The following is a 115,343-nucleotide window of genomic DNA, read 5'->3' as shown; positions in this document are numbered from 1 at the left end:
CATTAGCAATGTAGTGCCACACAAGCACTGGACAGGAAAAAATTGCCCACGACTTTTATTAGGCATGTGGGAAACATTTAAAGATGGCATCAGAAATAGTAAGTCAACTAGTATTAGGGAATCAACTAAACCATCCAGCAAGAAGTATCATAGTATAGTGGATTATCTTAAAGCCCGTGGCATAGATTCAAGCTTTAATAATCGCAAGCGTTTAGCTGCCAAATACGGTATAAAAAATTATCGTGGCACAGCTAGCCAAAACGTTGCGTTGTTAAATAAATTACAGCGTGGTTCTACGGTATCCAGCAAACCAAAATCATTTAAACCTGGTCAGCGAGTAACACTAAAAAGATCAGCCGTTAAATACGCCACAGGACAGCACATACCGCCTAGATATTTAGGTAAGACTTATACTATTCAACAGGCTAAAAGCGACCGTGTATTGCTTAAAGAGCTTTACAGTTGGGTGTATAAAAATGATGTGCAATAACAATATTAAAAGCCTACTCCTTTTATTGGGGTAGGCTTGAATATTACATCAATATCCTCATAATAAAGTTTTACCATTTCTATTCCCCTTTTCGTTTTTTATTTTTAAGGCGATTAATCATTAAGTAATCTTTTATCAATTATCCATGTTTTTCCGATTTTTTTTGCTTTTATTTTACCTTCTGCACAGTGATTTTTCACTGTCCCCGGAGACAGATTAAGTATCTTTGCAGCTTCCTCCACTCCGATCATGTTATTTAATGCGCTTTGTTCCTCATAATATGAATGCAAATACTGTGGACTGAGTGGTTCATTTGAAAATTCCTTCTCGTCCATGTCTGATAATATTTCCTCAAACATGTTGAAAAGAACCATTTCATCATTCCCGAACTTTGGAGCGTACTCCATAAGTTCAGCATGTATTTTTTCAAAAGCGATAGCAGGCTTTTTGCTAAATCGTGACATATGCTTTTGAGCAATAGACGGCTTACCACTTTCAAATACTTTGTTACTTAGTATGTTTGCTATTGCTAATAAACGACCAAATTTTTGATCTCTATCCATAGTTAATTCCTCCTTAATTTCCATAAGCTAATTTTAGTGAATTATGTGCAAGTTGATAAACAGTTGCATTAGGATTCTTTTCATATAATTCCATCCCTAAATCAGTAATACCCTCAATGTTTTCCAGTAAAAAACTAGACATTTTTCTTTCCCCATAGATGAGGGTTTCACCAACATAAAGCGGAGCAGTTTCTATTCTAATAATTTCTTGTTTTATTTTGTTTCTCATTTTCTTTTCCCCGTATAATGCGTCACCGCATTTATTAACTATCTATAATATACCAAATGCGTTATCGCATGTCAACAGGAAAACAAAACTTTTTTAAATTTATTTTTCCATAAAATAACACGCACAAACGTTCCGTTTTGTGTTATTATAGGAACAAACGTTCTAAGGTGGTGTAATCATGTTAGGGTTGTTTAAACGGTCTATAGAGAGTAAACAAAAGATAATCATCTTTTATATTGACAGTGAAAACAAAGTAACTGAGCGCTACATACGTGTATTGAGAATCGACAAAGATAGTATTTTAGCCTATTGCTATTACAGAAGAAAAGTAAGAACATTTAGTATGGAAAATATATTATCGGCCGGAAAGGTAAGAAAGAAGGTTGGTGCATAATGGTAAATGATCGGGGTACTATTAAATGGACATCTATCATGATGCCCGAACACGTTGAAATGTTGGAAGAAATATGGAAAGAACAAGAACATAAAGAAAAACCGATACTAGACGAACAACAAATAGAAGAAATTAACCAAAAGCTATGGATGGCGTTGGTAAATGGTTTAACAATTGAATTGAAGTATTATGATAAACACGACTTTTATAAAGCTAAAGGCAAGATAACCAGCATTAATAGGCAAAATAAATACATAGACATAGCTGGGCAACGCCTGCCATTTGAAAATATTATTGATGTGTGGATAGATTAAAACCACTTAAAATTAAAAAAATAAGTTAAAAAACTTATCTGAAAGTAACTATTTTAAACAAAAGTTGTTTTAAATGGTGCTTATTTATACTATAATAGGCATATAGACTTGTTTTGAAAAAAATCTGAATTTTTAAGGAGGTATAGTCTTGGAAGAAGTTAGAGCGATTGATATTGCTAAATGGTTTATAAAGCATAAACTTGATTCCCCTAGAGATACTTTTGATGGCAATATGAAATTGCAGAAGTTATTATATTTTGCTCAACTGATTCATTTCGCGAAACACAATAAATTGTTATTTCCCGAAGAAATGAGGGCTTATGAAAACGGTACTGTTATTAATGATGTACGCTTGACTTATAGAAACGAGTTAGATCATCTAATAGATCAAGCTGAGGATTTCGAAGGGTTTAATAGTCCTGAAGTTAATTATACTTTAAATTTAACATCGGAAATATTTGGTAATATGGATGCGAAAGAACTTTCAGAGTTGAATCATGAGTTTGTTAGTTGGAAAGTGCCTTTTAAAGAATCACAAACTAATCAACCTGGGCGTTATATGAGAGAAAAAAATGTTATTAAGCCGTTAGATGGTTTGTTCATGGAAGATGTAAACAATGTAAAACAAATGTTAGAAGCATATAGCGAGAATGAGGATTATATGAATTACGAAGTAGTAAATGGGGTCACATTTTATTATAACTCAAGCGAAATACGCTTAGACGAAAAGACATTAGCAAAACTGGAAGAGTTGAAGTGTTCAGATGAAGTATATACGGTAACAATGGATAAAGAGCAAGGGCTAATTATATCTTGATTATCCCTGGACATGTACTAGCTCTTCAACTTCCGTTTGCTAACGGAGCCCCATGTAATGCAAAGAGACCTTTTCTTGTAATAGATAAAAATAACGGAACTCTTGATCTTCTTAACATATCATCGACTAGAGGGAAGGAGAAAAAGTTACTTTATCCTTCAAACGAGAAGATAAAAAACTATTTTCCTCCTCTAGATCAACCATCTTTTTTGAAATTAGATGAATTATATACTATAGAATATTTTAACGACCTACATAAATCTATTTATAAACGTAGGAAACCTATCATTCCTAGTGAATTTAATAGGCTACTACATAAGTTTTATACTTATAAACAAAAAAACGAAGTAAAAGCCGTTAGATATATTGAGAAAATGGTGAGACAAGAAAACTTTTTGTGATTTAATAAGTTTTTTAAAAAAACAAAAGCCCCGTAGTAAGGGCTTTTTTGTATTTTACTTAAATAACTTCTTAATCAGTTGAGAGTGCAAATACTTCTATAGGATACTGAAGGAAATTATTTGGTTACAATACAAGAATAAACTGAAAGAAGTGTTTAAATAGCAAACATTGATGTGGATTAAAAGTCCTTATTCGAGGGGCTTCCCAATGAAAGAAGGTGTTAAATAGAGTTGTATAGGGTGTTTATAAAATTAATATATGAAATAAAACACATAATTGTGAATATAAATTAACTGTAGATTTACGGGGAGAATTAGAAAAAAAGCCCCAATTAAGGGGCTCATAAAATAGGATCGGAGCTAACCCTAAATTATTATATGCAAATTATTTTCAAATAGTGCTTCTTCTTTACAGTTCGATCAGTTATTAGTAATATTTTCATGATTTTGTGGTATACTTAGATGAGAGGGAGGAGAATTTAACCGTCCCTCCGCATTCCCCTAACTTCTGCTTCAGTTTCTCATTTTCCAAACTCTCCCTTCAATTAGCTAGTTAAGCAACTAATATCGGGAAACTGAAGCTGTTCTCTTCCCTTAGTCATCCGCATCAATTTATATATTAAAATAAAAAACTCTTGAATAAGAACCTACGTTCTTCTATAATGGTGGTGAAAACAAATGTTCTTATTAAGGAGGTTATAAAAATGACTGCTGTGCCAAAACCACCAAAGACGAAGAAAAGGTCAGCTAGTAACAAGCCAAATTTAACAGAGGACAGACTAGTTGAGTTGTCCGAAAAACTAGGGGAAGCACTGGAATTTAAAAATGAGGTAACGATCACTACATATAACAGAGGGAAATATGAAAAGTTTACAGGAGTTATCCAAAGTGCTAACCCTGAAACAAAAATGATTACTTTTGATGTTGGTAATTATCAGTATCATAAAATAAGTGCTAATATTATTGTGGATGTAGAATAAAGAGAAGGTTGTTATGCCTTCATTTTTTCAGTTTTACAAACTAGTAAAAAATTCATAAATATGTTTCCGCAATCTTTCCCTTTTAGTGACGTGTTTATAGTAGAATGGGGACAAAAGACGTAATAAAAAGGGGAATTTATTAATGACATTTATATTAAAAATTATTGCTATTTTAGTTGGTGCGTTTATATTAACGGTGTTCGGAGGAGTAATGATCACATCTACAAAAGACAAAAAAGAAGAATCGTCAGGTATAGGTATTTTAATCATATTCCTTATATCTGCAGCATCACTAAGTTGGGCTGTGTTTTGGCTATAGATTATAGATACGGTGTAGATTCATTGCAAGTTACATTTGATAAATATAAAATAAGTAATAAGAGAAGGTTGTTATGCCTTCTCTTTACACAAAAATATTTTTTACACATATTTTACACATAAAAAATTACACCCTTGATATATCAATACTTATAGCTTATATTCGAATCCTGCCGGGGGCGTTAAATTGATATGACTGTAATTGTAGGTGATGTGACTAACGTAAATCTTACTATATGTCATACCTTAAAAAAATCATTAATCGAATAAACTAGAGGTATTTTATGCCCTCTTTCCTAATTAACGGGAAGGGGGTTTTGCATTGTCGAAACTAGGTAAATTCATTATCAAACGGAGAACGGAAGCTCGGCTCACTTTCAGAAAAAAACTCAAGTTTGCATCGGACAGGCTATTTAGGAGAGGCGAAAAGAAAAGAATACATTAAAAAGGCTGTAGTTGGTCACATCCTCGTACAAATGTTGATGAAAGGGGAGAAAAGGTTAACTACCAAATAATTATGTTATCGGAGTACCATTGGAGTCTTTTTTAAAGAAAAAGAGGTCGATTGGAGTGGTTGCTCACTCATTTAAAAATGATATTACTCTTGCGGCAATTCCTGGTAAAAATATAAATTCTTTAGTGATTGACGAATTTACTGCTAAGAAAGTTTTGAATGCTGAAGGGTGACAGGTCAAATAAGTAAGGTGTCAGTGCGTCTATAAAGCCGGATTTTATAATATCACTTGTAATTTTGATAGGACTTATTGATAGGAACATTCTTTCTTAAGTTAATAAATAGGTTATAGTTTGAGGATACAAACTTGTCACTTCTATTCTGAGATGTTGTGTGTGATAACCTCAATTATCTAAAAAATTAGGGGAGGCAAGTTTTTTGTTGAAAACTGCCATGAAATCAATCAAAACATAAGTTTTTAATAAAGAACTTTTGACAATTCGTTTAATGGAAGGGGTATAGGAAAAGGAAATGCCCCCAAGTCTGACTTAGAAAGGTGGGAAACCCTAAAACCAGAAGACAAGAAGGAAATATTCAATTCCTTTCTACTCATTTATTTAGGTTCAACTATTTGGATGTTAGGATTTTAATGTTACGATGATCTATTTTTTTCAGAATGCAAAATAAATTATTCCGTCTGTTTTCCACTAGATAACTATTTTGGTAAGCAAACATATCCTGATTAACCTTTCCTACATCCCCATACCCTGATTAGCCCAGAGCTTAAAAAAGCCATTTTTCTTAATCTTATAAGCTTAAAAAAGCAATATACCTTTTTGACCCTTTTTAAAATTAAAAGTAATGGGACTAATAGATGCTTTTGCAGACAAGTAATTAATACCCAAAGATGATTGAATAACTACTCATTCTATTGCTGTAGCCGTTTCATACGTAACGGTAACAATTTTAGTAGTAACTATGTTACCTATAACTACATGTACTTGTTGTACAATTAATATCAGCCGTTACTTTAAGCGGATTTCCACATAGTTTGTAGTTGTTGTATAAACAAACTTGTAAGTTTCACGATATGCAAAAGGCATTAAACCTTCTTTAGAATGATTCTCCTCCGTCAAAACACTAATCTCATCTTTAATAATATTTTCATGCCTTTTTAAAGATAATATTTACCATTCCCCTGATTCATTCTTAATATATGGTACAACATAAAGCCGCAAATATCTCAGAATAAAATGCATTATCACTATCGCCAATTTCTTCAGCAACTACATTGTTCAAGCCAAAATGAACTAAAAATAGAAAACCGAAATTAAACCAGATTGTAATCACGAGAAGATGTCCAATGTAAACAGACAAGAACCTCTCCTAGAAGAAATAATTTCTTTTGGCGGAATAATTTTTACAAAATAATAGACGAATATCATGCTTGCTTCTCGCTATACTCGATAAATTTCCGATACATTTTCTCAATAACAATATAAAAAGGAACAAACGATACAATTTCTACTCCTTTCTTTGTCATTTCAGGTGTTGTTGTAGCGTATATGTTTTGCGGCGACATCTGTGCGAGCTTGTTATTTTTTAAATTGGTAATTGTGATAACGTCTATTCCTTTGGCATTTAATTGTTTAATATTTGGCAGCATAGAAGGCGTATCTCCGGAAAGAGAAATAATAATGACTAAATCATTAGATTTCATCATTGGAAGCATCGTGTCAAACTCTACCTGATCATGGATGATAATCATAAATATTTGAACCATGGAAAACAATCGTTGACATTCCGAAGCACACATTAATTGTGCTGTTCCTGTACCATGGATATAAATTCGGTCTGCTTCATATATTTTTTTGCTAATACTGTCAAAGTCAACTGATTTTAAGTTTTTAAGTGTTGTTGCTATGTCATTTTCTAATACTTCACTAAAATTGCCGCCTTGATGTTGCAACTCTTCTTCCCATTTCAAAAATACTTTAAATTCGCTATAACCGCTAAAACCTAATTTCTTGGTTAGTCTATGAATAGATGAACGAGAGGCAAAACAAACATCTGCCAATTCATTAATACTTAGATCATAGCAAGTATCTTTATGACTTAATATATATTTAAGTACATGCAGATCATTTTCGTTTAATTTTTCATAATTTTCGTTAATTACCTTCTCTAACCTCATCGGACACTCCTGCCTTGTATTTATAAGTATTATATCAAGTATAGCATAGACATAAAAAATCAATACAACGTATGGAGATACTTACATTTTGCTTACATAAGCGAGAACGTTTCCAGAAAGGCTTCTTTGTTTTTCGCTATCTGTTAATAACTTAAAGAGCGACAATCATTCATTTAAAAATTAACCGATCCTGTAGAGACAAATTTTTTTCCTCCCATATGTCAGTCGTCGCTAACCGATAAAAAACGCTTTGGGAAAATTCCCAATAAATGAAAACGCGTTCATACAAGTTATCGTTTTCCCTAATAGCCTTGAACGTATTGAAGTATTAGGTATTCCACTTTTATACTTGAATTAGGAAATGAAAACGGAATCATAAGAAGCAAATCGTCATTATCATCCCTTCATTTTCCATTTCCTAGCTTCATGTAAGATTTTCAACTAACTATAAATAAGGTGGTGGAGAATTTGAATGCAATACGTAGGTTTGGGAGTGCGATGATCGTCCCTGTCCTGTTATTTCCTTTTTTTGGTATTGTTGTAGGATTAGCTATACTTTTTAAAAATGAATCAGTGATGGGGGATCTTGCCAATCCTGATGGTATGTGGTACCAATTCTGGACATTGATTGAAAATGGTGGCTGGACAGTTTTTAAACAGATGGAGCTTCTATTTGTTATAGGGTTACCGATCTCGTTAGCTAAAAAAGCGCCTGGTCGTGCGGTCCTATCGGCAGTAGTAGGTTATTTAATGTTTAACTATTTTATTAATGGAATATTAACGCTTTGGGGGCCTGCATTTGGGGTCGATTTTGCGGCTGAGGTTGGAGGAACTAGTGGTTTAAAAGAAATTATTGGAATTAAAACATTAGATACGAATATTATTGGAGCTATCTTTATTTCAGGTATCGTGATTTGGCTTCATAATCGTTATTATGAGAAAAAATTGCCGGAATCGATTGGAATTTTCCAGGGTGGACCATTCGTTGTGATGATTTCTTTCGTAGTAATGATACCACTTGCTTTTCTTACAAGCTGGGTATGGCCAATGGTTCAAAATGGGATCGCATCTTTACAGGACTTTTTAGCTTCTTCTAGTTATGTTGGTGTTTGGTTATTCCATTTCCTAGAGCGCATTTTAATACCGACTGGATTACATCATTTTATTTATACACCATTTGAATTTGGACCTGCAGTTATTGATGGAGGTATGAAATCATATTGGATTTCCCATTTAACGGAATATTCCCAATCTACAGAGCGATTAAATGAAATTTTTCCTGGTGGTGGATTTTTATTACAAGGAAATATAAAAATGTTTGGTTCTATTGGTATTGCTCTTGCGATGTATCATACGGCTAAGCCAGAAAAACGTAAAAAAGTTGGAGCATTATTGTTTGCAGCAGCATTAACAGCTGTATTTGCCGGAATTACAGAGCCACTTGAATTCACTTTCTTGTTTATTGCGCCATATCTATTTGCCATTCATGCTGTTTTAGGTGCAACGATGGTAACGATTATGCATGGATTTGGACTAGTAGGTAATATGGGTGGCGGTTTAATTGAAATTGCTGCAACCAACTGGGTGCCACTCATGGGGAATCACTGGGGTGTATATGTAGCACAATTTATCATTGGTTTTATCTTTATTATTATTTATTATTACACATTCAAATTATTAATTTTGAAGTTTGATATCCCGATGCCGGGACGTGAAACGGGTAGTGGTGAAACAAAGCTTTACACGAAAAAGGATTACCGGAGAAGTAAAGAGCAGACAGCTGCAGCACGAACAGCTGATTTTGAACAATATGATAATGAATATGATCGAAAAGCCGCTGTTTATTTGGAAGGGCTTGGCGGTGCAAAAAATATCGAGGATGTAACAAACTGTGCCACACGACTACGTGTCACGGTAGTAGATCCAAATAAAGTACGAGATGATACGTATTTTAAAGAAGATGGGGAAGCGCACGGGGTGGTAAGGAATAACAAGAGCATTCAAGTTATTGTTGGACTTTCTGTACCACAGATCCGTGATTCCATAGAAGTAATGATTAACGAAGCGAAAAATTAACTTACATCAAGGAGGAAAAATGAACATGAAAAAATTTGCAATTACAATCGCTGGCGGAGGCAGTACGTTTACACCCGGGATCATTTTAATGCTGTTAGAAAACCTAGACAGATTTCCCATTAAAGAAATAAAATTATATGATAATGATGAGAAGCGACAAGGGACTGTGGCAGGAGCATGCCGAATCTTATTGAAGGAAAGAGCTCCAGAAATAAACTTTGTAGAAACGATTGATCCCGAAGAAGCATTTAGTCATATTGATTTCGTTATGGCACATATTCGCGTTGGTAAATATGCGATGCGGGAACAAGATGAAAAAATACCATTAAAATATGGAGTTGTGGGTCAGGAAACTTGTGGCCCGGGTGGGATTGCCTATGGTATGAGATCAATAGGCCCGGTAATTGAGCTAATTGATTACATGGAAAAATATTCACCGAATGCATGGTTTTTAAATTATTCGAACCCAGCAGCAATTGTTGCAGAGGCAACACGCCGTTTACGCCCAAACTCTAAAATATTGAATATTTGTGATATGCCAATTGGTATTGAGGAATTAATGGCATCTGCAATTGGTTTGTCCTCCCGTAAAGAATTGGAAGTGAAATATTTTGGCTTAAACCATTTTGGTTGGTGGTTTGATATTCGTGATAAAGAAGGCAATGACTTACTGCCAAAGATTCGCGACCATGTTGCTAAGTATGGCTATGTTACTCCAGATGAAAGTAAGCAGCATTCCGATGCAAGCTGGAACAGTACATTTGCTAAAGCAAAAGATGTTCATGCGATTGATCCGACAACATTGCCAAATACGTATTTAAAATATTATTTCTATCCGGATTCTGTAGTAGAACACTCGAATCCTGAATATACTCGAGCTAATGAGGTTATGGATGGACGTGAAAAGTTTGTATTTGGCGAATGCCAAAAAATCATTGACAATCAAACGGCAGAAGGAACACAATTACACATTGATGAGCACGCTTCTTATATCGTCGATTTGGCTCGTGCGATCGCTTATAATTCGAAAGAGCGGATGCTTTTGATTGTGGAAAACAATGGGGCAATTAGTAATTTTGATCCAACAGCTATGGTGGAAATTCCATGTCTTGTTGGCAGTCAAGGTCCCGAACCACTAGTAATGGGAGAAATCCCTCGTTTCCAAAAAGGGCTTATGGAACAACAAGTAGCTGTAGAAAAATTGGTTGTTGATGCTTGGTGCGAAAAGTCATATCAAAAATTATGGCAAGCATTAACGTTATCCAAAATTGTACCAAGTGCGAAAGTGGCGAAAGATTTACTTGATGATTTATATGAAGCCAATAAAGAATATTGGCCAGAACTATCGTAAATAAATGCAGAAACGCTGTCTTAAAGAACATTACTTTGGGGCAGCGTTTTTTTATACTATAGAAAAGTATAAAATTTTAGGGTTTATCCCGCATGTAAGGTGCCCTAAGACTCCCACTTCAAGACCTGAATTGATACAAAAGGGTCAAAGTGGGAAACGGCACCTAAATGCCCGATTGGTTCAAGGGCATTTAGGTCATACCCTTGTGGTACTAACATTCCGTGTAAAAAGCATTCCACGGAATGAAGTTTCACTTTATCGTATAAGAAAAGCTACAGCTTTCGCTAAAGACTTGGCGACAAGCCAAGTTTTTCTAAATATAATTAAACTTTAGCAATAAAGTTAATTTGCCATTGTAAAATTTATGTATAAGTGAATGAGCCAATTGTTTAATGCCACAGACTTATTTTAGCATTTTTTTAAGGGGGATTGGACGGCCGGAAAGGTAAAATCAGTTCCATGTAATAATCTTGTTCATTGGAATCTAAGTTTAAAGGGAACCTAGGTAATATGGTTCCCTTCACCGATTAGTAAAATGAACTTAATCAGTACTCTAAAATAGGAGTTGTAAATTGTTTGTAAGTTAGCAGTCCTATGAATCTCTAGGGTTAATAATTCCATAGTATACTAAATTTTTATACTGATTTTCTTTCTTTACATGATCTATTAATACTCCTTCTTTTCTCATTCCTAATTTTTGTAGAACTCTTCCTGAAGCCAGATTTGAATGAAAGTATCGAGCAAATACTTTATGATATTGATTTTCATCAAATGCAAACTGTATGATAGCTTGTGCTGCCTCTGTAGCATATCCATTTCCCCAAAAATCTTCACCAATCCAATAGGCAATTTCACCATTATTGAATGTTTGATTGTTAGATAGAGCTATTGCTCCATATAATTTCCTTGTTTCTTTATCTGTTATAGCAAATTCATATATTTTATTAGCGTTAAAATTATCGAGATGTTGCTCCATCCACGATAAAGCATCGTCGATGGAATAAGGATAAGGCAAGTATAATGTATTTTTATACATATTATAACTGTTACAAAGCTTAGTGACAGTAGCGGCATCCGTCTTTTGAAAAAGTCGCAACAATAGCCTTTTCGTAGTAATTGTTTTATTTTCCCTATCATATTGCATCATACATCAATCCCATTCCCTATTTAATTGATCAACAGATCTAAATGGATATTATTCTCTATTTTTATTATTCGGCAAAAAAGGTCGGAAACCTTTATTAAATGTATTTTTGAAACATAAAATAACGGTTTGATTAAATATTCTATTAAGATAAATAATCTTAGACGAATTCTTTAAAATAAGAGGATGGAATATTCTATTTATAGTAAAGATGCAACTACGATGCAAGAATTAGTATAAATAGATGCTTTTTATTTAGAAACTAAACAATAGAACTAGACTAAAAAATATTATTTGGATTAAAAAAATAGCAATCAACGGTTAAAAATGCCAGTGAAAGGAGGAATTGTTATTATTGAAGCAGAGCAGTATGAAAAAAATCCCTTTTACTATTTATCTTAATTTCAGTTGCATGTGAAGGAAAGTATCAAAACTTAGTGCTGAACAAGAAATTTTAGATGTGAAAGCCGCTTTTGAAAATTGAAGTAGGTACATAGTTATGATCAATCCTGGTCATGGAGGAAGGAATCCATGCAATAACCTTTATGAAAAAGATAGAACCTTAGTAATCCATAAGCGATTGAAAAATCCTTACGAAACGCTGGTGCAGATGGTATAATGACAAGGACAGTTAGAGGTTAAAAGATCTTTAGATGGAAAAACAGCAATGAGAATAAACAATTACCGGATGCATATATTAGTATCCAATATAATGCTTTCGAAGGTTCTAGTGTAGGCGGCTTTAACATTTATTACTTACAAGAACCGATTTAAGGTTAGCTGAGCATCTATTGAGTTAAGGGATCGAGGTGTTCTCCATAATAGTTATTACATTTTAAAAGATAATTAAGCTTTTCTATATTTATAGAGTTAGAATGTATGATGAACCCGAAGAATTAGTAACTATTCATTCGGATAAATATAATAAGCAAGCAGGTAAGCAAATTAAAATAATAATAAAATTATCCATACTTTAGAAGTGTCAATTACTACCGTTTAGCTAGGTAAAATTAAATTTTTAATAGATTTTTTATCGTTTGTAGGGAGAGAAAGAAATGAAGCGAAAATATATTATCAGCTTTATCGTATTATTATTTGTGTTTGTATTCACAACGGCATGTGCAGATAGCGATAAACACTCAGCAAAAGAGGAACAAAATGGTGGCGAAAAAGAAGGAAAAAATATACAGCTTCCTGAGGGAGAATTGCAGAAATTAGACAGTGGTCAAGATGTTAAAGCATTACAGCAAGGTTTAAAAAAAATTGGTTACCAAATAGATAGTAGTGGGAAGTTTGATGCTGCTACAGTTTGGGCAATAACCGACTTGCAACTGCAACATGATTTATCAGTAACAGGTGTATATTCCCAGGAAACTGCCAAGATGATAGAACAGTTGCTTGCGAAAGATACCAGTAGCTATCAGCCGGGTAAAGCATTACCTGCTAAAGCAGAACCTGTAACAACCAATGATGGCTCGAATGTTTTAGCAAATCCGCATGAACAATTAGCATTGGTTAATAAAGAAAATGCATTGCCGGAAGATTATATTCCAGTCGATTTAGTTACGCCTAATGTTCCTTTCCCATTTAAGGAAGATTTACCAAAGAAAAAAATGCGTGACATTGCAGCTCCTGCATTAGAAGAACTATTTGCTGCTGCAGAAAAAGAGGGGCTCGAATTGTATGCACAGTCCGGTTATCGTTCCTATGATCGGCAAGTCAATGTCTTTAATTCTAATGTGCAGTCTTTAGGAGAAAAAGAGGCTAATTTAGTTAGTGCCCGACCAGGAGAGAGTGAACATCAAACTGGCTTAACAATGGATGTAACAAGCCCGGATATTAATTTTGATTTAACGACGGAATTTGCAAATACAGATGAAGGAAAATGGTTAGCAGAGCACGCAGCAGATTATGGATTTATTATCCGTTTTCCTAAAGGGAAAGAGGATATAACTAAGTACCAATATGAGCCATGGCATATTCGTTATGTAGGGAAAAAAGCAGCTAAGGAAATCATGGAAAATAATCTTACACTTGAGGAATATCTAACAAAATAAGTGAATGAGTTAAGACACGTAAACAGCACAATAGATTGGGTGATGTTACGTGTCTGTTTTTTAAGATCAGCACACAATGGATAAGTTCTTATGTAATATTCCGTTGATGAGGTCTACATGTCCGCCCTTTTCTTCCACACTTTTTCCATTGTGACGTACGTTGATAAAGTGTTCCCGCTTAAGGTAACTTTACCAAGATCATGATGAATCGCTTTTCTGGTATTATCCAATAGATTGCTCCATACGGTTCTTATTAAATTCGGTTCTATTTGCAAAGCGGCATTCTCTATTTCAAGATTAACATCAACAGTTGATTTAGTAGAAAAAATAGGTACTATAAGACAACTTTGGTTCGCATCTAAACGACTAAAAAGCGGACTTGCCCTCAGGCGCTGGCATACCTCTGTTACAGGAGCATGTTTTCTTTACTCGTCAGAAGTTCCAGTATGTACGTTGCTAATCAAGCGCTTTTCATTTTTGCTCTATATATTAGTGTTGGGTTCAGTTTCGCTGTAATAAATCTAAGTTTAACTAGTTGTTAATAAAAGTTTTGCGTGATCTCTAGCAAGAATGGTTTTTTAATCAGTAATTGAATTGTTATGGGATAATAAATGAATATCGATTATTAAAAAGCGCAGTTTGCCATTAAGAATATGACTCGCTGCGCTATTTATTATATGAACATCAGTTGCAACTTCTATAACATAACAGTTAGAAGCAAGTTCATGATGCATACATCATCGGGCAGGAGAATATAGGAGATAGTTTAAACCGTTACGGCACTAGGAATCGGCCACATCGCTTTATTTTCTGCCATATCCCAAAACATATATTCAAAATAGCTGGTTTTTACAACAATATCCTCTAAAATGGCAAGTTCATGCTCCGGTTTATCTTTGGCGATCGTATTTATTAAATCAATACAATCGTTTGCTAGTTTCGTAAATTCATCGGAAGAATACATCTGTACCCAATTGCCGTAAAACTCATGTTCTAAAGCATTTGGCCATGTTGCTAATGTTTTTCCAATAAAATTGTAGCTCCAAGCACAGGCTAGTACCGAGGCAACTGTATTTTCCACCCCACCACGCTGAGAAACGTTTAGCATATAACTTGTATAAGCAGTAGTTGTTGCTGCTGCTTCTGTTTCTTCCAGTTCTTGTGCGCTAATATTAAATTTGCTTGCATAGCTTCGATGTAAATCCATTTCCATATTTAATGTTCCATGTAATAAGTTGGCAAAAGTAGTCATCGTTGTTAAATCCGTTGCTTTTGCACTTCCTAAAGCAAACAGACGAGAATATTCCATTAAATAAACGTAATCCTGCTTCATCCAGTGCTTAAACTTCTCTTTATCCAACCAACCTTCGCCTAAGCCTTTGACAAAAGGGTGTTCCAAATAGGCCTTCCAAATTGGTTCGACCTTTTTCCATAAACGGTCTGTAAATAATGATCGCATGTTTTAAGCTCCTCTCCAATCTTATAATATTTTAATGCTGGAGAGGGTAACTTGTTGCAATTAAAAAACCCATTTACTAGATAAGTAGGAATGGGTTATGTAAGCGATCCTGATCGTTTTAGTGCCTACAAACGATTTCCACTTCCCTACGCTAGTGCGAACTAGATCAGGTTCAAAGGGTCAAGTTTCCTCTCTCAGCATTAAAATTGCTCCCCTAGTGAAACAACATATTTAGCTATATACTTGTAATTAAACCATATCGTAACGAAAAGAGCAAATAAATGTAAAAGAATTTAGATAATAAAAACAGTTCGATATAGATAGCTATGGTATTTTTTTATTTTAAATATGTTCAAAACTAAAAAATAGGTTATATCGTTTCTGAGGGAATTTTTGAACTTCTTATGGAGTGGGTTAGTAAAGTCTTAGAATCCAATAGAGCTAGCGTTAATGACAAAGGAGTGAAACCCCTATGGACTTGGAATTTTTACCGTCCAACATTCTATCTAGTTTAATCGGGATGATTTTTTTATTGTTTGGATGGTTAATTTGGAAGAAAAAACTGCTTATCCTTTTTACTGGTTATGATGAGTCAACTTTTAAAGGGAACAAAAATCAACTTGCTAAGGAAATGGGTATATTTTTCATCTGTTATGGAATAGCTATTATCTTTGTGCCCTATCATTGAAACATATCTTGCCGATTGGGTGTAATGGGGTTTACTAGGATTGCTTATCATAGCACTAATAGTAAGCTTGCTAAGTATAAAATACCTTTATTGATAGGTGGGTTGGCAGAAAAAAGGGTTTTCAATAAGGAAATCACTAGTTTTTCAAAAAATATTCATTTAAACGTGCGAAAAGGTGAACATTGCATGCAATTGGTCTGTTAAATCTATTTTGGATCAAGTACGATATAGGTAGGATTATTATAAGGAGAGGGTATCCATGCTTTTAGAAGTAATTGCAACGAATTTAACAGATGTAAAGGATGCAGCGCAATTTGGTGCAGATCGAATTGAACTTAGTCCTGCTATGACTGAATTAGGCATAACCCCTAGCTATGGTTTAATGAATAAGACAATGGAGGCTGTGAGTATTCCGGTTAATGTTATGGTGCGGCCCCATAGTCAATCATTTGTTTATAATAAAAATGATGTAGAGACAATGAAATCTGATATTGAAATGATAAAAAATCTTGGTGCAAATGGAATTGTTATTGGTGCTTTGACACCAGAACAAACGGTAGATGAGGAAGTAATTAAGCAGTTATTGGATGTAGCAGATGGTTTAGAAGTGACATTTCATCGTGCATTTGATTTTGCTCGTAATCAATTAGAAGCATTAGAATGCTTGGCAAAATATAGCCAAATTACAACGATTTTAACTGCTGGCGGAGATTATAAGGCTCCAGATGCCATTCCTCAGCTTAATCAATTAATTCATTTGGCAAAGGATACGCATTTATCTATCATGGTTGGCCACGGTTTAAGAGCAGAAACATTTGCAGATGTTTATCATCAAATAGAACCACAAGCTTTCCACTTTGGCTCAGGGGTACGAGTTAATGATTCATTTGATAAATCGCTTGATGCAGACAAAATAAAAAAAATCAAACAGATAATGCAAGTGTCTTAAAGCAATAAATTAAATGGTTAAAGGGAAGAAAAGAGCTATTCTTATTTTATTAATAGGATAGCTCTTTGTTTATAAACGCGTATTTAGAAAGTGTATTTCGCTCATTTAAGACTTTGTAATAAGTCTTCAAACTAAAGCTTGAGAATTATATCTCGGAGGACAAGGAAGCTTCCATAGCAATACCTCGCATGAAGAAAGAGTGGATTGCTTTTTCAAGAATAGGGAAGGCTTTTGATAGCCATACCTTTCGTTTTTAGCTTCATGGATAAACAACCCCTTAGAATAAACTTTCACTTTACTAGGCAAAATAATAGTAAACCAATCTGTTTTGTGTAATAATATTTTCAATAAAATTGAATTAAATAACAAATTTTTCTTATAATTTTACAAGAAAGTAGGGTGAGCCTTATGAATAATCTATTTGAACAAGGATATCTTGGTACGTATGTGCTGAAAAATCGGTATATTTTAGCCCCAATGACAAGAGTGAGTTCTGCTGAGGATGGGACACCGAATGAGCGGGTACACCGTTATTACGAACGATTTGCCAAAGGTGGTTTTGCTGTAGTTATTACAGAAGGAGTCTACCCTGATACAAAATATAGTCAAGCGTATAAATTTCAAGGTGGTTTAGCGACCGAGAAGCATGCCGCAGCTTGGAAGCCAATTGTTGATAGTGTGAAATCGCATGGATCATTAATGATTGCTCAACTAATGCATGGGGGAGCACAGACACAAGGGAATTACTATACAGATGTTACTGTAGCGCCATCACCATTTACTCCACCAATAGATAAAGCCGAGATATATTATGGAAGTGGACCTTATCCGGAAGCTAAGGAGTTGACAATTGAAGAAATCGAAGAAATAAAACAGGGCTTTGTGCAATCAGCTAAATATGCAAAAGCAGCCGGATTTAGCGGTGTTGAATTGCATGGAGCTAACGGCTATTTACTAGATGAATTTCTGTCTGAGATTAGTAACCAACGAACCGATCAATACGGCGGGAGTGTGGAAAATCGAGTTAGATTGCTTAAAGAGCTGATTGAGGAAGTCAGTAAAGCTATTGGAGGGACGATGATTTTAGGTATTCGAATTTCCCAATTAAAGGCAACTAATAAAAGCTACAAGTGGCCTGGTGGGGAAAAAGATGCAGAAATTATTTTCTCCGAGTTGGGAAAAACGAATGTTGACTATATTCATATTTCAGACGATGATGCAACTACTCCAGGATTTGGTGAAGGAACGATGACAATGTCAGAAGCGGCTAAAACATTTTCAGGAAAACCTATCATTGCTTGTGGTAACTTAGGCGATCCAAAAAAAGCGGCTGCTGTTATTGCAAAAGGCCAAGCAGATTTTATTGCCATTGCTCGTCAAGCGCTAGCTAATCCAGATACACCAAATCGTGTTCGAGAAGGGAAACCACTAGACACTTTTAATGGTAAAGCGATTCTGACACCAAAAGCATATGTTAAGGATTTTGAATTAGAAATGTAATGTCTAATACTGTCGTAAAAGTATAAGCATGTATGTATAGCTTATATTTTTACGACAGTTAATTAGTAGGGAAAAAAGTAGTCATTAAAACGAAACACCTGAACTTTTTTGTAAAAGCTATGCTTTGCTACATACGGGATACTTCTATTTCTTCATAATCAATTTCAAATCCGAGATCTTCTATCATTTGATAATCTTTCGTATCCGTTTGCCCAGCTGTCGTTAAATAATCTCCAATAAAGATCGAATTTGCTGGATATAAGCTAAGCGGTTGCACACTTCTTAAGTTTACTTCACGTCCGCCCGAAACCCTTATTTCTTTTGTAGGATTGATAAAACGAAATAGGCAAAGAACTTTTAAGCAGTATAGTGGATTCAATTCATCCGTACCTTCTAATTTGGTTCCTTCCATTGCATGGAGGAAATTTACAGGAATGGAGTCAGCGTCTAATTCTTTTAGAGCAAATGCCATTTGTATAACATCTTGTTTTGTTTCTTTCATACCGACAATGACTCCAGAGCAAGGAGATATTTGTGCGGCTTTTACTTTCGTAATTGTTTCAACGCGGTCTTGATAGCTATGGCTGGTAGTAATATGAGGATGATGATTTTTCGATGTATTTATATTATGGTTGTAACGATCCACACCAGCTTCTTTAAGTTGTTGCGCTTGTCCTGGTTTTAGTATTCCGAGACAAGCGCAAATTTTTAACTCATATTTTTCCTTGATTTCTTGAACAGCACTTGAGATATGATTCAATTCACGACTAGTTGGTCCTCGACCGCTCGCAACGATACAATATGTGCCAGCTTTTAATTGATGAGCTCTTTTTGCACCTTGTACGATAGAATCCTTGTCTAGCATTTTGTATTTTTGGATAGGATGTGTAGAATCTCGCGATTGAGCACAGTACCCACAAGTTTCAGGACATGCACCAGATTTAGTATTTATAATCATATTTAGTTTCACTTTATTGCCAAAATAGTGTTTTCTGATGAAATAGGAACTGTGTAATAACAGCAAAATATCTTCATCCGGACATTCCAATATAGATAATGCCTCCTTTTCTGTTAATGAATAACCTTCCAAAACCTCATTTGCTAAAGATAGATAATACAATGTATCATCCCCGCCCTTTTCATTATTGTTAACCAATATATTATTTATGTTAACAATAATGAAGTTGTAAGATGATGTCAACATTGTTTTTAAAAGAGAGCCATATCTTTTTCTTTGTTATAAGGGTTTGAAGTTGTTATTATTTAATCAAAAAGCATCCCACAAATTCTTATTTTACAGTAATTAAAAAGAATCCATTTTGAGAAAAGATTGGTTTAAGTTAAGTTTTCAAAAAAAGCTTGATTCATTTATAGCTGTGAACTTCCACAATCGAGACAATAATTAATATTAACAGCGTTTTTCATCTTTCTCTAGTTCTTTAAAGAGCAAGTAAATGTCGACATTACCTGTTTAAAAAATTCCAAACAAATTTAAACATACTACTCCCACCTTTATATAATGAGTTACATGGTATTTTTTCAGCTAAAAGAGAGACTGTACGTTAACCTATACTTTTATCTGTATAGTGGATATCTGCGTGCCCTTTTTTCGACGGTACCAAATAATAATTATCGATGCGAGAATGAGTATGACGGAAATGAATTGCGCCATTCGTAAATTTTCCGTTAACATTAAGCTATCCGTTCTCATACCTTCGATAAAGAAACGGCCAAACGAGTAGTACATAATATATATTAAAAACAACTCTCCTTGCCTTAAATTTGAGCGACGGAGAAACATCAACAAGATAAAACCGCTAAAATTCCAAAAAGACTCATATAAAAATGTAGGATGATAATACATTTCGTCTATGTACATCTGATTCACGATAAATTCGGGTAAATACAAATTCATAAGAAATTCTCGTGTCACCGGGCCACCATGTGCTTCCTGGTTGATAAAGTTCCCCCAGCGACCAATTGCTTGAGCTAAAATAAGACTTGGTGCTAAAATGTCGGCAAGTTTCCAGAATGAAATGTTTCGTACCTTTGCAAATACAATCATTGTTAACATTGCTCCGATCAATACACCGTGTATAGCGAGTCCGCCTTCCCAGACGGCAATAATTTGTCCAGGATGATCCACATAATATTCCCATTCGAATATAACGTAATAAATTCGTGCAAATATAATCGAAATTGGAATCCCAATAGAAGCGAGATCAACAAAGGTTTCTTTCGGAAGACCGCGCCGCTCACTTTCGCGTATGGCGACCCACAGGCCAAGTAGTGCACCAGAAATTATCATAACAGCATACCAATGAAGTTGTATCGGACCGAAGTCGATTGCAACTGGGTCGATTGCTTCAATATTTGTTTTCATATAGCCACTCCTTGATATTATATGGATACCTTATCCAATTAAAATTTGATTATAAATTAAATACTTAGAAGAGTTACCTTCAGATATTCCCATATTTTATAGTGTTTGGTACTGAATGGTTCATACAGTACTATTGACTTGAATTTTCTCCAAGAATCCCTTTCCATTATCTTAAAGAATGATCCATATCTAGAACGGTAGCATAAAAAACGTCATCCAATCTAAAGTACCCAGTAGCTTTTAGTTCTCACCTTAACCATGTTCATCTTTTTGAATCAAATTCAAGTTGTGTAGCTGGACCTTACCTTCAATAGACAGTAATAGGTAATCCTTTATATTTCACTTGTTGATCTAACATTTTAGGAGTAACAGGCATGCTATCTTCTTTCGCCAAAACACTAATTTCACCATTTGGTTCAAGAATTGCATATTGATTATCAATGATATCTAGATACCCTTTATTTCTAATACTTGATTCTGACAAAGGAAAATGATTTTTTGAAATTCGATTTAACTAGTTTTCCGTATTTAATTTCAAAATTGCCGGTTCACCGATAACAAAACGATTAAAAATACTATTAAAGTTTAGTTTTGATAAAACTATATGTATGAGTATAACGATTCCAATTCCGATTAAGGCTTGTTTAATCCCCTTTACCAGCTACCGTGATAAAAAAGTCGTGGGCTAATGCTGACTTACCCGTAAATCGAATGGCAATAGTTTCAACGTTCCTATAAAACTTAACATATAAGACACACCTTAATTGTATACAGATGGGTTCATACTAAGATAAATGCATGCTTTCAGCCAATATAATACTTTCTATCAAAAGACTATAACCATACTACTATGCAGACGTTATCCTTTGTTGTCCACTTTTCCTCAAGGCTTAGAGTGATCAGTAACCAAGGAATATGTAATTATTGTAACGAATTACCACGATAGACAAAGAAATTTATGGAAGCTGAAGGAATCGCCCCATTTCTGTCAGTTTTTCATATATCGTGGTAACGTCGCTACTTAAATCCTTATTTATTAATCAAACATATTTACTCGGCGCACCCCTAAGACATTTATTGGAAACCTGTTCCGTAGTTTATAATCATGGTAATTGTTATGTTCATTAAAATTCACATAAAAACACTGTTAGACCATAGGTACTTGTTGGACGACTTTTCCTTCGATACGTTCAAAAATATCATCCAAATCATGACCTGTAATCGTAAGACCGTGATTCTTCAACCCAATGACGGCCCTCGAAGGATAATCCGCATTGCGTACTAAGTCCGATACCGCCTCGGCTAATTGTATGGTTCCACAAGGATAATTAACCTCTGTTGCTTTTATACCATCCATCCATGCATGGATATGAACAATCGCTCCTACATCAGGATGTTCTTTATAAATCATCCAATGTTCAATCGCATCTACAGAGGCTCTCTTTGGGGTAATGTTAGGTGGAACACTAATTTCCATTGCATTACTCCCCTCATTAAACCCAGTTATATATAAAATATCCTGCCCAATATTGCGCATATTCGCTTTATTAACACCGCTTGCACTCATCCAAAAATTCTTCTCATCTTCCCTGCTACTCAGATTACCGTAACTCAAACCACCGATTCCGTATAATTTTTTTAACTGCCGCATATCACGTGAGGTCAAATAATTCTCCAGGGGAAACGGAGCAGGCAGAAGATTCATATCATCCAATTTCTTACCGGATAAGTACATTTTTTCAGTTAGCCTATTTCCATTCCATAAACTTTCATGGAGATTTTCGTTAAAGTTATTATTAATGACTAGTTGAGAAGAGGCGACAGGTTCTAACCTTTCGTAAACTTTTTGGAAGAAAGACTCCGTCTCTTCTGGTTCATACTCTAATTTATAAAAACCTTGTTCCGGTGTAACAAAATAAATATATGTTTGACTTTGATTATGTAGGATATAAATTAAATGGTTTGATAAGGACCTTATTAAATAGGGATAAGCAGCTTCAAAATTATTGTTCGATTGTATTTCCTGTTTGTCTAAATGTCTTTCTATAACCGAAATGACAAATGTTGCTTGTGCTTTACGGCGAAAAGGACGTGGTTTTTCCTTGTCAAGAATATTAAATACAACTCTGATATTATCTACCGGTTCTTGACAATATTCGTATCCTTCTGCCGAAAATTTATCCTTTAATCCTTCCATAAACCATGTAATAAAAGGACTGCTTGTGTTCCCTGTTATTGTGAATTGATTCAATTTTATTCCTCCTTATTCTGTCATTGTGTTTATGTTATGGTTCAAATACCACTTTCATTGCTGCACGAGTTTTTTTATTTGCAGCTGTATGTAAAGCAGTTTTAAAATCCTCAAGAGAGAATTGATGTGTAATTAATGAAGAAAGATCAACCTTTCCTTGACGCATTAACCCGATTGCAATATCAAACGTTCTTAGTCTCTTTCCCTGATAATCCTCTGTACTATAAGCAAAGCTTCCTTTGATTTCCAACTCATTAAGCCATACCATCGACCAATCAATACCATCAATAATTCCAGCAAGCCCTACAAGTACAACTTTTCCACCACTTCTCGAAAAACGGAGTCCATCATTGATACTTTGCTTTCTTCCAACACATTCATAAACAATATCAGCCCCACCTTGTATTACTTCTGGACCAAATATTGGCTTTAACACCTTTCCACTAAGGGATTCAGCTAAATTCTTGGTATACAATGATTTACGTAAGAAAATAATTTCATCTGCCCCATATTTAGAAGCAAACTCCGCTTGAATATCATGTTTAACCAAAGCAATAATTTTACAATCTATATTTAGTGAACGGATAGCTGCGATTACACATATTCCAATCACGCCTCCTCCGATCACAAGAACAGTATCTTTTTTATTTGGAGGATTTTGTAAAACACTATGTAAGGCACAGCTAAAAGGTTCAACCATGACGCCATTTAAATCATCTACTTCATCAGGGAGTTTAAATACCTGGCTCCTATGAGCAACGACATAGGAACTCCATCCACCACCTGTGTCCCTGCAGGAACCAATTAATAAACCTGGTGCTATATTTCCCTCTGCTTTATGCACACATAAACTGAAATTCCCTTTACGACATGCCGGACAAGGGTTAGAATACCCTCTTGGTTCACATGAAAGAATGGGATCAATAACAACCCGTTCCTTCATATTCAGTTGCTTTACTTGAGCACCGAGTTCTGTAATTTCACCAACAATTTCATGACCAATGGTAAACGGGAACGAAGCAAACGATGAAATTGCCGGGCTATCATGTAGAAAGATGAGATTAAGATCACTCCCACAAATACCTCCAAGCTTCACTTTCACCTTTACCCAGTTTTCATTCGGAAGCTTTGGTTCTGGTCCTTCACCAAATCGTAAACATGAAAACTTTGAATTCCAATATTGGGAAAGCATGAATTTTCCTGCTACTTTACTAAAAGCATAGCGTGGTAACGTATAATCGAATTTCAACTCTTTCAACCATATCACCTCGTTCATTTACCAACTAAATAACAGTATGTTTTCCAAATGAACTTCTAATTAATTAAGATTTGACTATAAAGTGGAAATCATTACTTATCATCATTTAAATAAGGATTTTCTTGATTAATACTTTTCTCTTCCATTTCTTTCAAAGCCTCATCATAATCAAATTCAATTAACGCCTTAATCAATTGATGTACGTTTGCAGCAATACCCTTAACAAATTGAATCATTTATTAAAGACTCCTTCTTATAAGAATATATTTACATAGATGTTTTAGTTTTTAGTCCAATCTTCAATAATTTGCACAAAAACGATTTTTTATATACATGTAATTTAAGTTTCTGTAAGTCGATAAATAAAAGTACAATTATTAACCATACTATTAGAGATTTGAACGATAGAAAATCTCCTAAAAGGTTGATAGTTGTATGATGAAAAAATTGGTTATAATGCTTATAGGTTTAGATCTGATTTTAGCCGTGATTAACTGGTATGGTTTTTCTACGCCCACGTAGATCCTAGAGTTGGTTTTATAGCCTGGAAAGACAATAGTAGAAATCATGTTTTAGCTGAGAATCAGATAGCAACCTAACATTTCAACTGAATGGAAAATATACAGATCAATACCAACAGAATTGGGAAGTAACTGGAGACTTTCCGTAATGGATCTTTCTATTAACGACCAAAACAGAATTGAATATGGTAATTATCCTGACGCACTTGCAAGATTATACGGTGCTCTTCATTCTTATCAAGGTTGATATCTTATTGTCGATACAAAACTGGGTATGAATTCATTGGAGAACATTTCCCTACCCATCTTGAAGGTAGCGGACACGTTTCTCTACATAAGATGACTCACTTACACCAATGATTATCACTGGGACCAAAAAAACTCCTAAACATCAACGTATTGTAGATTTTAAAGAATGGATACTAGAACTAACAAGTCATTAAAAAATTCAAATTTTATTTTACAAACAAAAAGCTAAAGGTGAGTATCTATAAAATGTTATATGCAATATTAAAACCAATCGCAAAATTATTTATTCATTCAAATTTCCGGGTTGAAGTTATTAGCAAGCAAAATATCCTGGATTTAAAGTGTTTATTGTAGCCGCTAACCATATAAGCATTATGATTCCCTATTCCTCCCATGTATTCTTAAAAGAAAAATTCATTTTATGGCAAAAGCAAAATATTTCGCAAATAGGGGTATTTTTCTTTTCTGCAGTCCATGCTATTCCGGTTAACCGACAAAGAGGGATTGTTATACGTCCTGTTCGTAGAGCTCTAAAGGTGATTGATAGCGGAGAAATAATTAGAAATTTTTTTCAGAAGAAAGATGGTTGCAGGAATGGAGAAATAATTAAACCTAAAAAAGGAGTTGCATTTTTCGCATGTAAATCCAGTGTCTCTATACTACCTGTTGTATCGTTAGGATTTGAAAAGGATATCAAACACCAATAAAAATAATAATAGGACTAGGTATAAATGTAAATGAATTAAATACATCGGCTCTATCTCTCTTCGTTGATTATGAACAGGAGCAGGGAACTTGAAACAGTTTAGAGTCATAGTAAAAAGAGGTGTTACGTTGAATAAACAAGCATTAATGATTTACAATCCCGTTTCGGGTAAGAAGAAGAATCATAAATATACCGATATGCTAATAAAAAAACTGAATGATATAGGCTATGAAATTACTGTTCACTCTTCTATCGAAATGAAACAAAATGGAAATGCCATTCGAGAAGCATGTGAAAACAATTGGGATGCGATCTTTATTGCCGGTGGAGACGGTACGATTAACGATACACTACAGCATTTAGCGGAACAGGAATATAGACCGACTGTCGGGATATTCCCATTTGGGACAAGTAATGAATTTGCAAAATTCATTGGTATTCCTTCTAACATCGAAGAATCCGTATCCGTTATCGAAAAAGGGAAAACCAAAAGTATTGATATCGGAAAGTTTGGCAATCAATATTTTGCTAACATTGCAGCAGCCGGTTGGCTAACAGATATTACATATAAAACTTCACCTTTACTTAAATCCTACTTTGGTGAGTTAGCTTATAGTATTTACTTTATAAAAACATTACTGCTGACAAAACCACCTGGAGAAATTTCAATCCGTGTTTCTCCTCACGTGGAACTGTCGGATCTTTCTATTTTTTTAATTATGAACGGAAATTCTGTTGGACCTTTAGAACGAATTATCAATACGACAACACACGCTAATGACGGTTATTTCCACCTTTTTACATGCAAAAATACGAATCGATTGAAACTACTTTTTGCCTTACTCGCTAAAATGCTTCATCTTACCGAAACCGTTGCACCTTTAGATTATTACAAGGTTCATTCAGCATCTTTCTCCATTCCTGATAACTTATTTGTAAATCTGGATGGAGATCAAGTGGATGTATACAGTACGGAATTTGAGGTTCTTCCAAATTATCTTCATGTATTCATACCAGATAAAGAATAACTCAAAGAAGATTAGTATATTTATGAAAAATAAAGGATATATTTGTTAAAAATTACTAAAATAGGTGATGAAATTGTATTACTTTATTGTGAATAAACTTTCAGGAAGTGGCAGGGCCTTAAAAATTTGGTATCGAATCAAAAATTTACTTCAAGAAAACCAAATTGATTTTGATGTATTTATTACGGAACGTCCACATCATGCAACAGAATTAGTAAAGGAAATCATACAAAAAAAAGATGTAAAAGCGATTATTGCAGTTGGCGGGGATGGCACGGTACATGAAATCATTAATGGACTAGTAGGTTCTAAGATCCCACTGGGAATTATTCCTGCAGGTTCAGGAAATGATTTTTGCCGAGGAATGGGTATCCCACTCCAATATGAAAGAGCATTGGAAAGAGTCCTAAAAGGGGAACAAAAAATCATCGATGTTGGTAATATTAACAATAAGTTCTTTGCTACAATTGTAGGTATTGGTTTTGATGGACAAGTAGCCCAGCAGACCAATCAATCTCAAAACAAAAAAATCCTGAATTTAGCGGGAATGGGCAGTATCTCCTATATCGTTAATGTACTGAAGGTTTTATTTTACTATAAGCCGACAAATATCGACTTGGAGATTGATCAAAAGCTTGCTAAACATCAAAATGTATGGTTAATCGCCATTGCAAATTCACCATTTTACGCAGGAGGAATGATGATTTGCCCTAACGCAAAAAATGACGATCAGCTTTTTGATATTTGTATTGTGAAAGAAATATCAAGATGGCAGCTTTTACGGATATTTCCTTCTGTTTTCAAAGGAAAACACGTAACTCATCCATCTGTTACCATACTAAAAGCAAAACAGTTAAAAATAATGTCTAATCCACCGATGACAGCACATGGAGATGGAGAAATCATAGGGGAAACTCCTTTTAAAATTATGATATCTCCATCTACTCTATTTGTTTTATAGCTAAACTAATGACTCAATCCATTCTTTCAAATCTACCGTTCGCAAATATTTAGGGGTGGAATTTGTTCCGCAGATAATGATGGAAACGAGTGAATCCTGTTTATGCAATCCTCCGTGACTAGCACCGCCAACGTGAGTCGGAGAACCCTCCCCTTTAAATTCATAGCCAGGTTTTGCGCTAGCCACGATATAATCCCCATCATGTGAATGAAGGGAAGCATACAATCTTGCTAACGGATCTGGATAATCCTTATAGATGAGTTTTTTATTGCGAATTTCTATATTTAATAACTCATAATTTCCCTCAATAAACCAGGATTGTCCATAATCATCCGTAAGATCTCCATCCGGATGAAAATGAAGTTCTCCATCACATAATCCTGACAAAACAGTTATTTTTTCCCCGTTTTGAAAGGCAATGACGTCTATTCGTTTATCTTGCTTCAATCGGCTTACAATGTCTGCTAAAGGAACCTTTTCTGGTTGAAGAGAATATATATAAGTCATTCTTTCATTAACCCCAAGTACAATATCATCTTCAGAGGTGACACCTCTTTTCAACTTCACAATTTGATAATCTGCTAATAGCTCATGTAAATGAATTAAAGCTTTTTTCCGATTTTTCTTCATCGTTGCTTGGCCATTATCACCAAGGATAATCCAAATATTATTTTCAAGTGCCTCCTCCCACGAATCAAACTTATTTAAAATTCGCTGTAATTGTTTGTCGACTTTCTGAAGTCCTTTTATATCTGTTCTTCCATTTTTATGTACACGTTGATCAAAATCGGGAAGATAAACAAGGGTAAAAGGCGGTAGATTATCATTACTAATAAGGTGATTCAATTCATTCACGGAAAACTTGTCGTTAAACCCGTACTTTTTTAGAGCAAACAAATTCTTAGCTAAGGAAGTTCGTTTAGCAAGTAATCCATATGAAAAAATATCAGGTACATTTGTAGTTAATTCTTTAGCCATAACTGTTAAGTAAGATAAAACGAATGGAATTTTCAATTTGTGTTTCGTACTTCCTCTGTATAATAGTGTATTTATAGATGCCGTTTGATATCCCTTCTCTTTTAATGACTCATGAATAGTGAGTTTTTCTCTGTTTAAATGTTCGTGATTTAAATTATAAAACGTATCTAAAACGATTTGCCTGATTCCAAGTTTAAACATTTCTTTACTGCTGCTGCCATAATTCACAATTCTGTTTTCTTTTTTATTAAACCAAACTAATCCTGGAACTTTATGTTTATCACAATATACGCCTGTTAACAGTGTACTGTCAACGTTCACAGACATCGTAGGAAAAGGACAAACAACATTCGGGTAATAATACCCATGTTCTATAAAAAATTTTAAAGCAGGAACCTTATCTCTTTCTATAGATGCTTGAATGGAATCATCTATCAAGGTATCAATCATAAGGAGAATAACTCTTTTTTGTTGTGATTCTTTTGAAGTCATATTTAATTATCCTTTCAACAGAAGTTTTTTCTTATTATGGAATACTTGAAAAAAATAATTAGAAAAACTTGATAAAATAACACTTAAATACGAAGCTGGGCTCTTAATGGTAAGTGATCAGAAGCTTGTGGTAGATGTTTCACGACTTCTGCTTCGATAATCTCCATTTTTCGGTTAACAAAAATATAGTCCAATCTCCATCTCGGACGGTGAGAAGGAAATGTGTATCCATGTCTGTAATTCGTTTCATACCATACGTCCTTGTATGTATGATGAATTTTCCTCCACCCTCTTGATCCAGGTCTCATATTCCAATCTCCCATCATGACTACCGGCTGAGACTTTTTATGAATAACTTGCTTCATGTAACTGGTTTGTAGATGATAAAGATAGGGATTAACACTCAAATGGGTAACATAAACCTTTATTGGCTTATTATTTATTTGAATTGATGTATCCAAAAGTGATCTTCCTTCAACAAGGCCTGAAATAAAATTAAAATGAAAAACTTCTTGATAAATGATTGGATATCTGGATAAAAGTGCATTTCCATACTGTCTTTTCGAGGAGGATGACGCGTTTGTTTTTAAAGAGACAGATGGAGAAAAAGCCTTGTTCATATGTAATTCATTGGCAAGAAAGCCAATTTGATCCTCATAGTTGCTTCGCTTCGAAAAATGTTTATCAACTTCATTAAGGCCAATAATATCCGCATCACTTTTTTCGATTACTTCAGCAATTCTTGACAAATCCAGTTGTTTATCCGTACCCACACCATGGTGAATGTTATACGTCATAACCTTAAGTATCAAAAAAGCGCACCTCCTCATTTGAATAAAAGTAATTATTCATCATTTTACCCAATCACTTCATATAGATACGAAAATATAGAAAACATAGGACCGAATATTTTTAAACCGACTTATAAAAACTAAAATCAATTCTAAAAGGAATCTTAGAATCAATTGATTACAATGTATGAAGGATAGTGAATGCGGTTAATAACCGTGGCATGATAACTTTACTGCTTACAATTGGAGCTGCTGAAGCTGTGATATATGGGATTACAAGAGGAATTCAAAATGGAACATTTCAACAATTACCTCAAACTATTTCGAACACGCTAAATAATCAAAACGTTCAACAATTAACCAAACCATTACAGAATATGATGGACAACCAAGATAATCAATAATTTACGAATGAATTGTAGAAGGAGCAAGTAATGGAAGATAATAATCAAAATATGCAGTTTTGAAATAGAAAGTAACTTATCACGTCTCTTCAGGTGTTACCATCCATTTAAAACACATTATGAAAGAGACTGGGACAAAAGTGGTATAGTCAAAGAAAAATCCGAACGATGATTCACAAACTCTATTGTAGCTTCTTTTTAATTCTTACGTTATTCTCTTCTACCTCGGCATGTAGTTGCAAAATCGTGCTAGGTAATTTCTGTACGGCTTCCAACTCGTATGTTTACTCCTGTTTGATCTAGTCCATCATTTATATAAAATGGTCGACCATCGTGTTACTCCAATCTTTTGACCATGTCATTCGAACTAATTTCGCCATTTTCACAAGGTAATATGGTTTAGGGCAATGTATTTGTACACCATGAAAATGGCGAGACAAAAGGTAGTCAAAATAATGGTCTAGTATGGTGAGAACGATATCCGGGTTATGGGTTAGAACTAAATGTAACCTTTTTGTATTTTCTCATGGGATTTATCTATGTTACTACGATTTGTGCTAAAATCATCAATCCCAATGATATTTAAACGTTTTCCGTCAATCTCTAACTATCATGCACATTTTGCATCGTTTTAAATCCATGTTCATTTAATAATTCTTTTAACTGATTAAAATTTGAATCGTGCAAAACATATTCATGATTGCCGAAAAAAACATAGAGCCCATAAACAGGGTTCAACTTATTTAGAGCTTCTAAATACGGAACAAGCTTTGGAAGCCTTCGTTCGATCGAGGAAATCCCCTGTCAAGACAATAAGATCAATTGGTCGATTTTCAAATCCGTAAATAAGTGTTCTGGTGTAAATGATATAACTTTTCAATTTGCATATCAGAAATATGAAGTACGAAGGAAGTGGAATTAGTTGATGGAGAATCTTTTTCTAATTAAATATGATTGATAGCTACCGAATGTGTATTCTTATAACCTTTATATAAAATGTACCCTATTAGTACTGTAAAAATTGCGATCATTAAATATATTATCTTTTCCCCTCCTCTACATCTTATAATAGAGTTTGAGGTGGAAGTTCATTCTAGAGTACTTTTCTCTACAGAATATTAGTTGAAGATTCAAGTACTACGGACAGGTTGACTATTCCCTCAAAATTGGCGTCTTACTGTCTTTCAATACGGGATTAGCGCTCCATTAAACCCTCTTATATTTCTCAAATAGCCTATCCTTTGACATGAATAAATAAATAGGGGATGGTATTTTTTTCTTTATTTTATTGCTTGATAATAAATGAATAGGTAAAAGAGTTACTTGTTTAAACAGTTTGTAGTATCGGTTATGAATAGAATAAATTTCAAACCCTAATTTCTTACACCCTTTATGCAGCATTGTAATACCAATTAATCCCTTGATCTCATTCGTATACCCTTTTATTTGAATATAATGGGCGATTTCTGGGAGTGATTCCTGTACAGTCTTATAAATCGCTAAAGCTCTTCTAACTTCACTATCGTAATCTTGGATTTGCCCTAATATTTTAATATTATGCAAATGAATTTTTAGAAGCAAATCATTTTTATTAATTTCTGTACCATCCGATAACGTTACTTTTCTTCCTTTGTACTTTGTTAAACGGACACGCATAATTGTCCGATTGCCAAATTTGTTTTCAACATAATCTAAACGCGTAAAATGGAAATAAATTGGATCAATGATATTCCAAACAAAAAGTCCGGTTTTTCTAATGTTAATGCTCATCCTATTACCCCTCAAGATGATATAAGTGACAGTTTTATTATTAATTAGACGATGTTCAACTATTACTGGGAAAATCAGGTATAAGGAATCAAAATTCTTTTGTTTCACAAACTAAAACTAAAAGGAGACGAAAGTGAAATGTACAGGATTTTATTTATGCCTTTTTTACAAATCCCTTCAGGACATCATCAAGTTGCCAACACTATAAAAAATCATTAAATCAATCATCAAATGACTACAATTCTGAAAAAGTTGAAATTTTATCACATTATAGCAAGGTAGAAATGTTCACTTCCTCCATCTATTTAAAATGTATTCATAAACTTCCAGGAGTCTATAGCAAAATTTATAAAGCTGTAGTAAAAGGAAAGCGAAGCAAAAAACGTTATTATATTTATGAAGTCTTATTTTTGAAAAAAATTAGAGATTTAATTAAACAAATCAAACCAGATGTAATTATTTATACGCATGCTCTACCATTTTACCTTCTAAACCATTTGAAAAAAGAGAATTTATGGAGTGGATCAGTTATTAATGTTTACATAAGAGGTATATGTGTGATCATTCTTTTCTTCCTAGCCGGATAAATAAATTTACTGTAATATATATCATAGTTTCACGTGAAACTTAACAAAGCTGAAAAATTTTTATGGATATGATCAATTGTGAACAAATGTCGATAAACTAAGTAAAATCAACGAATTTTCAGCTTTTAATAAGTGGAAATACAGGTGTTTTTATTATGAATAATACAGGTTTTCCAAAAAATAGATCTATTCATTCGGCAAAAAAAGTGTTAAAATAGAAAAGCAACTCTAAAAAATTGTCCTAACCTTTACAAAAAACTGCAATTTATTTCATTTCTTGATTCCACTATCTACTAAAATCGTATGCCATGGTTGTTTAAAAACCGATAAAAAAGGAAAAGTGAATATTAGAATATGATGTGCACAGTAGGTATACTATGCGAATTTATAAGATTTCTTACAGGATATTAAGTGAAAATTCTGCGCATTCATAATTTTTGTCCTTTTCTAACTATTCTATTTTTTATGCTTTTAACAACCAATTTAACTTGTATCATAACAACTAAACAACAAGAAAGGACGATGCTTATGAGTCTTACTAAGAAAATTTTGATTGCCTTAATATTGGGTGTAGTTGCAGGTGTTGGTTTAACCTTTGTGCCTAATAATGTATTTTCTGCAATTGATACGTATGCATTGAACCCAGTTGGAGAAATATTTTTAAGCTTGATTATGATGATCGTAGTACCAATCGTGTTTGTTTCCATCGTACTGGGAACCGTTGGGTTAGGAGATCCATCTAAATTAGGAAAAATAGGAATTAAAACAGTTGCATTTTATTTAATTACAACTGCTATCGCTCTTGTTATTGGTCTTGGAATAGGGGTTGTGTTAGAGCCCGGTAAAGCAGGAACATTTGATACAAGCAATGTATCCTATAAAGAAGAAGCGGCTCCACCAATTATGGATACATTAGTTCAAATTATCCCGAAGAACCCAATTGAAGCGATGTCCACAGGAAACATGTTACAAATAATTGCTTTTGCTATATTTATTGGTGTGGCATTAGCAGCGCTTGGCAATAAAACAAGAGGAATTCGCAATTTATTTGAGCAGGCAAATGATATATTAATATTTCTAGTTAATGGGATCATGAAAACGGCGCCTTATGGTGCGTTTGCCCTCATTGCCTCAGCGGTTGGTGAAGCAGGGTTAGACGCATTAGGTCAGATGGTTATGTATATGGTAGCGGTCATTTTATCACTTATACTACATGGCGTAATCACGTATGGAATTGCTATTAAAGTATTAGGAAAAGCAAGTCCAGTAAATTTCTATAAACAGTTTTTCCCCGCCATGTCGGTAGCTTTTAGTACTTCCAGTTCAAATGCTGCATTACCGGTTGCAATGAAAATGGCTCAAGAAAGACTTGGTGTTAAAAAGTCTATTAGCAGCTTTGTACAGCCGCTCGGAGCGACGATAAATATGGATGGTACAGCAATTATGCAAGCTGTTGCAACCGTCTTTATTGCTCAAGTTTATGCCGAGCCGTTAGGGTTAAGTCAAATGCTTATGGTAGTTTTAACAGCTACACTTGCAAGTATTGGAACAGCTGGAGTGCCCGGTGTGGGATTAATTATGTTGGCAATGGTTCTGAAGCAAGTAGGCTTACCAGTTGATGGAATTGCCTTAATAATTGGTGTCGATAGATTACTAGATATGCTACGTACTTCTTTAAATATTACTGGGGATGCCGTTTGCGCATATATTATTTCAGAAGGTGAAAAACAAAAAAGTGATGATCAAGTTGAGCAAACAGCTTAAATTAATAAAAAACACGTCTATATTAGGCGTGTTTCATATATGTATATGTGTATTTGTAAAATAAATAAGGCTTCTTAACAAGATTAATCTGATCATTTTGTATATTTTTTAAAGAATATTACTTTAAAATTGTCATAAAATATTTTAAACTAAGTAATAGATCATAAAAGGTTTGCATTATTTAAAATTAACTATTTATTAAGCGCTTTCAATTATGAGATCTAAAAAGGTGTTTTAAATAAAAGATCTCATTGCAAGTGAAAAAGTCTAGAGGGAATAACCAAAAAAATTAACTCCCTTAGTAACTGATATCAATTTTTAATATGAGGTGATTGGATGAAAGTAAAAAAAATACCTGCTAAAGAAGGAACTTATAATCTCCAAGACTATGAAAAAATGAGAGAAACGTTTTCTTGGAATCAAGTAAATGAAATGTTTTCGTGGCATGAAACAGGCAATGTAAATATGGCATATGAAGCAATCGATCGTCACGCTGAAAATCCTGATAAAAGTGATCAGATCGCATTGTTATATTCTTCTCCTGACCGTGAAGAAAAACTTACATTTAGCGATCTTCGCAATGGAAGTAATAAGTTTGCCAATGTACTTCGAAAGTATGGAATTAATAAAGGGGATCGAGTTTTTCTATTTATGCCTAGAAGTCCGGAATTCTATATTTCATTCCTTGGAATTTTAAAGGTTGGTGCAATTGCCGGTCCTTTATTTGAAGCATTTATGGAACAAGCGGTTCGAGACCGGCTTCAAGATAGTGCAGCAAAAATGCTGATTACAACTCCAGAACTATTGTATCGCGTACCTCAGAGTGATTTGCCTGATTTAGAAAAAATTATACTTGTTGGTGAATTTAGCGAAACAGAAGACAAATATATTAATTATAGACAAGAAATGGAAGCGGCGTCGAGTGAAACAGAAATAGAGTGGGTAGATTTGGAAGATGGGATGCTGCTTCATTATACTTCCGGTTCTACTGGGAAGCCAAAAGGTGTTTATCATGTACATCATGCGATGATTCAGCATTATGTTACAGGAAAGTGGGTGCTGGATTTAAAAGAAGACGATGTTTATTGGTGTACAGCTGATCCAGGATGGGTTACCGGAACGAGTTATGGAATTTTTGCTCCTTGGTTACAGGGAGTAACCAATGTTGTTCGTGGAGGCAGATTTACGCCAGATGATTGGTATGGAACCATAGAAAAGCATAATGTGACTGTTTGGTATACAGCCCCAACAGCTTTACGAAAGTTAGCGAGTGTTGGCGAGGCCATGGTAAAACAATACGATCTTTCGTCCTTACGTCATATTCTAAGTGTTGGTGAGCCATTAAATCCGGAAGTATTTATGTGGGGCTTGAACGCATTTAATTTGCGAATTCATGATACATGGTGGATGACAGAAACGGGTGCACAACTAATTGTTAACTTTCCTTCCCTAGAAATACGCTCTGGATCTATGGGTAAACCTATACCGGGTGTTGAGGCAAGTATTGTTGATAATGAAGGAAATGAATTAGAACCTTATCAAATGGGTAATTTAGCGATTAAAAAGGGCTGGCCGGCAATGATGCGGGCAATCTGGAATAATCCTGGAAAATATGAAAGCTACTTTATGAAAGACTGGTATATTTCCGGTGATAGCGCTTATCGAGATGAAGATGGTTATTTCTGGTTCCAAGGACGTGTAGATGATGTGATTATTACATCAGGTGAACGTGTCGGACCATTTGAAGTAGAGAGTAAATTAATTGAACATCCGGCTGTGGCTGAAGCTGGTGTTATCGGAAAGCCTCATCCGGAGCGAGGAGAAATAATTAAGGCGTTTATTACTTTAAATGACGGTTATGAAGATTCAGAAGATCTTCGGGAAGAAATCCGGCAATTTGTTAGAACGGGTTTAAGCGCTCATGCGGCTCCGCGTGAATTAGAGGTAAGAGATATGATTCCTAAAACACGCAGTGGTAAAATTATGCGACGTTTATTAAAATCATGGGAACTTGGATTACCAACTGGAGATACTTCTACGTTAGAAGTATAATTGAAGGAACGAGGCAACCACCAAGCTTTTGCTATTGGTGTTGTCTCGTTTTTGCTTAAATGTATAGATGTTAAAATTGGAACGGGGCGCTTTAAGGCTTTATCCTTATTCGGCTTGTTTCTTGGTTGTTGATGTATTTATTTGACCCTACTCCAAATGGTTCTCAAGTCTATTTATCCTTTTTTAACACATACTACAAGCATTTATGTTTTCATCTAACTTCAAATAAGAGAAAATGGGGAAAAAGTATGTATAAACAGTCAATCAAAGTGAGGGATGGAAATGTCAGAAAAATTTTGGGATAAAAGCTATTCTGATAAAGCGTTTGTTTATGGTAAACAGGCAAATCGATTTGTTCAGGTGATGAGCCATCGGTTAAATCCGCGCTCCGCGGTTGCTTGTTTTGCAGAGGGAGAAGGGAGAAATGCAGTTTATTTAGCAGAATTAGGACATGATGTTATAGCTTATGATCAGTCTAGCGTAGGGCTTAAGAAAGCTCAGCAGTTGGCTAAGGAAAAAGGCGTATCCATACAGGTTGAGCAAAAGGATCTTACGAAAGAAATGGTACCTGCCAATAAATATGATGCAGCGGTAATGGTATTTGGACATGTTCCGAGAGAAAAGCAACGATTTTTGATTCATACTATGTTAGCCTCCGTAAAAACAGGTGGTTATTTGATCTTAGAAGTCTATTCAGAGGATCAATTGGCATATCGGACAGGTGGCCCAAAAGAAACAGCAATGCTATATAATCCAATTGATTTATTAACATGGTTTCGTGAACAAAAATGGATTCATTTTTATTATGGAGAAGCAGAGCGCCATGAGGGAATACGTCATTCCGGTTTATGTCACGTTATTCAAGTAGTAGTTCAAAAGCAATAAAAACGTAAACTCTAATCAGTGGAAGTGAAAAACACTATCCACTGATTAGTAGTTATATTAATCTGAGTCATGGAGATGTCGTCCTATGATGAGTATTTTTAAACCTGTTATTTTGCAAAAAATATTTTACGATGCTGTAATATCCTCTAAAGGACCGAATATTTCATAATGAATATCGCTATCAGCTACCTTTAGTTGTTTAAGAATAAGATATGTCGTTTTCATAAATCCCTTTGGTCCACAGAAATAAAAGCTGGCATCGGTACAGGGAATAATTGTTTTCAGCCAATCATGGCTAATATGACCGCTTCGATCATATGAATCCATTTCTTCAGGCTTACTATATATCGTATAATTTAACACCTGTTCATTTTGTTTGCTAATAGTGGCTACTTTATCCTTCATAGCATGGTATTTACTAGATTTTGCTGCATGAATAAAAATAACTTCACGTGTTGGTTGTTCGTTAATAACGGTTTCCAGCATGCTCATCATCGGTGTTAACCCAACTCCACCACTTATTAATACAAGAGGTCTTGTATCATCAAGGTCAAGAGTGAAATAACCGGTTGGAGCGCTAATTGGTAAGATACTTCCTTCGGTAATAGAAGAATGCAAAAAGTTTGAAACAATGCCTCCTGGGAAATGATCAGTTTTATCCTCACGCTTTACACTAATCCGATAATAGTCTTTACCTGGAGCTGTAGACAGGCTGTATTGGCGGAGATGAGTATAAGGTTCGCCTGGTATTTCTGCCTTAACGGTTAAATATTGTCCCGGAGTGAAGGTAGGAAAAGGTAATCCATCAATAGGCTGTAAATAAAACGAAGTAATGACATCGCTTTCTTTTGTTTTTTTCACGACTTTAAAATCACGGAACCCTGCCCAGCCGCCTTTTTCTTGTTGAGTTGCATTATACAATTGCTTTTCTACTTGAATAAAAATATTTGCGATGACACCATAAGCTTTTTCCCATGCAGTTATAACATCGTCACTAGCTATATCTCCTAAAACGTCTTTCATCGCTAATAATAAATACTTTCCGACAATTGGATATTGATTTGGTTGAACCTGTAGACTTTTATGTTTATGGGCAATTTGATAAACATGGGGTAAGATCGTTTGTAAATTATCTATATTTGCTGCTGCAGCATATACCGTATTTGCTAACGCTGCAGGTTGATCTCCTCTACGCTGATTTGTTTGGTTAAATAGATTCTTTAATTCCGGATGATGGCTTAACATAAGATGATAAAATCGCTTTGTAATTGCCGTCCCATGTTTTTGCAGAATTGGTACTGTAGCTTTGATCAATTGTTTTGTTTGTTCATCTAAACCCGATGATGTTATTTCCATAAAAAATTCCTCCCATACAATAAAGATGTATTTTAAATACATCTTTATTGTATAATGAGTAAAATATTAATAAAACCGCAATTTAAAGCTTTTGTGTTACAATATTGTGAAACGAGCGAGAGTGGGGAAATAAATGAACCTTAAAAAATATACAGATTATGCACTCCGAGTTTTAATCCTTACCGGAATGAAATCAGATAAGGAATTAGCTACAATTAAAGAAATTTCTGCTGTTTATCATATATCTCAAGAACATTTACGAAAGGTCGTTCATGAATTGGCTAAGATGGGTTTCGTTGAATCCATTAGAGGAAGAAATGGAGGAATTCGGTTAGCCAAACCAGCAGAAGAGATCAATATTGGAAAGCTGATTCGTAAACTAGAAGCCGATTTCGTATTACTGGAGTGTTTTGATAAAGGAACCAATCATTGTGTCATATCTCCTGCTTGTACTTTGAAGCATGTATTAAATAGGGCTTTAATTGCTTTTTTTAACGTACTTGATGAATATACATTGAAGGATTTAATTAATAATGAAGAGGAGCTTCGCAAGCTGATGGGGATTTAATGTTTAAGTAAGCTGGCTTGGGGAATATATAATTATGTATTATTTTTTAAGGGAGTGAATCGAAAATGGGTAAAAAAATCGCAACCGTGATTACCGACATGTTTGAAGATGTCGAGTATACGGATCCAGCAAAAGCGTTTAAGGATGCGGGTCATGAAGTTGTCACCATAGAAAAGGAAAAGGGAAAACAAGTAACGGGTAAGAATAAACAAGCTACTGTTACAATCGATTATGGAATTGATGATGTAAACCCAAGTAATTTTGATGCACTATTTATCCCAGGCGGATTTTCTCCGGATATCCTACGTGCGGATGATCGGTTTGTTACATTTGCTAAACATTTTATGGATGAAAAGAAACCGGTATTTGCTATTTGTCATGGTCCACAGTTATTAATTACGGCTAAAACGTTAGAAGAAAGAAAAGCAACTGGTTATAAATCTATTCAAGTTGATATGGAGTATGCTGGTGCTCAAGTAGTGGATAAGGAAGTAGTAGTTTGTCAAGATCAATTAGTTACAAGCCGACAACCAGATGATATCCCAGCGTTTAATCGTGAAGCGTTAAATGTGTTAAAATAATGACGGAGAGCCCCCTAAGCTAAAAAAGTTAGGGGGTTCTTTATGAAACGCTTTCTAAAAGAACGTGCCATGTAATAGGAAAGAATGCTATTATTCTACCTTGGTAATTGTAAATTGGTCCTGTAAAAGAAGCCAATTTTGTGGAAATGCTAAGCCGAGCTTCCAATAAGATATTCCTAATAGGTTTAATTCTTTAATTAAATCAAACTTGGCTTGAATAGATCGTGCATCTTCAAACCATACCTCATGCCGCGTCCCTTGTGCATCTGTATAAATAAAAAATGGCGCTTGTGCTCCTTGATCAAACCTAATCTCTGCATTATTTTCTCTTGCAATTTGAATCGCACGTTGTGGACTTATTGCTTGAGCAGGCCTTCCTTCATCAGCTACATAAGGCAATGTCCAATCATAACCATATAAATTTTGCCCTAATAAAATTTTATTAGCAGGTATTACAGTAAGTGCATAATCAACTACTTTTCGGACTTCATCAATGGGTGATACCGCTAATGGTGGTCCGTAACTATATCCCCACTCATAAGTCATTAATACAACAAAATCAGCAACTTCTCCGTGAACCGCGTAATCATGTGCTTCATACCATTGCCCGGTCTGGGCGGCACTTGTTTTTGGTGCTAAAGCGGTTGACATTAATAGCCCTGCTTGGGACAGACGTTGTTTGGCTTTTCGTAAAAAAGTATTGTATGCTTCGCGATCATTACTAGGTAAAAATTCGAAATCAAAGTGCACATCTTTGTATCCGCCAGAAGTTGCTGTATTAATAATATTATCTAATAACGTATTTTGCACACTTTGTACGGTAAGAATAATATGTCCTAGCTCTGCACTGAATTGTCCGCCTTCGAGGTTTGTTACAACGAGCATTTTAGCTGTCCGATTTCGCTCAGCAATTTCAGCTAAGCCGTTTAAAGGTGGAGGTGTCAAGCTCCCATCTCGTCCAGCGCGAAAGCTGAAAATTCCAAGGTATGTTAGATATGGAGCTGCTTTAGCAGTTGAATTTTCTAATGTATCCGAAACGGTACTTCCCGTCGGTTCGACATATGCATTAGTTGTTATTGGTCGCTTTGGAGTCGGGGGGATATAAAGCCGAAAGCCAACCGGAATAATATTACCCGGGGGAATCGCGTTAACTCGAGCCAGCTCTTGATAAGAGATACCGAACTTTTGAGCAACCGAAAATAAACTATCTCCAGGTTGAGTAAAGTAATATTGACCGATGATAGGGATTACTAAGGCTTGACCGACGACAAGTTTATCCGGAGCATCAAGCTCATTTGCATCAGTCAATGCTTGTGTAGTTGTATTATATGTAGTTGCAATTGTATACAATGAGTCTCCTGGTTTTACTACATGTATTTGCAAAAAAGTCTCCTCCTTTCATAAAATATGCTACTTTCAATTTATGAAAAGAAGAGGGTGGATATGCTAATTATATTGGTTTAATATCTGCTTTCATCACAGAATGGAATAAATATAAGGCGTAATCATTACTGTCTTTTTCTTCAGAAGCTATACAGTTTTTCGGTATATGCATATGATAGCCATACATATAGGCATCTTTCGCTGTAAATAAAATACAAATATCGCCAGCAATTCCAGCCATTATTAGATGATCCTTTCCTAATTCGGATAACAAGGATTGTAAAGGAGTTTGAAAAAAAGCAGAGTGCTGTGGTTTAATTAAAAAAAAGTCATGATTACTCGGTTGCATGGATGTGATAATTTCTTTATTTTGGTCGTTATAACAATGATCAATAATTTTTTGAAAGTTAGCTTGCCAAATGCCATAATGGTCATTAACATAAATGATAGGCAACAGATTTTCTATGGCAAAGGTTCTTAGAGAAATAAGATGGGGAAGTATTTCCTTTGTATTAGCTAATAATTTATCCCCACCATTAAAGTTAAAATCATTCATAATATCTACAAACAGAACTGCAGTGCGGTTTAATGATGAATCCAATTCGCTTGCTCCTTTCTTAGCTTAGAATAATACATCGATTCGTTGAGTAGTGAGTAAAAAATTTAGGGAAGAAACGGCAAATGGGATGTACAAATATATTGCTAGTAGCAATCATCTGTGCCAAAGACTCCAACGTCTGCTGAGTGGCTGCTCTAAGGATTACGCTCGTCGAAATAGCCTCGTCTTACACAATCTATTCGTTGTACATTCTTTATTGAACAAGTACTTAACATCCTATCGTTTCTAGTATGATAGTTCGTTAGAATGTATATGCTAGTAACATACCATTAAGGATCTAAAGTCTATGTTCCAAGGTTCAACTGATGCTATAGCAAGATACATCACCCATCTGTCATTTTTTGTTCGATCAACATTAGCATAATTTTAATGCTGAAAGAATTTTTATGTTTTAAATATGCGTGACAGCTTAGCAATAGTTGTTTTAAAGATTTGCTTGCTCTCATTAGTATTAAAAAATGATTATATTCATAAGGGAAATATACTTCGTTCTCTTAATAATTATTTCCTAATCTCTATTTTTCAAACTACGAATGAAATGTTGTGATGAAATTGTTTGATGAAAAAATGATGCAGACCGCCATTCAAGAGGCAAAAAAAGCTGCTGAAAAAAATGAAGTTCCTATCGGAGCTATCATTGTATATAAAAATGAAATCATTGCTAGAGCCTATAATCTTCGGGAGACTTCCCAAAGCACGTTAGCACATGCGGAATTGCTCGCCATCCAACAGGCGAATCAAAAGATTGGTAGTTGGCGTTTAGAAGATTGCACGTTATATGTAACATTAGAGCCATGCCCAATGTGTGCAGGTGCTATTGTCCAGTCACGTATAAAACGGGTCGTCTATGGGGCAAAAGATCCAAAGGCAGGCTGTGCGGGGACACTGTTCAATTTGCTCGATGATGATCGATTTAATCATCAAGCAGAAGTAACAGCAGGAGTAATGGAAATAGAATGTGCTAAATTGTTGAAGGACTTTTTTAAAGATCTTAGGCAACGGAAAAAGCAGGGAAGCTAGTTAGGATAAAGGCGGAAGAAGGGGAATTTACCAGATGTGAATATCAGTACTGCTGATTTTCGTATTCCTCTTCCTTCTAATTTTTTAATAGATCGTTTTATGGCTACCTCCTTCTTGATCAAGAAGGAGGTAGCCATAACTTTAGACGGATATCAAGTATTTATTTATTAAATAATAGAAGAAAGGTTAACCTCTTTCTTTCAAAGTGGAGTTAATTGACTGCTTAGAATCTTTCTTCATTTGATATAGATGGAATGTCCATCGTGATAGGTAATAGCCAATGAGTATTCCCGTCATATTTAATATAACATCATCTATATCAATGGATCTGCTTCCATATCCAATGTAATAAAGAATACATTGAATCGATTCAATCAGGATAGGAACAGCTAAAGCAATACATAGTAGATGTAAGAATTTTATCTGTTTCCATTTGTAAACAATAAATACCCCTATAGGTAAAGTTAAAATAATATTTCCTAATAAATTACTGGCAATAATATACACAGATAAGTCATGGTTAAATAGTTCCATCATTGTTTTAAAAGGAACTAGATTTATTGGTAAATAGCCCATATCCAGTCTTCTTTTTTATTGGATAATCTTACCTTTGCCTTTTACTCTATCACCATAACCGCCTTTTTTTGTCTTTATTACTTCGATTTTATAGTTTCCTTTTTTTACTTTGCCTTTGCCAAACTTTTTTGTATAGTGTCTACCAAATAAAAGCTGATAATAGAAGACAAAGCATACGAATCCATTTCCAAGGAAAATATTTTGTGTTTAAAAGATGTGCGATATTTTTAGTAATTAGTCCGAATTCTTTCCATGATCTTCTATTGCATTTTCTCTTTTTTATCGTTATAATGATTAGTGCCGTGCTAAGCGGGGAGGTAGCGGTGCCCTGTACTCGCAATCCGCTATAGCGAGGCTGAATTCCCATCCGAGGTACGATGATTTTATGGTCTGCCTCAAGGAATTGGTGTTGACGTTTAGGTCCTGCGCAATAGAAACCCACGAACCCTGTCAGGTCCGGGAGGAAGCAGCAGTAAGTGGTCATTTCTGTGTGCCGCAGGATAGCCTAAGCCGAGTCATGAACTTGAGTAACGCATAGGGTCACCGTATCGACGATGGGTGCACGGTATACATATAGGATAAACACGCTCTTGTCAAATTGGCTAGAGCGTTTTTTAATTGATAATGGAGCTGCCACTCGTTTAACAGTATCCATGTAGGTCGCCATTAAAATGTAGGTTTAAAATATAGGTGCGAAATTAGAAAAGTTGCCTGTTCCAGAGATCTGAGGACAACCCAGATATGTAAGTACTCTTTATATTAAATTTACAATTAAATTAATCGGAGTAAGCAATAGGGCTGGGACATGAGCAAATACGAAATAGCAAAGAGGCTGGGACAAAACTAGCCGAAAATAAATAAAAATGGTTCCAATCATCGGTTTTTGATGATTGGAACCATTTTTTGGGATTATTTCCATACCAATTGTTTGGCTTCTGTTCATAGCGATATACTTCCTCAAGTTCACCGCCATGAATGCAAAACCTAATTCATTTTCTACTTTCTCTTTGCCCCTGACCGAACAAACGAGTGAAACGCAAATTAGCCTTCAAATATCCGTAGACTGGCTCTACATCAATTTTGCGTTTTCCGTAGATTTCTCCAGTTTCTTTATTCGAAAGCTGTTGTCTTACATATTCTTTTTGTTGTTCCCATTTTTCGTTATAATAAACTTTTCGATGATTTCCTTCTTTCGCTTTTGTACATAAGGAACGAAACGGGCAATCGAAACAGTCTTCACATTCATAAACTTTAAATGTTCGTGTAAATCCGTATTTATCTGTTCGATGAGATAGGTATCGGAATGTTAATTGTTTATTATTTGGGCAGGTAACCGAATCGTTTTCTTCATGATATTCCCAATTCGCTACGTTAAAAGCGTCATTCTTGTATTTCTTTTTCTTCTCTTTTCGATATTGGTTATACGTAATCAGCGGGATACGTTTTCGATTCTCGATGACATCTTCGTAGTTTTGTTCACTTCCATAGCCTGCATCAGCGACGATATAGTTAGGTAACTCAAAGAAACTTTTCTCGATTTTATATAGAACGAACGTGCGTGTATCTGTCGGATTTGGAAATGAGAGCGCAAATTGTCCTTCTGTTTCATCATATATTTGGTTGGATTTTTCTACCAAATTAGCACTATATTTTTCAACCGTTTTACGTCATACAAACGTAAACTTATTGGCATTCGCTTCTATTTTGGTTCCATCAATAAAAATCGCTTCTTCTTCAATAAGTTTTTCGTGAACGAGCTGACAGCGAAACTGTACGAAACACTGGCGTAATAGTTCTTTTCTTCATTCACACGAAAACGATTGATGGTGCGATAACTAGGTTCATATCCTTGCGCTAACCACATCATACGCACACTATCTTTGAGTAACGCTTCAATCTTCCTACCGGAAAAAACAGATTGCGTGTAGGTCAAAATAATCTTCATCATCATTCGTGGATGATAAGCAGGACAACCCGTTTCATGTAAGAAATCAGCAAATGCTTCATCTGGAATTTGTTCTACTATATCATTCACGGCATAGGCGATATCATTTTCTTGTAATTTTATTTCTAAATCTAGCGGTAAAATGACTTGATTCATGGTATAATGTTTAAACATAAGGACACCTCCGATAGTTATTGTGTAGGTACTTTAATTTTATCAGATGGTGTCCTTTTTGTTTACTTTAAAAAGAATATTAAACAAAAAATAAGCGTGGTACCTTCACCATTTTATGATGGTGGGTACCACGCTTATTTTTTTAATTTAGTGGGGTTTTGTCTCAGCCTCGTACTTTTTTATTTTTGATACCCGTCTACAATAAGATCTAGCTTCCCTGTATTGGGATCCATCACAAGACCGTGAACCGGTACTGTATCTGGCATCAGCGGGTGATTACGGATCGTGGAGACACTATGCTTCACACTATCTTCTACCCGATCAAAGCTTTTAAAAAATCGGTTAAAATCGACTCCGGAATATTGCAGGGTGTCTAACGTTTCCTGACGAATCCCCCGTTGCTTTATTTTTTCTAATGTTTGTGCTGCTTTAACACTTGCCATTCCACAATCATGGTGTCCAACGACACAGATTTCATCTACTTCTAGCTCATAAACCCCTACTAAAATACTGCGCATAATACTACCAAATGGGTGAGAGACAAGTGCACCAGCTGTTTTAAGAATTTTGGCATCGCCATTGGCTATATTCATTGCCTTGGGCAAAAGCTCGACAAGTCGCGTATCCATACAAGATAGGATAAGTACGTGTTTGTTGGGAAACTTACTGCTTTGGTAGTTTTCATATTTTTTCTTTTCTACAAAATCTTGATTATGCGTTAGAATATCTTCTAAAAGACTCATAAGCAAACTCCTTATCTTAGTTTGATCATTTTAAGAGGATGTTGAAAAGTTCAGTAATATGCATCAACTATTTCCTCGTACTATAGGAAAGTATAAAATTTTAGGGTTTATCCCGCATGTAAGGTGCCGTAAGACTCCCACTTCAAAATCTTGAGTTGATACAAAAGGTCTAAATGGGAGAAAACGGCACCTAAATGCCCGATTCGTTTAAGGGCCTTTAGGTCATACCCCCTGAGGTACTAACATTCAGTAGGAAATGGAAGAAAACTCCTACTGAATGAAGTTTCACTTTATCGTATAAGAAAAACTACAGCTTTCGCTAAAGACTTGGCGAGAAGTCAAGTTTTTCTAATATTATCTTTCACATGCCCATCCACTAAATTTACATCAGATTCATTTTTCGTTAAACAAACCTGATAAGGTTAATTATAAAAGAAAAATTCTAAAATAGCAGCAGGTAATGCTGAAAAACTATATAAATGTTATGGTTTTTCTTCTCATTTGTTTTTTAACGGTTTAGGGAAAGCTATCTACTCTACTTGGTAAATAATTTTTTACACTAAAAAACGTTAGGCTTTATCCCGCATGTAAGGTGCCGTAAGACTCCTGCTTCAAAATCTGAGTTGATACAAGGGTCAAAATGGAGAAAACGGCACCTAAATGCCCGATTGGTTCAAGGGCCTTTAGGTCATACCCCCTGAGGTACTAACATTCAGTAGGAGATGGAAGAAAACTCCTACTGAATGAAGTTTCACTTTATTGTATAAGAAAAACGACCGCTTTCAAAAAAGTAGAACGTCTAGTTCATGCAAAGAGCGATTAGTCTTCTTCTTATTCTTCTGTTTTACCCAGAGCTCTTCATTTATACTCATTAACCGAACGCTTCTAGCTTTTGTTTAGAAGTCAACAATTTTTCTGCGCCTCGGCTTTACTTGATTTTTTATTATTTGTGTATCGCTATGGTTCACATTCACCCCTTAAATAGAGTATAATTAGAGGGAGATTTTAAAGGAGAATCATACCATGAGCTATCAGGCTTTATATCGCGTTTGGCGTCCAACGGTTTTTGCCGATGTGGTTGGACAGGAACATATTACCCGAACATTACAAAATGCGATCGTTCAGGAAAAGTTTTCGCATGCTTATTTATTCTCTGGTCCGAGAGGGACGGGAAAAACAAGTGCTGCGAAGATTTTTGCTAAAACGATCAACTGCGAACGTTCCCCTGTTAAAGAACCTTGTAATCAATGTGCCGCATGTAAAGGAATTCAAAATGGTTCGGTTGCAGACGTGATTGAAATTGATGCCGCTTCAAATACAAGTGTAGAGGATATACGCGAAATAAGGGATAATGTCAAATATGCTTCTAGTGAGGTTCCTTATAAAGTATACATCATTGATGAGGTACACATGATATCGGTAAATGCGTTTAATGCACTGCTGAAAACGCTGGAGGAGCCGCCGGGTCATGTTGTATTTATCTTAGCAACAACAGAGCCGCACAAGATTCCATTAACCATTTTATCAAGGTGTCAGCGATTTGATTTTAAGCCTATCTCTAACTCGTCGATGGTCAAGCGGATGCAAACGATCGTAGAGGCTGAAGGCATAACGGTTTCAAAAGAAGCTTTAGATACAATTGCATTGACTGCTGAGGGTGGCATGCGTGATGCTTTAAGTATTCTCGATCAGGCTATATCCTATAGTAATGAATCGGTAGAATTGGAGGATGTTTTAGCTGTTACTGGCGGCGTATCACAACATGCATTAACCAATATTATTCGCTGCATGTATGAGAAAGATGTACATCAGGCATTGATACAGCTTAATGACTTGATTCAAAAGGGAAAAGATCCAGCTCGGTTCGTGTATGATATGATTTATTTTCTGCGTGATTTGTTACTTTACAAGAGTGCTCCAGATTTGGAAGGCTTGTTGGAAAGAGCCCGGGTAGATGAACAGTTTCAAACGTTGGCGAAAACTATTTCAAGTAACTGGATGCAAGAAGCAATGTCACAGTTAAATCAGTGTCAGCAGGAAATAAAGTGGACCAATAGCCCAAAAGTATATATTGAAATAGCTATTTTATCCATTGCTAGCAGTACAAACGAACAGGCTGGCGAAGATCCGTTGGCAAATTCTGATACTATCGCCAGTCTCACATCACAACTTGGACAGCTGGAAAAGGAATTAAAACTGCTTAAGGAGAACCCTGTTGTTAGTGCACAGCCTGCTCCACAGCATCAAACTAGAAGAGCGCCTAATAGATCTGCAAAAAACAGTTATAAAATTCCTTTTGAACGGATTCGACATGTTCTTGAGCAAGCGGAAAAATCAGCATTAAAGCATGTTCATACCCATTGGGCAACATTTTTGGCAAATCTAAAAAAAGCTAGTGCACCAGCACATGCAACCATTCAGGATAGTAAGCCTGCAGCTGCATCGAATGAAGCACTTGTAGTTGCATTTAAATATGAAATTCATTGTTCGCTGTTTTTAGATAATCGAGAAATGATAGAGTCTGTATTAGCGACGATACTGGGAAAGCCATTGACGATCATTCCAATTCCCGAAAAGGATTGGCAAAATTTGCGAAATGAATATGTAACAAAACAAGAAAAGTCATCACCATCTAATCATGAAGAAGACAACGATCCACTTGTGGAGGAAGCAAAAAAACTGTTTGGTGATAATATATTGGAAATACATGATTAAAACAAGGAACAAAGGCACAGGCGTTCGAGCGCATAAGTTAGATAAAGCTAATATCAAAAAAATATCCACATTGTAGAACGGATATAATTTCCTAAACAATAAAAAGGAGGTATTTTCCATGAAGGGAAATATGAATAATATGATGAAACAAATGCAGAAAATGCAAAGAAAAATGCTTAAAGCACAAGACGAGCTACATGAAATGACATTCCAGGCGTCTGCTGGTGGAGGTATGGTGACGGTAACTGCAAATGGAAAAAAGGAAATAACAGATGTAGAAATTAAGGAAGAAGTTATCGATCCTGATGATGCGGAAATGCTGCAAGATTTAATTTTAGCAGCAACAAATGATGTATTAAAACAAATTGATGATAAAACAAATGAAACTATGGGACAATTCACGAAAGGGTTAAATATGCCTGGAATGTTCTAGGAGGCACATACATGTATTATCCAGAGCCAATATCTAAACTGGTTGATAGTTTTACTAAATTGCCAGGTATCGGACCTAAAACAGCGGTCCGGCTGGCATTTTTCGTAATTAATATGCAAGAGGATGATGTTTTAGATTTTGCTAATTCGCTAGTAAATGCGAAGCGGGAACTCACCCATTGCTCTATTTGTGGACATATTACGGATCAGGATCCTTGCTCTATTTGTCAGGATCCAACGAGAGATCAATCTATTATTTGTGTTGTTCAAGATCCTAAAGATGTTATTGCAATGGAGAAGATGAAAGAATACCGGGGGAAATACCATGTGTTGCATGGCGCTATTTCGCCAATGGATGGTATTGGACCAGAGGATATTAATTTTCCTGCTTTAATTCAGCGTCTAAAAGATGAGGAAGTAGAGGAATTAATTTTAGCTACTAATCCAAATATTGAAGGGGAAGCAACAGCGATGTATATTTCTCGTCTTGTTAAGCCGTCAGGGATTCGGACAACTAGAATTGCGCACGGTTTACCAGTTGGCGGGGATTTGGAATATGCAGATGAAGTTACTCTATCGAAGGCATTAGAAGGTAGAAGAGATCTGTAGGAATTAGGTGAATACATGGCAAAAAAAATGAAGAAAAAAGATGTTGACGAGGAATTACTAGACACGATTAGAATTCTGGAAAGAGAATGGAAGCATATGCAATCCATCGTATCCATAAGTGTCGAGCCAACATTGGATGGACATTATTGGGAAGCAATTTCTCGTGCAAAATATCTTTATTTGCTCCGAGAAGCAAGACATCGGAGACTGCGTGCAGATTTTCATTAACAATAAATTAACTAGATAAGGTGAGCTCTATACTAGCTAACACCGATTATTTTTATATAAAAATATAGAGTAAAGACAAGGCAACTCTCGCCTTGTCTTTTGGTTTTTCAACTAAAAATACATTTGATTAAAGTCTAATATACATGTAGGAAGAGAACCCCCGTGGATTAAAACTATTTACGTAAAAAGGTGGTTAAGAGGACAAGCAGGATTAATTTAATTTTTAAATGTCATCCGTTCTAACGTCAGGAAGTCATCCAATATGTTCATTTTACCAGCCTTTTGAACATCCTTTTAAAGATAAGCTTGTAAAAATAACTAGAGAGGATCCAGTTCTTTTTTCTTGTACACATGCATATATAGTAGAAAAGAGACAAGAAAGAAGGTTGATGAGTTTTGAGTTCAACATTAGTTATTTCCATTATGGTAGGGTTAATTATACTGTTACTGTTAGTCGGCACCCCGATTAAGTTTATGCGTATCATTGGACAGACGACGGTAAAATTGGGAATAGGAATTTTATTTTTATTTTTTATCAATGTTTTTGGAGGAGCAATTGGATTACATATTCCTATTAATTTGTTTACAGCGGTCATTGCCGGATTTCTGGGTATATTTGGGCTTGCTTCGTTATCCGCGATTCATTTGTTTATTCTTCCATAAGACAAGCTGCTTTGTAAACAGCATGTTTAATCAAAAGAGAGGCTTAAGGTATAGTTTCTTAATCTCAGCTGGAGGTTGCATATAATGCTCACAATTTCTACAGATAATCTAAAAAATAAGTTGCGTCAAGCCTTTAGGCAGACAATTGCTTAGCTACATATACAATTCTATACGCCGTCTTAACTTTGGTGCTTCTAACATTCGATGCATTTGCTGCTAAAATTCTTCAACAACCTCTAAAAGTTTCAAAGATTTTCTGTATAAAATCCGTTAGATTAGGAGATGCTAATGGATATGGAGGTGGGGACATGAAGCAGCGTACTATCTATGAGCGTTGTGGTATTTGTGAAGAGGAAAAGAAGGATGGAATTCATCTCTACACATTATTTATTTGTTGTGAATGTGAGCATAATATGATCCATACGGAGCCGAGAGAAGAAAAGTATAACTATTATTTACGTAAACTAAAAAATATCTCTAAACCGAAGCTATATTCCTAGTTTAAAGAAGCTGGGACATAAGCAAATACTAAATAGCAAAAACCGAACAATTCATTTATAATGTTCGGTTTGTTTGTGTTTAGAAAAACTTGGCTTGTCGCAAAGTCTTTAGCGAAAGCCATAGTTTTTCTTATACTATAAACCCAAACCCTAAAATTTTATACTTTCCTATAGTACAAGGACGATTTATTGTTCGTTTTTTAATCAACTGTTTTAGTTATGTCCCAGGAATGCAGGAGCGGATTTGTTTAAAAGTAAGCACCACTAGCAAATCGCCTAGTTAACCTATCTTTAGACTAGTTGCTGTAATTCTAGCATTATTTAAGCAAGAAATGATAAAAAAAGACAGATGTGGTAAGCTATATAAAACTATTTGCTTGAATTTATTTACAAGGTGATACATATGAATCAACAACAATTACCATTATTTCATGCATTGCAACAATTTCAATCACAACAACCAATATCTTTTCATGTACCCGGGCATAAAAATGGTGACGTGTTTCTGGATGAAGCAAAAGCAATTTTTGATTCGATTTTAAACATAGATATGACTGAGTTAACGGGCTTAGATGACTTGCATGCTCCTGAAGGTATTATTGCTTTAGCAGAACAGCTAGCAATGGATTTTTTTCAAACAAAGCAGACATTTTTTCTAGTGGGAGGCAGTACAGTTGGAAATATAGCGATGATATTGGCTGCATGCAGAGAAGGAGATACAGTTATTGTTCAACGGAATTGCCATAAATCGGTGATGAATGGCTTGGAATTAAGTGGAGCGAAGCCAGTATTTATTGCACCAGTTTATGATGAATGTTTAAAGCGATTTACCAATCCCTCTATCGATGTATTAGAGCAGGCGATCAAACGTTACCCAAATGCAAAAGCGATTATATTGACGTATCCAGATTATTTTGGAAATACATATGATTTACAAGCAATGATTGAACTGGCTCATTCTTTTTATATACCTGTTCTAGTGGATGAAGCGCATGGAGTGCATTTTTCATTGGGAGATCCTTTTCCACCATCTGCTCTGAGGTTAGGAGCAGATGTAGTCGTCCAATCTGCACATAAGATGGCTCCGGCAATGACGATGAGCTCTTATTTACATTGTAATTCGGAGCGAGTTTTACCTAAGCGGATTGCGCATTATTTACAAATGCTTCAGTCAAGCAGTCCTTCCTATCCGCTTATGGCTTCATTGGATATTGCTCGGGCTTTTTTAGCTAATTTTACCGAGGAAATGATCAATAAAGTATTGGAAAGTACCCAGAAGGTAAAAGCGGTAATTTCTGACTCGAGATATTGGCGATTACTACCAAGTGATGATCCTTTAAAAATTACGATCCAGATGGAGGACGGAGTTGCTGCGAAGCAAGTTGCTCATTTATTTGAGGAGCAACAGATTTTTCCGGAGTTAGTGACAGAGAAGCAGATTTTATTTGTTCATGGATTGGCTCCTTTTTTAAGTCTTCATCGCTTGAAAAAAGCAGTACAAACCATTGTTGAACAATTAAAAAATGTTGCGAGACATGATACAATAGAAACAAAATATTTTTTTCCTGTAAGTATTCAGGAGCTCGCATTATCGTACCAAACGATGAATCGGCAACCTACGAAATACTTGTCTTTAAAAGATGCTGTCGGATATATTGCGGCTGAAGCAGTTATTCCTTACCCGCCAGGAATTGCTTTCATTCTAAAGGGGGAGGAAATTACGACCGCACATGTCGAAATGATCCATAAACTGCGTAAAATGGGGGTTCGAATGCAACAGCGTTCCCCAAATCTGATTCAAGTTTTTACAGGAACGGAAGAAGGAGAAGAAACAAAGTGAGCGGATATTTTATAACATTTGAAGGTGGCGAGGGTGCAGGGAAAACGACAGTCCTTCAATTAGTTAGTGATAGATTAAGGGATAAGGGCTATGATGTCCTCGTAACTCGTGAGCCGGGTGGAATTAAAATAGCAGAAAAGATTAGAACGATTATTTTAGATCCGCTTCATACAGAAATGGAAGAGCACACAGAAGCTCTATTATATGCAGCAGCAAGGAGTCAACATCTTGCTGAAAAAGTAGTACCGGCATTAAAGCAAGGGAAAATCGTGCTTTGTGACCGGTTTGTAGACAGCAGTCTCGTTTATCAAGGCTATGCAAGAGGCCTTGGAATGGACGAGGTATTAAAAATTAACCAATTTGCGGTTGGCGATTGTATGCCAGATTTAACATTATTTTTTGATATAGAGCCGGAAAAAGGATTGGCAAGAATTGCGGCAAATAAAGATAGAGAACAAAACCGCTTAGATCTTGAAAATCTTGAATTTCATGAACAAGTTTATAAAGCGTATCATATACTTGCAGAAAGCTTTCCTGAACGAATTCAAACCATTGATGCAAGTCAATCATTAGAAATCGTGGAGCAGGAAGCTTTTGATCATATCCTATCTTTATTAAAATAAAAGGGAGCTGGCAAAGAATGAAATTACTTATCGCAGTGGTTCAGGATAAAGATTCGAATCGACTGATAGATGCCTTGGGACAAGAAAATTTTAAAACGACCAAGCTGGCTACTACAGGAGGATTTTTAAAAGAAGGCAATACGACATTGATGATTGGCTGTGAGGATGATTATGTGGATAATGCATTAAAAATCATCAAAGATAATTGCTCACAGCGCGAGCAAATGGTTGCACCAATTTCTCCAATGGGTGGAAATGCCGATTCATATATTCCAAGGCCGGTAAAGGTTGAGGTAGGCGGGGCAACGGTATTTATTTTACCAATTGAGGCGTTCTTTCAATTTTAATGAAGTTAAAAAGGGGCTGAGCAGATGAAAATAAGTCAGGAATTAAGAACACAACCAGAAACAAATTATGCCCGTACAAATGGGGAGGCTGCACGTTCTTTTCAAAAAACGCTTCAGTCCCAGACTCTTCATTTGAAACAGCAGGAATTGCAAGTATTGGTTAAGAATATCTCGCTTCAGGGGGACAAGCTTGCTCGATTTCGTACGTGTCGGGATTTGGCTAAGTTTAAACGGCTTATCAAAGGATTTTTGCAGGAAACAGTTTACAATGGATTGAGCTTACAACAATCAACCAGCTTTGGTATGGAACGAGCTAATCGCCAGCTAGCTATTGTAAAGGAAATTGATGAAAAGCTTATTCAGTTAACAGAAGAAATCATGAATCAGGAAAAGAAAGCGGTAGATTTACTCGGTTTAATTGGTGAAATAAAAGGCTTATTAGTAAATTTATATACGTAAAAGTAACCAAACGGTAAACGGATGCTCCTTTACGTGACGCTTGGTTTTTGTTCAGCTAAATATGCTTGATCGATAGTTCTGTTTTTAAAGTAGCAAGGTAAATCGAGAAGTGATTTGTATAAAAATAAACATCAAATCGAAGACAATAGTTGACGTGAATTATTAGCGAAGAGCATTTTTTATTACAGTATAGGAAAGTTTTAGGATTTATAGTATAAGGAAAACGATAGCTTTCACCATAAAAGCTTGGTAAGGCTCATCCCTAATAGAAAACAAAGTACTATGAAACAAGTATGTTCAAACAGCAAATGAAGGAGATACTTATGGAAACATGGTCAGAGGTTGCCAAAATTCAACCCTTAGCAAGTAGAATTATTTTAAATAGTATAAAAAAAGACCGAATTTCTCATGCGTATTTACTCCAAGGTGAGCGAGGTACTGGTAAAGAAGCCATTGCTTTACTTATAGCGAAAGGGCTGTTTTGTGAAAATAATTCAGTGTCAGATCCATGTCTCCATTGCAATGCATGTAAACGCATTGATTCTGGGAATCATCCGGATGTGCACTGGATTGAACCGGATGGTCAGTCGATAAAAATAGAGCAAATTCGCAATTTGCAGAAAGAATTTACGTATTCTGGATTAGAATCCAATCGCAAGGTATATATTATTAAAGGTGCCGATACATTGACCGTAAATGCGGCAAACCGAATTTTGAAATTTCTGGAAGAGCCAAGTAGACAAACTACAGCAATTATGCTGACCGACAACAGCCAGGCAATTCTTCCTACGATTCGCTCCCGATGCCAGGTAATTGATTTACGACCGCTACATCCCGGTGAATTTCAAAATCAGCTTGTTAAAGAAGGGCTAGATCAACGTACAGCGGTGTTAATGAGTACGTTAACGAATAATTTCGATGAGGCACTTGCTAAAAGTCATGATGAGTCGTTTGCCATAGCAAGAAGGTTAGTGATACAATTAGTAGAAGTACTTTTAACCAATCCTGAAGATGTATACCTATTTATTCATCAGTATTGGGTGACTCATTTCAAAGAGAGAAATGAGCAGGAAGAAGGGTTGGATCTTTTGCTTTTTGCCATAAAAGATATTCTTTATTACCATATAGAACATGAAGCTGGGATGGTGTTTTTCGCCCCTTCTGATGAATTGCTAGAAAAAGCAGCTCGGCTTTTCTCGCAAGAAAAATTACTTGCGATGTTACAGGCTGTTTTACAAGCAAAGCGAAAATTGAAGCAGAATGTCCATCCGACCTTAGTGATGGAACAGCTTACACTTCAAATGCAGAGGTGATAGGGAATGATAGAAGTAATTGGCGTCCGCTTCAAAAAAGCGGGTAAAATATATTATTTTGATCCAGGGGGAGAGACGATTTCCTTAGATAATTATGTTATCGTAGAGACGATTCGCGGAATCGAATTCGGCAAAGTCGTTCTTACCAATAAACAGGTCGATGAAGAGGATGTTGTTTTACCTTTAAAGAAGGTAATTCGTATTGCTACGGAAAAAGATAAATTAGCAGTTATCGAAAATCAAGAAAGGTCACAGAGTGCCCTTCTTGCCTGTACAGAAAAAATAAAAGAACATGGATTAGAAATGAATTTAGTAGAAGTAGAATATACATTTGACCGTAATAAAATTATTTTTTATTTTACAGCTGACGGCAGAGTGGATTTTAGAAACTTAGTAAAAGATCTTGCAGCCATGTTTAAAACGCGCATTGAATTAAGGCAAATTGGTGTGCGTGATGAAGCAAAAATGCTAGGTGGAATTGGGCCTTGTGGCAGAATGCTGTGTTGTTCTACCTTTTTGGGAGATTTTGAACCTGTGTCTATTAAAATGGCAAAAGATCAAAATCTATCATTAAATCCGGCTAAAATTTCTGGTCTATGTGGCAGGCTAATGTGTTGTTTAAAATATGAAAATGACGATTATGAGACGGCTAAGCGTGAACTACCAGATATCGGGGAGAAGATAAATACCCCGTTTGGAAACGGTAAGGTAGTCGGCTTAAACATCTTAGAACAACTCATCCAAATCGAAATCCCTGAAAAGGAACGTGTGATCGAATATACTTTAGATGAATTAATTGATGAAGGAATTTTAGCGCAGGCCACAGAATAACGGGGTGAGTAGCGTGAAGAAGAACAGGCAGATTTTTGATCAGGTTTCTGATATGGAAAAGCAAATAGGGGAGTTATATGAGCAATTAGGAGATTTAAAAGGAAAGCTAAGTGATTTGTTAGAAGAAAATCATCGGCTAGTAATGGAAAATCATAATCTTCGCAGTCATTTACAACATACAAATTCTGGTGGTAAAGATATGGATAATCATGACAGAAAAAAGGAGCAAGGGAAAAGTTTCCCAGGTGAAGGTTATGATAACTTGGCTCGTCTTTACGAAGAAGGTTTTCATATTTGCAATCTGGAATTTGGCAGTCCACGGCGCAATGAAGATTGTATTTTTTGTTTGGATTTTCTTAATAAGACAAAATAAAATAAGCTTCCCTGTTTTTTTGCAGGGGACGGGTGTATGGCTGCTTTCATTTTGGGGCAGCCTTTATTACATTGTAAAAAACTGGAATAGTATAATCATAAATAGTTCTCCTTTATTTTTGGTACAAGAAAAAATAAAGAAAGGATACTTATATGGTTGAAATATATGACAACGAACGGTTAGATTATTTATTAGCAGAAGAACGGATGAAAATAATTCAAAGCCCAGAGGTTTTTTCTTTTTCTTTAGATGCTGTTTTGTTGGCTAACTTTGCGTATGTACCGATAAAAAGAGGAAAGATACTTGATTTATGTACAGGAAATGGAGTTATTCCGCTATTATTATCGAGAAAAACGAAAGCAAAGATCACTGGTGTGGAATTACAAGAGAGAATATATGATATGGCTGTAAGAAATGTGAAGCTCAATCGTTTAACTGAACAAATAGACATGATACATGAGGATCTAAAAAAACTACAGCCAATTCTTGGACAAAGCAGCTTTGATGCAGTTACTTGTAACCCACCATATTTTCCTACACCACTGCAATCAGAACATAATGAAAATCCGTATCTTACTATTGCTAGACATGAGGTTTATTGTACATTAGAAGATGTGGTTAAAGCCTGTAAATTATATGTTCGACCTGGTGGAAAAGTATCTATGGTGCACAGACCGGGTAGACTTGTAGATATTATTAGCTTATTTCGTAAATACAAACTGGAGCCTAAACGCTTACAGCTTGTTTATTCAAAACAAGGACGTGAAGCTAATATGCTCTTAATAGAAGGTACAAGAGATGGTAAAGCTGATCTAAAGATATTGCCTCCTTTATATATTTATAATGAAGCTGGAGATTATACAAAAGAAGCAAAGGAAATTATTTATGGAACATAAACATATCGTATATATCTTACTATGTAAGGACCGATCACTTTACACAGGCTATACAAACAATTTAGAGCATCGACTAAAAATGCATCAGGAAGGAAAGGGAGCAAAATATACACGCGGGAGAGGACCTTTTCGGGTTGTTTATGTAGAACAATTTCCTACTAAAGTGCAGGCAATGAAAAAAGAATATGAAATTAAACAGCTTACAAGGAAAGGGAAATTACAACTTATTCGGGATAGACTGAAAGAAGTGGTGAGTTATGAAATTACAGAAAAGTTTTGAGCAAAAAGAAGCTGCGGTTTACGTTGTTCCTACGCCGATTGGTAATTTAGAGGATATTACCTACCGAGCATTATCTATTTTGACATCGGTGTCTGTGATTGCTGCTGAGGATACGAGAAACACGAAAAATTTATTGCGGCATTTTGATATAGCTACACCGCTAATTAGTTATCATGAACATAATAAATTAGCCCGAGAAGATCAATTAATAATGAGAGTGAAAAATGGAGAATCGATTGCACTGGTAAGTGATGCCGGAATGCCGGTTATTTCCGATCCAGGTCAGGAATTGGTTCGGGCAGCTGTTGCCAAGGATATTTCTGTCGTAGTTTTACCAGGGGCAAATGCTGCTTTATGTGCATTAGTAGGTTCCGGTCTTTCAGCTAAAGAGTTTTATTTTTATGGTTTTTTACCACGTAAGAAAAAGGAAAAAGAAGCTGAATTAGATCGATTAGCTTCGATACAGGCGACATTATTATTTTATGAATCGCCATACCGTTTAAAAGACACCTTAAAAGCCTTGCAAGAAGTGTTAGGGAATCGCAAAGCGACGCTTGCAAGAGAATTAACAAAGCGATTTGAAGAATATCTTCGTGGTACATTGGAAGAAGTGCTCACATATGTAAGCAATCATGAGATTAAAGGGGAATGCTGTATCGTAGTGGAGGGCGCATTACAAGCTTCTCAGCAAAATAGTTTATGGTGGAGTCGTTTGAGCATTGAAGAACATATTGACTATTATCGCAGAACGAACGGTATGTCTAGCAAGGAAGCTATTAAGCTTGTAGCAAAAGAAAGGCAACTGCCAAAACGCGAAGTATATCAGAAATACCATATGAATGAATAAAGTGAAACTTCCATGAGTGGGGATTTTCTTTCATCTCCACTCATGGTTAGACTGCAAGGGTATGACCTAAAGGCTCTTGAATCAATGGGGCATTTATTGGCAGTAAGATGTGGGATAAATGGACAGCAAAAAAAGGTCTGACGTGCAATATGCATGCATCCGACCTTTTTGATAACGTAAAGGTAGTATAGTATTTTTTTGCGCCCATGTAAGGGAAAATCAACCTTGATGCCATGATCAATCTAGAAAAATAAAAAGTTTTGTAATTGTAAACTTTTTATTTTTTAGCGTATAGAAATACGGGTACAGGCACAGGTACAAAGCGACTGAAATGGGCGCACACTTCTTTGTACAATTAATTGTTTAATCTCGATTCTATTTCTTTAACTAATTGTTTTGCACCTTCTGGGCTGAGAACTAGTTTACCGTTTGCCAAGGACAAGTTATCATCAGATACTTCTCCTGTAAGGTGACAAGTCATGTTAGGCTTATACTTTTTGAGAATAATTTTGTCATTTTCAACGTAAATCTCCATAGCATCCTTTTCTTGGATCTCCAGTGTACGTCGAAGTTCCATTGGGATTACTACACGGCCAAGTTCATCAACTTTACGGACAATTCCGGTGGACTTCAAATTACTTTTCCCCCCTACGGTAGGAACAACGTGACTATACTTATTATTGTAAGTGTCAGCGTTCTCCAATAAATTTAGTAACTAGAAAAATCGTCATATTTCGACAGGTTTCTATGCAATAGAATACCAGTGTTTCTTTTTTCTGTCAATAATTATTTACCAGAAAATTAAATAATTTGACCATGGTCGATATCCCTTTATTTAAGGTCTGTTTCAGGTGTTCTTTGTCAATACTAGTGAAGGAGAGAACGCGATGATTATAGTATAAAAATTGGAAGTTTATTCGACAAATTTTTACCATATTCATTCCTAACGCTTTCGGGTGAAATCTAAAAGGTAATTAATGGAGCATATTTGCCGAAAATCCCGACGATTTTATTCCAAGGGTTACCATTTTTAGTATTGTATTTGTGTATTGTAAAAATGCTAATGTCTAAGCAAAGGGAAAGTCAATTATTTGTTTCTATAAACTTTAGCAAATACAATTCTCTATGTTTTTTAACCCCCCGGTATTTTGTAATTTGGCTATACCAATTTGATTTAATTTTAATGGTGCTGGTCAATTTATCTTTATACGTTAGGTGAGAAGGATGCCCGATTGGTTCATTTAACATTTATTGGAAAAAATCGTTCCGAGAAATGAAGATTCACTTTAATCTCGTTTAGAAGGTCTAGTTGGTGCATCGAGCGCTTTTAGCTTTTGTTCATTTCTACGGAAAATTTTTTCTACACACTATTTGGCAAATAGCATGAGAAAAGCTACAATAGTAATAGTTTAGAAAAGGATGTAGGTTGATGTACAAGGAGGTAGGGGTTATGGTACACGATAAGAAAACATTTTATATAACGACACCGATTTATTACCCTAGTGGAAAATTGCATATTGGTCATGCATATTCAACAGTAGCAGGAGATGCTGTTGCACGATATAAGCGGATGCGCGGGTTTGATGTCATGTATTTGACAGGGACGGACGAACATGGACAAAAGATTCAAAAGAAGGCTACAGAAAGCGGGGTTACCCCACAAGAATATGTAGATAATATTGTAGCCGGTATTCAAAAATTATGGAAAAAATTAAAAATAACAAATGATGATTTTATACGTACAACGGAAGAACGTCATAAAAAAATCGTTGCCAAAATCTTTGATCAACTTGTTAAACAAGGTGACATTTACTTAGACGAGTATGAGGGCTGGTATTGCACGTCTTGTGAATCATTTTTTACGGAGCGACAATTAGAAGATGGACATTGTCCAGATTGTGGAGGTCCAGTAGAGAAGGTAAAAGAAGAATCTTATTTCTTTAAGATGAGTAAATATGTCGATCGGCTTATTCAATACTACGACGAAAATCCAAATTTCATTCAGCCCGAAAGCCGCAAAAATGAAATGTTAAATAATTTTATTAAACCTGGATTAGAGGACTTAGCAGTTTCTAGAACAACCTTTGATTGGGGGATTAAAGTACCCGGAGATCCAAAGCATGTTATTTACGTATGGATTGATGCATTGACCAACTACATAACTGCTTTAGGGTATGGTACTGACAATAATTCTAAATTTCAGAAATATTGGCCAGCTGATGTTCATTTAATGAGTAAGGAAATTGTTAGATTTCATACCATTTATTGGCCGATTATGCTAATGGCTTTAGATCTGCCTCTACCGAAGAAGGTATTTGCCCATGGCTGGATTTTAATGAAAGATGGAAAAATGTCTAAATCAAAAGGCAATGTCATCGATCCGGTTAAGTTGATCGATCGTTATGGCTTAGATGCACTTCGTTATTATTTACTGCGCGAAGTGCCATTTGGCTCTGATGGAGTTTTTACACCGGAGGGATTTGTTGAACGAACTAATTATGATTTAGCGAATGATTTAGGCAATTTGCTTAATCGTACTGTTGCGATGATTAACAAATATTTTGCTGGTGAAATGCCAGCTTACCAAGCTTCTGAGACAGATATTGATACAGCTCTAGAAGCATTTGGTAAAGAAACAGTGAAAAAAGTAGAGCAAGCAATGGAAGCAATGCAATTCTCTGTGGCGCTGGCTTCTATTTGGCAATTAATTAGCCGGACAAATAAGTACATTGATGAAACAGAGCCTTGGGTATTAGCAAAAGACGAGACCAATCAGAACCGTCTAGGGAATGTCATGGCTCATCTTGCTGAATTTTTACGTAAGATTGCTGTTATGCTGCAGCCATTTCTTACAGATGCGCCTGCGGAAATTTTCCGTCAGTTAAATATTACGGACGAAGAACTGAAACAATGGGACAGCCTATATAAAGAAGGGCAAATTAAAGCAGGAGTCAAGGTACAAAAAGGCAAGCCGATCTTTCCACGGCTAGATGTAGAAAAAGAAGTACAGGCAATTAAAGCGATGATGCAAAATACTCAAGAACCGAAAAAACAGGTAAAAAAATCAGCAGAGGCAAAAGAAGAAATAGTGTTTGATGATTTTATGAAATTAGATATGCGTGTTGCTGAAGTATTAAAAGCAGAGCCTATAAAAAATGCAGACAAGCTATTAAAACTCCAACTGGATTTAGGTAATGAAAAACGTCAAGTTGTCTCAGGTATTGCTAAACACTATCAGCCTGCTGAATTAGTAGGAAAGAAAGTTATTTGTGTAACAAACTTAAAGCCGGTTAAATTACGTGGAGAAAAATCAGAAGGCATGATTCTTTCTGGTGAAGATAAAGCAGGCAAGCTTGTATTAGCTACTGTAGAATCATCTCTTCCAAATGGATCGGTTGTAAAATAATATAGGTGAAAAAAGACCAATGCTAATAAAGTGAAACTTCATTTCTTGGAATGCTTTTCCCAAGAAATGTTAGATGAACCAATCGGGCATTTAGATGCCGTTTTCTCCCACTTTGACCCTTTGTATCAACTCAGGCTCGAAGTCGGAGTCTTACGGCACCTTACATACGGGATAAAGCTTGGTCTTTTCCTAAATGCCATCCTGCTTCGTCTAATTTGTGGTTCAGTTCAAAAAAAGAGGTTAAAAAGGACCAAGGTCGGCTATGATCTCAGGCGTTCGGAGAAAAGTTATAGTATTACTGTCGACGTTTTACAATGCTGATACGGCTGCGTCCTGTCCAGCGTGGTTCACTATGTTTCGAGGGTATAAACTAGATATAAAAGAGCAGGCGTTTGGTTATTGGGTAAAAACTGGAAACTTCTAACGAGACAATGAAACTTTTATACAAGGAGTATTTTTCTCCTTGAAGTGGAACAAAGGTTAAAAATGTAACGTCTTTTCTGGGAAAAAAGAAAACCGCTTTTTCTTCGTATGATGTATCGTTGATGAAGCTTTTTGCTATTCTTGTCCTTGAAAAAAGCCGCGATGTTTAATCAAGAAGCTTTCCTTGTACAGTCCATCCAAACGAATCAGGGTCAGAGCTGTTTTTCTCACGATGTTCAGGTTATAAATACTGTTAGAAGCGAGGAAAATACGGTCCATAAACAAGAGGTTACATTTTCACTACATTGGATTTTAAAATTTTATACATTTTAATGTGTGAAATAATTCGTCGAGTCATTTTATTGGGCTTTTTGAACAACCTCTTAAAGGAGTGAAGAAATTGTTATTTGATTCCCATGTGCATTTAAATGCTAGAGATTTTTTTGAAGACCGTGATGAAACGATTAAACGAGCGCTTGCAGCAGGAGTAAAATATATGGTTGTCGTCGGTTTTGATCGCGAGACGATTCCTTTGGCGATAGAAATCGCTGAACAACATAAGACCATTTATGCTGCAGTCGGTTGGCATCCGGTTGATGCGATCGATATGACAGATCGTGAATTAGAGTGGATAGAGGAGCTCTCCGCCCATCCTAAAGTGGTGGCTATTGGAGAAATGGGACTAGATTATCATTGGGATAAGTCACCGAAAGATGTACAAATAGAAGTTTTTCGTAAACAGATACGTTTAGCTAAAAAGCTGAACATGCCGATCATTATTCACAATCGGGAGGCAACAGAAGATATTATTGAGGTTCTTAAAGAAGAGGATGCAGCATCCGTAGGGGGGATTATGCATTGCTATAATGATTCTGCTGATTATGTACAGACCTGTTTAGATATGAACTTTTATATTTCTCTAGGTGGACCCGTTACATTTAAAAATGCTACACTACCAAAAGAGGTTGCTGTTCAAGTACCTCTGGACAGATTATTAATTGAAACTGATGCACCGTTTTTAGCTCCACATCCATATCGGGGAAAAAGAAATGAACCAGCATATGTAAAATTAGTAGCAAAGAAAATAGCAGAACTTAGGGGCATGACTTTGGAAGAAATTAGTGAAGCCACGACAAGAAATGCCATTTCTCTCTTTCGTTTGAATATATGAGGGTTGTAATAAAAGTAAAACAATTTGTGAAAAAATAGGAAAAACACGGAAAAAAGAAGGATTGCTTCATTGCTTTCCTTCTTTTTTTCTTAGCTTTTTAATAGCTGGTTAATCCCATATGTATCAATTGTTACAAGGGATTTCAGAAAAAATAAAAAGCGATTATTTTTCGCGTGTAACCGAAATGTAATACAAACGTAATTGGAATTACTTTGACTTTGCATATAACTGTTACTATAATCAAAATGCATTAAGAGGGAGGCTGAAGCATGCGAATGTTTTCAAAGCTAATGCCGGCGTCGACATTAAAGTTAGTAATTTCGTGTGTCGGTGTTTTAGCGCTTGTTTTACTTTCTGGATTCACTTTATTTGAGGCGACCAAAGCAGAAGTCGTATTCATAGAAGACGGAAAAGAGAAAACAGTAAAAACGCATAAAAACACCATAGGGGAATTACTAGCTGATTTAGATATTAACGTCGGAGAGCATGATCACTTATCCCACAACATAGATGATTCCATTAAAAACGGAATGGAAATCAATTACATCAAAGCAAAGCAAGTGTTCGTGACTATTGACGGAGAACAAAAAGAATATTATACAACGGCAGCTACGATAGATGAATTTTTAAAAGAGAATAAACTTTCTTTTCAAGAACAAGACGATGTATCTTATACCAAAGGCGACGCCATTGAAGATGGATTGCATATAACAGTAAATCAGGCATTCCAGATTACAATTAATGATGGTGGGAAAGAAAAACGTATTTGGACCACAGGCGGTACGGTGGCAGACTTGCTGGAAAAAGCAAAGGTAGAATATGCAAAAGACAGCGCTGACAAAGTAAAGCCTGCATTAGATGAAAAGGTTATGGAAAATATGACCGTTACAGTTGTCCGTGTGGAAAAAGAAAAAGATAGTGTCATGGAAAAACTGGCATTTTCAACCGAAAAAAAAGAGGACAGCAGTTTAGCACAAGGTGAAACAAGAGTCTTGTCGGAAGGAAAAGACGGTAAGGTTAAAAAGGTTTATGAAATTATTAAAGAAAATGGCAAAGAAGTAAGTAGAGAACTTATCAATGAGGAAATTATTGAAGAAAGTAAAAATCGAGTTGTTGCAATTGGTGCAAAGGAGCCAAAGCAGGAACAAAACCTAGTAACGTTATCGAATAAGAAGCCAACTTCTGATAATAACGATGCTTCCTCGAGTGAAACTAATACTGATACGGGAAAAACGTTTACTATGACAGCAAGCGCATATACCTCTACCTGTAATGGTTGTTCAGGTCTAACAGCGACAGGGATTAATCTAAAAGCAAACCCAAATATGAAGGTTATCGCTGTTGATCCAAGTGTTATTCCATTAGGCTCAAAAGTTCGGGTTGAGGGTTATGGCGAGGCTATTGCTTCGGATACAGGAGGACACATTGTTGGAAACCGGATTGATGTACATGTGCCTTCTAAACAGGCTGCATATAGTTGGGGAGTTAAAACCGTAACTGTAAAAATTTTAAATTAATCATCATGCTCTTATCATGTTATAGTGATAAGAGCATGATTTGTTTTATCCAGCCTCTGAGGTTCCGTAAGGCCTCGCTATTGGACTTTAGGATGAATCCTAAGTTATTTTACCTGTAATGAGCGACATTCGAATAGAATCATAAAACAAAGCGTGCTAGGATATAATGGTTATACTAAGAAACAAAGATGAAGATATGTAGGAAGAGGGACGAGTGTGAAAGTAAAAGAAGTGATTGTCGTAGAAGGAAAAGATGATACAGCAAAGGTTCTGCAAGCAGTAGACGCTGATACAATTGAGACAAATGGTTCTGCGATCAATCCATCCATTCTAAAGCAAATTCAACATGCAAAGCAAAAGCGGGGAATTATTATTTTTACCGATCCAGATTATCCTGGAGAACGTATTCGTCATATTATAGATCAAGCTGTTCCTGGTTGTAAGCATGCGTTTTTGACACGTGATCAAGCAAAAGCAAAGCACTCGAAAAATAAAAGCTTAGGAATTGAACATGCCTCCATTCAAGCGATCCAGCGAGCATTAGCGTCTGTATATGAACTGCAAGAAACGTTTACAAGTAATATAACAAAGGCGGATCTAATCGATTATGGATTAATTGGCGGCATGGAAGCTGCACAAAAACGGAAGCGACTTGGGGAAATATTACACATTGGTCATACCAATGGAAAACAGCTAATAAAACGATTAACGATGTTTAAAATTAGTAAAGATGAATTAGAACAAGCGCTGATGCAAATCATGCAGGAGGATGAATGAGGATGACAGTCCATAAATATATTGCTACCCCGTCTCGTACAAAGGAAATATTGAATAAATATAATTTCTCTTTCAAGAAAAGTTTGGGGCAAAATTTTTTAGTGGACAGTAATATTTTAGAAAATATTATTCGCCATGCAGGAATCACTAAGGATGTAGGGGTTATTGAAATAGGGCCGGGAATCGGGGCATTAACGGAGCAATTGGCTATACATGCGAAGAAGGTGCTAGCGTTTGAAATTGATCAGCGTCTATTACCAGTATTAGCTGATACACTTAGACCATATAACAATATTGAAATCGTCCATCAAGATATTTTAAAAGCCGATGTTAAAGAACTGATTGCTGCTCATTTCCCAGCTGAAGAAACCGTTCAGCTTGTTGCTAATTTGCCTTATTATATAACAACACCTATTTTAATGAAGCTGTTAAAAGATCGATTACCTATAGAAAGTTTTACCGTAATGATTCAGAAAGAAGTAGCAGACCGTATGGCTGCACGTCCCAATAGTAAAAGTTATGGATCGTTATCACTTGCCGTTCAATATTATACAGAGGCAGAAGTAGTGATGCATGTCCCAAAGAGTGTGTTTATGCCTCAACCAAATGTAGATTCAAGCATTTTAAAATTAGTTACGCGTAAAGTCCCGCCTGTTGAAGTAGATAATGAAGCGTACTTTTTTTCGTTCATTCAGGCTTGTTTCGCGCAACGAAGGAAAACATTACGAAATAATTTAGCAAACTTTTTTAGAGCTAATTTAATAAAAGATGAAATTACGTCGATTCTTAATCAAGTTGGTATAGATGGAACAAGACGAGGAGAATCATTAAGTATAGAAGAATTTGCTGCTGCGGCAAATGCGTTTTATCGTACAATATCTGAGTGATGTTATGGACATAGGATTCACTCCCTTGATCTACCCTAATCCCCCCTGGCAGGCTATATTTGCTTTTTAGGGGGGATTTATTTTATGAGAGGAGCATTTTTATGGCTAAAAATGTTCAATCTTTGTAAAGGACGTAACGATCTTAACCTTTGATTACTTTTTCGTAGAGAAAAACGATTTTTGAGTAATGTTCAATTTATACCCACCTTTAAAAAATCAGTCCAATAATAAAGCAGATGCACTTATGTCAGACGCACAGTTTTTTGGGCAATTCATAAGATATATTAAACGTTTGGGCAAGGAAGGCTGTGAGGTGGAGAATGAGCTTTACAAAAGGAGATTTAGTAACAAGATATTCTTATAATCATGATGTATTGTTTCGGATTTCGTCTGTAAAAGATGAGTATGCAGATTTAGTTGGCGAAGATATTCGCCTCAAAGCAGATGCGCCGATATCTGATTTAAGATCAGTTCAAGAACGAGAATTACAAAAGCGCAGACAGAAAGGAAAAGAAAAGGAAGAATTCTCTTATCGCCTGTTTCGTCAAGACTATCATTTGATGAAGGAAAAACGCAATTATCAAGCAACGGATGGCTTTACGCATGAAGCGTCATTTTTTCAACTCCCAGCAAAGGTTTTACATGTAGATGGCGATCAGACGTATTTAAAAAAATGTATTGAACTATACAACCGGATTGGTCTTCAGGTACATGGTGTGCACCTACATGAACGGGAAATGCCGGTACAGATTGTGGAACTGGTAACAAAAATTCATCCAGATATTATTGTGATTACTGGTCATGATTCATTTTCTAAAAATAAAGGACCAAAGCATGATATTCGTGCTTATAGGAATTCGAAGTATTTTGTTGAGACAGTTCGTGAAGCGAGAAAAATGAATCCAAATTTGGATCAGTTAATTATTTTTGCCGGGGCATGTCAATCGCATTTTGAATCCTTAATTCGCGCTGGGGCTAATTTTGCCAGTTCTCCATTACGCGTAAACATCCATGCCTTAGATCCTGTATATATCGTTGCTAAAATTGCTTTTACCCCTTTTATGGAGAAGGTAAGTGTATGGGATGCCATTCGCAATACACTAACAGGTAATAAAGGAGTGGGAGGTGTGGACACAAAAGGCTTACTAAGGACAGGTCTGCCCTATATAGAAGAAGAACAAGACTTAAGCAGCTTACCTTAATGGTGAGGTTGCTTTTTTAAAAAGGACAAGTTAGAACAAAAACGCAGGCGTTTGGATGTAACCTAGACGAAGTTATTTTATACTATAGAAAAGTATAAAATTTTAGAGTTTATCGTATAAGAAAAACTACAGCTTTCGTTAAATACTTACCGACAAGCCAAGTTTTTCTAAAAAAAGATATTTACCATGTAGAAAGAGATATAATTTCCCATAACATTGAAAAAGTTAAAGGCATCTCTCTCCATTAGTCAAGATTTCCAAGCAAAATGTGCATAAAAAGTTAACAAATACAAATAATAAACGAAATTAGGGAAATAAATTATTGACAATGAAAATATAATATTGATATAATATATAGTTTCATTTGACTGATGTACAAGTTTGTGGTATGCTTATTTACAGTGAGGTGGAGTATAGTGGCGAAAACATTAATCGAAATTAAGCAAGGTCTTGAAGGTCAGGTAGGGAAACGGTTAAAGCTTAAAGCGAATGGTGGTAGAAGAAAAACAATTGAGCGGTCCGGGATCCTGGCTGAAACCTATCCTTCTGTATTTATCGTTGAGCTTGACCAAGAAGAAAATGCATTCGAACGTGTTTCATATAGCTATGCAGACGTTTTAACCGAAACAGTGGAACTTAAATTCATGGACGATCGAAACATTGCATCCGCTGTAGAGCAGTAGACCATATGTTTACTGCTTTTGTTTTAGAATTAATTAACAGAATACTTTTAACATTTATTAAACACCCCCCTAAATGTTTCCTTTTTTGTTTACATATAACGGTTTTGTTATTGGAATAAATGCGCATACTAAAAGTGTCGTAATTACTCATTACGTTAAAGGGGGTTGTTCTTTCATGGCTAGACGACGTGGAATGATGTCAGACCAATTGAAAGAAGAAATTGCCAAAGAGTTAGGATTTTACGACACGGTGCAAAGGGAAGGCTGGGGCGGCATAAAAGCACGTGATGCTGGAAATATGGTGAAACGAGCTATTGAAAAAGCCGAAGCAAGTATGCAACAAGGCAAATCCTAATCGGATTTGCCTTGTCTTTACATATACCCATTACTTTGCCGTAAGGTAATTTTAAGCGTGTAAAAATTTTTTATTGTAGAGAAAGACGCTCTCTCGTGAAAAATCGTTTTAAACCTTATTGTACAGTTGCTTAAAACATATAGGTGTATATGCTTTTCCTTTTGCAGTCGCTCGATAAATTGGAATATGTTACAATTTCATTATCTAAAAACAAGTAGGTGACGGGCGATGGCAATATTTGAAAAAGCACCCGCTAAAATAAATTTATCACTTGATGTTTTAAGCAAAAGAAGCGATGGCTACCATAATATAGAAATGATTATGACAACGATCGATTTAGCCGATCGTATTAAACTGAATGAATTAGCTGAAGACCGTATTGAAATTTCATTAGAAAGTAGATATGTCCCAAGCGATGAACGAAATTTAGCTTATCAAGCTGCATCTTTATTTAAACAAACTTATGGGATACATAAGGGAGTGCATATTACCATTGAAAAAAATATCCCCGTTTCTGCAGGGCTTGCTGGTGGAAGTGCAGACGCTGCGGCGGTCTTAAAAGGTCTAAATCGGCTATGGTCGATGCAAATTTCCGAAGAAGAGCTGCTCAAATTAGGAGCAACATTAGGTACAGACGTTCCGTTTTGTATTTGTGGACAAACAGCAATCGTTAAAGGGCGTGGTGAAATTGTAGAACCACTTCCTTCACCACCTTCTTGCTGGGTAGTTTTAGCTAAACCAGATATCGGGGTATCCTCCAGAACAATTTTCCAACAGATTGTAATGGGGGATATTGTTCACCCACAAACAGCTAAAGTCATTAAAGCATTGAAAGAAAATAATTTTGAAAATCTCTGCCAAAGCTTAGGTAACGCCTTAGAGCCTTTAACTATAAAACAATATCCCGAAGTACAGCAAATTAAACATGTGTTGAAACAAGCTGGAGCAGCTGCTGTGTTAATGAGCGGCAGTGGTCCAACGGTATATGGCCTCGTCGAGCATGAGAGGAAAGCGAGGAAAATTTACAACGGCATGCGAGGCTTTTGTGAGGAAGTATACTATGTAAGATTGTTAGGATAATTATATTGGTAAAAAGCGTATAATAATGGTATATTAAGAAGAAACATTCGGTTTTGAGGTGTGAAGATGAAAAGAAGTAATCGTTTAGTTGTATTGTCTAATTTTTTTCTCGAAAATCCGAGAAAGCATACTCAGTTACCTTATTTTGTGTCACGATTAGAAACAACTAAAGCTTCTGTAAGTGAGGATATGGATATTATTGATGAGGTATTTCGCCGCGAAGGCATTGGATATTTGCAACGGACGACGGGTGCTGGTGGTGGCGTGAAGTATATACCGTTTAGTATTCATGAAAAAAATAAAGTATTTATAGAAAAACTCTGTCAGAGTCTTGAAGATCCGGCTCGTATCCTTCCAGGCGGCTATCTGTATATGAGTGATCTATTAGGAGATCCAAACACCATAAGAGAGATCGGCAGAGTATTTACATCAGCATTTTCTGATAAGGATATTGATGTGGTTGTAACCGTAGCTACAAAAGGGATACCGTTAGCTTATGCAGTTGCTTCCTTTCTCAATGTACCGGTAGTTATTGTTCGGAGAGATCCGAAAGTAACAGAGGGATCTTCTGTAAGTATTAATTATGTATCGGGCTCTTCTAAAAAAATTCAAACGATGGTATTGCCAAAGCGAAGTTTACCAGAGGGATCCAATGTTTGTATTGTTGATGATTTTATGAAAGCTGGTGGAACGATTACAGGTATGAAGAATTTGCTAGAAGAGTTTGATGCAACGGTCCAAGGAATTGGGGTATTAGCTGAAGCAGATGATGAAGAGGAAGAGCGAGTAATTGATGATTATATATCATTAATAAAAATATCCAATGTGGATATAAAGAAAAAGCAGATTGATGTACAAGTCGGTAACTATCTTGAGATTTACAAAACAAACGGACAGTCTCCTAAAAATGAATAACAGTCAGAGTTTTTTGGGGTTGACAGCTCCTAATGTTATAGGGGGGCAAATTGGAGCAAGAAATAAAGACATAAAATAAAACTTTTAAGCTTTTAATAATAAGCTTGTAGAACGGAAAGAAGTAAAAATCGTTATAAGGATATGTAGTCACGAAAGGAATGACTATCATTTCATGTGCTGATTGCAGTAATGAAGTATTTTTTAATAAATCAGATGAATACATAAAGCGTGATCGATGGCTGGAATTATACTAACAGGTAACAGATAATTCGTTTATTACGCAGGTTAGACGTGTGAAAAGTTCGTCATAATAACAAAAAGAGTCCTCTTGTGTTTTAGATAAATATAAAGCAAAGAAATAGATGTTACGATGTATAACTGGTAAAAAGAGGAATATATATTAAGAGAGCAAAGGGAACTGTCAGAGGAAGAACAAAGAGAATTAAATCAATGTCTACTTGTGGAATTAATTGACATTTATTAAGAAAGTTGGTAAGGGAAACAATAATAACATTGTTTTGTTATTGTTTCCTTTGTTGTTTTATTAATCTAAAAAATAATACCGGTAGCTAGTTTTGCGTCGCCTTTTGGTACTCCAAATTTAATAAGTCTTTTTCTTACATAATCTTTTGATACTTTCTGTGACTTTTTCCTATTTTTCTAGCGTTACGCTTTACAGCAACTGTATATTTCCTTGAAAATGGCTTGAGTATATATCCCCAGCTTTGACAACTTTTCCAAGAGCTTTTAATCCTTTTAAACTTTTCCCAAATATAATGGTTTATGATTATTATTTTGCTCTTACTAATTTGTTTATAAATAACTTCACTTTTTATTAAATCCTGTTTAATTGATGGACTATTTATTTCGAACATATCAGGGTGACATTGCTGTTTTCCTATTTTAATGAACAAGAATGAGGGTATTGGCAGTAAGCTTAAAATATAGATGAGGATAACAAGCTTGTGTAGATCTTTTTTTCGTAGCAAGATTAAATACTAAGTTCGTATCAAACTTGATATTTCAATAGCACTATTGTGTAACGGAGAAGTCGAATTGGTTGATGGAAGATTCCTGCAATGGTTTGGGTAATTATATCTGCTCCTATATAGCGGCACGCTTGTTTAAAATAGTTTTGTCTAACTGTGCGCTCATAATGTAGCAAATTGTGGTCTTCTTCCTACGATAGTCAACATCAGCTCGAATCTAAAGGAAGTCCGACTTACATCGAGTTTTCGCTCAGGCGTCGGCGTGGTTTTGTTGCAGATACATGTTTTCTTTATCCAATATAAGGTGCTGTATTTTTCTCATTTCAAAAATCTACGTATTATTTTGCGATCTCTATGAGAGAAACGACTCCTAAATTTCCCCTTCGATTGGGCGACAGGACATGGAAGGCTACGACAGCGACGCATCACACGCAGAAAAAGTGTTTTTCTTTTTTTAAGGAAAAAAGTACTCTTTGAATGAAGTTTCCTTTTATTTCATTAGAAGATCTGCTGTTTGTATGCCACAAAATGAGCGCTGCTAGTTTTAGTTTTACATAAGAAAAAAATCTAGCATTGAAAATATTTTATTTTTTTTAATAATTTAGCAGGAATTTTAATAGTTTTGTTGAAGTAGTTAATATAGATTCAAATGCGAAAAGGTGGTGACACATCATGGAAGTAACCGACGTTCGGTTGCGCCGCGTTAATACGGAAGGTAGAATGCGGGCGATTGCATCAATTACTTTGGATCAGGAGTTTGTTGTCCATGACATCCGAGTGATTGATGGAAATAATGGACTATTTGTAGCGATGCCATCTAAGCGAACCCCGGATGGTGAATTTAGAGATATTGCTCACCCGATCAATTCAGGGACACGGGCAAAAATTCAGGATGCTGTGTTAGAAGAGTATCATCGAGCAGGCGAGGCAGAAGTAAAATATGAAGAAGCGGGAGCCTCCTAAGCAATCTTTTCTAATAATAATATTTTATAGCAACTAGAGGTCTAATCTACATCAGGTTAGCCTTCTTTTTTTGTTGAAAACGGTTACTACCTTTTGATACAAGGAAAAATTTTATGCATTTTTCGTAAAGAAAATAGATAGTACTGATAGTACTGGAGAATGCCTTAATGCACATATTTAAACAATAGAATTTTCGCTTGCGGTTGGCTTGATTCCTTGTTACGTACAAAGAAATTTGTTGCGTTTTTTTAATACTATATGAAAGTATAAAATTTAGGGTTTATCCCGGATGTAAGGCTCCGTATTTTTCTCAATTCAAAAATGAGCTAATGATGTTGCGAACAAGCTGAGAAAAACGGTTCCTAAATCCCCGATTGGTTCAGAGGCCTTTAGGTCATACTCTTGTGATACTAACATTCAGTAGGAGAGGGAAGAAAACTCCTACACAATGAAGTTTCACTTTATCGTATAAAAAACGATAGCTTTTGCCATAAAGACTTGGCGACAAGCAAGTTTTTCTAAATGTATTTGAACAATCTCTATACAGACAACTGGATAATGCATCCAGACGAACTTCTTTAAATATGAATATTCTGCTGAAAATGGATAGTTTTGTACTGTTATAGGCCTTGATTTACATGGTTTATCTATTGAAATGAACTGTCATTTAAGATATATTCATAATGGGTAAATCGAAATGATGGAGGTTTCTTTATATGACGAATCGATATGCTGTTGTTTTAGCAGCTGGACAGGGTACAAGAATGAAATCAAAGCTTTACAAAGTACTCCATCCAATAGCAGGTCGACCAATGGTGCAACATGTCATTGATCAAATAAGCAGCGTGAATGTAGATAAAGTAATTACCATTGTCGGGTTTGGTGCTGAAGATGTGAAGAAGCATATTGGTGCTAAAAGTGAGTTTGTTCTTCAAGAGGAACAACTGGGAACTGGGCATGCGGTGCTACAGGCAGAAGCGCTTTTAAAAGACAAAGAAGGTACAACCATTGTGGTTTGTGGCGATACACCGTTAATTACAAAAGAAACATATCAATCTCTTATTGATCATCATGAAAAATCAGGTGCAAAAGCGACAATTCTTACTGCAAAGGCCCCTAATCCATTTGGTTATGGCAGGATTATTCGCAATGAAGCAAATGGTGTAGAACGAATTGTAGAGCATAAAGATGCAAATGACAAGGAATTACTTGTAGATGAAATTAATACAGGTACATATTGTTTTGATAATCAAGCATTATTTCAAGCGTTGAAGCAAGTTTCTAATAATAACGCACAGGGTGAGTATTATTTGCCAGATGTCATAGAAATCCTCCAACAGCAAGGGGAAATTGTAAGTGCGTATATAACGCACAACTTTGATGAAACTTTAGGTATTAATGATCGAGTTGCTTTGGCAGAGGCAGAAAAGATTATGAAGCTGCGCATCAATGAACGGCATATGAAAAATGGTGTAACGATAGTTGATCCAGAGCACACATATATTGGACCAGATGTTAAAATTGGTGCTGATACAATTATCCATCCTGGGACAATCCTTAAAGGCGAAACGGTGATTGAAGAGGAGGCAGAGATCGGCCCTTATTCAGAGCTAATTAATTGTTATGTAGGAAAAGGAACGATTGTTAAACAAAGTGTTGCTAGTGATAGTAAAATTGGCAATCATGTAAAAGTTGGACCATATGCTCATCTTCGTCCTGAAAGCTCCATTGGCAATAACGGTAAAATAGGTAATTTTGTAGAGATTAAAAAGACAGACCTCAAGGAAAATAGCAAAGTCTCCCACTTGAGTTATATAGGTGATGCGCACGTAGGAAGCAATGTGAATATTGGTTGTGGTACAATAACAGTGAACTATGACGGCAAACATAAATATGTAACGACAATTGAAGATGATTCATTTATTGGATGCAATTCAAATCTCATTGCTCCTGTAACCATTGGAAGGGGTTCCTATGTTGCAGCTGGATCAACCATTACAAAGGACGTGCCAGAGGATTCTTTATCAGTAGCTAGAGCGCGGCAAACGAATAAAGAAGGATATGCATCAAAAATAAAAAAACAGAAAAAAGATTAACGGAGGGTATTAACTCATGGCATCTACTTACAAGGATTCATCCTTGAAGGTTTTTACATTAAATTCTAATCGCAAATTGGCGCAAGACATCGCAGACCACATCGGTACTAAGCTGGGGAAGTGTACCGTATCCCGGTTTAGTGATGGTGAGATTCAAATTAATATTGAAGAAAGCATTCGCGGATGTGATGTTTATGTCGTTCAATCAACTTGTTCTCCAGTTAATGATCATTTGATGGAATTATTAATTATGATCGATGCTTTAAAACGAGCATCAGCCAAATCTATTAATATTGTTATGCCGTATTATGGATATGCTAGACAAGATCGTAAAGCTAGATCCCGTGAGCCTATAGCGGCAAAACTAGTAGCTAATCTACTAGAAACATCCGGTGCTAATCGGGTTATAACACTAGATTTGCATGCACCGCAAATTCAAGGATTTTTTGATATACCGATCGATCATTTGCAAGGTGTTCCAATTCTTTCAGATTACTTTGAAGCAATGAATTTAGAGGATACTATTATTGTCTCTCCTGATCATGGCGGGGTGACACGGGCACGTAAAATGGCAGATCGCCTAAAGGCGCCTATTGGAATAATTGATAAGCGTAGACCTCGTCCAAATGTTGCCGAAGTAATGAATATTGTGGGAAATATTGAAGGAAAGACAGCGATTCTTATCGATGACATTATTGATACAGCAGGTACCATTACTCTTGCAGCCAATGCGCTAGTTGAAAACGGAGCAAAAGAAGTGTATGCTTGCTGTACGCATCCAGTCTTATCAGGTCCGGCTATTGAACGTATTAACAGTTCAAAAATAAAAGAGCTAGTCATTACGAATTCGATTCCATTACCAGAGGACAAGCAAATTAATAAAATCACACAGTTGTCTGTCGCGCCTTTAATTGGGGAAGCGATTATTCGTGTGCATGAGTTACAATCTGTAAGCATTTTATTTGATTGATGTTTAAGCCATAAGTAAAACGGGTATTATCTAAGATGTGTATTGTATCCCGCATATAATGACAGTAAGACCTCCATTTCAATACCGAGGTGAAACCTAGGAGGTTAAGTGAAGGATCAAACTGTAAGACAAATGCTCGATCCTAATGAATTAATTGCATGAATGAAATTAAAAGCGTAAAATTTCAAGATAGAAGTACTGCAACAAGTCAAGGTTTTTTGTTAAATTTTGGAGGATGATAAATATGGCAGTCAAATTAGCAGCGCAATTAAGAGAAGATCATACTAAATCAGCAACAAAGGAGATTAGAAATAGCGGTCATGTGCCAGCTGTTTTATACGGAAAAGGAAAAGAAACGAAATCTATTTCCGTCAATAGTATCGAACTGGTAAAAACGGTACGTGATGAAGGAAGAAATGCGATCATTTCATTACAAGTCGAAAATGAAGCACCTGTTGATGTAATGTTGCATGAGTACCAAATTGATCCCTTAAGAGATGAACTTATTCATGCGGACTTTTATATCGTTGATATGGCTGAAGAGATGGATGTAGAAGTAAACTTGCGTCTGGAAGGCGAAGCAATAGGAACGAAGGATGGAGGCGTGCTTCAACAGCCATTACATGAATTGCAAGTTCGTGCAAAGCCAGCTGACATTCCGGAAGAAATTGTTGTGGACATTTCTGATCTTGGAATAGGTGACAGTATCGCTGTTGGTGATATTAAAACGAATGGTAATTACACTATTTTAGATGATGAAGTTACTACAGTTGTAACAGTATTAGCTCCAGACACAGCTAAAGATTTAGAGGGAGAAACGCCAGTTGAAAATGCTGAGCCGGAATTAGTCGGTGCCGAAAAGGACAAAGAAGAAGAAGCTTAATTTGCAAAATAAGTAATCACACCCTCAAACTATTTGGAGCATGTCTCAAGTAAGAGCTCTCAGTATCTACCCTTTATCAATGTGAAAGAGAGTTCGTGTATTAGCTTATAGATGAGGAAGCACTCTCCCTCCTGTTTAGGGGGGAGAGTTGTGTTGTATTATTTAAGCAGTATAAAATTTTTAGAAATGCGTGACAGATGTAAGTATAGATAGTGTAGAAGCTAGACAACAAAACATCTGCATTTAAGTCCTGCAGAAGTTTGGTTTTTAAAGGTTAAAAACTTATCCCGCATCTAAGGTGCCGTAAGACTCCCGCTTCAAGAGTCTTGAGTTGATACAAAAGGGTCTAAGTGGGAGAAAACGGCACCTAAATGCCCGATTCGTTCAAGCTAACATTCAGCAGGAGATGGAAGAAAACTCCTACTGAATGAAGTTTCACTTTATTATTGCTTAGCTTATATTCAATACGCAGTGTTTTTATTTTAGAAAGATATTAAAAAAAGGAAGAAGTTATGATGAAATGTATTATTGGATTGGGAAATCCAGGAAAGAAATATGAGAACACAAGACATAATGTAGGTTTCATGGTTATTGATGAGTTACTAAAGCGCTATCAGTGGAAGCTCGACAAAACGAAATTTAAAGGGGACTATACCATCGCTCAATTAGAAACAGAAAAAGTTATGCTGATAAAGCCGCAAACGTTTATGAACCTTTCTGGCGAAGCTGTAAGACCGCTGATGGATTATTATAATATTGATTTAGAAAATATTTTGATTATTTTTGATGATTTAGACTTACCTGTAGGTAAAATTCGCCTGCGTCAAAAAGGTGGGCATGGTGGACATAATGGCATTAGATCTATTATTAATCATGTAGGATCAAAAGATTTTAAACGAATTCGCATTGGTATTGGAAGACCACAAACAACATCACTTACTATCGTTGATTACGTACTTCAATCCTTCCCTAAAAATGAACTAGAGGAAGTCATGCAAGGGGTAAGAAAAGCAGCAGATGCATGTGAGGCTTGGCTAAATAAGCCGTTTGATGAAGTGATGAACGAATATAATAAGTAATTACCACATAAGATAAAAGACAAACTTAAATTGAATCACTTCTTTCATTTGTATAGACGAAGGCAATTTCGGATACACTTATTACCAATAACTACTTGTTATTGGAGGTGACTCCTTTTGCCTATCATATATTTATGCAGGCATTGTGGTCAGAAAATAGGAAGCATTCAACAGAAGGTTATAGATACAACAATGCTAGGTTTTGATCAATTAACGATGAAGGAAAAAGAAGAGATGATCACTTATAAACCAAATGGAGATGTCCATATAAAGGTTATCTGTGAGAATTGTGAAGAAGCCTTAGGACATCATCCACATTATCATGAATTAGACTTTTTTATACAATAAAAGCAAGCTGCTGCTTTGGTAATAGAACCAAGGCGTTTTTGTGCTTATATACAAAGGGTGAAGACTTGGACATTACAAAGTATGGAAAAGTCAGTTTTACACAGATTCGCTTGTTAAGACTTACGTCACCCAATGTAAGTGGAGGTTTAGTAATGAAGGGTATACAATCATATTTACAATCGAAAGAAGATATACAGTCCGTGATTAAAGGAATATTAGCTGGAATGGATGAGCAGCTAGTTGCTGGATTATCAGGTTCAGCTAGAGGACTGCTTGTATCTGCAATTCATGGTGAAGTCAAAAAGCCTATTTTGCTTATAACGCACCAACTAGTACAGGCGCAACAATTATATGATGACCTTACTGGGTTTATTAGTGAAGAAGAGGTCCATTTATATCCAGTGAACGAATTAATTGCATCAGAAATTGCGATTGCTAGTCCCGAATTGCGAAGTCAGCGTATCGAGTCATTAATGGCTTGGTCAAAAAATAGGTCGGGAATTTTAATTGCCCCTGTTGCAGCATTAAAGCGAATTCTTCCTCCACCAGACTATTGGGAGAAATATCAACTTCCTTTTAAACTAGGTGAGGATATTGATGTCGAAGCTTACCTATCTTCTTTAGTAGACATGGGCTACAATCATGCTTCTATGGTTACTTCTCCTGGTGAGTTTAGTAGACGTGGTGGAATTATTGATGTTTATCCACTCACCGAGAAGCATCCGATTCGCATTGAATTATTTGATGAAGAAATTGATTCGATTAGGTATTTTGACGCAGAAACGCAGCGTTCCTTAGATAAACTAAAAGAAATTACAATTGGTCCGGCTACAGAGTTACTGTTAAGTCAAACTGATATTTACGCTGCTGGTGAGCGTGTCGAGGAAGCGCTTGCTGAAACATTAAAAACGCTCAAATCTAAAGAATCAAAGGAAACGCTTACAGAAGTAGTGAAGACTGACATAGAACGTTTAAAAAATCTGGAGCATTTTTCAGAAATGTATAAATATATTGGTTATATGTATAGGCAGCCAGCTAGTTTACTAGATTATTTACCACAGGATGGTCAAATTATTATCGATGAAATGAGTCGAATACAAGAGACGGCTTTACATTTGGATACAGAAGAGGCAGATTGGTATAGTAGCCTCCTAGCATCCCATCAGATGGTAAAAAATAGCGTTTTTTCCTTTGATTGGCATGCCATTTGGGAACGAATGAAACAGCCGCGACTGTATATGTCTGTATTTTTACGCCATATTCCAAATACACAACCGAAAAATATTATTAATTTATCCTCTAGACCCATGCAAGAGTTTCATGGACAAATGCATTTATTAAAGAATGAATTGAAAAGATGGGAAAAAGGGGATTACTCCGTTGTCGTTGTAGCATCAGATGAGAACCGAGCTGAAAAGATCCATTCTATTTTCTTAGATTATGATATGGAATTTGGTATTGCGAAACATCTGTATCTTCCGGTTGAAAAACCGACGATTACAGTAGGTAATATTTCCAGCGGCGTTGAACTGCCAATGCATAAGGTAGTTCTAGTTACGGAGCAGGAGTTATTTAAGAAACGAACAAAACGGCCACGAAAACAGCAGAAAATATCTAATGCTGAGCGAATTAAGGATTATCAAGAATTAAAGGTTGGCGATTATGTTGTCCATGCAAACCATGGTATTGGAAAGTATCTTGGTATTGAGACATTACAAGTAAACGATTTGCATAAAGATTATATGCTAATCAAATATTCCGGCGATGATAAGTTATTTGTACCGATTGATCAAATCGATCAAGTGCAAAAGTTTGTTGGCTCAGAAGGAAAAGAGCCTAGGTTGTATAAATTAGGCGGAAGTGAATGGAAAAAAGTAAAACGCAAAGTTCAATCCTCCGTGGAAGATATAGCAGATGACTTAATTAAATTGTATGCTGAAAGAGAAGCGAGAAAGGGATTTGCCTTTTCAAAAGATACAGAAATGCAGAGAGAGTTTGAAGCGTCCTTCCAATATCAGGAAACAGAGGATCAATTGCGTTGTATAGAAGAGATCAAACGAGATATGGAAAAAGAACGCCCGATGGATCGTTTGCTCTGCGGTGATGTAGGTTATGGGAAAACCGAAGTCGCTATTCGTGCAGCATTTAAAGCCATTATGGATGATAAGCAAGTCGCTTTATTAGTCCCTACTACCATTTTGGCACAGCAGCATTTTGAGACGATTCGAGAGCGGTTCCAGGATTATCCAATATCTATTGGGCTGTTGAGTAGATTCCGAACTAGAAAGCAACAGAAAGAAACATTGGAAAAATTACGAAAAGGTACGATTGATATTGTTATTGGAACGCATCGTCTTTTATCTAAAGACGTACAGTACCATGATTTAGGTCTTTTAATTGTCGATGAGGAGCAGCGTTTTGGAGTTAAACATAAGGAAAAAATTAAACAGCTAAAAACAAATGTAGACGTACTTACCTTGACAGCTACACCAATTCCGAGGACACTTCATATGTCCATGCTTGGTGTTCGGGATCTGTCCGTTATCGAAACACCACCAGAAAACCGTTTCCCAGTTCAGACATATGTCATGGAATATAATCCCGTTTTTATACGTGAAGCAATTGAACGAGAAATGGCACGTGGTGGGCAAGTATTCTTTCTTCATAATCGGGTAGAAAATATTGAAGAAGTAGCGAGAGAGCTAGGAAGACATGTTGACGCGAGAATTGCTGTTGCTCATGGACAAATGAACGAAACAGAACTGGAAAATGTCATTTTCGCTTTTTTAGAAGGGGAATTTGATGTACTTGTTAGCACGACCATTATCGAAACCGGTGTCGATATTCCTAATGTAAATACGTTAATAGTCAATGATGCGGACCGGATGGGATTGAGTCAACTGTATCAATTGCGTGGTCGGGTCGGTCGTTCTAATCGAGTTGCTTATGCCTACTTTACGTACAAAAGAGATAAAGTGTTGACAGAGGTAGCAGAAAAAAGATTGCAAGCAATAAAAGAATTTACAGAGTTAGGCTCCGGATTTAAAATAGCGATGCGCGATTTATCCATTCGCGGAGCGGGAAATCTATTAGGTGCTCAGCAACATGGATTTATAGATTCAGTAGGTTTTGATATGTACTCACAAATGCTAAAAGAAGCGATTGATGCTCGAAAAGAAGGTAAGGATACAAAAGATATTAAACCGTTTGAATCAGAATTAACATTAAATATCGATGCATATATTCCTGATGAGTATATTGATGATGAAAAACAGAAAATTGATATTTATAAACAATTTCAAACGATGGAATCCAGAGCAGATGCGGAAGATTTACGTGATGAATTAATCGATCGTTTTGGTGATTATCCAGAGGAAGTTGACCATTTATTTACGGTAGCGATACTAAAAATGCTAGCTAAGCGAGAAAGAATAGTATCAATTAGTGAAAAAAATAACAAAATAGAAGTACTCGTAGATGAAGAACGTAGTCAGCAAATTGATGGCGCAAAACTATTTGAAATAGCAAATACATTTGGTCGAGGCGTACAGCTGGGTACGGAAAAGAATAAGCTAAAGCTTGTATTTAAATATACAAAAGATACAAAAGCCGATCGTTACTCTAATGTAGCAGAATTTATTGAAAAACTAACAGATGTAAATCGTAAATCGTAAAAAATTGGTATTTCATGTATAGTTATCCTGCTTTGCTTCATACTAAAACCACAACTGATGATTCCACAGAGAAACTTGGGTAATGAGTAATCATCATTATTTAGAAAGTGAGGCTATATAGTATGAAAGCAACAGGAATAGTTCGTCGTATTGATGATTTAGGAAGAGTAGTAATTCCTAAGGAGATCAGAAGGACACTGCGAATTAGAGAAGGAGATCCACTGGAAATTTATGTGGACAGGGAAGGAGAAGTTATTTTAAAAAAATATTCTCCTATTAACGAATTGGGCCATTTTGCCAAAGAATATGCAGAGGCGCTGTTTGACTCCCTACAAACGCCTGTAATTATTTCCGATCGCGATGAAGTGATTGCTGTAGCAGGTGAATCAAAAAAAGATTATCTAAACAAAAATATTAGCTCAACTTTAGCGAAAATAATCGAAGGTAGAACACATATTATTGAAAAAGAACCACAAACTTTAGAGATTATCGAAGGACATGAGCAAGAATTAAATTCCTATTGTGTTAGTCCAATTATCGCTAATGGTGATGCAATTGGCTCTGTAGTGATTTTTGCCAAAGAGGGAGAGCCATTTAGCAAAGTAGAGCAAAAAGCAGCAGAAACAGCTGCAAGCTTTTTAGCTAAGCAGATGGAATAATATACTTGCTTATCTGTTGTATGCAAGCTGTCATTCTAATAATAGGATTAGAAGGCAGCTTGTTTGATTTGAGAGGATGTTTAAAATAGTTTCGCTAAAATGTATAATAATTTAGTACTTAAATGAAGACCGATAACTTTTAGTAATAATCGCTTTTTCAGTAATAGGTATTCTTTATTCAAGTAAAATAAGCGGAGTAGTCCCCCTTAAAGGCGGAAGGAAACGCCAAGGATGAGGGTTTCCTTTCGATTTACACTATAGGAAAGTATAAAACTTTAGGCTTTATCCCGCATGTAAGGTGCCGTAAGACTCTTGCTTCAAGATCTTGAGTTGATACAAAGGGTCAAAGTGGGAGAAAACGGCACCTAAATGCCCGATTGGTTCAAGGGCCTTTAGGTCATACCCTTGTGGTACTAACATTCCGTGTAAAAGGCATTCCACGGAATGAAGTTTCACTTTATCGTATAAGAAAAACGATAGCTTTCGCCGTAAAGACTCGGCGGGCAAGCCAAGTTTTTCTGAAAATCTATGCTATAATGAGTGGATAAACGTGTGAATTAAAGGAAAGTTCAACATGAATAGTAATGAAACGAAACACCTCGTTAAAGGGGCATTAATACTAACGATAGCTGGAATCATAAGTAAACTATTAAGCGCTGGTTATCGAATACCACTACAAAATTTAACCGGAGACATTGGTTTTTATGTCTATCAACAAGTCTACCCTATTTTAGGGATTGGTTTTATGTTAGCACTATATGGGTTTCCGTCTGCGATATCCAAAATGGTTGTAGATAGGAAATCCCAGTATCAAGAGCTATCCTTATTTAGTTTCTATCTGCCTGTTTTATTTATCCTCTTTTTGATAAGTGGGGGGCTATTTGTTTTTTTATTTGTGAATGCTCCATATATTGCAGGCTGGATTGGAGATAGCCTTTTGATAGAGACATATCGATTTACTGCTTTTGCTTTTTTGCTTATTCCAGTTATTGCTTTATTGCGTGGCGTCTTTCAGGGAAATTATATGATGAAACCGACCGCTTTTTCGCAACTGGCTGAGCAAACGATACGTGTAGCTGTGATTATCGCAACTGCAATAGTAATTGCAGAAAGCGGAAAATACATTTATGAAATTGGAAAATGGTCTGTAATAGCCTCTATTTTGGGGCAAATTGCCGCAATTTGTGTTCTTATCCTATTTTTTTTCCGAAGCCGACCAATTGGTAGCAAGAAGGAAAAAATCCCTTGGAACTATTATGTGTCTACAATTTTTATGTTTGGCGTCATCGCCACCTTGAATCATATGGTGCTGCTTATTCTGCAGTTTGCTGACACATTTACCCTCTTTCCAAGTCTGTTAAAAGGTGGATATTCAAAAGTAACAGCAATGGAGGCGAAAGGCGTGTTTGATCGCGGACAACCGCTGATTCAATTGGGAACCGTGTTTGGTTCATCACTAGCATTAGCACTAATACCATCCATTTCCAAAAAAAAGCTATCAGCTGATCCTCATACATTTTACCCATACATACGCGGAGCTATGGTGTTTAGTGTGTATTTAGCAACAGGGGCTACTATTGGACTGATACTAATCTTACCAGAAGTAAATCTGGCTTTATTTCAGGATCAACAAGGAACAAGCGAGTTGCAAGTGCTTGTATGTTCTATTGTTTTAAGTTCGGTGGCTATTACCGCTTCGTCTATTTTGCAGGGGTTAGGTCATATAAAGCGGGTTGCCTTGTTTATATTAATTGCTTTTTTTGTAAAATGGATTGCTAATCAAGTACTTGTTCCTTCTTTCGGTTTAATGGGAAGTTCGATTGCTACAGTTTTAGCGGTATTTTTATTTTGTGTGGTGGCATTAACAGAGTTACGCAGAAAGTTACCGCTTTTAAAACTATTAAGGGCGATACGCTGGCAAGCTTTTTTATTATCGGCTATTATCATGATTATTTATTTATATATCGTTCAGGGGTTATTCCTTTCATTCTTTGACGACTCTAGGCTTGGTTTATTTTTGTTTGTTAGTCTGCTTTCTATTACAGGTGCGCTCGTATATGGATATAGCTTAATAAAACTACGGGGATTCACAGAGGAGCAATTACAAATGCTCCCATTTCCTATCCATTTGATGAAGTTAAAAAACAGGAGAGATGAGCATGTTTAAGGTTGAAATAGTCGGATTAGGTGCAGGTGATTTAGATCAATTACCATTAGGAGTTTATAAAAAATTAGTATCTGCAAACAAAACAGTCTATACACGTACGATTGATCATCCAGTGGTGGTTGCTTTACAAAAAGAGGGTACTACTTTTCATTCATTTGATTATTTGTATGAAGAAGAGCAACAATTTCCCCGCGTATATGAGCGAATCGTCGAGGTTATTCGAGAGAAAGCGATGAAGGATGATGTCATCTATACCGTGCCCGGACATCCTATGCTTGCCGAAAAAACAGTACAATTACTATTAGAGCAAAAAGGGATGAACGTCGTAATCGTTGGCGGAAGTAGCTATTTGGATGATATCTTTACAGCGTTGAAAATTGATCCGATTGAGGGTTTTCAGTTTGTTGATGCTACTTCTTTTAATCGAAGCGAATTAAATTTTAAGAACCACCTCGTTTTTTCCCAAGTTTATGATCAATTTGTTGCATCAGAGGTAAAATTAACCTTACTAGAGGACTTGCCGGCAGATTATCTGATTACGGTTGTGGAAGCTGTGGGAAGCAAAGCTCAGTCGATAAAGCAAATACCATTAGAAATGTTAGATCGTACGGTGGAAGTTAGTAATTTAACAAGTGTTTACGTCCCTCCTGCACCAGACGACGTATTACATCATACATTTTGGCAACTGCGCAAAGTTATTCAAAAGCTTCGTGGACCTGGAGGATGTCCTTGGGATCAGGCCCAGACGCATGAAAGCTTGCGGGAATTTGCGATTGAAGAGGTATATGAATTAATTGACGCCATTAATACGCAAGATGATGACGGAATCGTTGAAGAATTAGGAGATGTACTCTTACAAGTGATGCTCCACAGTCAAATTGGAGAGGATAATGGATACTTTAATATCGATGATGTCATTCGAGGTATTACAGATAAAATGATTCATCGTCATCCTCATGTTTTTAAAGATACTGCTGTGAATAGTATTGCTGAAGTAAAAAGCAACTGGGATCAACTGAAACAAGCCGAAAAAGGTCATGCACGCGCTTCTATGATAGATGGGGTAGCAAAGCATTCACCTTCGTTAATAAGAGCATATCAATTACAAAAGAAAGCAGCAAAAGCAGGTTTTGATTGGGATAAAGTATATGGTGTATGGAATAAGCTGGAGGAAGAGATAGCTGAGTTTAAAACTGCCATTTCAGTTGAATCCATGAATGAACAGGAAATGGAGTTCGGTGATATTTTATTTGTGCTTGCTAATTTAGCAAGGCATTATAACATTAACCCTGAGGTAGCATTAAACAGAGCGAATGAAAAGTTTATATCACGTTTTACTTATATTGAAGAGATGCTTATAAAGCGTGGCAGTTCGATTCATGACGCCACATTTGCTCAAATGAGTGAATTGTGGGAAAGAGCAAAAGAAGGGGAGAATTAACATGCGATTAGATAAATTTTTAAAAGTATCCCGATTAATCAAAAGGCGAACACTAGCAAAGGAAATAGCAGATCAAGGGAGAATAATTATAAATGGGAAACCAGCAAAAGCTTCATCTACATTAACTATAGGTGATGAGGTCGTTATTCAGTTTGGACAGAAGCTCGTCACGATTCAAGTAAATGAATTACGAGAAACGATTAAAAAAGATGAAGCAGCCTCACTGTATACCGTAATAAAAGAAGAAAAATTAAATCGCTAGAATTTGTTCTACTCTTGTCCCTCCTATCATAAAGTAATATTGATAAGGAGGGCTTTTTAATGAATTATTACGAGAACAAAGAAAATATAACGCGTTCGACAATAGACCATAATGTGAAGATTAATAATCGTAAAAACTTAGAGATAAGCGGTGTGAAAGAAGTAGATAGTTTCGATAACGAAGAATTTCTGCTGGAAACAGTAATGGGTTATTTAATTGTTCGCGGACAAAACCTTCAATTAAAGAATCTGGATGTGAATGAAGGATCTGTTGTCATCAAAGGGAAAATTTATGAGCTTTCTTATATAGATGAACAGCAGGAGAAAGCTAAAGGATTCTTTAGCAAGTTATTTAAATGAGTTTAAGTACGCAGTTTATTACGATGCTAACGATGATCTCAAGTGGTTTTTATATTGGTGTTATTCAGGATACATTTCGCCGTTTTACTCCTTATTGGAAAAACAGGCGAATCATGACATATGTTATGGAGATTGGATTCTGGTTAACCCAAACGTTATTGTTATTTTATATTTTGTTTTTAGTCAATGGTGGGGAGATTAGACTGTATATAATACTTGCCTGCTTATTAGGGTTTTCCACTTATCAGGCCGTTGCGGCAACTAGTTATAAAAAGCTATTGGAGCACATTATTCGAATGGTTAGTGCAGTGTACCGTTTCTTTGTTAAAGTCGTACAAGCTGTGATTATTTCCCCAATAAAAGGCGTTATATTCATTCTTTATAAAATCATCATGTGGCTTATTAAGCTTATACTTAAGCTTATTTTATTTGTTATCATCGTTATTATTACACCGATAAAATGGCTTCTTTTATTCATCTTTCGCTTACTTCCTAAAAAAGTTCAAGGATTTATATTAAAATTAGCAGGAATTTATAGTACAATGAAGAATAAGTGTATAAAGATATGGAAGTATGTGAGCTTGAAGAGGAGGTAAAACGTTGGCCCGAGAAAAACGAACAGTAACAGAATTAGATTCGAATTACATGCAGCAATATAATGCTCATGTAAAAAGGCAGAAGCGAAAAAAACAACGTTTAATTCGGCGTCTTGTGTTGTTTTCTATCATAGCACTAATTGCTTTTGGTAGTATGACGACATACCATATGAAACAGCGTGCTCTTCATGCAGAAAAAAAAGAAGAATATGAAAGATTGCAACAGGAAATAGTAGATTTAAAAAATGAAGAGGTCAGCTTACAAGAAGAAGCAGAACGATTGAAAGACGAAGAATATGTATTAGAAATAGCCAGAACGAATTATTTCTTCTCTAAAGAAGGCGAATTGATCTTTAAACTACCGGATGAGGAACCCGCTTATTGACACACTTTCACTTGCTTGGCTATAATATAGTAGTAAGCTGATGATATGTCATTAGTGATTAAATATTAGTTTCCTAAAAATCTTAAGGAGGAGCATTTTTTTTATGTCAATTGAAGTAGGCAGCAAGCTGCAAGGTAAGGTAACTGGTATCACTAATTTCGGAGCCTTTGTAGAAATCGAGCAAGGAAAAACAGGACTTGTTCACATTAGTGAGGTTGCCGACAACTATGTCAAAGACATTAACGATCACCTTTCTGTCGGTGATGAGGTGAAGGTCAAGGTCATTAATGTTGAAAAGGACGGGAAAATTGGCTTATCTATCAAAAAAGCAATAGATAAACCAAAACGTCAACGAGATAGCCGTGAACGGATGGAATCTTTTGAAGCAAAAATGAATCGCTTTTTAAAGGATTCAGAAGACCGTCTTGCCTCTTTAAAGAAGCACACGGAATCCAAACGTGGGGGTCGAGGTGCTAAAAGAGGATAGCAGTTGCTGTCTATAAAAAACGGATAATAATGCTCTAGTTATAAATTGTGTTTTTGCAGTTAGCATCTAGTTGTCAAAATAGCGAACCTTTGTTGTAATAAAGGCGAACAACAAGCAGGGATTACCAATATGGTGTAATCCCTGCTTTTGTTCTTGTTTAGAAACGATATCCGTTTGTACATAGGTCATTATCAAATTTAATATAACCAGATTTTCTCAAAGATTCAGAATAGACAACAAAAACTCCCTGTAATGTAACAGGGAGTTTCTTTGATTTATATGATAGCGGCGGAGGGGATCGAACCCCCGACCTCACGGGTATGAACCGTGCGCTCTCGCCAGCTGAGCTACACCGCCAAATAAGCCAACATGAAATATAATACAATAGGAAGTTCCGTCTGTCAACAATTATTTAGTAGTTATTATAAAGGAGTCATGAATAGAAAACTTCTCATGGGATGGATGTTGAATCTAACAATAAAAAAACAAAGTAGCTAATTATGTAAAGTTCCCGTTTCCCAAGTAATAATTAATTATACCGTCAAAACTCGAATTATGCCTTATTATTTGTTTGGCAAAAAAAGAATAGATAGGAATATGCAGTATTCGGCAAAAAATGTGCTTTTTTCTTGGGGAACTAAATAGAAGAAAACTTTTATATATGTCTAAGAAAAAAATTTCATTTTTAACCTGGTGAATATTTTTTGAAAAGTAGCTTCGTTGTTTGGCATAAGCGCTCGCAGCTAGCAAACTTTACCTTTCTTCCTAAAGTCAACATCGGCTCGAATCTAACCCGTCAGGTGATTTCCGGTTGTTCGTCTTGAACCGAGCGCTTCTAGCGTTTGTTCCACTATAGGAAAGTATAAAACTTTAGGCTTTATCCCGCATGTAAGGTGCCGTAAGATTCCTGCTTAAAGAGCCTTTAGTTGATACAAAGGGCCAAAGTGGGAGAAAACGGCACCTAAATGCCCGATTGGTTCAAGGGCCTTAAGGTCATACCCTTGTGGTACTAACATTCAGTAGGAGAGGGAAGAAAACTCCTACTGAATGAAGTTTCACTTTATCGTATAAGAAAAACGATAGCTTTCGTCATAAAGACTTCGCGACAAGCCAAGTTTTTCTAAATGAAGAAGAATGATTTGGATAAACGGTTGATAAAAGTATAAAAAACGCAACTGTAAATAAAATGGTATTTTACTAAACTCATAAAATAAGTTCAGTCTAAACAAACGCGCGTTCGTGTTGAAAACTGTTTAAGGCATAAAAAGACGTCGAACGAATTTTTAATCATGCTCCGTTGTTTTGACAAAAATAGTTGGCATATTGTGATTTAATGATATGCACAAGAGGGAGTGGTAGTTATGATGGATTCAATTTCAAGAGTGGAACCTAAAGCATTCGGAGCGCAGCGAACCAATCAAATGGACAAGCTTCGAAGCCGGCTATATGCAAAGCTAAAACATATATTGCTAGAGCGGAGCTGGCTATTTTATGTTATTGGTTTTTTGTTGGGACGAGCAGTTATATTATCAGTTGTTTCTCCTTTTGCGGTAGCTTTTTTAGCAACAGTATGGTTTGTTCATAAGGAAAAAACAGTTAGAACTATTGTTGCCATTATGCTTGGTGCCTTAAGCTATTCTGTTACGCACGGTATCTTCATTGCTTTAGGACTACTTGTCTTTGTTTTTTTAGCGGGATTGTTTAAGCAGGCAAAACGTCAGCAGCTACTAATACCGTTATTTGTCTTCTTAGCTACTGCAGGAACGCGTATTTTTCAATATTCCATTGAACGCCAGTTAGCAGCTTATGAATGGTTGCTTATTTTAGTAGAAGGAGTGTTAGGAACAGTTCTTGTTTTAATATTTATGCAAAGCTTGCCTTTATTATCACCTAAAAGGTATAATCCGGTATTAAAAAATGAAGAAATCGTCTGTATGATTATTTTGATCGCTTCCATTTTAACTGGAACAATAGGATGGCAGCTTTATGGTGCAGCAATTGAGCAAGTTTTTTCTCGTTATTTTGTTTTAATTCTTGCCTATGTCGGTGGAGCTGCCATTGGTTCAACGGTAGGTGTAGTTGCCGGACTAATCTTGTCACTTGCAAATGTTGCGAATTTATATCAAATGAGCTTACTAGCGTTTTCTGGTCTTTTAGGCGGATTATTAAAAGAAGGGAAAAAACCAGGTGTAGCTGTTGGACTATTTGTTGGAACCTTTTTAATTGGAATTTATGGAAATGCGACAGAGCTTGTTCCGTCTATTATGGAATCTTCTATTGCTATTGTACTGTTTTTGCTTACACCGGCAAACTGGTTTAAAAACTTGTCCCGGTTTATTCCGGGAACAGATGAATATACGAATGAACAGGAACGATATTTACAAAAAATTCGTAATGTTACCGCTAAACGAGTAGAACAATTTTCTGATGTGTTTCAAGCATTATCGAATAGCTTTGCCACTGCTGATGGTCAAGATGAAAGTGAACAGGAGGCACAACGGGAGACTGATTATTTTTTAAGTCAAGTAACCGAAAAAACATGTCAGAACTGTTTTAAGAAAGAAAGATGCTGGCAAAAGGAGTTTGATAAAACGTATACATTAATGGAAATGCTGAAGGATGGTATACAAGAAGAAGGGAAACTACCAAGAAAGGCATTACGAGAATTTGAAAACTTTTGTGTAAAGCCACAAAAAGTCATTGATGTGATGAAGGAGGAGACTTCCTATTTTGAAGCAAATCAAAAGCTAAAACAACAAGTATTAGAAAGTAAGAAGTTGGTGGCAGAGCAATTACAAGGTGTATCAGAGGTGATGGAGGATTTTGCTAAAGAGATTCTAAAGGAACGAGAACATCATGAGCAACAGGAACTACAAATTGTTCACACGTTAAAACAGATAGGATTAGAATTAGAAAAATTGGAAATTTATAGTTTGGATAAAGGGAATATTGATATTGAAATGACATTAACTTTTTATAGTTACCATGGAGAAGGGGCTAAGTTAATTGCACCAATATTATCTGACATTTTAAAAGAAGTAGTTGTTGTGAAGCAGGAGGAAATTGCACCGTTTCCAAATGGTTATAGCTATCTCGCTTTTGGTTCAGCGAGGGAGTTTGTTGTTGAAACAGGAGCGGCTAATGCTGCTAAGGGAGGTGGACTTATTTCTGGAGATAGTTATACGACCATTGAATTGGGAGCTGGTAAATTCGCCATGGCGATTAGTGATGGTATGGGAAATGGGGCACGTGCTCAAGAAGAAAGTGTAGAGACACTGCGGTTGTTACAGCAAATTTTACAAACGGGAATACCTGAAAAGGTAGCAATCAAATCCATTAATTCAATTTTATCTTTAAGGTCAACGGACGAAATATTTGCAACATTGGATTTAGCAGTAATAGATTTGCATGACGCATCTGTACAGTTTTTAAAAATTGGTTCAACACCGAGCTTTATTAAACGAGGAAATGAATTGATTAAAATAGAAGCAAGTAATTTACCAATTGGAATTATTCAGGAGTTTGATGTAGATATTGTCAGTGAACAGTTGCTACCAAATGATATATTAATCATGATGAGTGACGGCATTTTTGAGGGGCCAAAACATGTTGAAAATACAGATATATGGCTGAAGCGAAAAATTCGAGAAATGCGAACGAACGATCCACAAGAGATTGCGGATTTAATTTTAGAAGAGGTGGTTCGTACAAGATCTGGAGAGATTGAAGATGATATGACGGTGGTTGTTGCTAAAATCAAAAAAAATATTCCTAAATGGTCATCGATTCCAATTCATACTGCGTAATATTTTATTTATTTTACGAATAGCTAATAAAATTCTACTTCTACGTTAACATGTATCATACTTTGATATGGAGGTGTTTCGACAGTATATAAAGTAGGCTTTACCATATAACTAAAAAGGAGATCACTGTAAGTTTTGTGTAGCTTAAGAAAATTTTTTCATTGTGGATATTTTTTAGAAGTGGCTTCGTCTAGCTTAAACGTTCAAGCTGTAGCAAACTTCGAACTTCTTCTTACGATAAGTCAACATCGGTTCGAATCTAAAGGAAGACCAACTAAAAGCGGGCTTACCGCCCAAGTGTCGCATACCCCTTTTTTTATGGCATGTTCCTTTATCCCGAATATAAGGAGGCGTATTTTTCTACTATAGAAAAACATAAAAAAATTTTAGGCTTTATAGTAAGAAAAACGATAGCTTTCGCCATAAAGACTTGGCGAAAAGCCAAGTTTTTCTAATCGTTTCAATAATCTGTTTATTATTTTGCAACTTTATGAGAAGAACGCCTCCTAAATCCCCGATTCGTTAAAAGAGGCTTTAGGTCATCCCTTTAAGGTACTAATAATCCGTGTAAAAAACATTTCACGGACTGAAGTTTCACTTTACTCCGTTAGAAGTTCTCCAGTTTGCATGTTGCTACCTGAGCGCTTTAAGCGTTTGCTCCTAACCGTACTTTCAGACCATGTATAGATATGGTTAAAAATGGTGATGATGGTACTGAAATAGTTGGGAGGTAGATGGAGTTGAGAAAAGGAACCTTAAGACAAATTTTACTTATTACAGATGGGTGCTCCAATCAAGGTGAAGATCCTGTTGCAACAGCCTCGTTGGCGCATGAGCAAGGAATAACCGTAAATGTAATTGGCATATTAGAAGATGATCAGTTAGAAGAGACGGATAGTTTAAGAGAAGTTGAGGATATTGCCCTGTCAGGCGGAGGTGTGAGTCAGCTTGTTTATAAGCAAGCATTGTCGCAAACGGTTCAATCAGTAACCAAGCAGGCGATGACACAGACAATGCAGGGATTTGTTAATCAAGAGCTTCAACAGATTTTAGGAAAAGGTCAAACGTTGGAAGATGTAGAGCCGGAAAAACGTGGCGAGATTATGGAAGTTGTAGAGGACATGGGAGAAACTTGTGATTTGGAAGTACTTGTTTTAGTAGATACGAGTGCCAGTATGTATGATAAGCTTCCCACGGTTAAAGAAGCGTTAATTGATTTATCGATTAGTTTAAACGCTCGAATTGGTCGCAATCGGTTTGCTATTTGCCGTTTTCCTGCCAAACGAAAAACCATGGAAAAAATTCTGGATTGGTCGCCTGCTTTAGATACGTTATCATCCATTTTTCCGAAGCTGACTAGCGGAGGTGTTACCCCAACCGGACCGGCAATTCGTGAATCAATGTACCAATTTAGCAAGAAGGGCTTACGAAGGAGCTTTATAAATGAAGACGAACCAGGGCTGGAAGAAGCATAATTATGATGTACGGCCAGGAATTAAGATTCGTGGAAAGTGGCATGGAAAGACATATTTAATAAAAAGCAAGCTTGGGTCTGGTGCAATTGGAGCCGTATATCTTTGTGAAAGTAATGGGAAACATGCGGCTTTAAAAATAAGTGATAACCGTTCATCAATGACAGTTGAAGTTAATGTGTTGCAGTCTTTAGGAAAGGTCCAAGGAAATCGACTTGGACCTTCTTTATTGGATGTGGATGATTGGACATCGCCAACTGGGGCGAAGTATTCTTTTTATGTCATGGAGTACCTGCAAGGAGAATCATTAATTTCGTATATTCAAAGTCGGGGAGAAGCGTGGGTTGGCATATTTATGATTCAGCTTTTAGATGTTTTAGAAGACTTGCATAAGAGCGGGTGGGTATTTGGTGATTTAAAAACAGATAATCTCCTTGTCGTATCTTCCCCGCCGAAAATTCGCTGGGTAGATGTAGGTGGAATGACGCAAATGGGGAGAGCGATTAAAGAGTATACGGAATTTTTTGATCGAGGATATTGGGGGTTAGGCAGTAGAAAAGCAGAACCAAGCTATGACCTATTTGCATTTGCTATGATTTTTATCCATGTTTACTATCCACAAAGATTTGCAAAAGGTCCACACCCGCAAAAAATGCTATTTCGTAAAATAGATGAAGCAAAAGCATTAATCCCGTATCGTTCTTTATTAAAAAATGCCATAATGGGAAAATATCGTTCGAGCACGCAAATGAAAAAAGAATTAGTACAAATCATTTACACGGCTCAGCGGAAACGTCAGCAACAAAAGACTCAAGGTCAATCGGTAAAGCAACCCGCACTGTTACTGGAAGCGGGGGGAATTTCCATTATGGCAGTAAGTTATTATGTAATATCTTTACTTTTTCAGTAAGTAGGATTGTGATAGGATAATACTAAAGGAATTTTAACAAAACTGAAAAGCAGATGCGCATTATTATTTAGGTAGAGCTGGGTCATCCTTGAACAGAAATTAAAAAGTCTAACATGAAAAATAAGCCGGTGTATTTTAACATAGAAGTTGATGCGACTTGTAAATTTATTGTTTGACACGTGGGCACAGTTAGGCAATTTTTCTTCTTCTCGTTTTTTAGGTATCAAATCTAAAGCAAAACCGGTAAGCGAAAAATCCCTTTTTTGACACTTAGGAAAGTATAAAACTAGGCTTTATCCCGCATGTAAGGTGCCGTAAGTTTCCCACTTCAAGACCTGAGTTGATACAAAGGGTCAAAGTGGTAGAAAACGGCACCTAAATACCCGATTGGTTCAAGGGCCTTTAGGTCATACCCTTGAGGTACTAACATTCCGTAGGAGAGGAGAAAACCCTTGCTGAATGAAGTTTCACTTTATCGTATAGAGAAAAACAATAGCTTTCGTCATAAAGACTTGGCAACAAGCTAATATTTTCTAAGATTGTTATATTTTATCCTCCTTTATGGAAAAGTTAGAAGTGTTTGAAATATGTTAACTGACCCAGTTCTTTTAAAAAAACATAGAAGTCTACATACTTTTCAAATTGTTGTTAGATTGGTTTAGTGGAGATGGAAAGATGAAAACAATAGTGAAAGATTTCATATTGAAACATAACTTGTTTACAAAAGACGCAACCATTTTAGTTGGTGTTTCTGGTGGACCAGATTCAATGGCTCTTCTGCATTATTTACATTCGCTCAAGGATGAATGGAACTTTCGCGTTGTTGCCATAAGTGTTGATCATCAGCTGCGGGGAGAGGAATCATTGAGAGATTTGCGCTATGTGGAAAATGTTTGCAAACAATGGAAAGTAGAATTTATCGGTAAATCTGTTGATGTGCCTAGTTGGAAAAAAGAAAAGAAACAGGGAACTCAAGTTGCTGCACGAACCTTGCGTTATGCTATTTTTGAACAACAAATGGAACAGCTGGGTGCCAATTATCTAGCCTTGGGACATCATGGCGATGATCAAGCAGAAACGATGTTGATGCGACTCACTCGCTCTGCCGATTCACAAGCTTTGGTAGGAATTCCCGTAAAACGAGCGTTTGCAGGAGGTTCAATTGTACGACCGTTTCTTTGCGTAACAAAGGAGGATATTTGGAATTATTGTGAAGCCCATAATATTACTCCGAGACTTGATCCTTCAAATGAGGAAACAACCTATACTAGAAATTATGTGCGACATCATATTCTTCCCTTACTAAAAGAAAAAAATAGTAACTTACATACCACCATTCAGCATCTTAGTGAAACATTAGCCATAGATCAGGCGTATATAACAGAAGAAGCAGAAAACATGGTACATTCAGTAGTCCAGTTTGATCAAGAAAAACAGGAATTATCTTTTGAAATTGATCAATTTAAAACGTATGCATTTGCTTTACAAAGACGAGCCTATCATCTAATATTAAACTATCTGTATATTGATTTACCAAAAGATTTATCGTATGTCCATGAAGAGCAATTTTTTGCATTATTACACCGACAAACTGGAAATGCACAAATTGATTTCCCTGCTGGCTTAAAAGTAGAAAAATCCTATAATCAGTTAAGGTGCCACTTCTGTGATGATCTTCATTGTTCATCGTCATTCCATAAGCATATAAAAATTCCAGGAAAGACCATTTTGCCTGATGGTTCAGCTATTATAGCTAAATACGTAGATGCTTTCTCAGAAGAGACAAAGGACAGCTTCTGCTTTGATGCCAGCCAGGTCGCACTTCCATTACATATAAGAACCCGAAAACATGGAGATAAAATGCATTTAAAAGGGTTGAACGGAAGCAAGAAGGTAAAGGATATTTTTATTGATGCCAAAGTACCTCGTAGAAAGCGAGCAATTTGGCCGATTATAACCGACGATCATGGGGAAATATTATGGTTGGTTGGATTACGAAAAGCGTCACTTGCCAAACGATCCACCAGCACCTCACAAATACAACTATATTATGAAAAATGCAACATGTAGGAGGAGCAGATTATATGCATAATGATATTAAAGAAGTGTTAATATCAGAAGAGGAGATTGCAAACAAATGTAAAGAATTAGGAGCTCAGCTAACGAAGGAGTATGAGGGGAAGTTCCCACTGGCTATTGGAGTATTAAAAGGTGCTATGCCCTTCATGTCTGATGTATTACGTTATACAGAAACTTATTTAGAAATGGACTTTATGGATGTGTCCAGCTATGGCAAGGAAATGCGCTCCTCTGGAGAGGTGAAGATCGTTAAAGACCTTGATACTAAAGTAGAAGGTCGGGATTTATTAATTATTGAGGATATTATCGATAGTGGGTTAACATTGCGTTATTTAGTTGATTTATTTAAGTATCGAAAAGCAAATTCCATCAAAATAGTTACACTACTTGATAAGCCATCAGGAAGAACAGCCGATATTAAAGCGGATCTTATTGGCTTTGAAGTGCCAAATGAGTTTGTCGTGGGCTATGGTTTGGATTATCAGGAAAAGTACAGAAACCTTCCATATATTGGCGTTTTAAAGCCTGAAGTGTATGGTGGAACATAGGTCAAATATAACAGTCAAATAATTAACACTAAATTTTTTTAAGTAAATGAAGTTATTAAGGTAAATTAGTTGTATTGCAACTTTTTTATATGGTACGATTTAATATAGTTTTTCCCCGCTTGGGAGGAGGTAAGTAATGAACCGGATATTTCGGAACGCGTTCTTTTGGATACTGATTTTCTTTGTAATTATCGCGGTTATTTCAGTATTCACTGGGCCGAATGAAGAAGCAAAACAATATAATGTTAAGCAATTTATGGATGCTTTAAATAATGGCGAAATTAAAGAAATGACGATGCAGCCTGCTAATGGCATTATTCGTTATAAAGGAACTTTAAATGATGATGAAAAGCCTTTTATTGCACAAGTTCCTGATAATACAGAGATTATTGCTTCGATTACGAAGCAAGCAAATGAACAAAGTGTACTTAAGGTAGAAGAAGAAGAACAGCCTAGTATGTGGGTAACGCTTTTAACAACGATGATTCCTTTCCTGATTATCGGACTCTTTTTCTTGTTTATCCTTAGTCAAGCCCAAGGTGGCGGCGGCGGAGGCCGTGTGATGAACTTCGGTAAGAGTAAGGCGAAGATGTATACCGAGGATAAAAAGAAAGTACGCTTTAAAGATGTTGCTGGTGCAGATGAAGAGAAGCAAGAACTAGTAGAAGTGGTTGACTTTCTAAAAGATCCACGTAAATTTGCTTCACTCGGTGCGCGAATTCCAAAAGGAGTGTTGCTTGTTGGACCTCCTGGAACTGGTAAAACGTTATTAGCGCGTGCTGTAGCCGGCGAGGCAGGAACACCATTTTTCTCTATCAGTGGTTCTGATTTTGTGGAGATGTTCGTTGGTGTTGGTGCATCCCGTGTACGCGATTTATTTGAAAATGCGAAAAAGAACGCACCTTGTATTATTTTTATAGATGAGATTGATGCAGTTGGTAGACAACGTGGAGCTGGTCTTGGTGGCGGTCATGATGAACGGGAACAAACATTAAACCAGTTGCTGGTGGAAATGGATGGTTTTGGTGCAAATGAAGGTATTATCGTCATTGCAGCAACGAACCGTGCAGATATTTTAGACCCGGCGTTATTGCGTCCAGGACGTTTTGATCGTCAAATTATGGTGGACCGGCCAGATGTAAAAGGACGCCAAGAAGTGTTAAAAGTACATGCTAGAAATAAACCGTTAGCTGACGATGTAGATTTAAAAACAATTGCTATGCGAACACCTGGATTTTCGGGTGCAGATTTAGAAAACTTACTAAACGAAGCTGCATTAGTAGCGGCAAGAAGAGATGCTACTAAAATTGAAATGTTAGATATTGATGAGGCAATTGACCGTGTTATCGCTGGACCTGCAAAGAAAAGCAGAGTTATTTCTGAAAAAGAGCGTAATATTGTCGCCCATCATGAAAGTGGTCACACCGTTATTGGCATGGTTTTAGATGATGCCGACATGGTGCATAAGGTTACGATCGTTCCTCGTGGCCAGGCCGGTGGTTATGCTGTCATGCTTCCAAGAGAAGATCGTTATTTCATGACCAAACCTGAATTGTTTGATAAGATAACAGGGCTATTAGGTGGTCGTGTAGCTGAGGAAATTATGTTTGGTGAAGTAAGTACAGGTGCACATAATGACTTTCAACGTGCAACAGCCATTGCTCGAAAAATGATTACAGAGTATGGCATGAGTGATAAAATTGGACCATTACAATTTACTAGTGGTAGCGGACAAGTCTTTCTTGGTCGTGATCTCAGCAATGAACAAACCTATAGTGAAGCGATTGCTCGAGAGATTGATAAAGAAATGCAAAACTTTATTAATTATTGTTATGATCGAGCTAAAAAAATCCTTACTGAGCATAAGGATAAGCTTGAGTTAATTGCACAAACTTTACTAGAAGTAGAAACGCTTGATGCTAAGCAGCTTAAGTCGCTTTTTGAAGATGGAGTATTACCTCCAGAAGACGACGATAAGGTAAAGGTGAATATTCAATCTAAAGAAGATGAACCGGAATCTTATGAAGAAGCAAAAGAAAAAGCTAGCAAAAAGTTAAACGAACAAACAACAGAGCAGCCTTCTAAAGATAGTAATGTATCTACTTCATTTGATGAAATAAAAACGTCTCCAACATCTCATGAAATCAGAACGGATAATAAACCGACAGCAGAAGATGAAGAGGAGAAATAAAAAGGAATGGATCTCCCCCCACCTTAATGAGATGAGCAAGGTGGGGGTGTTTTTTATTTCGTATGTAACTGCCCTTCCTGCTACGAGGTGAAACCCAAGAGGATAAGTGGAGGATCCAATCGCAAGTAAAATGTTCTACTCTGTTCAGAGGCTGTTAAATCATTCCCTTGCGGTACAATTAATTGGGCATAAAAGAAAACCACGTTGTTTGTTATGATCCCCTTATAGTACGGGAAAAAGAAAGTACATTATTCTTCTACAAGGTGCACCGAAATTGGGCTGACTAACAGCTAACTTATGATCCCTAGTTTTTCGAATTGATTGCTTAAGAGATCGTATCAAACATGTGTAATATATTACTCAGTTGTCATGCTTTTAACTGTGTTTATAAATATGGTATATTAAAAGCCAAGTAAAATTAATAGTGCAAAAAATAAGTGTTATTTTAAAATGCGTGTTTCAAACAGGATTAAAAAAACACAGTTCAGGTAAGATCGCAGCGTCTTCGATGTGCCGTGTCGCTGTTTTTCTTGACGTTAAGAAAACTAGCGATGTATCGTTGTCAAAGCTTCTCTTGTTCTTGGAAAAGAAGAACACTTTTTCTTCGTGCGATGTTTGTCGCCCAAGCCAATCGGGTATTTAGTTGCCAGTTATCACATCACTTCGTCTTTTTAATTTCAAACCATAAAAGCAGTAGAGATGATGGGGCCTTATATACGTTATTAAAATTCCACTCGCGTCGACTTAACTTCGCGTTGAAATTTTGTACATGCTAATATTTGAAGAAATTATAAATGGATTATTTAGACAAAATATTAAACATTCTCTTAGAAGAAAGGTAAGGATCTTTATGTTATTTGTATTAGATGTTGGAAATACGAATACGGTCCTGGGTGTTTTTGCTGATGATAAATTAATTCATCAATGGCGAATAAAAACGGACCGTCATAAGACAGAAGATGAATTTGGCATGCTAATTAAGTCATTATTTGCACATAAAGGTGTTGCTTTTTCAGAAATTACAGCAGTAATTATTTCTTCCGTAGTACCTCCTATTATGTATGCTTTAGAAAAGATGTGTAAAAACTATTTTCAAATAGAGCCATTGATCATTGGCAAGGAAGCAGTAGATTCCTTTTTAAAAATGCGTTATCCAAACCCAAAAGAAATTGGGGCGGACCGGATTGTGAATGCAGTTGGAGCGATTGAGGAGTATGGTGCACCGCTTATTATCATTGACTTTGGGACGGCGACGACCTATTGCTACATTAGTGAACAAAAAGAATATTACGGCGGAGTCATTGCCCCAGGAATGCAGATAGCGATGGAAGCCTTGTATCAATATGCTTCTAAATTACCGAAAATAGAAATTCAAGTTCCACCGAGTGTCATTGGCTCATCTACTGTAGAGGCAATGCAGGCTGGTGCTCTATATGGTTATGTAGAGCAAGTTGACGGGATTGTGCGTCGTATAGAGAAAGAAATGGGTGTTAGGACAACTGTTGTAGCAACAGGGGGACTATCGCCATTAATTGCTGATGAATCAAAAATGATAGCTATTGTAGATCCTTATTTAACTTTAAAGGGATTACGGTATATTTATAACAAAAACAAACCAGAATAGCTTTTTCCTGGCAGAAGGGAGAACAAGTCATGAAAGATTTTATAATAAAAGCAACTGCTTATGATGACAAGGTACGTGCGTATGCTGCGCTCTCTACCCATACTGTGGAAGAGGCGAGAAGGCGACATGACACATGGGCAACGGCTTCAGCTGCGCTAGGCAGAACACTTACGATTACAGCGATGATGGGAGCAATGCTAAAAGGGGAAGACACCATTACAACGAAAGTAATTGGGAATGGTCCAATTGGAGCAATTATTGCAGATGCGAATGCAAACGGGCAAGTTCGCGGTTATGTAACGAATCCTCATGTTGATTTTGAACTAAATTCTCAAGGGAAGTTGGATGTGGCTAGGGCTGTCGGTACGGAAGGAAATATTAGTGTCATTAAGGATTTAGGATTAAGAGACTTCTTTACTGGGGAAGTTCCGATTATTTCCGGGGAAATTAGCGAAGACTTTACTTATTATTTTTCGAATTCTGAACAAATCCCTTCAGCTGTTGGCGCAGGCGTATTAGTAAATCCTGATCATAGCATTTTAGCTGCTGGAGGGTTTATTGTCCAACTGATGCCAGACGCAAGTGAAGAGGTAGTCGAACAGTTAGAAGAACAAATACAAGCTTTCCCAGCTATTTCCGCATTAATTCGTGAAGGAAATAAACCTGAGCAAATATTACAGCGCCTATTTGGTGACCAGGAGATGAAGCTGCTTGAGTCTATCCCGTTGGAATTCCGTTGTCGATGCTCAAAAGAACGGGTAGAGCGAGCTATTATTGGATTAGGAGAAGCTGAAATTCAAAATATGATCGATGAAGATCACGGAGCTGAGGCTAGCTGTCATTTTTGTAATCATACTTACCATTTTACAGAAGAAGAGTTAATTAATCTAAAAGAACAAGCAAAATAATCATTAAAAATTAGCTAAAAATCGCAGACGTTACTGCGATTTTTAGCTTTACTAACAACTAAAATGTAAACAAGTAAAAAATTTAAATGTAAGTAGAAGCCAGGCGCAAGTTATCCTGTATAAGATCCCCCCTTCAAGAGCGATAGAAAAGAAGAAGAAGCCTATGAAAGATAACGGGAACTAAATCCCTATTATTCAAGGGGAAAGTACCTTGAATGAAGTTTTACATATCGTCAGAAGTTCTCCAGTTTGTACGTCACCACCTTCGCTTGCACTTTTGTTCTACTCCTATCAATAGGGATGAAAGAAAACCTCTACGGAACGAAGTATCACTTTAATATGCCAATCTTACTTTTGATGTAAACAAACATTCAAGTGAACAGAAACCCTCATTTTTGTGTTGCATGAGGAAGAAAGGAATATTATGTTAAATTTAGCTTATACAAGTTTCATGTAAATGGCGTGTAAAGTTTGGACATACTGCTAAAGAAAGATGTTATAACTCTTTCTTATACTTTAGGAAAGTATAAAATTTTAGGGTTTATCCCGCATGTAAGGTGCCGTAGGACTTCCACTATAAGATCCTGAGTTGGTACAAAAGGGTCAAAGTGGAAGAAAACGGCACCTAAATGCCGATTCGTTCAAACTAACATTCCGTGTAAAAAGCATTCCACGGAATGAAGTTTCACTTTATCGTATAAGAAAAACTACAGCTTTCGCTAAAGACTTGGCGACAAGCCAAGTTTTTCTAAAACCTTTGAATGTACATATGTATAAGTGTACGTTCAAAAAGAGGATAAATAGGCTTGAAGTCTCACATTATTATGTAAGCCTAGGATTAGCTTAGTTGCTGTGCTTGTATAGCTTCTTAAGGCTAATTGTACCTAAGTATGGGAGGAGCAGGAAATGTCAAAAAAACTATTACTTGGAATCATTATTATTCTTTTAATTACGAATATTGGTATGATATTAGTTTGGAGTAATAACGGGCAAGTAGATGTAAAAAATGATGGAGTAAAACGGAAATTTAGCAATAAGGAAGTGGTGGCAACTGTAAATGGAGAAGACATCACTTATCAAAAATGGCACGAAGCTTTAAAGAATACGTATGGAGAAGAAAAGCTGAAGGCAATGATTGATCGCATTCTTGTTCAGCAGTTAGCAGAAAAGAATAGGATCAAGATTAGTGATAAGGTGATAGAACGAGAAATTTCACTCCTGCTTGCAATGCAAGGGGTGTTATCAAGGTCTGAATATAAAGAATTAGAAGCAGATTGGGAAGATGATATACGTTATCGCTATCAACTGCAAATGTTACTAACGGAAGATATACCTGTTTCCGAAGCCAAAATCAAAGAGTATTATGCAAGATATGGGAAACACTACAACTTCACATCTTCCATGCAGCTTTCACATATTGTAGTAAAGGATAAGAAAACAGCGGAGAAAATTTATGAGGAGTTAGAGTCAGGGGCGTCGTATAGCTTATTAGCACAAGAATATTCACTGGATGAAGAAACGAAATCGGAAGGTGGATATTTAGGGTTTATTTCAACAGAAAGCCAATTTTTTCCTAAAGGCTATGAGGAAATTGCTGCTAAGATGAATGAACATTCTTATAGTAAACCATTTGAAGCAGATAATGGTATAGCTATTTTATATTTACATCGTAAGCTTCCTTCGATTACGTTTACCTATGAGGAAATAAAACCGTATATCAAAAGCGAATTAGCACTAAATGAAAAAAATCAGTCATTAGATGCTGATTCACTTTGGGAAAAGCAAGATATTGAGTGGATTTACGAAAAATCTGAATAGGATAGTTGACAAGATCAAAATAAACTCGTAAATTTATAATAAATCAGATAAAAAAAGTAGGAATTAGGAGGCCTTGAGATGAAAGTTGCAAATTCGATAGCGGAGCTTATTGGAGAAACGCCAATTGTAAGGTTAAATAATATAGTTGATGAAAATAGTGCTGATATTTATGTGAAATTAGAATTTATGAATCCGGGAAGTTCAGTAAAAGATCGAATTGCTTTAGCAATGGTAGAAGCTGCTGAGAAGGAAGGCTTACTTAATGAAGGAGATACCATTATTGAACCAACAAGTGGGAATACTGGAATAGGCTTAGCGATGGTAGCTGCTGCCAAAGGTTATAAAGCAATCTTAGTGATGCCGGATACGATGAGTCAGGAACGCCGTAATCTATTACGTGCTTATGGTGCTAAGTTAGTATTAACGCCTGGTGCTGAAGGAATGAAGGGGGCAATAAATAAAGCAGAAGAGCTGCAAAAAGAACATGGATATTTTATGCCGCAGCAATTTAATAATGAGGCAAATCCCGAAGTTCATGAAAAAACGACAGGAAAAGAAATCATTTCCCAAATGTCTGAGGGATTAGATGCCTTTATTGCTGGTATCGGTACAGGAGGTACGATTACAGGAGCGGGTAGAGTGCTAAAAGAGCATTTTAAAGATATTAAAATATATGCTGTCGAACCAGCAACATCTGCTGTACTCTCTGGAGAAAAACCAGGTCCACACAAAATTCAGGGGATAGGTGCAGGTTTTGTACCGAAGATATTGGATACACATATATACGATAAAGTATTACAAATTGAAAACGAAGAGGCTTTTGAAACGGCCAGAGAAATTGCTACGACCAATGGAATATTAGGTGGTATTTCTGCAGGCGCAGCTGTAGCCGCTGCGAAAAAAATTGCTAAAGAACTAGGTAAAGGCAAGAAAGTATTAGCTATATTCCCAGATAATGGGGAACGTTATTTATCTACTCCACTTTATCATTTTGGGGAAAACGAATAAATTATAGGCTTTTATGCGTAACCAGTATCGGAACAACGGTACTGGTTTTTATGCTAGTCTAGGAATTTATATCCGTTTCTATATGGTGGAGGTAGATAATTGGTTTGAAAAGTAGCTTTTTCTGTCTAGCTCAAGTAATGGAGCTCAAGCAAACTTCGCTCTTCTTCTACGATAAGGTTAACATCTGTTCGAATCTAAAGGAAGGCCGACTAAAAGCAGACTTGTCGCCCAATGTCGGCATCCCCCTGTTACAGGGGGATGTTTCCTTTATCTCGAATGTAAGGAGCCGTATCTTTCTCATTTGAAAAAATCTACTTACTTTTTCTGATCTTTATGAGTTCAAATCGCTCGGATCGACAGAAAAGGAAAGCTTCTTGAACAAGCATTGCACGCAGAAAATGCGTTCTTCTTTTTCAAGGACATAGAAGGCTAGACAGCGACACATCACGGTTGTTCAAGGAGAAAAACACTCCTTGAATGAAGTTTCACTTTATCCTGCATGTAACTAAGCAGTAGACCTCCCCTTCCATGCTACGAGTCCATGTTACGAGGTGAAACTTAGGAGGATAAGTGGAGGGTCTAACTGCAAGTCAAATGTCCGATTCGGTGGTCTAACAATCAGTTGGGGGTGATAGAATATTCACTTTATTTCGTCAGCAGTTCTCCAGTTTGTACATCGCTAACCTATCTTAAGCATTTGTTCATTTATAACCATTTCTAAAGATATGTTAGGGCTGAAAGATAATCTGTTATGCTGCTTTGTGTAAATAAAGTAAAGGTCGCTTACAAAAAATTTCTATGTTACCATAAGAAAGAATAAAGATGAAAGAAGGACTGGTGGAAGATGCGGTTAACAACTAAAAAGAAAACCTATGATTTAACCGATCACACATATATTATGGGAATTTTAAATGTAACTCCTGACTCTTTTTCCGATGGTGGCCACTATAATACAGTTGAAAAAGCGGTAGAACAGGCCATGAAATTAGAGAAAGATGGAGCAGATATTATTGATATTGGTGGTGAATCGACCCGACCAAATCATCAGCCTGTTTCTCAGGAAGAGGAACTAGCGAGAGTGATTCCCGTGATTGAAGCTATTAAGGATAAAGTTACGATTCCAATATCGATCGATACGTATAAAGCTAAAACAGCTCAAGCTGCTCTGGAGGCAGGAGCAGACATTATTAACGATGTATGGGGAGCAAAGCGTGAGCCGGAAATAGTAGAGGTTGCAAGGGATTATCAAGCACCAATTATTTTAATGCATAACCGGAGAGATAGGAATTATAAAAATTTAATAGCCGATATGCTGTCCGATTTAAAAGCAAGTATTGAGATTGCATTGAGCGCAGGTGTTTCACATGAAAACATCCTCATTGATCCCGGTATTGGCTTTGCCAAAGCGATGGAGGATAATTTAGTTGTGATGAATCGGTTAGAAGAATTTCAGCAGCTAGGATATCCATTACTTTTAGGTACGTCAAGAAAACGGTTCATTGGACATATTTTGGATGTACCGGCTGAACAGAGAGATATAGGAACAGGAGCAACGACTTGCATGGGAATTATGAAAGGTGCACAAATTGTTCGGGTTCATGATGTAAAGACAAATGTTCAGCTAGCTAAAATGATGGATGCTATGTTGCATGTGGAAAGAAGGTAATTTAGTGGATAAAATTTATTTGCAACAATTACAATTTTATGGGTTTCATGGGCTACTTCCTGAAGAGAACAAGCTAGGGCAACGTTTTCAAGTTGATGCGGTTCTATATCTGGATCTAACTAAGGCTGGCAAAAGTGATGATATGAATCATTCCATTCATTATGGATACGCCTATGAATGTATTAAAGAAGTAGTAGAAGGGGAAGCAAAGAATTTATTAGAAGCAGTTGCCGAAAAAATTGCTGATAAGCTCTTATCTACCTTTAGCTTATTACAAGCTTGTAAAATTAAGCTTATTAAACCAGATCCGCCGATTCCAGGTCATTATCAATCCGTGGCAGTAGAAATATATAGGGAGAAATCAAAATGAATAAAGTATATATCGCTTTAGGAACGAATATTGAGCCACGATTTAACCATTTGCAAGAAGCATTACGACGCCTTCAGGAGCATAAGAAAATATCTATCCTCAAGCAATCATCTATTTATGAAACAGCTCCTGTAGGATATACAAATCAAGCTGACTTCTTAAATATGGTTATTCAGGCAGAAACAGATTGTACGCCTATAGAGTTATTAGACTACTGTCAACAAATAGAAAAGGAATTAGGCAGAAGGCGAACTATCCGATTTGGTCCACGTACGATAGACCTTGACATTTTATTGTATAATCAAGAAAATATAAAGATGGAACGTTTAACAATTCCACATCCACGAATGCATGAGCGTGCATTTGTGCTGGTTCCATTAAATGAGATTGCACCGAATACGGTGTTGCCTTTAACTATGGAAAATAAATGTGTTGTTGATGCAATAAAAGAACTATCAGGAAATGACTTAAAGGATGTAGAAATATGGACCAAAAAAGAATCGGTCGAAGAATAAAAGCATTTCGTAAATTAAAGGGATATACACAAGTTGAATTTGCCAAAGAATTGGAAATACCATTATCTGTTTTAGGGAGAATGGAAAGAGGTTCTAAGTCCGTTTCCGAGGATCTTTTAGACAAGATAATAGCTACACTTGATATATCGAAGGAAGAGCTTATTTTATGCGACAAAAATGACGGCGAAAGCTATTAAGAAAAGGAGGGGTATCATCATGTTTCAAATCGGCGATATTACGGTTCCAAACCGAGTTGTGCTGGCACCTATGGCTGGTGTAAGTAATTATGCCTTCCGTTTAACGGTAAAGGAATTTGGTGCAGGCCTTGTTACTGCAGAGATGGTAAGCGATAAGGGGATTGTTAATAAAAACGATAAAACCATGAATATGCTCTATATTGATGAAGAAGAAATGCCGATGAGCTTACAAATTTTTGGCGGGGAAAAAGATACGTTAGTTAAAGCCGCCTCTTTTGTTGATCAACATACAAATGCTTCTATTATTGATATCAATATGGGCTGCCCTGTTCCAAAAATCACCAAATGTGATGCGGGTGCTCGTTGGCTGCTTGATCCAGATAAGATTTATGAAATGGTATCTGCTGTTGTCCGTGAAGTAGAAAAGCCAGTGACAGTAAAAATGCGTAGTGGTTGGGATGAGAATCATATATATGCGGTGGATAATGCAAAAGCTATTCAAGAAGCGGGGGCAAAGGCAATAGCTATTCATGGTAGAACAAGGAAACAGCTGTACGAGGGAGTAGCTGATTGGAATATTATAAAACAAGTTAAGGAAGCAGTCTCAATTCCGGTTATTGGAAATGGCGATGTTGATAGTCCGCAAATTGCAAAGCAACGCCTAGATGAGACCGGTGTCGATGCAATCATGATTGGTCGAGCTGCTCTAGGAAATCCATGGATCATTTATCAAACAGTGAAGTATTTAGAGACGGGCGATTTAATTAGTAATCCTACTCCAAAGGAAAAAATAGATGTTTGTGCGCTTCATATGGATCGACTAATTCATATGAAGGGTGAAAAAATAGCAATTATGGAAATGCGCAAACATGCAGCTTGGTATTTGAAAGGGTTACGTGGTAATGGCAGAGTAAGGCGAAAAATAAATGATGTAGATACTCGAGATGGATTACTCAATATTTTATATACGTATGCTCATGAATTAGAGCAAGATCCAAAAGCTTCTTAATCGAAGTTGCTTCATCTGCTGTGAACATGAAGTTTGTATTAAAAATATTTCATACTCTTTAAGGAAGTGAAAGGTTTAAATCTGTTAGTTCTGCTGGCAGATTTTTACCAATGTCAGAGCTTTTAAATGGAAATAATGATGGAGCTTTGCTGCACATTACAAGTAAAGTGAAAGCAATCTATGTGGTGGCTTTTCTCAGGATTGCCTAGTTAGTATGTATTATTTTATTGGTGCCAGCTCTTTTATTTGTTTTCTATACAGTTAATACATGAAAGATGAGGGTAAATCAGCTATACTACCTAATTAGAAAAGAACTGGAGTGATCATGGTGTCAGAGGAATTAAATGAACATATGCGGGTTCGTAGAGAAAAATTGGAACAATTACAATCGCAAGGAATAGATCCGTTTGGTGGAAAGTTTGCACGGACGCATGTTGCAAGTGAGTTAAAAGATTTATACGATCGCTACACGAAAGAGGAATTAGAGGGTAAGGAAGAAGAAGTGACTATTGCAGGGCGAATCATGACAAAGCGTGGAAAAGGGAAAGCTGGTTTTGCCCATATTCAAGATGTTAGCGGTCAAATTCAATTGTATGTGCGTAAAGATACAGTAGGAGAGGCAGCATATGAGATTTTCAAAACAATTGATTTGGGAGATATCGTTGGTGTCAAAGGGACCATGTTTAAAACAAAGGTAGGCGAATTATCTGTTAAAGTTAATGATTTTCGGCTGTTGACCAAGGCATTGCGACCATTACCTGAGAAATATCACGGTTTAAAAGACATCGAACAGCGCTATCGTCAACGCTATTTAGATTTAATCATGAATATGGAAAGTAAGGAAACCTTTGTTTTAAGGAGTAAAATTATTCAAGCAATGCGTCGTTATTTAGATGGACAAGGTTTCTTAGAAGTAGAAACTCCGATGCTGCACGGAATACCTGGAGGTGCAACTGCAAGGCCATTTATAACGCATCATAACGCTTTAGATATTCCATTATATATGCGAATAGCTATTGAGCTGCATTTGAAACGGTTAGTTGTTGGCGGTATAGAAAAGGTGTATGAAATTGGGAGAGTGTTTCGTAATGAAGGTGTATCTACAAGACATAACCCAGAATTCACGATGATCGAGTTGTATGAGGCATATGCAGATTTTCAAGACATTATGATATTAACCGAAAAGTTAATATCTCATATTGCTAAAGAAGTGTTAGGTACTACTATGATAACGTATGGAGATTACGAAATAGATCTAGCTCCAAAATGGACGAGGAAGCATATGGTTGATGCGGTAAAAGAAAAAACCGGAGTAGATTTTTGGCAGCAAATGACGGATGAAGAAGCACGAGCGCTTGCTAAAGAGCATGATGTGGAGATTAAAGAAACGATGACATATGGCCATATTGTAAATGAATTTTTTGAGCAATTGGTGGAAGAAGAACTTATTCAACCAACATTTATTTATGGGCATCCAGTAGAAATTTCTCCGCTTGCAAAGAAAAACAAAGATGATGAGCGCTTTACCGATCGTTTTGAATTGTTTATTGTTGGAAGGGAACATGCAAATGCGTTTAGTGAATTAAATGACCCAATCGATCAAAAAGAACGATTTGAAGCTCAGGTTAAAGAACGAGCAGCTGGAAACGATGAAGCACATTATATGGATACGGATTTCATAGAGGCATTGGAATATGGTATGCCGCCAACTGGTGGGTTAGGCATAGGAGTCGATCGGCTTGTTATGCTCCTAACGAATTCTGCTTCCATTCGTGATGTGTTGTTGTTTCCGCAAATGAAAAATAAATAAACGGTACACCATTTTAAAGACAAAGGAGACTCTAAATGTCCCTTTGTTTTTTTAAATTGTTTAGGAAACTGTAAAATTTGTTCATCCACACCTAGCTCTAGCACCTAGATCTTCGGGGTTGCTTCACTCCTCCTGTGGCGTGGGAACCCTCCTTGTCGGAGCTCCAGTGCTTGTCGGGGCAGACCAAGGCGTTTCTCGTTTTTATTCTTGTTTAGGAATTTATATCCGCTTTTACTTGGCGGTTATCTTTTTTTAAAGTAGTTTCGTCGTCTACCTTAAGCTCTTATCTGCAGCAAACATCGATTATTTTTCTACGATAAGTTAACATTGGCTGGAATCTAAAGGAAGGCCTAAAAGCGGGCTTGCCGCTCAGGCGCCGGCAACCTCCTGTTTTAGAGGCCTGTTTTCTTTATTCGAATGGAAGGAGTCGTATTTCTCTCATTTGGAAAATCTGCTTATTATTTTGCGAATTTTATAAGAGAAGCGGCTCCTAAACTCTTTGGGGTGACAGGACAAGGAAAGCTAAGGTACGCAATATACCGCACATAGAAAAAGTGCTTTTCTTCGTGTGATGTATTGCTATGGGTGTTTATCCTGTTTCAAGGGTAGTGCTAGTCCATGCATCAAAAGTTTGACGCAGCGTTGTTTAGAGTATATGTAGCTAGATTCCCATTTTTGGCGTAGATTTAGACATTAAAATTATTTACTACATCGGTTTAACTTCGTATTATTCATTCTTATGTACGATAAATTCATTTTTCGAACAACTCCCTTATGACGAAGCAGTTTCCAGTTAAAATAGGAGTTCTTTTTAAGTGGTATGCTTTACCGCTTTTTGATCCCACATGTAACTGAAAGTAAGACCTGTTATTCTATGCTATGAGGTGAACTCAAGAGACTAGGTGGAGGAGCCAACTGCAAGTCAAATGTCGATTCTGTTCAGAAGCTTTTAGGCCATATCCTTGCGGTACTAACAATCAGTTGAGGATAAAAGAAACCCCGCTGATTAAAGATTCACTTTATGAATCAATTCTTACTGTCTATATGTAGATTTCAAAGATTTTAGCACTAGTTTGAATAAAATATTGAATTATATAAACACTAAAAATTAACTTTCAATAAAAAAAGTCTTGATTTCAAGGTGTAAACATGGTAAATTAATTATCGTTGCTTGAGTAAGCAATAACCTAAATAAAAATGATCGATTAAAAAATCATTAAAAAGTATTGACTTCTATCGATCAGCATGGTATATTAATAGAGTCGCCAATTTGATTAACAAATTGTCAAATAAAAAATGTTTGACAAACGTTTTTCAAAATGGTATAATAAAAAAGTTGCTGTCGCAAAAGACAGTTAANAGACCGTGAGGACTGGTGGAGCGCTTTGAAGTGAGAATGCCGGTATGAGTAGCGAAAAAAGAGTGAGAATCTCTTTCACCGAAAGCCTAAGGTTTCCTGAGGAAGGCTCGTCCTCTCAGGGTTAGTCGGGACCTAAGCCGAGGCCGAAAGGCGTAGGCGATGGACAACAGGTAGATATTCCTGTACCACCTCATGAGTGTTTGAGCGATGGGGGGACGCAGTAGGATAAGGAAAGCGCACGGATGGAAGCGTGCGCCCAAGCAGCAAGGGAGTCGGATAGGAAAATCCGTCCGATAATTCTAAGCTGTGACGGGGAGGGAACATGAGTACCGAAGTTCCGGATTTCACACTGCCAAGAAAAGCCTCTAGTGAGCTCATAGGTGCCCGTACCGCAAACCGACACAGGTAGGCGAGGAGAGAATCCTAAGGTGAGCGGGAGAACTCTCGTTAAGGAACTCGGCAAAATGACCCCGTAACTTCGGGAGAAGGGGTGCTCCTTGTAGGAGGAGCCGCAGTGAATAGGCCCAAGCGACTGTTTAGCAAAAACACAGGTCTCTGCGAAGCCGAAAGGCGAAGTATAGGGGCTGACACCTGCCCGGTGCTGGAAGGTAAAGGGGAAGCGTTAGTACTTCGGTACGAAGCGTAGAACTGAAGCCCCAGTGAACGGCGGCCGTAACTATAACGGTCCTAAGGTAGCGAAATTCCTTGTCGGGTAAGTTCCGACCCGCACGAAAGGTGCAACGACTTGGGCACTGTCTCAACGAGAGACCCGGTGAAATTATACGATGCGTGAAGATGCGCATTACCCGCGACAGGACGGAAAGACCCCGTGGAGCTTTACTGTAGCCTGATATTGAATGTTTGTACAGCTTGTACAGGATAGGTGGGAGCCATCGAAGCGTGAGCGCCAGCTTACGTGGAGGCACCCGTGGGATACCACCCTGGCTGTATGAACCTTCTAACCCAGGGCCGTGATCCGGTCCGGAGACAGTGTCAGGCGGGCAGTTTGACTGGGGCGGTCGCCTCCCAAAAGGTAACGGAGGCGCCCAAAGGTTCCCTCAGAATGGTTGGAAATCATTCGCAGAGTGTAAAGGCAGAAGGGAGCTTGACTGCGAGACCTACAAGTCGAGCAGGGACGAAAGTCGGGCTTAGTGATCCGGTGGTTCCGCATGGAAGGGCCATCGCTCAACGGATAAAAGCTACCCCGGGGATAACAGGCTTATCTCCCCCAAGAGTTCACATCGACGGGGAGGTTTGGCACCTCGATGTCGGCTCATCGCATCCTGGGGCTGTAGTCGGTCCCAAGGGTTGGGCTGTTCGCCCATTAAAGCGGTACGCGAGCTGGGTTCAGAACGTCGTGAGACAGTTCGGTCCCTATCCGTCGTGGGCGTTGGAGGTTTGAGAGGAGCTGTCCTTAGTACGAGAGGACCGGGATGGACACACCGCTGGTGTACCAGTTGTTCCGCCAGGAGCACAGCTGGGTAGCTACGTGTGGCAGGGATAAGTGCTGAAAGCATCTAAGCATGAAGCCCCCCTCAAGATGAGACCTCCCATCACGTCAAGTGAGTAAGATCCCTCAAAGATGATGAGGTAGATAGGTTCGAGGTAGAAGCGTGGTGACACGTGAAGCTGACGAATACTAATCGATCGAGGACTTAACTAAATCTAATGGAAAGATAGTCGTTGAATGATCTCTTATTTAGTTTTTAAGGTATGATCCATATTTTTTGATAAAAAGTACTTGCTTTTTTTACGAAAACAATTATAATAAGGCTTGTGCCTATTTTTTAGAACAATATAAACATCATGTCTGGTAGCAATAGCGGAGAGGTCACACCTGTTTCCATACCGAACACAGAAGTTAAGCTCTCCAGCGCCGATGGTAGTTGGGGCTTTGCCCCTGCAAGAGTAGGACGCCGCCAGGCATACTAAGATTACTTAGACTTTAAGTTATATACATAGTGGAGGATTAGCTCAGCTGGGAGAGCACTTGCCTTACAAGCAAGGGGTCGCAGGTTCGAGCCCTGCATCCTCCACCATTCGCCGGCCTAGCTCAATTGGTAGAGCAACTGACTTGTAATCAGTAGGTTGGGGGTTCAAGTCCTCTGGCCGGCACCAGCTTATTATAGTATAAAGGTTTAACAGGATATTAACAGCATTATCCATATGAGCCATTAGCTCAGTCGGTAGAGCATCTGACTTTTAATCAGAGGGTCGGAGGTTCGAATCCTCCATGGCTCACCATTACAATGAAAGATTTGCGGGTGTGGCGGAATTGGCAGACGCGCTAGACTTAGGATCTAGTGTCTTCGGACGTGGGGGTTCAACTCCCTCCACCCGCACCAATACCTTGATTATTTAATGGTTTAATTGCGGAAGTAGTTCAGTGGTAGAACACCACCTTGCCAAGGTGGGGGTCGCGGGTTCGAATCCCGTCTTCCGCTCCAAGCCAAGCCGGGGTGGCGGAATTGGCAGACGCACAGGACTTAAAATCCTGCGGTAGGTTACTACCGTGCCGGTTCGAGTCCGGCCCTCGGCACTATATGCGCCCGTAGCTCAATTGGATAGAGCGTTTGACTACGGATCAAAAGGTTAGGGGTTCGACTCCTCTCGGGCGCGCCATGATTCGGGAAGTAGCTCAGCTTGGTAGAGCACATGGTTTGGGACCATGGGGTCGCAGGTTCGAATCCTGTCTTCCCGACCAGTGTTTTTAATAAGGGGCCTTAGCTCAGCTGGGAGAGCGCCTGCCTTGCACGCAGGAGGTCAGCGGTTCGATCCCGCTAGGCTCCACCAACATTTGCTCTTTGAAAACTGAACAAAACAACCAGTATGTCAAGAAAAGCAGTCTCTGTTTTTCTAAGAAATAACTCAAGAGAGATCTTGAGAGAAGCTAAGAAAT

At 36.6% G+C, this 115,343-nt stretch carries 101 protein-coding genes, 10 tRNA genes, 1 rRNA gene, 1 other RNA gene, 4 pseudogenes, 1 riboswitch and 2 other annotated features (1 of these 120 running past the window's edge); of the genes and pseudogenes, 92 read left to right on the top strand and 25 right to left on the bottom strand.

Going from position 1 to position 115,343, the window contains the following annotated elements:
* Nucleotides 1–490: the 3' portion of an N-acetylmuramoyl-L-alanine amidase gene (locus tag BN1066_RS20965; protein ID WP_077317564.1), read on the top strand. It extends 377 nt beyond the left edge of the window; 490 of the gene's 867 nt are visible here — the last part of the coding sequence; its start codon lies beyond the left edge, outside the window; the stop codon is at nucleotides 488–490.
* 113 nt (nucleotides 491–603) lie between these two features.
* Here BN1066_RS20965 and BN1066_RS00625 read toward each other — a convergent pair whose 3' ends face one another.
* Both BN1066_RS00625 and BN1066_RS00620 read right to left on the bottom strand, forming a co-directional pair.
* Nucleotides 604–1,053: a helix-turn-helix domain-containing protein gene (locus BN1066_RS00625; RefSeq protein WP_077317563.1), complete on the bottom strand. Its 450-nt coding sequence runs from the start codon at nucleotides 1,051–1,053 to the stop codon at nucleotides 604–606.
* Between the two features lie 13 nt (nucleotides 1,054–1,066).
* The gene (locus BN1066_RS00620) at nucleotides 1,067–1,282 is read right to left on the bottom strand and encodes a hypothetical protein (RefSeq protein WP_077317562.1); all 216 of its coding nucleotides are present in this window, start codon (nucleotides 1,280–1,282) and stop codon (nucleotides 1,067–1,069) included.
* A 178-nt stretch (nucleotides 1,283–1,460) separates the two neighbouring features.
* Here BN1066_RS00620 and BN1066_RS00615 point away from each other — a divergent pair, with 178 nt between their 5' ends.
* The 6 genes from BN1066_RS00615 (at nucleotide 1,461) to BN1066_RS00590 (ending at nucleotide 5,193) form a co-directional block, all read left to right on the top strand.
* Complete coding sequence (locus BN1066_RS00615) at nucleotides 1,461–1,676, top strand: hypothetical protein (protein ID WP_077317561.1); 216 nt, start codon at nucleotides 1,461–1,463, stop codon at nucleotides 1,674–1,676.
* On the top strand, nucleotides 1,676–1,990 hold the full coding sequence (locus BN1066_RS00610; protein ID WP_143695712.1) for a YolD-like family protein: 315 nt from the start codon (nucleotides 1,676–1,678) through the stop codon (nucleotides 1,988–1,990). Before BN1066_RS00615 ends, BN1066_RS00610 begins: the two co-directional genes overlap by 1 nt.
* Nucleotides 1,991–2,138: 148 nt before the next feature.
* Complete coding sequence (locus tag BN1066_RS00605; RefSeq protein WP_077317559.1) at nucleotides 2,139–2,807, top strand: Panacea domain-containing protein; 669 nt, start codon at nucleotides 2,139–2,141, stop codon at nucleotides 2,805–2,807.
* A gap of 1,105 nt (nucleotides 2,808–3,912) precedes the next feature.
* The gene (locus tag BN1066_RS00595; protein WP_179104252.1) at nucleotides 3,913–4,188 is read left to right on the top strand and encodes a YolD-like family protein; all 276 of its coding nucleotides are present in this window, start codon (nucleotides 3,913–3,915) and stop codon (nucleotides 4,186–4,188) included.
* A gap of 142 nt (nucleotides 4,189–4,330) precedes the next feature.
* Nucleotides 4,331–4,507, top strand: coding sequence for a hypothetical protein (locus BN1066_RS20040; RefSeq protein WP_179104251.1), 177 nt, complete (start codon nucleotides 4,331–4,333; stop codon nucleotides 4,505–4,507).
* Nucleotides 4,508–5,028: 521 nt separating this feature from the next.
* On the top strand, nucleotides 5,029–5,193 hold the full coding sequence (locus BN1066_RS00590) for a sugar-binding domain-containing protein (protein ID WP_077317556.1): 165 nt from the start codon (nucleotides 5,029–5,031) through the stop codon (nucleotides 5,191–5,193).
* 976 nt (nucleotides 5,194–6,169) lie between these two features.
* On the opposite strand, the gene BN1066_RS20035 is transcribed toward BN1066_RS00590, so the two are convergent.
* Together BN1066_RS20035 and BN1066_RS00585 are read right to left on the bottom strand one after the other, a co-directional pair.
* On the bottom strand, nucleotides 6,170–6,337 hold the full coding sequence (locus BN1066_RS20035) for a hypothetical protein (RefSeq protein WP_179104249.1): 168 nt from the start codon (nucleotides 6,335–6,337) through the stop codon (nucleotides 6,170–6,172).
* A 64-nt stretch (nucleotides 6,338–6,401) separates the two neighbouring features.
* A complete protein-coding gene (locus BN1066_RS00585; protein WP_077317555.1) occupies nucleotides 6,402–7,154 on the bottom strand; it encodes a MurR/RpiR family transcriptional regulator in 753 nt (250 codons plus the stop codon).
* Nucleotides 7,155–7,622: 468 nt separating this feature from the next.
* Here BN1066_RS00585 and BN1066_RS00580 point away from each other — a divergent pair, with 468 nt between their 5' ends.
* Nucleotides 7,623–9,230, top strand: coding sequence for an alpha-glucoside-specific PTS transporter subunit IIBC (locus tag BN1066_RS00580; protein ID WP_077317554.1), 1,608 nt, complete (start codon nucleotides 7,623–7,625; stop codon nucleotides 9,228–9,230).
* A gap of 25 nt (nucleotides 9,231–9,255) precedes the next feature.
* Nucleotides 9,256–10,581 carry a 6-phospho-alpha-glucosidase gene (locus BN1066_RS00575; protein WP_077317553.1) on the top strand — a complete coding sequence of 442 codons (1,326 nt, stop codon included), beginning with the start codon at nucleotides 9,256–9,258 and terminating at the stop codon, nucleotides 10,579–10,581.
* A gap of 592 nt (nucleotides 10,582–11,173) precedes the next feature.
* Here BN1066_RS00575 and BN1066_RS00565 read toward each other — a convergent pair.
* The gene (locus BN1066_RS00565) at nucleotides 11,174–11,725 is read right to left on the bottom strand and encodes a GNAT family N-acetyltransferase (protein WP_077317646.1); all 552 of its coding nucleotides are present in this window, start codon (nucleotides 11,723–11,725) and stop codon (nucleotides 11,174–11,176) included.
* A gap of 1,055 nt (nucleotides 11,726–12,780) precedes the next feature.
* Here BN1066_RS00565 and BN1066_RS00560 point away from each other — a divergent pair.
* Nucleotides 12,781–13,782: a D-alanyl-D-alanine carboxypeptidase family protein gene (locus BN1066_RS00560; RefSeq protein WP_077317551.1), complete on the top strand. Its 1,002-nt coding sequence runs from the start codon at nucleotides 12,781–12,783 to the stop codon at nucleotides 13,780–13,782.
* Nucleotides 13,783–14,548: 766 nt separating this feature from the next.
* On the opposite strand, the gene tenA is transcribed toward BN1066_RS00560, so the two are convergent.
* A complete protein-coding gene (tenA, locus tag BN1066_RS00555) occupies nucleotides 14,549–15,241 on the bottom strand; it encodes a thiaminase II (protein WP_077317550.1) in 693 nt (230 codons plus the stop codon).
* A gap of 126 nt (nucleotides 15,242–15,367) precedes the next feature.
* A riboswitch (TPP riboswitch) is annotated at nucleotides 15,368–15,467 on the bottom strand.
* A 246-nt stretch (nucleotides 15,468–15,713) separates the two neighbouring features.
* Here tenA and BN1066_RS00550 point away from each other — a divergent pair.
* The 3 genes from BN1066_RS00550 (at nucleotide 15,714) to BN1066_RS00540 (ending at nucleotide 18,378) form a co-directional block, all read left to right on the top strand.
* Complete coding sequence (locus BN1066_RS00550) at nucleotides 15,714–15,929, top strand: DUF3784 domain-containing protein (RefSeq protein ID WP_077317549.1); 216 nt, start codon at nucleotides 15,714–15,716, stop codon at nucleotides 15,927–15,929.
* Between the two features lie 259 nt (nucleotides 15,930–16,188).
* Complete coding sequence (locus BN1066_RS00545; RefSeq protein WP_077317548.1) at nucleotides 16,189–16,878, top strand: copper homeostasis protein CutC; 690 nt, start codon at nucleotides 16,189–16,191, stop codon at nucleotides 16,876–16,878.
* Nucleotides 16,879–17,286: 408 nt separating this feature from the next.
* Nucleotides 17,287–18,378: an oxidoreductase gene (locus BN1066_RS00540; protein WP_077317547.1), complete on the top strand. Its 1,092-nt coding sequence runs from the start codon at nucleotides 17,287–17,289 to the stop codon at nucleotides 18,376–18,378.
* A 127-nt stretch (nucleotides 18,379–18,505) separates the two neighbouring features.
* Here BN1066_RS00540 and bioB read toward each other — a convergent pair whose 3' ends face one another.
* The 7 genes and pseudogenes from bioB to BN1066_RS20030 form a co-directional block, all read right to left on the bottom strand.
* Nucleotides 18,506–19,498, bottom strand: a complete 993-nt coding sequence (gene bioB, locus BN1066_RS00535; protein ID WP_077317546.1) for a biotin synthase BioB — start codon at nucleotides 19,496–19,498, stop codon at nucleotides 18,506–18,508.
* Nucleotides 19,499–19,801: 303 nt separating this feature from the next.
* Nucleotides 19,802–19,877, bottom strand: a pseudogene (locus BN1066_RS21125) (YqzL family protein); the annotation flags it as partial.
* 68 nt (nucleotides 19,878–19,945) lie between these two features.
* Nucleotides 19,946–20,761 carry a prolipoprotein diacylglyceryl transferase gene (gene lgt / locus BN1066_RS00530; protein WP_077317545.1) on the bottom strand — a complete coding sequence of 272 codons (816 nt, stop codon included), beginning with the start codon at nucleotides 20,759–20,761 and terminating at the stop codon, nucleotides 19,946–19,948.
* Nucleotides 20,762–21,068: 307 nt separating this feature from the next.
* Nucleotides 21,069–21,245, bottom strand: a complete 177-nt coding sequence (locus tag BN1066_RS21120) for a YetF domain-containing protein (protein WP_179104247.1) — start codon at nucleotides 21,243–21,245, stop codon at nucleotides 21,069–21,071.
* A gap of 663 nt (nucleotides 21,246–21,908) precedes the next feature.
* Complete coding sequence (locus BN1066_RS00520; protein ID WP_143695711.1) at nucleotides 21,909–23,012, bottom strand: class II aldolase/adducin family protein; 1,104 nt, start codon at nucleotides 23,010–23,012, stop codon at nucleotides 21,909–21,911.
* A gap of 34 nt (nucleotides 23,013–23,046) precedes the next feature.
* A complete protein-coding gene (locus tag BN1066_RS00515) occupies nucleotides 23,047–24,270 on the bottom strand; it encodes a zinc-dependent alcohol dehydrogenase (protein ID WP_077317544.1) in 1,224 nt (407 codons plus the stop codon).
* 92 nt (nucleotides 24,271–24,362) lie between these two features.
* Nucleotides 24,363–24,506 (bottom strand): hypothetical protein, encoded by a 144-nt coding sequence (locus BN1066_RS20030; protein ID WP_179104246.1) that lies wholly within the window; start codon nucleotides 24,504–24,506, stop codon nucleotides 24,363–24,365.
* A gap of 875 nt (nucleotides 24,507–25,381) precedes the next feature.
* Here BN1066_RS20030 and BN1066_RS00510 point away from each other — a divergent pair.
* The 3 genes from BN1066_RS00510 to BN1066_RS00500 all read left to right on the top strand — a co-directional run bounded on the left by BN1066_RS00510 (nucleotide 25,382) and on the right by BN1066_RS00500 (nucleotide 27,735).
* Complete coding sequence (locus BN1066_RS00510; RefSeq protein ID WP_077317543.1) at nucleotides 25,382–25,747, top strand: 1-acyl-sn-glycerol-3-phosphate acyltransferase; 366 nt, start codon at nucleotides 25,382–25,384, stop codon at nucleotides 25,745–25,747.
* Nucleotides 25,748–25,835: 88 nt separating this feature from the next.
* Nucleotides 25,836–26,774, top strand: a complete 939-nt coding sequence (locus BN1066_RS00505; RefSeq protein ID WP_245799657.1) for a diacylglycerol/lipid kinase family protein — start codon at nucleotides 25,836–25,838, stop codon at nucleotides 26,772–26,774.
* Between the two features lie 67 nt (nucleotides 26,775–26,841).
* Nucleotides 26,842–27,735: a diacylglycerol/lipid kinase family protein gene (locus tag BN1066_RS00500; RefSeq protein ID WP_342745583.1), complete on the top strand. Its 894-nt coding sequence runs from the start codon at nucleotides 26,842–26,844 to the stop codon at nucleotides 27,733–27,735.
* On the opposite strand, the gene BN1066_RS00495 is transcribed toward BN1066_RS00500, so the two are convergent.
* Nucleotides 27,736–29,205, bottom strand: coding sequence for an alkaline phosphatase family protein (locus tag BN1066_RS00495; protein ID WP_077317541.1), 1,470 nt, complete (start codon nucleotides 29,203–29,205; stop codon nucleotides 27,736–27,738).
* A gap of 83 nt (nucleotides 29,206–29,288) precedes the next feature.
* Nucleotides 29,289–30,017: an endonuclease/exonuclease/phosphatase family protein gene (locus tag BN1066_RS00490; protein ID WP_245799656.1), complete on the bottom strand. Its 729-nt coding sequence runs from the start codon at nucleotides 30,015–30,017 to the stop codon at nucleotides 29,289–29,291.
* Between the two features lie 176 nt (nucleotides 30,018–30,193).
* On the opposite strand from BN1066_RS00490, the gene BN1066_RS00485 reads away from it, so the two are divergent.
* The gene (locus BN1066_RS00485) at nucleotides 30,194–30,400 is read left to right on the top strand and encodes a hypothetical protein (protein WP_077317539.1); all 207 of its coding nucleotides are present in this window, start codon (nucleotides 30,194–30,196) and stop codon (nucleotides 30,398–30,400) included.
* Nucleotides 30,401–30,649: 249 nt separating this feature from the next.
* Here BN1066_RS00485 and BN1066_RS20490 read toward each other — a convergent pair.
* Both BN1066_RS20490 and BN1066_RS00475 read right to left on the bottom strand, forming a co-directional pair.
* Nucleotides 30,650–31,422 (bottom strand): annotated as a pseudogene (locus BN1066_RS20490) (metallophosphoesterase).
* A 184-nt stretch (nucleotides 31,423–31,606) separates the two neighbouring features.
* Nucleotides 31,607–32,170, bottom strand: a complete 564-nt coding sequence (locus BN1066_RS00475) for a YkoP family protein (RefSeq protein ID WP_245799655.1) — start codon at nucleotides 32,168–32,170, stop codon at nucleotides 31,607–31,609.
* Nucleotides 32,171–32,322: 152 nt separating this feature from the next.
* On the opposite strand from BN1066_RS00475, the gene BN1066_RS21115 reads away from it, so the two are divergent.
* The 4 genes from BN1066_RS21115 (at nucleotide 32,323) to BN1066_RS00455 (ending at nucleotide 37,458) form a co-directional block, all read left to right on the top strand.
* Nucleotides 32,323–32,757 (top strand): MGDG synthase family glycosyltransferase, encoded by a 435-nt coding sequence (locus BN1066_RS21115; protein WP_077317538.1) that lies wholly within the window; start codon nucleotides 32,323–32,325, stop codon nucleotides 32,755–32,757.
* A 528-nt stretch (nucleotides 32,758–33,285) separates the two neighbouring features.
* Nucleotides 33,286–34,521 carry a dicarboxylate/amino acid:cation symporter gene (locus tag BN1066_RS00465; protein WP_077317537.1) on the top strand — a complete coding sequence of 412 codons (1,236 nt, stop codon included), beginning with the start codon at nucleotides 33,286–33,288 and terminating at the stop codon, nucleotides 34,519–34,521.
* A gap of 336 nt (nucleotides 34,522–34,857) precedes the next feature.
* Nucleotides 34,858–36,573: an acetate--CoA ligase gene (acsA, locus tag BN1066_RS00460; RefSeq protein WP_077317536.1), complete on the top strand. Its 1,716-nt coding sequence runs from the start codon at nucleotides 34,858–34,860 to the stop codon at nucleotides 36,571–36,573.
* Nucleotides 36,574–36,855: 282 nt separating this feature from the next.
* Nucleotides 36,856–37,458, top strand: a complete 603-nt coding sequence (locus BN1066_RS00455) for a class I SAM-dependent methyltransferase (RefSeq protein WP_077317535.1) — start codon at nucleotides 36,856–36,858, stop codon at nucleotides 37,456–37,458.
* Between the two features lie 126 nt (nucleotides 37,459–37,584).
* On the opposite strand, the gene hmpA is transcribed toward BN1066_RS00455, so the two are convergent.
* Nucleotides 37,585–38,814: an NO-inducible flavohemoprotein gene (gene hmpA, locus BN1066_RS00450; protein ID WP_077317534.1), complete on the bottom strand. Its 1,230-nt coding sequence runs from the start codon at nucleotides 38,812–38,814 to the stop codon at nucleotides 37,585–37,587.
* Nucleotides 38,815–38,947: 133 nt separating this feature from the next.
* Between hmpA and nsrR the strand changes: the two genes are divergently transcribed.
* Entirely contained in the window at nucleotides 38,948–39,382 is a 435-nt protein-coding gene (gene nsrR / locus BN1066_RS00445; protein ID WP_077317533.1) for a nitric oxide-sensing transcriptional repressor NsrR, read from the top strand.
* 65 nt (nucleotides 39,383–39,447) lie between these two features.
* Nucleotides 39,448–39,963, top strand: a complete 516-nt coding sequence (locus BN1066_RS00440) for a type 1 glutamine amidotransferase domain-containing protein (protein ID WP_077317532.1) — start codon at nucleotides 39,448–39,450, stop codon at nucleotides 39,961–39,963.
* A 90-nt stretch (nucleotides 39,964–40,053) separates the two neighbouring features.
* Here the strand turns inward: BN1066_RS00440 and BN1066_RS00435 are convergent, their stop codons facing one another.
* On the bottom strand, nucleotides 40,054–41,346 hold the full coding sequence (locus tag BN1066_RS00435; RefSeq protein ID WP_077317531.1) for a glycoside hydrolase family 18 protein: 1,293 nt from the start codon (nucleotides 41,344–41,346) through the stop codon (nucleotides 40,054–40,056).
* 67 nt (nucleotides 41,347–41,413) lie between these two features.
* Nucleotides 41,414–41,947, bottom strand: a complete 534-nt coding sequence (locus BN1066_RS00430; RefSeq protein WP_077317530.1) for a cysteine hydrolase family protein — start codon at nucleotides 41,945–41,947, stop codon at nucleotides 41,414–41,416.
* Nucleotides 41,948–42,511: 564 nt separating this feature from the next.
* Here BN1066_RS00430 and tadA point away from each other — a divergent pair.
* Nucleotides 42,512–42,985, top strand: coding sequence for a tRNA adenosine(34) deaminase TadA (tadA, locus tag BN1066_RS00425; RefSeq protein ID WP_218668056.1), 474 nt, complete (start codon nucleotides 42,512–42,514; stop codon nucleotides 42,983–42,985).
* A gap of 186 nt (nucleotides 42,986–43,171) precedes the next feature.
* Here tadA and BN1066_RS00420 read toward each other — a convergent pair whose 3' ends face one another.
* A complete protein-coding gene (locus tag BN1066_RS00420) occupies nucleotides 43,172–43,561 on the bottom strand; it encodes a VanZ family protein (RefSeq protein WP_077317529.1) in 390 nt (129 codons plus the stop codon).
* Nucleotides 43,562–43,861: 300 nt separating this feature from the next.
* Between BN1066_RS00420 and ffs the strand changes: the two genes are divergently transcribed.
* An RNA gene (ffs, locus tag BN1066_RS00415) (signal recognition particle sRNA large type) lies at nucleotides 43,862–44,127 on the top strand.
* A 188-nt stretch (nucleotides 44,128–44,315) separates the two neighbouring features.
* Here the strand turns inward: ffs and BN1066_RS19655 are convergent.
* Nucleotides 44,316–45,680 (bottom strand): annotated as a pseudogene (locus tag BN1066_RS19655) (transposase).
* A 179-nt stretch (nucleotides 45,681–45,859) separates the two neighbouring features.
* On the bottom strand, nucleotides 45,860–46,423 hold the full coding sequence (locus tag BN1066_RS00400) for a beta-class carbonic anhydrase (protein WP_077317528.1): 564 nt from the start codon (nucleotides 46,421–46,423) through the stop codon (nucleotides 45,860–45,862).
* Nucleotides 46,424–47,446: 1,023 nt separating this feature from the next.
* Between BN1066_RS00400 and dnaX the strand changes: the two genes are divergently transcribed.
* The 16 genes and pseudogenes from dnaX (at nucleotide 47,447) to rsmI (ending at nucleotide 59,379) form a co-directional block, all read left to right on the top strand.
* Nucleotides 47,447–49,138 carry a DNA polymerase III subunit gamma/tau gene (gene dnaX, locus BN1066_RS00395; protein ID WP_077317527.1) on the top strand — a complete coding sequence of 564 codons (1,692 nt, stop codon included), beginning with the start codon at nucleotides 47,447–47,449 and terminating at the stop codon, nucleotides 49,136–49,138.
* A 118-nt stretch (nucleotides 49,139–49,256) separates the two neighbouring features.
* Nucleotides 49,257–49,571: a YbaB/EbfC family nucleoid-associated protein gene (locus BN1066_RS00390; RefSeq protein ID WP_077317526.1), complete on the top strand. Its 315-nt coding sequence runs from the start codon at nucleotides 49,257–49,259 to the stop codon at nucleotides 49,569–49,571.
* Nucleotides 49,572–49,582: 11 nt separating this feature from the next.
* On the top strand, nucleotides 49,583–50,179 hold the full coding sequence (gene recR / locus BN1066_RS00385; protein WP_077317525.1) for a recombination mediator RecR: 597 nt from the start codon (nucleotides 49,583–49,585) through the stop codon (nucleotides 50,177–50,179).
* A gap of 15 nt (nucleotides 50,180–50,194) precedes the next feature.
* Nucleotides 50,195–50,407, top strand: a complete 213-nt coding sequence (locus tag BN1066_RS00380) for a YaaL family protein (RefSeq protein ID WP_077317524.1) — start codon at nucleotides 50,195–50,197, stop codon at nucleotides 50,405–50,407.
* Nucleotides 50,408–50,803: 396 nt separating this feature from the next.
* Complete coding sequence (locus BN1066_RS00375) at nucleotides 50,804–51,070, top strand: pro-sigmaK processing inhibitor BofA family protein (RefSeq protein ID WP_077317523.1); 267 nt, start codon at nucleotides 50,804–50,806, stop codon at nucleotides 51,068–51,070.
* 308 nt (nucleotides 51,071–51,378) lie between these two features.
* Nucleotides 51,379–51,570, top strand: a complete 192-nt coding sequence (locus tag BN1066_RS00370) for a sigma factor G inhibitor Gin (protein WP_077317522.1) — start codon at nucleotides 51,379–51,381, stop codon at nucleotides 51,568–51,570.
* A 403-nt stretch (nucleotides 51,571–51,973) separates the two neighbouring features.
* Nucleotides 51,974–53,410 carry an aminotransferase class I/II-fold pyridoxal phosphate-dependent enzyme gene (locus tag BN1066_RS00365; RefSeq protein ID WP_077317521.1) on the top strand — a complete coding sequence of 479 codons (1,437 nt, stop codon included), beginning with the start codon at nucleotides 51,974–51,976 and terminating at the stop codon, nucleotides 53,408–53,410.
* Nucleotides 53,407–54,082 (top strand): annotated as a pseudogene (tmk, locus tag BN1066_RS00360) (dTMP kinase). Before BN1066_RS00365 ends, tmk begins: the two are co-directional and overlap by 4 nt.
* Nucleotides 54,051–54,380: a cyclic-di-AMP receptor gene (locus BN1066_RS00355; protein ID WP_077317519.1), complete on the top strand. Its 330-nt coding sequence runs from the start codon at nucleotides 54,051–54,053 to the stop codon at nucleotides 54,378–54,380. The pseudogene tmk and the gene BN1066_RS00355 overlap by 32 nt, the downstream one beginning before the upstream one ends.
* A gap of 24 nt (nucleotides 54,381–54,404) precedes the next feature.
* A complete protein-coding gene (locus tag BN1066_RS00350) occupies nucleotides 54,405–54,839 on the top strand; it encodes a YaaR family protein (protein WP_077317518.1) in 435 nt (144 codons plus the stop codon).
* Nucleotides 54,840–55,162: 323 nt separating this feature from the next.
* Nucleotides 55,163–56,152, top strand: coding sequence for a DNA polymerase III subunit delta' (gene holB, locus BN1066_RS00345; RefSeq protein WP_077317517.1), 990 nt, complete (start codon nucleotides 55,163–55,165; stop codon nucleotides 56,150–56,152).
* Nucleotides 56,153–56,158: 6 nt separating this feature from the next.
* Entirely contained in the window at nucleotides 56,159–56,983 is an 825-nt protein-coding gene (locus BN1066_RS00340) for a PSP1 domain-containing protein (protein ID WP_077317516.1), read from the top strand.
* A 52-nt stretch (nucleotides 56,984–57,035) separates the two neighbouring features.
* Entirely contained in the window at nucleotides 57,036–57,356 is a 321-nt protein-coding gene (gene yabA / locus BN1066_RS00335; RefSeq protein WP_077317639.1) for a DNA replication initiation control protein YabA, read from the top strand.
* A 152-nt stretch (nucleotides 57,357–57,508) separates the two neighbouring features.
* Nucleotides 57,509–58,252 carry a tRNA1(Val) (adenine(37)-N6)-methyltransferase gene (locus BN1066_RS00330; protein ID WP_077317515.1) on the top strand — a complete coding sequence of 248 codons (744 nt, stop codon included), beginning with the start codon at nucleotides 57,509–57,511 and terminating at the stop codon, nucleotides 58,250–58,252.
* Entirely contained in the window at nucleotides 58,242–58,532 is a 291-nt protein-coding gene (locus BN1066_RS00325) for a GIY-YIG nuclease family protein (protein WP_077317514.1), read from the top strand. The genes BN1066_RS00330 and BN1066_RS00325 overlap by 11 nt, the downstream gene beginning before the upstream one ends.
* Complete coding sequence (rsmI, locus tag BN1066_RS00320) at nucleotides 58,510–59,379, top strand: 16S rRNA (cytidine(1402)-2'-O)-methyltransferase (RefSeq protein WP_077317513.1); 870 nt, start codon at nucleotides 58,510–58,512, stop codon at nucleotides 59,377–59,379. Before BN1066_RS00325 ends, rsmI begins: the two co-directional genes overlap by 23 nt.
* A 355-nt stretch (nucleotides 59,380–59,734) precedes the next feature.
* Here rsmI and BN1066_RS00315 read toward each other — a convergent pair whose 3' ends face one another.
* Nucleotides 59,735–60,013 carry a transition state genes transcriptional regulator AbrB gene (locus BN1066_RS00315; protein ID WP_077317512.1) on the bottom strand — a complete coding sequence of 93 codons (279 nt, stop codon included), beginning with the start codon at nucleotides 60,011–60,013 and terminating at the stop codon, nucleotides 59,735–59,737.
* A gap of 795 nt (nucleotides 60,014–60,808) precedes the next feature.
* On the opposite strand from BN1066_RS00315, the gene metG reads away from it, so the two are divergent.
* The 25 genes from metG to BN1066_RS00185 all read left to right on the top strand — a co-directional run bounded on the left by metG (nucleotide 60,809) and on the right by BN1066_RS00185 (nucleotide 89,153).
* Nucleotides 60,809–62,785: a methionine--tRNA ligase gene (gene metG / locus BN1066_RS00310; protein ID WP_342745582.1), complete on the top strand. Its 1,977-nt coding sequence runs from the start codon at nucleotides 60,809–60,811 to the stop codon at nucleotides 62,783–62,785.
* 823 nt (nucleotides 62,786–63,608) lie between these two features.
* Nucleotides 63,609–64,379, top strand: coding sequence for a TatD family hydrolase (locus tag BN1066_RS00305; protein WP_077317510.1), 771 nt, complete (start codon nucleotides 63,609–63,611; stop codon nucleotides 64,377–64,379).
* Between the two features lie 269 nt (nucleotides 64,380–64,648).
* The gene (locus BN1066_RS00300) at nucleotides 64,649–65,896 is read left to right on the top strand and encodes a resuscitation-promoting factor (protein ID WP_077317509.1); all 1,248 of its coding nucleotides are present in this window, start codon (nucleotides 64,649–64,651) and stop codon (nucleotides 65,894–65,896) included.
* 216 nt (nucleotides 65,897–66,112) lie between these two features.
* Nucleotides 66,113–66,673 carry a ribonuclease M5 gene (gene rnmV, locus BN1066_RS00295; RefSeq protein ID WP_077317508.1) on the top strand — a complete coding sequence of 187 codons (561 nt, stop codon included), beginning with the start codon at nucleotides 66,113–66,115 and terminating at the stop codon, nucleotides 66,671–66,673.
* A 2-nt stretch (nucleotides 66,674–66,675) separates the two neighbouring features.
* Nucleotides 66,676–67,560 (top strand): 16S rRNA (adenine(1518)-N(6)/adenine(1519)-N(6))-dimethyltransferase RsmA, encoded by an 885-nt coding sequence (gene rsmA, locus BN1066_RS00290; RefSeq protein WP_077317507.1) that lies wholly within the window; start codon nucleotides 66,676–66,678, stop codon nucleotides 67,558–67,560.
* Between the two features lie 320 nt (nucleotides 67,561–67,880).
* Nucleotides 67,881–68,762 (top strand): sporulation peptidase YabG, encoded by an 882-nt coding sequence (yabG, locus tag BN1066_RS00285; RefSeq protein WP_077317506.1) that lies wholly within the window; start codon nucleotides 67,881–67,883, stop codon nucleotides 68,760–68,762.
* A 416-nt stretch (nucleotides 68,763–69,178) separates the two neighbouring features.
* The gene (gene veg, locus BN1066_RS00280) at nucleotides 69,179–69,445 is read left to right on the top strand and encodes a biofilm formation stimulator Veg (protein WP_077317505.1); all 267 of its coding nucleotides are present in this window, start codon (nucleotides 69,179–69,181) and stop codon (nucleotides 69,443–69,445) included.
* Nucleotides 69,446–69,620: 175 nt separating this feature from the next.
* Nucleotides 69,621–69,800 carry a small, acid-soluble spore protein, alpha/beta type gene (locus BN1066_RS00275; RefSeq protein ID WP_077317504.1) on the top strand — a complete coding sequence of 60 codons (180 nt, stop codon included), beginning with the start codon at nucleotides 69,621–69,623 and terminating at the stop codon, nucleotides 69,798–69,800.
* A gap of 228 nt (nucleotides 69,801–70,028) precedes the next feature.
* On the top strand, nucleotides 70,029–70,880 hold the full coding sequence (ispE, locus tag BN1066_RS00270; RefSeq protein ID WP_077317503.1) for a 4-(cytidine 5'-diphospho)-2-C-methyl-D-erythritol kinase: 852 nt from the start codon (nucleotides 70,029–70,031) through the stop codon (nucleotides 70,878–70,880).
* 66 nt (nucleotides 70,881–70,946) lie between these two features.
* A complete protein-coding gene (gene purR, locus BN1066_RS00265; RefSeq protein ID WP_077317502.1) occupies nucleotides 70,947–71,795 on the top strand; it encodes a pur operon repressor in 849 nt (282 codons plus the stop codon).
* 1,661 nt (nucleotides 71,796–73,456) lie between these two features.
* On the top strand, nucleotides 73,457–73,747 hold the full coding sequence (spoVG, locus tag BN1066_RS00255) for a septation regulator SpoVG (protein ID WP_021290353.1): 291 nt from the start codon (nucleotides 73,457–73,459) through the stop codon (nucleotides 73,745–73,747).
* 716 nt (nucleotides 73,748–74,463) lie between these two features.
* The gene (gene glmU, locus BN1066_RS00250) at nucleotides 74,464–75,843 is read left to right on the top strand and encodes a bifunctional UDP-N-acetylglucosamine diphosphorylase/glucosamine-1-phosphate N-acetyltransferase GlmU (RefSeq protein WP_077317500.1); all 1,380 of its coding nucleotides are present in this window, start codon (nucleotides 74,464–74,466) and stop codon (nucleotides 75,841–75,843) included.
* Between the two features lie 16 nt (nucleotides 75,844–75,859).
* A complete protein-coding gene (locus BN1066_RS00245; protein ID WP_077317499.1) occupies nucleotides 75,860–76,813 on the top strand; it encodes a ribose-phosphate diphosphokinase in 954 nt (317 codons plus the stop codon).
* Nucleotides 76,814–77,057: 244 nt separating this feature from the next.
* Nucleotides 77,058–77,696, top strand: coding sequence for a 50S ribosomal protein L25/general stress protein Ctc (locus BN1066_RS00240; protein ID WP_077317498.1), 639 nt, complete (start codon nucleotides 77,058–77,060; stop codon nucleotides 77,694–77,696).
* Nucleotides 77,697–78,211: 515 nt separating this feature from the next.
* Entirely contained in the window at nucleotides 78,212–78,775 is a 564-nt protein-coding gene (pth, locus tag BN1066_RS00235) for an aminoacyl-tRNA hydrolase (RefSeq protein ID WP_077317497.1), read from the top strand.
* Between the two features lie 117 nt (nucleotides 78,776–78,892).
* Nucleotides 78,893–79,123 (top strand): anti-sigma-F factor Fin, encoded by a 231-nt coding sequence (gene fin, locus BN1066_RS00230; protein ID WP_077317496.1) that lies wholly within the window; start codon nucleotides 78,893–78,895, stop codon nucleotides 79,121–79,123.
* A gap of 152 nt (nucleotides 79,124–79,275) precedes the next feature.
* Nucleotides 79,276–82,797, top strand: a complete 3,522-nt coding sequence (mfd, locus tag BN1066_RS00225) for a transcription-repair coupling factor (RefSeq protein ID WP_077317495.1) — start codon at nucleotides 79,276–79,278, stop codon at nucleotides 82,795–82,797.
* Between the two features lie 122 nt (nucleotides 82,798–82,919).
* Nucleotides 82,920–83,456 carry a stage V sporulation protein T gene (gene spoVT / locus BN1066_RS00220; protein ID WP_077317494.1) on the top strand — a complete coding sequence of 179 codons (537 nt, stop codon included), beginning with the start codon at nucleotides 82,920–82,922 and terminating at the stop codon, nucleotides 83,454–83,456.
* Between the two features lie 574 nt (nucleotides 83,457–84,030).
* On the top strand, nucleotides 84,031–85,623 hold the full coding sequence (locus BN1066_RS00215; protein WP_077317493.1) for a putative polysaccharide biosynthesis protein: 1,593 nt from the start codon (nucleotides 84,031–84,033) through the stop codon (nucleotides 85,621–85,623).
* Nucleotides 85,616–87,064 carry a bifunctional methyltransferase/pyrophosphohydrolase YabN gene (yabN, locus tag BN1066_RS00210; protein WP_077317492.1) on the top strand — a complete coding sequence of 483 codons (1,449 nt, stop codon included), beginning with the start codon at nucleotides 85,616–85,618 and terminating at the stop codon, nucleotides 87,062–87,064. The genes BN1066_RS00215 and yabN overlap by 8 nt, the downstream gene beginning before the upstream one ends.
* A 1-nt stretch (nucleotide 87,065) precedes the next feature.
* Complete coding sequence (locus tag BN1066_RS00205; RefSeq protein WP_077317491.1) at nucleotides 87,066–87,326, top strand: RNA-binding S4 domain-containing protein; 261 nt, start codon at nucleotides 87,066–87,068, stop codon at nucleotides 87,324–87,326.
* Nucleotides 87,327–87,385: 59 nt separating this feature from the next.
* Nucleotides 87,386–87,685, top strand: a complete 300-nt coding sequence (yabP, locus tag BN1066_RS00200) for a sporulation protein YabP (protein WP_077317490.1) — start codon at nucleotides 87,386–87,388, stop codon at nucleotides 87,683–87,685.
* Nucleotides 87,682–88,281 carry a spore cortex biosynthesis protein YabQ gene (yabQ, locus tag BN1066_RS00195; RefSeq protein ID WP_077317489.1) on the top strand — a complete coding sequence of 200 codons (600 nt, stop codon included), beginning with the start codon at nucleotides 87,682–87,684 and terminating at the stop codon, nucleotides 88,279–88,281. Before yabP ends, yabQ begins: the two co-directional genes overlap by 4 nt.
* Nucleotides 88,282–88,285: 4 nt before the next feature.
* Nucleotides 88,286–88,666, top strand: a complete 381-nt coding sequence (locus BN1066_RS00190; protein ID WP_077317488.1) for an FtsB family cell division protein — start codon at nucleotides 88,286–88,288, stop codon at nucleotides 88,664–88,666.
* Between the two features lie 103 nt (nucleotides 88,667–88,769).
* Nucleotides 88,770–89,153 (top strand): S1 domain-containing RNA-binding protein, encoded by a 384-nt coding sequence (locus BN1066_RS00185; protein ID WP_077317487.1) that lies wholly within the window; start codon nucleotides 88,770–88,772, stop codon nucleotides 89,151–89,153.
* 283 nt (nucleotides 89,154–89,436) lie between these two features.
* Here the strand turns inward: BN1066_RS00185 and BN1066_RS00180 are convergent.
* A tRNA-Met gene (locus BN1066_RS00180) sits at nucleotides 89,437–89,510 on the bottom strand.
* A 1,004-nt stretch (nucleotides 89,511–90,514) separates the two neighbouring features.
* Between BN1066_RS00180 and spoIIE the strand changes: the two genes are divergently transcribed.
* From spoIIE to BN1066_RS00050, 26 genes are all read left to right on the top strand, one after another.
* Nucleotides 90,515–92,959 carry a stage II sporulation protein E gene (spoIIE, locus tag BN1066_RS00175; RefSeq protein ID WP_077317486.1) on the top strand — a complete coding sequence of 815 codons (2,445 nt, stop codon included), beginning with the start codon at nucleotides 90,515–90,517 and terminating at the stop codon, nucleotides 92,957–92,959.
* Between the two features lie 740 nt (nucleotides 92,960–93,699).
* A complete protein-coding gene (locus BN1066_RS00170; RefSeq protein WP_077317485.1) occupies nucleotides 93,700–94,434 on the top strand; it encodes a VWA domain-containing protein in 735 nt (244 codons plus the stop codon).
* Nucleotides 94,403–95,341: a protein kinase domain-containing protein gene (locus tag BN1066_RS00165; RefSeq protein WP_077317484.1), complete on the top strand. Its 939-nt coding sequence runs from the start codon at nucleotides 94,403–94,405 to the stop codon at nucleotides 95,339–95,341. The genes BN1066_RS00170 and BN1066_RS00165 overlap by 32 nt, the downstream gene beginning before the upstream one ends.
* A 675-nt stretch (nucleotides 95,342–96,016) precedes the next feature.
* Nucleotides 96,017–97,411 (top strand): tRNA lysidine(34) synthetase TilS, encoded by a 1,395-nt coding sequence (gene tilS, locus BN1066_RS00160; RefSeq protein WP_077317483.1) that lies wholly within the window; start codon nucleotides 96,017–96,019, stop codon nucleotides 97,409–97,411.
* Nucleotides 97,412–97,425: 14 nt separating this feature from the next.
* On the top strand, nucleotides 97,426–97,968 hold the full coding sequence (gene hpt, locus BN1066_RS00155; RefSeq protein ID WP_077317482.1) for a hypoxanthine phosphoribosyltransferase: 543 nt from the start codon (nucleotides 97,426–97,428) through the stop codon (nucleotides 97,966–97,968).
* A gap of 136 nt (nucleotides 97,969–98,104) precedes the next feature.
* The gene (ftsH, locus tag BN1066_RS00150; RefSeq protein ID WP_077317481.1) at nucleotides 98,105–100,159 is read left to right on the top strand and encodes an ATP-dependent zinc metalloprotease FtsH; all 2,055 of its coding nucleotides are present in this window, start codon (nucleotides 98,105–98,107) and stop codon (nucleotides 100,157–100,159) included.
* 850 nt (nucleotides 100,160–101,009) lie between these two features.
* A complete protein-coding gene (locus BN1066_RS00145) occupies nucleotides 101,010–101,783 on the top strand; it encodes a type III pantothenate kinase (RefSeq protein WP_077317480.1) in 774 nt (257 codons plus the stop codon).
* A 29-nt stretch (nucleotides 101,784–101,812) separates the two neighbouring features.
* Nucleotides 101,813–102,691: an Hsp33 family molecular chaperone HslO gene (gene hslO, locus BN1066_RS00140; RefSeq protein WP_077317479.1), complete on the top strand. Its 879-nt coding sequence runs from the start codon at nucleotides 101,813–101,815 to the stop codon at nucleotides 102,689–102,691.
* Nucleotides 102,692–103,597: 906 nt separating this feature from the next.
* The gene (locus BN1066_RS00135; RefSeq protein WP_077317478.1) at nucleotides 103,598–104,509 is read left to right on the top strand and encodes a peptidylprolyl isomerase; all 912 of its coding nucleotides are present in this window, start codon (nucleotides 103,598–103,600) and stop codon (nucleotides 104,507–104,509) included.
* 78 nt (nucleotides 104,510–104,587) lie between these two features.
* Entirely contained in the window at nucleotides 104,588–105,517 is a 930-nt protein-coding gene (cysK, locus tag BN1066_RS00130; RefSeq protein WP_077317477.1) for a cysteine synthase A, read from the top strand.
* Nucleotides 105,518–106,361: 844 nt separating this feature from the next.
* Entirely contained in the window at nucleotides 106,362–107,183 is an 822-nt protein-coding gene (gene folP / locus BN1066_RS00125; protein ID WP_077317476.1) for a dihydropteroate synthase, read from the top strand.
* Between the two features lie 4 nt (nucleotides 107,184–107,187).
* Nucleotides 107,188–107,553, top strand: coding sequence for a dihydroneopterin aldolase (gene folB / locus BN1066_RS00120; protein ID WP_077317637.1), 366 nt, complete (start codon nucleotides 107,188–107,190; stop codon nucleotides 107,551–107,553).
* The gene (gene folK / locus BN1066_RS00115) at nucleotides 107,550–108,068 is read left to right on the top strand and encodes a 2-amino-4-hydroxy-6-hydroxymethyldihydropteridine diphosphokinase (RefSeq protein WP_077317475.1); all 519 of its coding nucleotides are present in this window, start codon (nucleotides 107,550–107,552) and stop codon (nucleotides 108,066–108,068) included. The genes folB and folK overlap by 4 nt, the downstream gene beginning before the upstream one ends.
* The gene (locus BN1066_RS00110; protein ID WP_077317474.1) at nucleotides 108,038–108,265 is read left to right on the top strand and encodes a helix-turn-helix domain-containing protein; all 228 of its coding nucleotides are present in this window, start codon (nucleotides 108,038–108,040) and stop codon (nucleotides 108,263–108,265) included. The genes folK and BN1066_RS00110 overlap by 31 nt, the downstream gene beginning before the upstream one ends.
* Before the next feature lie 19 nt (nucleotides 108,266–108,284).
* Entirely contained in the window at nucleotides 108,285–109,274 is a 990-nt protein-coding gene (gene dusB / locus BN1066_RS00105) for a tRNA dihydrouridine synthase DusB (protein ID WP_077317473.1), read from the top strand.
* A gap of 325 nt (nucleotides 109,275–109,599) precedes the next feature.
* Nucleotides 109,600–111,084, top strand: a complete 1,485-nt coding sequence (gene lysS / locus BN1066_RS00100; protein WP_179104245.1) for a lysine--tRNA ligase — start codon at nucleotides 109,600–109,602, stop codon at nucleotides 111,082–111,084.
* A 1,404-nt stretch (nucleotides 111,085–112,488) separates the two neighbouring features.
* Nucleotides 112,489–113,224 (top strand) — a sequence feature (23S ribosomal RNA rRNA prediction is too short).
* A gap of 5 nt (nucleotides 113,225–113,229) precedes the next feature.
* Nucleotides 113,230–114,095, top strand: a sequence feature (23S ribosomal RNA rRNA prediction is too short).
* 158 nt (nucleotides 114,096–114,253) lie between these two features.
* Nucleotides 114,254–114,369: ribosomal RNA gene (gene rrf / locus BN1066_RS00095) — 5S ribosomal RNA — on the top strand.
* A 38-nt stretch (nucleotides 114,370–114,407) separates the two neighbouring features.
* Nucleotides 114,408–114,483: transfer RNA gene (locus BN1066_RS00090), tRNA-Val, on the top strand.
* A gap of 3 nt (nucleotides 114,484–114,486) precedes the next feature.
* Nucleotides 114,487–114,562: transfer RNA gene (locus BN1066_RS00085), tRNA-Thr, on the top strand.
* Between the two features lie 50 nt (nucleotides 114,563–114,612).
* Nucleotides 114,613–114,688: transfer RNA gene (locus BN1066_RS00080), tRNA-Lys, on the top strand.
* 16 nt (nucleotides 114,689–114,704) lie between these two features.
* Nucleotides 114,705–114,789, top strand: a tRNA-Leu gene (locus BN1066_RS00075).
* Between the two features lie 27 nt (nucleotides 114,790–114,816).
* Nucleotides 114,817–114,891, top strand: a tRNA-Gly gene (locus tag BN1066_RS00070).
* Between the two features lie 6 nt (nucleotides 114,892–114,897).
* Nucleotides 114,898–114,983, top strand: a tRNA-Leu gene (locus BN1066_RS00065).
* A gap of 6 nt (nucleotides 114,984–114,989) precedes the next feature.
* A tRNA-Arg gene (locus BN1066_RS00060) sits at nucleotides 114,990–115,066 on the top strand.
* A 5-nt stretch (nucleotides 115,067–115,071) separates the two neighbouring features.
* Nucleotides 115,072–115,148: transfer RNA gene (locus BN1066_RS00055), tRNA-Pro, on the top strand.
* 13 nt (nucleotides 115,149–115,161) lie between these two features.
* Nucleotides 115,162–115,237: transfer RNA gene (locus BN1066_RS00050), tRNA-Ala, on the top strand.
* Nucleotides 115,238–115,343 lie beyond the last annotated feature (106 nt).

The organism is Virgibacillus proomii, from assembly GCF_900162615.1.
In the GTDB taxonomy this organism is placed as follows: domain Bacteria; phylum Bacillota; class Bacilli; order Bacillales; family Amphibacillaceae; genus Virgibacillus; species Virgibacillus proomii.
This window is presented reverse-complemented; position numbering and strand designations above follow the sequence as displayed.

Bases quoted from the DNA above. Each gene is read 5' to 3' on its own strand.
- BN1066_RS20040 (WP_179104251.1), top strand. From the start codon at position 4,331: ATGACATTTATATTAAAAATTATTGCTATTTTAGTTGGTGCGTTTATA.
- yabN (WP_077317492.1), top strand. From the start codon at position 85,616: ATGTTTAAGGTTGAAATAGTCGGATTAGGTGCAGGTGATTTAGATCAA.
- BN1066_RS00110 (WP_077317474.1), top strand. From the start codon at position 108,038: ATGGACCAAAAAAGAATCGGTCGAAGAATAAAAGCATTTCGTAAATTA.
- ispE (WP_077317503.1), top strand. From the start codon at position 70,029: ATGGCAATATTTGAAAAAGCACCCGCTAAAATAAATTTATCACTTGAT.
- BN1066_RS00540 (WP_077317547.1), top strand. From the start codon at position 17,287: ATGAATAATCTATTTGAACAAGGATATCTTGGTACGTATGTGCTGAAA.
- rsmI (WP_077317513.1), top strand. From the start codon at position 58,510: ATGAAATTACAGAAAAGTTTTGAGCAAAAAGAAGCTGCGGTTTACGTT.
- BN1066_RS00465 (WP_077317537.1), top strand. From the start codon at position 33,286: ATGAGTCTTACTAAGAAAATTTTGATTGCCTTAATATTGGGTGTAGTT.
- yabG (WP_077317506.1), top strand. From the start codon at position 67,881: ATGAGCTTTACAAAAGGAGATTTAGTAACAAGATATTCTTATAATCAT.
- cysK (WP_077317477.1), top strand. From the start codon at position 104,588: ATGAAAGTTGCAAATTCGATAGCGGAGCTTATTGGAGAAACGCCAATT.
- folP (WP_077317476.1), top strand. From the start codon at position 106,362: ATGCGGTTAACAACTAAAAAGAAAACCTATGATTTAACCGATCACACA.
- BN1066_RS00275 (WP_077317504.1), top strand. From the start codon at position 69,621: ATGGCTAGACGACGTGGAATGATGTCAGACCAATTGAAAGAAGAAATT.
- pth (WP_077317497.1), top strand. From the start codon at position 78,212: ATGAAATGTATTATTGGATTGGGAAATCCAGGAAAGAAATATGAGAAC.
- BN1066_RS00575 (WP_077317553.1), top strand. From the start codon at position 9,256: ATGAAAAAATTTGCAATTACAATCGCTGGCGGAGGCAGTACGTTTACA.
- BN1066_RS00400 (WP_077317528.1), bottom strand. From the start codon at position 46,423: ATGAGTCTTTTAGAAGATATTCTAACGCATAATCAAGATTTTGTAGAA.
- BN1066_RS00205 (WP_077317491.1), top strand. From the start codon at position 87,066: ATGCGATTAGATAAATTTTTAAAAGTATCCCGATTAATCAAAAGGCGA.
- spoIIE (WP_077317486.1), top strand. From the start codon at position 90,515: ATGATGGATTCAATTTCAAGAGTGGAACCTAAAGCATTCGGAGCGCAG.
- BN1066_RS00355 (WP_077317519.1), top strand. From the start codon at position 54,051: ATGAAATTACTTATCGCAGTGGTTCAGGATAAAGATTCGAATCGACTG.
- hpt (WP_077317482.1), top strand. From the start codon at position 97,426: ATGCATAATGATATTAAAGAAGTGTTAATATCAGAAGAGGAGATTGCA.
- BN1066_RS00390 (WP_077317526.1), top strand. From the start codon at position 49,257: ATGAAGGGAAATATGAATAATATGATGAAACAAATGCAGAAAATGCAA.
- BN1066_RS00325 (WP_077317514.1), top strand. From the start codon at position 58,242: ATGGAACATAAACATATCGTATATATCTTACTATGTAAGGACCGATCA.
- acsA (WP_077317536.1), top strand. From the start codon at position 34,858: ATGAAAGTAAAAAAAATACCTGCTAAAGAAGGAACTTATAATCTCCAA.
- BN1066_RS00440 (WP_077317532.1), top strand. From the start codon at position 39,448: ATGGGTAAAAAAATCGCAACCGTGATTACCGACATGTTTGAAGATGTC.
- BN1066_RS00625 (WP_077317563.1), bottom strand. From the start codon at position 1,053: ATGGATAGAGATCAAAAATTTGGTCGTTTATTAGCAATAGCAAACATA.
- yabP (WP_077317490.1), top strand. From the start codon at position 87,386: ATGAATTATTACGAGAACAAAGAAAATATAACGCGTTCGACAATAGAC.
- BN1066_RS00620 (WP_077317562.1), bottom strand. From the start codon at position 1,282: ATGAGAAACAAAATAAAACAAGAAATTATTAGAATAGAAACTGCTCCG.
- tilS (WP_077317483.1), top strand. From the start codon at position 96,017: ATGAAAACAATAGTGAAAGATTTCATATTGAAACATAACTTGTTTACA.
- BN1066_RS00185 (WP_077317487.1), top strand. From the start codon at position 88,770: ATGTCAATTGAAGTAGGCAGCAAGCTGCAAGGTAAGGTAACTGGTATC.
- lgt (WP_077317545.1), bottom strand. From the start codon at position 20,761: ATGAAAACAAATATTGAAGCAATCGACCCAGTTGCAATCGACTTCGGT.
- BN1066_RS00370 (WP_077317522.1), top strand. From the start codon at position 51,379: ATGAAGCAGCGTACTATCTATGAGCGTTGTGGTATTTGTGAAGAGGAA.
- BN1066_RS00215 (WP_077317493.1), top strand. From the start codon at position 84,031: ATGAATAGTAATGAAACGAAACACCTCGTTAAAGGGGCATTAATACTA.
- BN1066_RS00420 (WP_077317529.1), bottom strand. From the start codon at position 43,561: ATGGGCTATTTACCAATAAATCTAGTTCCTTTTAAAACAATGATGGAA.
- tenA (WP_077317550.1), bottom strand. From the start codon at position 15,241: ATGCGATCATTATTTACAGACCGTTTATGGAAAAAGGTCGAACCAATT.
- BN1066_RS00350 (WP_077317518.1), top strand. From the start codon at position 54,405: ATGAAAATAAGTCAGGAATTAAGAACACAACCAGAAACAAATTATGCC.
- BN1066_RS00145 (WP_077317480.1), top strand. From the start codon at position 101,010: ATGTTATTTGTATTAGATGTTGGAAATACGAATACGGTCCTGGGTGTT.
- BN1066_RS20030 (WP_179104246.1), bottom strand. From the start codon at position 24,506: ATGATTCAATTTGTTAAGGGTATTGCTGCAAACGTACATCAATTGATT.
- BN1066_RS00340 (WP_077317516.1), top strand. From the start codon at position 56,159: ATGATAGAAGTAATTGGCGTCCGCTTCAAAAAAGCGGGTAAAATATAT.
- hslO (WP_077317479.1), top strand. From the start codon at position 101,813: ATGAAAGATTTTATAATAAAAGCAACTGCTTATGATGACAAGGTACGT.
- BN1066_RS00495 (WP_077317541.1), bottom strand. From the start codon at position 29,205: ATGACTTCAAAAGAATCACAACAAAAAAGAGTTATTCTCCTTATGATT.
- ftsH (WP_077317481.1), top strand. From the start codon at position 98,105: ATGAACCGGATATTTCGGAACGCGTTCTTTTGGATACTGATTTTCTTT.
- BN1066_RS00560 (WP_077317551.1), top strand. From the start codon at position 12,781: ATGAAGCGAAAATATATTATCAGCTTTATCGTATTATTATTTGTGTTT.
- BN1066_RS00565 (WP_077317646.1), bottom strand. From the start codon at position 11,725: ATGCAATATGATAGGGAAAATAAAACAATTACTACGAAAAGGCTATTG.
- BN1066_RS00585 (WP_077317555.1), bottom strand. From the start codon at position 7,154: ATGAGGTTAGAGAAGGTAATTAACGAAAATTATGAAAAATTAAACGAA.
- BN1066_RS00595 (WP_179104252.1), top strand. From the start codon at position 3,913: ATGACTGCTGTGCCAAAACCACCAAAGACGAAGAAAAGGTCAGCTAGT.
- yabQ (WP_077317489.1), top strand. From the start codon at position 87,682: ATGAGTTTAAGTACGCAGTTTATTACGATGCTAACGATGATCTCAAGT.
- dnaX (WP_077317527.1), top strand. From the start codon at position 47,447: ATGAGCTATCAGGCTTTATATCGCGTTTGGCGTCCAACGGTTTTTGCC.
- spoVG (WP_021290353.1), top strand. From the start codon at position 73,457: ATGGAAGTAACCGACGTTCGGTTGCGCCGCGTTAATACGGAAGGTAGA.
- BN1066_RS00455 (WP_077317535.1), top strand. From the start codon at position 36,856: ATGTCAGAAAAATTTTGGGATAAAAGCTATTCTGATAAAGCGTTTGTT.
- BN1066_RS00240 (WP_077317498.1), top strand. From the start codon at position 77,058: ATGGCAGTCAAATTAGCAGCGCAATTAAGAGAAGATCATACTAAATCA.
- yabA (WP_077317639.1), top strand. From the start codon at position 57,036: ATGGAAAAGCAAATAGGGGAGTTATATGAGCAATTAGGAGATTTAAAA.
- metG (WP_342745582.1), top strand. From the start codon at position 60,809: ATGTACAAGGAGGTAGGGGTTATGGTACACGATAAGAAAACATTTTAT.
- BN1066_RS00380 (WP_077317524.1), top strand. From the start codon at position 50,195: ATGGCAAAAAAAATGAAGAAAAAAGATGTTGACGAGGAATTACTAGAC.
- rsmA (WP_077317507.1), top strand. From the start codon at position 66,676: ATGACAGTCCATAAATATATTGCTACCCCGTCTCGTACAAAGGAAATA.
- spoVT (WP_077317494.1), top strand. From the start codon at position 82,920: ATGAAAGCAACAGGAATAGTTCGTCGTATTGATGATTTAGGAAGAGTA.
- BN1066_RS00365 (WP_077317521.1), top strand. From the start codon at position 51,974: ATGAATCAACAACAATTACCATTATTTCATGCATTGCAACAATTTCAA.
- BN1066_RS00135 (WP_077317478.1), top strand. From the start codon at position 103,598: ATGTCAAAAAAACTATTACTTGGAATCATTATTATTCTTTTAATTACG.
- BN1066_RS00300 (WP_077317509.1), top strand. From the start codon at position 64,649: ATGCGAATGTTTTCAAAGCTAATGCCGGCGTCGACATTAAAGTTAGTA.
- BN1066_RS00550 (WP_077317549.1), top strand. From the start codon at position 15,714: ATGGACTTGGAATTTTTACCGTCCAACATTCTATCTAGTTTAATCGGG.
- dusB (WP_077317473.1), top strand. From the start codon at position 108,285: ATGTTTCAAATCGGCGATATTACGGTTCCAAACCGAGTTGTGCTGGCA.
- tadA (WP_218668056.1), top strand. From the start codon at position 42,512: ATGAAATTGTTTGATGAAAAAATGATGCAGACCGCCATTCAAGAGGCA.
- BN1066_RS00545 (WP_077317548.1), top strand. From the start codon at position 16,189: ATGCTTTTAGAAGTAATTGCAACGAATTTAACAGATGTAAAGGATGCA.
- purR (WP_077317502.1), top strand. From the start codon at position 70,947: ATGAAAAGAAGTAATCGTTTAGTTGTATTGTCTAATTTTTTTCTCGAA.
- BN1066_RS00330 (WP_077317515.1), top strand. From the start codon at position 57,509: ATGGTTGAAATATATGACAACGAACGGTTAGATTATTTATTAGCAGAA.
- lysS (WP_179104245.1), top strand. From the start codon at position 109,600: ATGGTGTCAGAGGAATTAAATGAACATATGCGGGTTCGTAGAGAAAAA.
- BN1066_RS00245 (WP_077317499.1), top strand. From the start codon at position 75,860: ATGGCATCTACTTACAAGGATTCATCCTTGAAGGTTTTTACATTAAAT.
- mfd (WP_077317495.1), top strand. From the start codon at position 79,276: ATGAAGGGTATACAATCATATTTACAATCGAAAGAAGATATACAGTCC.
- BN1066_RS00500 (WP_342745583.1), top strand. From the start codon at position 26,842: ATGAAATTGTATTACTTTATTGTGAATAAACTTTCAGGAAGTGGCAGG.
- BN1066_RS00475 (WP_245799655.1), bottom strand. From the start codon at position 32,170: ATGAGCATTAACATTAGAAAAACCGGACTTTTTGTTTGGAATATCATT.
- nsrR (WP_077317533.1), top strand. From the start codon at position 38,948: ATGAACCTTAAAAAATATACAGATTATGCACTCCGAGTTTTAATCCTT.
- holB (WP_077317517.1), top strand. From the start codon at position 55,163: ATGGAAACATGGTCAGAGGTTGCCAAAATTCAACCCTTAGCAAGTAGA.
- glmU (WP_077317500.1), top strand. From the start codon at position 74,464: ATGACGAATCGATATGCTGTTGTTTTAGCAGCTGGACAGGGTACAAGA.
- BN1066_RS00165 (WP_077317484.1), top strand. From the start codon at position 94,403: ATGAAGACGAACCAGGGCTGGAAGAAGCATAATTATGATGTACGGCCA.
- folK (WP_077317475.1), top strand. From the start codon at position 107,550: ATGAATAAAGTATATATCGCTTTAGGAACGAATATTGAGCCACGATTT.
- BN1066_RS00615 (WP_077317561.1), top strand. From the start codon at position 1,461: ATGTTAGGGTTGTTTAAACGGTCTATAGAGAGTAAACAAAAGATAATC.
- hmpA (WP_077317534.1), bottom strand. From the start codon at position 38,814: ATGGAAATAACATCATCGGGTTTAGATGAACAAACAAAACAATTGATC.
- recR (WP_077317525.1), top strand. From the start codon at position 49,583: ATGTATTATCCAGAGCCAATATCTAAACTGGTTGATAGTTTTACTAAA.
- BN1066_RS00610 (WP_143695712.1), top strand. From the start codon at position 1,676: ATGGTAAATGATCGGGGTACTATTAAATGGACATCTATCATGATGCCC.